This window comes from Psychroserpens luteus (genome assembly GCF_015319355.1).
GTDB lineage: Bacteria > Bacteroidota > Bacteroidia > Flavobacteriales > Flavobacteriaceae > Psychroserpens > Psychroserpens luteus.
Genome location: NZ_JADILU010000008.1, coordinates 115,343 through 228,237, shown reverse-complemented (window position 1 = coordinate 228,237; position 112,895 = coordinate 115,343). Strand labels below are relative to the sequence as shown.

Annotated in this window: 100 protein-coding genes and 1 riboswitch (1 of these 101 cut by a window edge); of the genes, 29 read left to right on the top strand and 71 right to left on the bottom strand. The window is 32.9% G+C overall.

Annotation, left to right across the window (positions count from 1 at the left end; all coding sequences use genetic code 11):
* Positions 1 to 498 precede the first annotated feature (498 nt).
* The 5 genes from IM744_RS18200 to IM744_RS18180 form a co-directional block, all read right to left on the bottom strand.
* The gene (locus IM744_RS18200) at positions 499 to 2,457 is read right to left on the bottom strand and encodes a putative porin (protein WP_194509604.1); all 1,959 of its coding nucleotides are present in this window, start codon (positions 2,455 to 2,457) and stop codon (positions 499 to 501) included.
* Positions 2,458 to 2,625: 168 nt separating this feature from the next.
* Positions 2,626 to 3,477, bottom strand: a complete 852-nt coding sequence (locus IM744_RS18195) for a hypothetical protein (protein ID WP_194509603.1) — start codon at positions 3,475 to 3,477, stop codon at positions 2,626 to 2,628.
* A 22-nt stretch (positions 3,478 to 3,499) separates the two neighbouring features.
* Complete coding sequence (locus IM744_RS18190; protein ID WP_194509602.1) at positions 3,500 to 4,279, bottom strand: hypothetical protein; 780 nt, start codon at positions 4,277 to 4,279, stop codon at positions 3,500 to 3,502.
* A 20-nt stretch (positions 4,280 to 4,299) separates the two neighbouring features.
* Positions 4,300 to 5,712, bottom strand: a complete 1,413-nt coding sequence (locus IM744_RS18185; protein ID WP_194509601.1) for a RagB/SusD family nutrient uptake outer membrane protein — start codon at positions 5,710 to 5,712, stop codon at positions 4,300 to 4,302.
* 13 nt (positions 5,713 to 5,725) lie between these two features.
* Positions 5,726 to 8,848: a SusC/RagA family TonB-linked outer membrane protein gene (locus tag IM744_RS18180; protein WP_194509600.1), complete on the bottom strand. Its 3,123-nt coding sequence runs from the start codon at positions 8,846 to 8,848 to the stop codon at positions 5,726 to 5,728.
* 202 nt (positions 8,849 to 9,050) lie between these two features.
* Here IM744_RS18180 and IM744_RS18175 point away from each other — a divergent pair, with 202 nt between their 5' ends.
* The 5 genes from IM744_RS18175 to IM744_RS18155 all read left to right on the top strand — a co-directional run bounded on the left by IM744_RS18175 (position 9,051) and on the right by IM744_RS18155 (position 15,710).
* Positions 9,051 to 9,653 (top strand): ribonuclease HII, encoded by a 603-nt coding sequence (locus IM744_RS18175; protein ID WP_194509599.1) that lies wholly within the window; start codon positions 9,051 to 9,053, stop codon positions 9,651 to 9,653.
* A 27-nt stretch (positions 9,654 to 9,680) separates the two neighbouring features.
* Positions 9,681 to 12,113 carry a ribonuclease HII gene (locus IM744_RS18170; protein ID WP_194509598.1) on the top strand — a complete coding sequence of 811 codons (2,433 nt, stop codon included), beginning with the start codon at positions 9,681 to 9,683 and terminating at the stop codon, positions 12,111 to 12,113.
* A gap of 118 nt (positions 12,114 to 12,231) precedes the next feature.
* The gene (locus IM744_RS18165) at positions 12,232 to 13,779 is read left to right on the top strand and encodes an OmpA family protein (RefSeq protein ID WP_194509597.1); all 1,548 of its coding nucleotides are present in this window, start codon (positions 12,232 to 12,234) and stop codon (positions 13,777 to 13,779) included.
* Positions 13,780 to 13,897: 118 nt separating this feature from the next.
* Complete coding sequence (locus IM744_RS18160) at positions 13,898 to 14,947, top strand: nucleoid-associated protein (RefSeq protein WP_194509596.1); 1,050 nt, start codon at positions 13,898 to 13,900, stop codon at positions 14,945 to 14,947.
* Positions 14,948 to 14,993: 46 nt separating this feature from the next.
* A complete protein-coding gene (locus tag IM744_RS18155; protein WP_194509595.1) occupies positions 14,994 to 15,710 on the top strand; it encodes a hypothetical protein in 717 nt (238 codons plus the stop codon).
* A gap of 6 nt (positions 15,711 to 15,716) precedes the next feature.
* Here the strand turns inward: IM744_RS18155 and lipB are convergent, their stop codons facing one another.
* From lipB to IM744_RS18140, 3 genes are read right to left on the bottom strand one after another with little or no spacing between them, the layout of a single operon-like run.
* The gene (gene lipB, locus IM744_RS18150; RefSeq protein ID WP_194509594.1) at positions 15,717 to 16,415 is read right to left on the bottom strand and encodes a lipoyl(octanoyl) transferase LipB; all 699 of its coding nucleotides are present in this window, start codon (positions 16,413 to 16,415) and stop codon (positions 15,717 to 15,719) included.
* Between the two features lies 1 nt (position 16,416).
* Positions 16,417 to 17,187, bottom strand: coding sequence for a hypothetical protein (locus IM744_RS18145; RefSeq protein WP_194509593.1), 771 nt, complete (start codon positions 17,185 to 17,187; stop codon positions 16,417 to 16,419).
* A 40-nt stretch (positions 17,188 to 17,227) separates the two neighbouring features.
* On the bottom strand, positions 17,228 to 17,386 hold the full coding sequence (locus IM744_RS18140; RefSeq protein WP_194509592.1) for a YqaE/Pmp3 family membrane protein: 159 nt from the start codon (positions 17,384 to 17,386) through the stop codon (positions 17,228 to 17,230).
* A gap of 372 nt (positions 17,387 to 17,758) precedes the next feature.
* On the opposite strand from IM744_RS18140, the gene IM744_RS20860 reads away from it, so the two are divergent.
* The 9 genes from IM744_RS20860 (at position 17,759) to IM744_RS18095 (ending at position 29,450) form a co-directional block, all read left to right on the top strand.
* Positions 17,759 to 18,814, top strand: a complete 1,056-nt coding sequence (locus IM744_RS20860) for a helix-turn-helix domain-containing protein (protein ID WP_317175403.1) — start codon at positions 17,759 to 17,761, stop codon at positions 18,812 to 18,814.
* Between the two features lie 107 nt (positions 18,815 to 18,921).
* Entirely contained in the window at positions 18,922 to 19,356 is a 435-nt protein-coding gene (locus IM744_RS18130) for a DUF1573 domain-containing protein (protein ID WP_194509591.1), read from the top strand.
* Positions 19,357 to 19,362: 6 nt separating this feature from the next.
* Complete coding sequence (locus IM744_RS18125; protein ID WP_194509590.1) at positions 19,363 to 20,817, top strand: MBL fold metallo-hydrolase; 1,455 nt, start codon at positions 19,363 to 19,365, stop codon at positions 20,815 to 20,817.
* Positions 20,818 to 20,908: 91 nt separating this feature from the next.
* Positions 20,909 to 22,600, top strand: a complete 1,692-nt coding sequence (lysS, locus tag IM744_RS18120; protein WP_194509589.1) for a lysine--tRNA ligase — start codon at positions 20,909 to 20,911, stop codon at positions 22,598 to 22,600.
* Between the two features lie 47 nt (positions 22,601 to 22,647).
* On the top strand, positions 22,648 to 23,550 hold the full coding sequence (locus IM744_RS18115) for an endonuclease/exonuclease/phosphatase family protein (protein WP_194509588.1): 903 nt from the start codon (positions 22,648 to 22,650) through the stop codon (positions 23,548 to 23,550).
* 138 nt (positions 23,551 to 23,688) lie between these two features.
* The gene (locus IM744_RS18110) at positions 23,689 to 25,224 is read left to right on the top strand and encodes a fibronectin type III domain-containing protein (protein WP_194509587.1); all 1,536 of its coding nucleotides are present in this window, start codon (positions 23,689 to 23,691) and stop codon (positions 25,222 to 25,224) included.
* A 207-nt stretch (positions 25,225 to 25,431) separates the two neighbouring features.
* Positions 25,432 to 27,918, top strand: coding sequence for a zinc-dependent metalloprotease (locus IM744_RS18105; protein ID WP_206694518.1), 2,487 nt, complete (start codon positions 25,432 to 25,434; stop codon positions 27,916 to 27,918).
* Positions 27,919 to 28,164: 246 nt separating this feature from the next.
* Positions 28,165 to 28,725, top strand: coding sequence for a hypothetical protein (locus IM744_RS18100; protein WP_194509586.1), 561 nt, complete (start codon positions 28,165 to 28,167; stop codon positions 28,723 to 28,725).
* A gap of 89 nt (positions 28,726 to 28,814) precedes the next feature.
* A complete protein-coding gene (locus tag IM744_RS18095; protein ID WP_194509585.1) occupies positions 28,815 to 29,450 on the top strand; it encodes an RDD family protein in 636 nt (211 codons plus the stop codon).
* Between the two features lie 12 nt (positions 29,451 to 29,462).
* Here the strand turns inward: IM744_RS18095 and IM744_RS18090 are convergent, their stop codons facing one another.
* The 6 genes from IM744_RS18090 to IM744_RS18065 all read right to left on the bottom strand — a co-directional run bounded on the left by IM744_RS18090 (position 29,463) and on the right by IM744_RS18065 (position 33,323).
* A complete protein-coding gene (locus IM744_RS18090; protein ID WP_194509584.1) occupies positions 29,463 to 30,017 on the bottom strand; it encodes a GDYXXLXY domain-containing protein in 555 nt (184 codons plus the stop codon).
* Positions 30,018 to 30,020: 3 nt separating this feature from the next.
* Positions 30,021 to 31,307 (bottom strand): DUF2157 domain-containing protein, encoded by a 1,287-nt coding sequence (locus IM744_RS18085; protein WP_194509583.1) that lies wholly within the window; start codon positions 31,305 to 31,307, stop codon positions 30,021 to 30,023.
* Positions 31,308 to 31,313: 6 nt separating this feature from the next.
* The gene (locus tag IM744_RS18080; RefSeq protein WP_194509582.1) at positions 31,314 to 32,009 is read right to left on the bottom strand and encodes a CPBP family intramembrane glutamic endopeptidase; all 696 of its coding nucleotides are present in this window, start codon (positions 32,007 to 32,009) and stop codon (positions 31,314 to 31,316) included.
* Positions 32,010 to 32,101: 92 nt separating this feature from the next.
* Positions 32,102 to 32,584, bottom strand: a complete 483-nt coding sequence (locus tag IM744_RS18075) for a hypothetical protein (RefSeq protein ID WP_194509581.1) — start codon at positions 32,582 to 32,584, stop codon at positions 32,102 to 32,104.
* Between the two features lie 111 nt (positions 32,585 to 32,695).
* The gene (locus IM744_RS18070) at positions 32,696 to 33,163 is read right to left on the bottom strand and encodes a hypothetical protein (RefSeq protein WP_194509580.1); all 468 of its coding nucleotides are present in this window, start codon (positions 33,161 to 33,163) and stop codon (positions 32,696 to 32,698) included.
* 1 nt (position 33,164) lies between these two features.
* Positions 33,165 to 33,323, bottom strand: coding sequence for a hypothetical protein (locus IM744_RS18065; RefSeq protein ID WP_194509579.1), 159 nt, complete (start codon positions 33,321 to 33,323; stop codon positions 33,165 to 33,167).
* Positions 33,324 to 33,474: 151 nt separating this feature from the next.
* Between IM744_RS18065 and IM744_RS18060 the strand changes: the two genes are divergently transcribed.
* The 3 genes from IM744_RS18060 (at position 33,475) to IM744_RS18050 (ending at position 35,985) form a co-directional block, all read left to right on the top strand.
* Positions 33,475 to 34,986 (top strand): hypothetical protein, encoded by a 1,512-nt coding sequence (locus IM744_RS18060; RefSeq protein ID WP_194509578.1) that lies wholly within the window; start codon positions 33,475 to 33,477, stop codon positions 34,984 to 34,986.
* 97 nt (positions 34,987 to 35,083) lie between these two features.
* Positions 35,084 to 35,533 carry a hypothetical protein gene (locus IM744_RS18055; protein ID WP_194509577.1) on the top strand — a complete coding sequence of 150 codons (450 nt, stop codon included), beginning with the start codon at positions 35,084 to 35,086 and terminating at the stop codon, positions 35,531 to 35,533.
* 116 nt (positions 35,534 to 35,649) lie between these two features.
* The gene (locus IM744_RS18050; RefSeq protein WP_194509576.1) at positions 35,650 to 35,985 is read left to right on the top strand and encodes a hypothetical protein; all 336 of its coding nucleotides are present in this window, start codon (positions 35,650 to 35,652) and stop codon (positions 35,983 to 35,985) included.
* A gap of 52 nt (positions 35,986 to 36,037) precedes the next feature.
* Here the strand turns inward: IM744_RS18050 and hemL are convergent, their stop codons facing one another.
* Genes hemL through IM744_RS18035 form a run of 3 tightly spaced genes read right to left on the bottom strand, consistent with a single transcriptional unit; the run spans position 36,038 to position 39,022 of the window.
* Positions 36,038 to 37,324: a glutamate-1-semialdehyde 2,1-aminomutase gene (hemL, locus tag IM744_RS18045; protein ID WP_194509575.1), complete on the bottom strand. Its 1,287-nt coding sequence runs from the start codon at positions 37,322 to 37,324 to the stop codon at positions 36,038 to 36,040.
* Position 37,325: 1 nt separating this feature from the next.
* On the bottom strand, positions 37,326 to 38,126 hold the full coding sequence (locus IM744_RS18040; protein ID WP_194509574.1) for a glucosaminidase domain-containing protein: 801 nt from the start codon (positions 38,124 to 38,126) through the stop codon (positions 37,326 to 37,328).
* 5 nt (positions 38,127 to 38,131) lie between these two features.
* On the bottom strand, positions 38,132 to 39,022 hold the full coding sequence (locus IM744_RS18035; protein ID WP_194509573.1) for a 1-aminocyclopropane-1-carboxylate deaminase/D-cysteine desulfhydrase: 891 nt from the start codon (positions 39,020 to 39,022) through the stop codon (positions 38,132 to 38,134).
* Positions 39,023 to 39,175: 153 nt separating this feature from the next.
* Here IM744_RS18035 and IM744_RS18030 point away from each other — a divergent pair, with 153 nt between their 5' ends.
* Together IM744_RS18030 and IM744_RS18025 are read left to right on the top strand one after the other, a co-directional pair.
* The gene (locus tag IM744_RS18030) at positions 39,176 to 44,257 is read left to right on the top strand and encodes a T9SS type A sorting domain-containing protein (RefSeq protein ID WP_194509572.1); all 5,082 of its coding nucleotides are present in this window, start codon (positions 39,176 to 39,178) and stop codon (positions 44,255 to 44,257) included.
* Between the two features lie 582 nt (positions 44,258 to 44,839).
* On the top strand, positions 44,840 to 50,221 hold the full coding sequence (locus tag IM744_RS18025; protein ID WP_194509571.1) for a GEVED domain-containing protein: 5,382 nt from the start codon (positions 44,840 to 44,842) through the stop codon (positions 50,219 to 50,221).
* 3 nt (positions 50,222 to 50,224) lie between these two features.
* Here the strand turns inward: IM744_RS18025 and IM744_RS18020 are convergent, their stop codons facing one another.
* The gene (locus IM744_RS18020; RefSeq protein ID WP_317175402.1) at positions 50,225 to 50,443 is read right to left on the bottom strand and encodes a hypothetical protein; all 219 of its coding nucleotides are present in this window, start codon (positions 50,441 to 50,443) and stop codon (positions 50,225 to 50,227) included.
* Positions 50,444 to 50,596: 153 nt separating this feature from the next.
* On the opposite strand from IM744_RS18020, the gene IM744_RS18015 reads away from it, so the two are divergent.
* The 4 genes from IM744_RS18015 to IM744_RS18000 all read left to right on the top strand — a co-directional run bounded on the left by IM744_RS18015 (position 50,597) and on the right by IM744_RS18000 (position 55,178).
* Complete coding sequence (locus tag IM744_RS18015; protein ID WP_194509569.1) at positions 50,597 to 50,758, top strand: DUF5522 domain-containing protein; 162 nt, start codon at positions 50,597 to 50,599, stop codon at positions 50,756 to 50,758.
* Between the two features lie 14 nt (positions 50,759 to 50,772).
* Entirely contained in the window at positions 50,773 to 52,758 is a 1,986-nt protein-coding gene (locus IM744_RS18010; RefSeq protein ID WP_194509608.1) for a urocanate hydratase, read from the top strand.
* A gap of 19 nt (positions 52,759 to 52,777) precedes the next feature.
* On the top strand, positions 52,778 to 53,377 hold the full coding sequence (locus IM744_RS18005) for a DUF4136 domain-containing protein (protein WP_194509568.1): 600 nt from the start codon (positions 52,778 to 52,780) through the stop codon (positions 53,375 to 53,377).
* A gap of 148 nt (positions 53,378 to 53,525) precedes the next feature.
* Positions 53,526 to 55,178, top strand: a complete 1,653-nt coding sequence (locus IM744_RS18000) for a SulP family inorganic anion transporter (RefSeq protein WP_241738364.1) — start codon at positions 53,526 to 53,528, stop codon at positions 55,176 to 55,178.
* Between the two features lie 60 nt (positions 55,179 to 55,238).
* Here IM744_RS18000 and IM744_RS17995 read toward each other — a convergent pair whose 3' ends face one another.
* The 18 genes from IM744_RS17995 to IM744_RS17910 form a co-directional block, all read right to left on the bottom strand.
* On the bottom strand, positions 55,239 to 55,610 hold the full coding sequence (locus IM744_RS17995) for a hypothetical protein (protein ID WP_194509566.1): 372 nt from the start codon (positions 55,608 to 55,610) through the stop codon (positions 55,239 to 55,241).
* Between the two features lie 69 nt (positions 55,611 to 55,679).
* Positions 55,680 to 57,731 carry an alpha-ketoacid dehydrogenase subunit alpha/beta gene (locus IM744_RS17990; RefSeq protein WP_194509565.1) on the bottom strand — a complete coding sequence of 684 codons (2,052 nt, stop codon included), beginning with the start codon at positions 57,729 to 57,731 and terminating at the stop codon, positions 55,680 to 55,682.
* A 116-nt stretch (positions 57,732 to 57,847) separates the two neighbouring features.
* A complete protein-coding gene (locus IM744_RS17985) occupies positions 57,848 to 59,167 on the bottom strand; it encodes a dihydrolipoamide acetyltransferase family protein (RefSeq protein WP_194509564.1) in 1,320 nt (439 codons plus the stop codon).
* A gap of 197 nt (positions 59,168 to 59,364) precedes the next feature.
* A complete protein-coding gene (locus IM744_RS17980; RefSeq protein WP_194509563.1) occupies positions 59,365 to 59,961 on the bottom strand; it encodes an acyltransferase in 597 nt (198 codons plus the stop codon).
* Positions 59,962 to 60,042: 81 nt separating this feature from the next.
* Positions 60,043 to 60,795: an enoyl-CoA hydratase/isomerase family protein gene (locus IM744_RS17975; protein WP_194509562.1), complete on the bottom strand. Its 753-nt coding sequence runs from the start codon at positions 60,793 to 60,795 to the stop codon at positions 60,043 to 60,045.
* A 219-nt stretch (positions 60,796 to 61,014) separates the two neighbouring features.
* On the bottom strand, positions 61,015 to 61,311 hold the full coding sequence (locus IM744_RS17970) for a hypothetical protein (protein WP_194509561.1): 297 nt from the start codon (positions 61,309 to 61,311) through the stop codon (positions 61,015 to 61,017).
* A complete protein-coding gene (gene paaZ / locus IM744_RS17965; RefSeq protein ID WP_194509560.1) occupies positions 61,308 to 63,809 on the bottom strand; it encodes a phenylacetic acid degradation bifunctional protein PaaZ in 2,502 nt (833 codons plus the stop codon). Before paaZ ends, IM744_RS17970 begins: the two co-directional genes overlap by 4 nt.
* 28 nt (positions 63,810 to 63,837) lie before the next feature.
* Complete coding sequence (locus tag IM744_RS17960; RefSeq protein WP_194509559.1) at positions 63,838 to 64,158, bottom strand: GIY-YIG nuclease family protein; 321 nt, start codon at positions 64,156 to 64,158, stop codon at positions 63,838 to 63,840.
* Between the two features lie 35 nt (positions 64,159 to 64,193).
* Positions 64,194 to 65,402 carry a 3-oxoadipyl-CoA thiolase gene (gene pcaF / locus IM744_RS17955; protein WP_194509558.1) on the bottom strand — a complete coding sequence of 403 codons (1,209 nt, stop codon included), beginning with the start codon at positions 65,400 to 65,402 and terminating at the stop codon, positions 64,194 to 64,196.
* Positions 65,403 to 65,455: 53 nt separating this feature from the next.
* Positions 65,456 to 65,863 carry a hotdog fold thioesterase gene (locus tag IM744_RS17950; RefSeq protein ID WP_194509557.1) on the bottom strand — a complete coding sequence of 136 codons (408 nt, stop codon included), beginning with the start codon at positions 65,861 to 65,863 and terminating at the stop codon, positions 65,456 to 65,458.
* Between the two features lie 77 nt (positions 65,864 to 65,940).
* A complete protein-coding gene (locus IM744_RS17945; protein WP_194509556.1) occupies positions 65,941 to 67,131 on the bottom strand; it encodes a 3-hydroxyacyl-CoA dehydrogenase NAD-binding domain-containing protein in 1,191 nt (396 codons plus the stop codon).
* A 100-nt stretch (positions 67,132 to 67,231) separates the two neighbouring features.
* Positions 67,232 to 68,014: an enoyl-CoA hydratase-related protein gene (locus tag IM744_RS17940; RefSeq protein WP_194509555.1), complete on the bottom strand. Its 783-nt coding sequence runs from the start codon at positions 68,012 to 68,014 to the stop codon at positions 67,232 to 67,234.
* A gap of 146 nt (positions 68,015 to 68,160) precedes the next feature.
* Positions 68,161 to 68,661, bottom strand: coding sequence for a 1,2-phenylacetyl-CoA epoxidase subunit PaaD (gene paaD, locus IM744_RS17935; RefSeq protein WP_194509554.1), 501 nt, complete (start codon positions 68,659 to 68,661; stop codon positions 68,161 to 68,163).
* Between the two features lie 204 nt (positions 68,662 to 68,865).
* A complete protein-coding gene (paaC, locus tag IM744_RS17930; RefSeq protein WP_194509553.1) occupies positions 68,866 to 69,621 on the bottom strand; it encodes a 1,2-phenylacetyl-CoA epoxidase subunit PaaC in 756 nt (251 codons plus the stop codon).
* A gap of 98 nt (positions 69,622 to 69,719) precedes the next feature.
* Positions 69,720 to 70,010, bottom strand: coding sequence for a 1,2-phenylacetyl-CoA epoxidase subunit PaaB (gene paaB, locus IM744_RS17925; protein ID WP_055435018.1), 291 nt, complete (start codon positions 70,008 to 70,010; stop codon positions 69,720 to 69,722).
* A gap of 77 nt (positions 70,011 to 70,087) precedes the next feature.
* Positions 70,088 to 71,044, bottom strand: a complete 957-nt coding sequence (gene paaA, locus IM744_RS17920; protein WP_194509552.1) for a 1,2-phenylacetyl-CoA epoxidase subunit PaaA — start codon at positions 71,042 to 71,044, stop codon at positions 70,088 to 70,090.
* 177 nt (positions 71,045 to 71,221) lie between these two features.
* On the bottom strand, positions 71,222 to 72,295 hold the full coding sequence (locus IM744_RS17915; protein WP_194509551.1) for an FAD-binding oxidoreductase: 1,074 nt from the start codon (positions 72,293 to 72,295) through the stop codon (positions 71,222 to 71,224).
* Between the two features lie 138 nt (positions 72,296 to 72,433).
* Positions 72,434 to 73,003: a TetR/AcrR family transcriptional regulator gene (locus IM744_RS17910; protein ID WP_194509550.1), complete on the bottom strand. Its 570-nt coding sequence runs from the start codon at positions 73,001 to 73,003 to the stop codon at positions 72,434 to 72,436.
* Positions 73,004 to 73,091: 88 nt separating this feature from the next.
* Between IM744_RS17910 and IM744_RS17905 the strand changes: the two genes are divergently transcribed.
* Complete coding sequence (locus tag IM744_RS17905; RefSeq protein WP_194509549.1) at positions 73,092 to 73,397, top strand: rhodanese-like domain-containing protein; 306 nt, start codon at positions 73,092 to 73,094, stop codon at positions 73,395 to 73,397.
* Positions 73,398 to 73,490: 93 nt separating this feature from the next.
* Entirely contained in the window at positions 73,491 to 73,796 is a 306-nt protein-coding gene (locus tag IM744_RS17900; protein WP_194509548.1) for a rhodanese-like domain-containing protein, read from the top strand.
* Here IM744_RS17900 and IM744_RS17895 read toward each other — a convergent pair.
* The 3 genes from IM744_RS17895 to gldB all read right to left on the bottom strand — a co-directional run bounded on the left by IM744_RS17895 (position 73,791) and on the right by gldB (position 75,939).
* Entirely contained in the window at positions 73,791 to 74,405 is a 615-nt protein-coding gene (locus IM744_RS17895) for a DUF4230 domain-containing protein (protein ID WP_194509547.1), read from the bottom strand. The two genes, IM744_RS17900 and IM744_RS17895, sit on opposite strands and share 6 nt — an antisense overlap.
* A 239-nt stretch (positions 74,406 to 74,644) precedes the next feature.
* Positions 74,645 to 74,980, bottom strand: a complete 336-nt coding sequence (gldC, locus tag IM744_RS17890; protein WP_194509546.1) for a gliding motility protein GldC — start codon at positions 74,978 to 74,980, stop codon at positions 74,645 to 74,647.
* A complete protein-coding gene (gene gldB / locus IM744_RS17885) occupies positions 74,980 to 75,939 on the bottom strand; it encodes a gliding motility lipoprotein GldB (protein WP_194509545.1) in 960 nt (319 codons plus the stop codon). The genes gldC and gldB overlap by 1 nt, the downstream gene beginning before the upstream one ends.
* Before the next feature lie 118 nt (positions 75,940 to 76,057).
* Here gldB and nadE point away from each other — a divergent pair, with 118 nt between their 5' ends.
* Both nadE and IM744_RS17875 read left to right on the top strand, forming a co-directional pair.
* Positions 76,058 to 76,846 (top strand): NAD(+) synthase, encoded by a 789-nt coding sequence (nadE, locus tag IM744_RS17880; protein WP_194509544.1) that lies wholly within the window; start codon positions 76,058 to 76,060, stop codon positions 76,844 to 76,846.
* A gap of 136 nt (positions 76,847 to 76,982) precedes the next feature.
* Positions 76,983 to 77,612 (top strand): response regulator, encoded by a 630-nt coding sequence (locus IM744_RS17875; RefSeq protein ID WP_194509543.1) that lies wholly within the window; start codon positions 76,983 to 76,985, stop codon positions 77,610 to 77,612.
* On the opposite strand, the gene dnaG is transcribed toward IM744_RS17875, so the two are convergent.
* From dnaG to IM744_RS17850, 5 genes are all read right to left on the bottom strand, one after another.
* Positions 77,609 to 79,582 carry a DNA primase gene (dnaG, locus tag IM744_RS17870; RefSeq protein WP_194509542.1) on the bottom strand — a complete coding sequence of 658 codons (1,974 nt, stop codon included), beginning with the start codon at positions 79,580 to 79,582 and terminating at the stop codon, positions 77,609 to 77,611. The genes IM744_RS17875 and dnaG overlap by 4 nt on opposite strands.
* Positions 79,583 to 79,725: 143 nt before the next feature.
* Positions 79,726 to 80,802: a hypothetical protein gene (locus IM744_RS17865; RefSeq protein ID WP_194509541.1), complete on the bottom strand. Its 1,077-nt coding sequence runs from the start codon at positions 80,800 to 80,802 to the stop codon at positions 79,726 to 79,728.
* 27 nt (positions 80,803 to 80,829) lie between these two features.
* Positions 80,830 to 81,657 carry a hypothetical protein gene (locus IM744_RS17860; protein WP_194509540.1) on the bottom strand — a complete coding sequence of 276 codons (828 nt, stop codon included), beginning with the start codon at positions 81,655 to 81,657 and terminating at the stop codon, positions 80,830 to 80,832.
* Complete coding sequence (locus tag IM744_RS17855) at positions 81,644 to 82,210, bottom strand: RNA polymerase sigma factor (RefSeq protein ID WP_194509539.1); 567 nt, start codon at positions 82,208 to 82,210, stop codon at positions 81,644 to 81,646. The genes IM744_RS17860 and IM744_RS17855 overlap by 14 nt, the downstream gene beginning before the upstream one ends.
* Positions 82,211 to 82,351: 141 nt before the next feature.
* Positions 82,352 to 83,329 carry a polyprenyl synthetase family protein gene (locus tag IM744_RS17850; protein ID WP_194509538.1) on the bottom strand — a complete coding sequence of 326 codons (978 nt, stop codon included), beginning with the start codon at positions 83,327 to 83,329 and terminating at the stop codon, positions 82,352 to 82,354.
* 156 nt (positions 83,330 to 83,485) lie between these two features.
* Between IM744_RS17850 and IM744_RS17845 the strand changes: the two genes are divergently transcribed.
* The gene (locus IM744_RS17845; RefSeq protein WP_194509537.1) at positions 83,486 to 84,427 is read left to right on the top strand and encodes a T9SS type A sorting domain-containing protein; all 942 of its coding nucleotides are present in this window, start codon (positions 83,486 to 83,488) and stop codon (positions 84,425 to 84,427) included.
* A 43-nt stretch (positions 84,428 to 84,470) separates the two neighbouring features.
* Here the strand turns inward: IM744_RS17845 and rlmN are convergent, their stop codons facing one another.
* The 13 genes from rlmN to IM744_RS17780 all read right to left on the bottom strand — a co-directional run bounded on the left by rlmN (position 84,471) and on the right by IM744_RS17780 (position 97,135).
* The gene (gene rlmN / locus IM744_RS17840) at positions 84,471 to 85,511 is read right to left on the bottom strand and encodes a 23S rRNA (adenine(2503)-C(2))-methyltransferase RlmN (protein ID WP_194509536.1); all 1,041 of its coding nucleotides are present in this window, start codon (positions 85,509 to 85,511) and stop codon (positions 84,471 to 84,473) included.
* 162 nt (positions 85,512 to 85,673) lie between these two features.
* Entirely contained in the window at positions 85,674 to 86,723 is a 1,050-nt protein-coding gene (gene queA / locus IM744_RS17835) for a tRNA preQ1(34) S-adenosylmethionine ribosyltransferase-isomerase QueA (RefSeq protein WP_194509535.1), read from the bottom strand.
* Positions 86,724 to 86,882: 159 nt separating this feature from the next.
* On the bottom strand, positions 86,883 to 88,109 hold the full coding sequence (locus tag IM744_RS17830; protein ID WP_194509534.1) for a 3-phosphoshikimate 1-carboxyvinyltransferase: 1,227 nt from the start codon (positions 88,107 to 88,109) through the stop codon (positions 86,883 to 86,885).
* Positions 88,110 to 88,158: 49 nt separating this feature from the next.
* Positions 88,159 to 88,485, bottom strand: coding sequence for a nucleotide pyrophosphohydrolase (locus IM744_RS17825; protein ID WP_194509533.1), 327 nt, complete (start codon positions 88,483 to 88,485; stop codon positions 88,159 to 88,161).
* Positions 88,482 to 89,000 (bottom strand): metal-dependent hydrolase, encoded by a 519-nt coding sequence (locus tag IM744_RS17820; RefSeq protein ID WP_194509532.1) that lies wholly within the window; start codon positions 88,998 to 89,000, stop codon positions 88,482 to 88,484. Before IM744_RS17820 ends, IM744_RS17825 begins: the two co-directional genes overlap by 4 nt.
* The gene (dtd, locus tag IM744_RS17815) at positions 89,000 to 89,452 is read right to left on the bottom strand and encodes a D-aminoacyl-tRNA deacylase (protein WP_194509531.1); all 453 of its coding nucleotides are present in this window, start codon (positions 89,450 to 89,452) and stop codon (positions 89,000 to 89,002) included. The genes IM744_RS17820 and dtd overlap by 1 nt, the downstream gene beginning before the upstream one ends.
* 45 nt (positions 89,453 to 89,497) lie before the next feature.
* Positions 89,498 to 90,448 (bottom strand): ribosome small subunit-dependent GTPase A, encoded by a 951-nt coding sequence (rsgA, locus tag IM744_RS17810; RefSeq protein ID WP_194509530.1) that lies wholly within the window; start codon positions 90,446 to 90,448, stop codon positions 89,498 to 89,500.
* A gap of 85 nt (positions 90,449 to 90,533) precedes the next feature.
* A complete protein-coding gene (locus IM744_RS17805; protein ID WP_194509529.1) occupies positions 90,534 to 92,195 on the bottom strand; it encodes a hypothetical protein in 1,662 nt (553 codons plus the stop codon).
* 92 nt (positions 92,196 to 92,287) lie between these two features.
* Positions 92,288 to 92,929 (bottom strand): T9SS type A sorting domain-containing protein, encoded by a 642-nt coding sequence (locus tag IM744_RS17800; protein WP_194509528.1) that lies wholly within the window; start codon positions 92,927 to 92,929, stop codon positions 92,288 to 92,290.
* Between the two features lie 143 nt (positions 92,930 to 93,072).
* A complete protein-coding gene (locus tag IM744_RS17795) occupies positions 93,073 to 94,155 on the bottom strand; it encodes a bifunctional 3-deoxy-7-phosphoheptulonate synthase/chorismate mutase type II (RefSeq protein WP_194509527.1) in 1,083 nt (360 codons plus the stop codon).
* A gap of 85 nt (positions 94,156 to 94,240) precedes the next feature.
* Positions 94,241 to 95,092 carry a prephenate dehydrogenase gene (locus IM744_RS17790; protein WP_194509526.1) on the bottom strand — a complete coding sequence of 284 codons (852 nt, stop codon included), beginning with the start codon at positions 95,090 to 95,092 and terminating at the stop codon, positions 94,241 to 94,243.
* Positions 95,093 to 95,165: 73 nt separating this feature from the next.
* Positions 95,166 to 96,311: a pyridoxal phosphate-dependent aminotransferase gene (locus IM744_RS17785; protein ID WP_194509525.1), complete on the bottom strand. Its 1,146-nt coding sequence runs from the start codon at positions 96,309 to 96,311 to the stop codon at positions 95,166 to 95,168.
* Positions 96,308 to 97,135, bottom strand: coding sequence for a prephenate dehydratase (locus IM744_RS17780; RefSeq protein WP_194509524.1), 828 nt, complete (start codon positions 97,133 to 97,135; stop codon positions 96,308 to 96,310). Before IM744_RS17780 ends, IM744_RS17785 begins: the two co-directional genes overlap by 4 nt.
* Positions 97,136 to 97,445: 310 nt before the next feature.
* Between IM744_RS17780 and gldA the strand changes: the two genes are divergently transcribed.
* Complete coding sequence (gene gldA, locus IM744_RS17775) at positions 97,446 to 98,339, top strand: gliding motility-associated ABC transporter ATP-binding subunit GldA (protein WP_194509523.1); 894 nt, start codon at positions 97,446 to 97,448, stop codon at positions 98,337 to 98,339.
* Positions 98,340 to 98,812: 473 nt separating this feature from the next.
* Here gldA and IM744_RS17770 read toward each other — a convergent pair whose 3' ends face one another.
* The 14 genes from IM744_RS17770 to IM744_RS17705 form a co-directional block, all read right to left on the bottom strand.
* Positions 98,813 to 99,565: a head GIN domain-containing protein gene (locus tag IM744_RS17770; RefSeq protein WP_194509522.1), complete on the bottom strand. Its 753-nt coding sequence runs from the start codon at positions 99,563 to 99,565 to the stop codon at positions 98,813 to 98,815.
* Positions 99,562 to 100,659 (bottom strand): acyloxyacyl hydrolase, encoded by a 1,098-nt coding sequence (locus IM744_RS17765; RefSeq protein WP_194509521.1) that lies wholly within the window; start codon positions 100,657 to 100,659, stop codon positions 99,562 to 99,564. Before IM744_RS17765 ends, IM744_RS17770 begins: the two co-directional genes overlap by 4 nt.
* 77 nt (positions 100,660 to 100,736) lie before the next feature.
* A complete protein-coding gene (gene metF, locus IM744_RS17760) occupies positions 100,737 to 101,693 on the bottom strand; it encodes a methylenetetrahydrofolate reductase [NAD(P)H] (protein ID WP_194509520.1) in 957 nt (318 codons plus the stop codon).
* A gap of 173 nt (positions 101,694 to 101,866) precedes the next feature.
* Positions 101,867 to 104,551: a methionine synthase gene (metH, locus tag IM744_RS17755; protein ID WP_194509519.1), complete on the bottom strand. Its 2,685-nt coding sequence runs from the start codon at positions 104,549 to 104,551 to the stop codon at positions 101,867 to 101,869.
* Complete coding sequence (locus IM744_RS17750; protein ID WP_194509518.1) at positions 104,551 to 105,552, bottom strand: homocysteine S-methyltransferase family protein; 1,002 nt, start codon at positions 105,550 to 105,552, stop codon at positions 104,551 to 104,553. Before IM744_RS17750 ends, metH begins: the two co-directional genes overlap by 1 nt.
* A 58-nt stretch (positions 105,553 to 105,610) precedes the next feature.
* Positions 105,611 to 105,730: riboswitch (SAM riboswitch) on the bottom strand.
* A 66-nt stretch (positions 105,731 to 105,796) separates the two neighbouring features.
* Positions 105,797 to 106,090 carry a rhodanese-like domain-containing protein gene (locus tag IM744_RS17745; RefSeq protein ID WP_194509517.1) on the bottom strand — a complete coding sequence of 98 codons (294 nt, stop codon included), beginning with the start codon at positions 106,088 to 106,090 and terminating at the stop codon, positions 105,797 to 105,799.
* Positions 106,091 to 106,113: 23 nt separating this feature from the next.
* Positions 106,114 to 107,163 carry an NAD(P)/FAD-dependent oxidoreductase gene (locus IM744_RS17740; RefSeq protein ID WP_194509516.1) on the bottom strand — a complete coding sequence of 350 codons (1,050 nt, stop codon included), beginning with the start codon at positions 107,161 to 107,163 and terminating at the stop codon, positions 106,114 to 106,116.
* Position 107,164: 1 nt separating this feature from the next.
* Positions 107,165 to 107,740, bottom strand: a complete 576-nt coding sequence (locus IM744_RS17735) for a precorrin-2 dehydrogenase/sirohydrochlorin ferrochelatase family protein (protein WP_194509515.1) — start codon at positions 107,738 to 107,740, stop codon at positions 107,165 to 107,167.
* Between the two features lie 12 nt (positions 107,741 to 107,752).
* Positions 107,753 to 108,517: a uroporphyrinogen-III C-methyltransferase gene (gene cobA, locus IM744_RS17730; RefSeq protein WP_194509514.1), complete on the bottom strand. Its 765-nt coding sequence runs from the start codon at positions 108,515 to 108,517 to the stop codon at positions 107,753 to 107,755.
* A 4-nt stretch (positions 108,518 to 108,521) separates the two neighbouring features.
* On the bottom strand, positions 108,522 to 110,615 hold the full coding sequence (locus IM744_RS17725; protein ID WP_194509513.1) for a HEPN domain-containing protein: 2,094 nt from the start codon (positions 110,613 to 110,615) through the stop codon (positions 108,522 to 108,524).
* Positions 110,616 to 110,625: 10 nt separating this feature from the next.
* Complete coding sequence (locus tag IM744_RS17720) at positions 110,626 to 111,246, bottom strand: phosphoadenosine phosphosulfate reductase domain-containing protein (RefSeq protein WP_194509512.1); 621 nt, start codon at positions 111,244 to 111,246, stop codon at positions 110,626 to 110,628.
* The gene (locus IM744_RS17715; protein ID WP_194509511.1) at positions 111,243 to 111,503 is read right to left on the bottom strand and encodes a DUF2061 domain-containing protein; all 261 of its coding nucleotides are present in this window, start codon (positions 111,501 to 111,503) and stop codon (positions 111,243 to 111,245) included. Before IM744_RS17715 ends, IM744_RS17720 begins: the two co-directional genes overlap by 4 nt.
* A gap of 129 nt (positions 111,504 to 111,632) precedes the next feature.
* On the bottom strand, positions 111,633 to 112,043 hold the full coding sequence (locus tag IM744_RS17710; RefSeq protein WP_194509510.1) for an RrF2 family transcriptional regulator: 411 nt from the start codon (positions 112,041 to 112,043) through the stop codon (positions 111,633 to 111,635).
* A 25-nt stretch (positions 112,044 to 112,068) separates the two neighbouring features.
* On the bottom strand, positions 112,069 to 112,895 hold the 3' portion of the coding sequence (locus IM744_RS17705) for a trans-sulfuration enzyme family protein (protein WP_194509509.1). The gene runs 334 nt beyond the window's last position; the window shows 827 of its 1,161 coding nt (coding positions 335–1,161); its start codon lies off the right edge, out of view; it ends in the stop codon at positions 112,069 to 112,071.

The following is a 112,895-nucleotide window of genomic DNA, read 5'->3' as shown; positions in this document are numbered from 1 at the left end:
GAAATTGTTTAATTTTTAGTACTCAAAATGGTTTATTCTTTTGTCTGTAAATTGTCGTTTCCAACTCTTTACTTACGCTGTCAATTCAATATGTTAATGAACTTTTTATCTCTTTTCTAAAGCATCTTATTGCCTTAGCGGGTGCAAATATAAAACCCTTTTTCTATTCCTACAATACTAATCAATTTTATTTTTAAAATTTTTTAAACTCTAAAATCAATAAATCTTTATAAGAACTTAACCAAACGTCTTGCGATTAGCGGGTGCAAATATACCACCCTTTTTGTTTCTCACAACTCTATTTTGATTTTATTTTAAAAACTTTTTAAAGCTTTAAATCAATACCTTTTTATAAGAACTTTGCTAATCGTCATACGCTTAGCGGGTGCAAATATACCACCCTTCTTCTTTTCTATCCTAATTTTTTCTAATCTTTTTTTGAATTATTTCTAAACTAAACTTCTACTCCTTATCAATGAGTATGTTAGATAACAGGAGCTAAAGAAAGAAATTCCAAACTAACCCTAAACGAATTGAAAAGTCCCTGTAAGGGTTATTAGGTGCAGAGAAATAATCGTATCCTGTAAATGAAGAATTAAAATGTTCTGCTTTTAAAAATATTCTTGTTTGCCTAATCTTAGCGTTAATAAAAAAGTCTAATCTAGGAAAGCCGCCAAGTTTTTCTTGGTTTTGATTATAGAATTCTGCCAGTAATGGATCATAACCATCCATATAGTAGTCAGAGAAGTAATTAAAAGTGATTCCTGTTTGTAGAAATAACGCTTTATTTTTAAAAAAGTGATTTGAATAGTAGATAGTATTTCTAACAACTAATTCTGGCAAATTAAGTGATTGACTGTCATCATTTACTTTTTGATATAAAATTGAATTATCTAAAGCAAACTTACCAAATTTTATTTCTTTATCTAATCTAAGTTTATATAGATTAATAGATTGTTGTAATTGCTCTGGGTTTATTGTGTTAGAATCGCTTTCCGAAGAAAAAAATGAAAAATTATCAATAGTTACATACTGTAAAGAGAACTGAAAAAGTTTATTTGAATTAAATTCAAATTTAAAATCATAATTATTTTGGTTCACAAAACTTTGAATATTATTCCAATTGTAATTAATGTAATTACTTTGATAAAGTAAGAGATTGTAATTGAGAGAATTTGAATTATAGCCTATATTTCCTCTTATATAAAAATCATCTTGAATGTCATAAATGATTTCAGCTAGAAAATACTCATTTTCGAATTGACCTGTAATATTAGTTCCTATTTTTGAATTTACACCAAGGTCTCCAAATTGATTAAAATACTGAGCTTCTAAACTAATAACATTATCTTTAATTCTATTAGGTATTTGTTCACCATTTAAGATTGTAACTTTATCATAACCATAATTAATATCATTATAACTTAAGCCTACACTAATATCTCCTACAACTGGAGCCTTGTAATTGATTGATAACTTAGTTTCAAAATTTTCTAATGTCACTTTATCTCTTAGATTATTTTGATTAAATGATTCCCCTAAGAAAGTGTTATTATCAGTTTGATCAAATTGAAAATACTTATCTTCAAAATTGATACTATTTTTTATAGATAGAGATTTAGCAGTAGAGTCTTTTTGTGGTATAATCACATATCTTTGATCTAAATAAAATCTTTTACCAACCAAAATATTTTCTGCATCGTTTAGGTTTGGGTCAAAAACTGATCTATCAATGAAATCTTCATTACCTGAAGTAAAATTTATCACATCTTCGGAAGTGAGACCTCCATTTTCTTGATTCAATAAATCTTGAGTTACAATATGTGCTTTTGCTGAATAGCGTTCATCTTTGGACTTAAAATTAGATGTAAAACGTAAATTACCTGTACTTGTTAATGCTTGCTGGTAATTTCCTAATGAGCGCATACCTTTGTATGCAATAGAAAAGTTAAATTGTTTTGATGTATTAACAGTAAAAAACGCATCAAGTAATTGTCCTTGTTGAAATGCTGTTTTATAAAATAATTCTGTTAAAGGTGTAGGAACTTCATAATATTTAATATCCTCAACTTCAAAATAATTAAAATGCCTGGCCCTTGCACCAAACAAAGGTACTAAGTTAGTATTCCCAAAGTCTTTTGTTAGACTACTATATGTTTGTCCTAGGTTTGCAAACTCGATAAGACCAAAGTTATCTTTTCTTAAATAATTGAAGCTATACTCTTTTTTTATACTTAATGTAGTATCAACTATACTAACATTATTTTCTAAATCATAAATTTTATAAAGATTAATGTTTGGCTTATTAACTTGTGAATTGGAATCACTATACGATAGTTTAGATAAACTATCATTCTCAGTAGTTAAAGTCTTCTTCTTTTCTAAAGGTTTAAGATTTTGACCTTCTAGAGTACAACAAAAAGTTATTGATATAATTATTAATATTACCTTAATCATTCATGAGTAAATTGAATTCAAAAATAGAAATAAATAAAATAATTAAATATGATTTAACATTTTAAATAAAGAGACATAGTTAAGAATTAAAAGTATTTAACAAAAAAAGATCGAGAAAATTCTCGATCTTTTTGTTAATAGTATAGTATGAAATTGTTTTTTCTATTCTTACTGTTTTGTTAAAATAAACTGATAAGGTCCAAAATTCCCTAATTCACCATCTGCTGTAATTACAGCTGGTGATTCAGTATATGAAGTGGAAGTTACAGCCATATCAGCAAAGCCTCCACCCAAACTTAAAGGACTAGTAAAGCTAACTGTACCATTACATGTATCTAAAGTAGCAACTGTTCCAGCACCAAAATACTCATTAAATCCAATTGAATTGGTAAGAATAAATTTTATTTGTGTTGGATCATTTGGATCTAATACAGCTTCTACTTGATAAGATTCTCCAAAGGCAGCTGCTAAAGACAAACCTTCATTAGTACCAGATGTAAAAACCTCATCAACACTATAAATTCCTTGAATCGCATCCACATCCAAAGGACAAGGAGTAGAAATTCTATAGCTTGTAATACTATTTTCATCTAATCCAATTTCAACACCATAAACATCTGTAGCAGTTAATACAACGTCAAAAACTATAGTTTCTGTTAAGTCTGCAACACCATTAAAAACTAAAGATATTTGTTCAATTCTAGGATTAATAAAAGGATCAATTACTTCTGGCTCAGCAACTATGGATGAACCTGTTGTAACTATACTGCTGAAGTCTCCTTCAACAGCTTGTAATTCATAACTTATTGTTATACCGTCTTGGTAAACAGGAACTCTTATGTCAACTGGGATTAAAAGTTCTTCAGTAATGATAGTAATCGTTGTACCCGCTGTAAGAGTTCCAAACTCTACCCAACCACTTGTTGGATCATTTGAAAACCTTGAAGAAGAATCATCATCGTCACAAGAGAATGTTAATACTAACAACATTATAGGCAAAAGTTTTAATATATTTTTCATAATGATTTATTTAATCTTTAGTTTATTCATTAATACAGAAATCTGTTGATGCACTTGCTCCGAAATTTCCACTACCAGAAGCATAAGAAACTACAGTTTGTGCTTGACAGAACAAATCATAATTACCTGTTACATTTCCATCGAAAAGCCCATCACCATAAGAATCATATATAGTAAATGTATAACAACCAGCTGCCAATGACACGTTTATTGATTGAGTAGATCCTGCTACACCATCAGTGTAAGGACCACCTGAAATCACTACAGCACCAGAGTCATCTGTAATATCAAAACTAGTCTCACTACCATAATCATCTAGTAATATTTTTAATTGTAAATCTGAACAAACAAAAAGGTTGATATCAAATTCTCTTAAAAATTCAAATTCTACAGAAGATGTAGCAGTTAATGGAGAAACACCGTCAGGTAAATCTAAATCAACAACTAAAGAATATTCAGTAAAATCCTCCAATCCATCAAAGTTTATGGTTACGTCCACAGACCCTTCATAAGAATTAGCAGGAATCACAACAGTTCCAAAACTATAGTCTGCAGAAGTAAGTTCTTCTGAACTAGCCTCTGTATTAGCTGAAATATTAAATGAACGACTTTCAGTAGAGAGCGTAGTTGAAACAACTCCCAATGTATAAGTAATACCTTCTTCTGGAATATCTAATTCAACTTTACTTTCATTAAAGCCAATTCCTGTTTGGCCATTTATAGGATCAAAAGTAATAGACTCTGTTTCATCACAAGAAACTAAGACCATACATACGATCATTAATTTTATTATATTTTTCATAATTTCTAAATTTCTTTAAATTAATAACCTGGTGCTTGTTGGGCAGCGATTATTTGGTTAGCATTTAACTCACTTGTTGGAATAGGAAAAATAAATTTCTCTGAGTCATCTGGCAATGTACATGGGACAGAACCTTCACAATCTGATGGTTCTCTGTTAATACCTTCTCCAGTAATATCTCTAACTCTCTTAATATCTGTATATCTATGTCCTTCAAAAGCTAGTTCCAATCTTCTCTCTGCTATTACATCTTGAACAGCCTCCAATACAGAACCATAACCTAAAGGACCTTGATCTGAACCAAATCTTGCATTTCTAACACTTAAAACATCTTGAGCAGCTTGACCAAATTGAGATTGTCTTGCATATGCCTCAGCACGTATTAAATAAATCTCAGAAATTCGCATTGCCTTAAAATCATTGATAGCGTTAGTATCTGCATTTGGTGGATACTTCCCAACAGGATATATCATAGCATCATCATCACTAGTAGCATCAAGTACGACAGTTCTACGAATATCTGATTCATCTAATAATCCAGCTAATTCATCAGATACCTCAATAAATGGACCTTGCCCTGTGAAGTTCCAAATGAAATTAATTCCATAATCAAAACCTTGTACATTATTATAACGAAAAACTACCTCTGTAACATCAGCATCTTCATTAAACATGTTGAAATACTGAGCTGTATTTGCTAATGGATAGCTATCAATCAAATCATTTGCATAGGTTATTGCTGCAGGATAGTTTCCTGTTTCTAAAGCAATTCTAGCTCTAAGAAATGTCACAAAATCAGGAGTTGCAAAGCTGATATCATTAGTGCCATCAGGAAATAATGACAAAGCTGCGTCCAAATCTAATTGTATAGCTGCAAGCACATCTCCAGTAGTGTTCCTTGCTGGAGTAGCATCAGGTGACACATAATCAATATAAGGAACCCCTAAAGAACTAGCATCCCTATTATTTAATCCATAATACAATAGAACTTCATAATGAGCTAATGCTCTAAAAGCATATAACTGAGCTAAAACATTATTATAAGTATCAACTTCCTCCAAATCTATAGGGTTAGGTGTAATGTTTTCAGAAGCAAGTAACACTCTATTTATATCATTAATCACACCATATCTACTACCCCAAAGACCACGATCTCCAGTATCTGCATTTAAAATCTGATTAAGTGTGTTTAATTCTTGACCTCCAGAATCATTACCAAGTTTACAATTATCAGTAAATATGGAATTAAATCCAATTATAGGATTAAAATTATAATTTCCTACTGCACCATTTAGACCTCTTTCTAGATCACTAGTTGTTTGATAGGCTGTACTGGCTATTAAGGAATCAATAGGATTTCTATCAAGCTGATCGGTACATGCTGTCAAAATTAAGACAACACACGACATTGTTATTATTAAATATTTCTTCATTGCTATTTTATTTTTAAAAAGTTAAATCAAACCCTAAACTAAACGTTCTTGGCACTGGATATTCAAAAAACGTAGAGGTTGTTGTACCCTCTGGGTCAAAGCCTCTAAATTTAGTCCAAGTTACTAAGTTAGTACCCTGCACAAAAACTCTTATACCAGTAAATACATTTGTTTTTGCAAGAACATCTTGACTAACATTATACGAAAGAGACACATTTCTTAATCTTAAGAAAGAAGCATCTTCTAAATAACGATCACCATCAACTGCTCTAAGACCACCATAAGACAATGCTGGGATATCAGTAATTTGACCAGGAGTTGTCCATGCGTTTAACATTGACGTTGATAAATTTAAGTTTGCACCTAAACCAGCGTCTTCAATTAATGCTAAAGAACTATTTTGTTTCCATCTATCTGCTTGAAAAGCGAATAAAGTATTTAAAGAAAATCCTTTATATCTAATATCTGCTCCAAAACCACCTGTATAAGTTGGATCGAAATTTTTATCTAAATATACAGCGTTGTTAGGATCATATTCGTTTGTAATATTTCCATCAACGTCATAATAAAGGGGCTCTCCATTTGCAGGATTTACACCAGCCCATCTAGGTAAGAACCATGTAAAAGCAGATCTACCTTCAGCAACTCTAAGTGTAGTACCAGTAAAGCCAGCATCACCAGGAATATCTGTAACTTCATTTTTATTATAATTAGCATTAGCATTCAAAGTAATACTCCATGGGTTAGAATCTGATTTTCTCAAAATATCATAAGATAGTTGTAAATCAATTCCTTTGTTTACCATATCACCTACATTAGTATTTACTGTAGCAACACCAGTACCAGCTTGTGATCTCAAATCTTGCTGAAATAAATCTACTGTTTCAAAATTATAAACATCTAGTTCACCTGTCAAACGACTTTGCCAGAAACCAAAACTAAGACCTAAGTTCAATTGATTAGTAGTCTCCCACTGAATCTGTGGATCAACCAAACCACCTAGCGTATATGAATTACCTAATTGATAACCTGATCCTGAGGATACGGTTTGAATTGCTTGATAGCGATTTGTACCTACAGCTTGATTACCTACCTTACCATAACTAGCTCTTAGCTTTAAGATACTTATCCAATCAACACCTTCCATGAAGCTCTCATTATCGATATTCCATCTACCAGAAACTGACCAAAATGTACCTTCTCTATTAGCAACAAATCTAGAAGTTGCATCTCTTCTTACAGATGCAGAAAGTCCAAATCGCGTGTCATAATCTAAATCAAGAGTTGCAAAAACAGAAGCTAGTGCTAATTCACTCTCAAACGAGAATACACTTGGTATGTAGTTATATATATCACTATCATCACCTTCAGTAGTATTACCACTAGTAAAACCATTACTTGAACCTATTAAAGCTGGATTAATACCTAATGCTGTAAAACCAGCATTTTGCGTGTTTTGATAATTATATTCTGCAAATACTGCTGCATTTAAATTTATTTTCTCAGTAATATCATTGTCATATCTAATGAATGCATTTGTAATAAAACGAGCATCTCTGTAAAAACCTTCACTTTGAGAACCTTTATCCAAAGATCCTTCATTAGGTGTAATTAAACCACGAATACTATTAGGAGTAGTAATATTTAAACTTTCAATGTTAGTATAATCAAGACCAACAGAAACACCTGCTACTAAATTTTTAGCAAAATTATAATCTGCTGCAATTCGGCCAATTATTTTTACTTCAGATTCTTGATCTGTATTTAAAGCTGCTGTATTTAAAGCAATAAAAGGCGTATTTTTAAATCCATTAGCAGTATCTGGGTTAATTGTCCCATCTGCATTGTAAGCACCAGAACCACCTCCAGCGGTAGGACCAGTTCCCCAAATATTAATTGAACCATCTGCATTGTAAGGTGATAAATATGGTAAACCAATGTAAGGAACAATAAAAGGGTTATCTAATTGCCCTCCAGTATTAGTTCCTCTAACCGCATCTACTACGAAATCACTAATAGAATAGTTAAGCGTGAAATTTGTAACAAAATTAAATTTATTATCACTTGAATTTAAATTAAAGTTATTTCTAAAAGAAAAACGTTTTAAATCACTACCTAATGTTATACCTTCTTGCTTATAATACTGAACTGAAGAAAAAGATGTTGCATTCTCTCCACCTGTTGTTACAGACATTTCATGCGAGATAGTTCTACCTTCTCTAAAGAAAATATCCGTCCAATCTGTATTAGTCTGTGCAGCTATTGTTGCAATTGCAGCATCTGACAAACCATCTCCAAATTGACCAGCATCTCCTGGAAGTAAATCCCTTTGAAAAGTTAAAAACTGACTAGCATTCATAACACTAAATCTTTGTTTAGGTTGCTTAGCAACACCGTATAGATTTCTGTATTTTACTTGAACACCAGAACCTTTCTTCCCAGTTTTTGTTGTAATAAGAATCACACCACCAGCACCTCTATTTCCATAGACTGCTGTAGCCGCTGCATCTTTAAGGACAGACATCGTTTCGATATCATTCTGATTAATACTACGAAAGTTATCCTGATCTACAGGAACCCCATCCACAATAAATAATGGCTCAACATCTCCATTAAGAGATCCTCTACCACGTATTAAGATTGTAGCACTCTGTCCTGGCTGACCAGAACCTGTACTAACATTCACACCTGCTGCTTGACCCTGTAGTAATTGATCAACAGAGTTAATTGGCACTGACTCAATTGATTCAGCAGATACCGTTGCAACAGCAGATGTTACTCTAGAACTATTAGTAGCTCCAGCATAACCTGTAATAACAACTGTTTCAAGTTCAGCTAAATCCTCAGCCATTGCGAGATTTAATGTTGAACTCTGTCCAATTTTCTTTTCTGATCCTTTCATACCTACAAAACTAAATACTAGTGTTTCACCAGTACTTGCTTTGATAGAGTAATTACCATCAAAATCTGTTTGAACTCCACGCGTAGTTCCTTTTACTATTACACTTACACCTGGCAACGGAAGTCCGTCTGTAGCTGATGTAACTGTTCCTGTGACCGTTTTCTCTTGTGCGAAAGAGAGTTGCATCACAAACGCCATAAATAGCGTCATTAACCATGTTAACTTTAATTTCATAAAACAATTATTTGAGTTAGTCTTCCGCAAACATCATAATAATATATTAAATAAACAAGTATTTATGCTAAAAAAATGTTAACAAACATTTAATTGTCACAAAGCGTTTTTACTAAGTTAAACCTTAGTGTTACTAGTAATTAGATACATAAATTGTAAATAGGTTGCGTTAAAATTTTAACTTTGTTCAAACTTTAACATTTTGGGACTCAAATCGAAGTTTTCGCAATTTAATTTAGAATGTGGCACAGATGAAGCTGGAAGAGGCTGTTTAGCTGGTCCAGTAACAGCTGCTGCAGTTATTTTTCCCATAGGTTTTAAAAACGGTATTATTAATGACTCCAAGCAACTTTCAGAAAAAAAAAGAAATATTTTAAAACCAATAATTGAAAATGAAGCGACAACATTCTCTTTCGCTCATATTTTCCCAACTAAAATTGACACCATTAATATATTGAATGCCTCTATTTTAGCCATGCACAAATCTATAGAGCAACTTAAAATAGCTCCAGAGTTTATAATTGTTGATGGCAATAGATTTAAACCTTTTAATGACATACCTTTTGAAACTATTATTAAAGGAGATAGTATATACACATCTATTGCTGCTGCATCTGTTTTAGCAAAAACTTACAGAGATGCATATATGGAAGAAATTCATAAAGAATTCCCAATGTATAATTGGAAAAAGAACAAAGGCTACCCTACAAAAGAACATAGAGATGCAATAAGAAAGTATGGAATAACAAAATACCACAGAAAATCTTTTAGATTATTACCAGAACAATATCAATTGGACTTGTAACTTTTTATATTTGTAAAAATCTTTTAAATGAAAAAAATCTGGCTTGTCCTTTTTTGCTTGTCGCTACTTTTTAATTGCGAGAATTCTAAATCCAAATCGCTAAGTCCACTTTCATTAGTTCCTGATCAAACCGAAATTTTAATTAAAATAAATTCTTCGGAAGGCTTAGAGCATGGATTAAAGAACAATCTATTAGCAAATACTTTAGAAAGCTACTCAAAAATTAAAAACTTCAAGTCTTTACTAGCTCCTTTGTATGATATAAATAAAAATCACAGCTTGATTGCGCTTTCTAAAGACAGTAATGATAGTTTAGAAATTAGTTATATCATCCCTTTTTCAAAAGAAGGCATTACTCTGGACTCTATTAGAAGTATTAAAATTGATTCGACCTATAAAAGTCAAGATGGTATTAATAAATTGCTATATAACAATCAAACTTTTTACAGCATCATTATAGATAGCATCTTATTTGCATCTAACAAACTAGAAATTGTTAAAAACCCTAAAACAGAAAACATAATTAATCCTGAAATTAAAACCATTTACGATACGTCAAATAAAGACAAAATGGTATCAATATTAATAAACCACAAATCATCCTTTTTTACTCCTAAAATATTTAAAGACTCTACTTTAAACGCACTCAAATTTTCAAGCTACACCATGATAGATGGTGATATTTCTCAAAACGGTATAGTTTTCAACGGAATAACAAAAGCAAACGACTCTACAAACAGCTTGATTAATATTTTTAAGAATACAATTCCGCAGGAAAACAAAGCAGCAACCATCCTACCTCTTGATATAAAAGGTTTTAAAAGTTTAACTTTTGATAATTATGATAGTATTAAAAACAATTTACTGAGACATCATCTCATTGACACTACAATTACTCAAGATTTTAATTTTCAGAATATTTTAGAAATTTGCCAGGCAAACACAAAAACTCAAGAAGCCATTTTAATTAGATCAATTGACCCAACAATTACACTAGAAAATCTTGATTCTAAAACTAATATTGATACCTATAGGAATGTCAATATTTTTTCTTCGGAAATGATTCCGTCTTTTTTAATTGATTTTAAATTCTTTTTAAATTCAGAAGCGTCAAAGTATTTTATATCAATTGATGATTTTATTGTGTTCTCTGGTGATATAGACTTCTTAAAATCTATTATTTCAAGTGTTCAAAATAATTCAGTCTTATCAGAAACCAATTCTTACAAGAATTTAAAATTAAATCTAAGTGATGAATCATCACTATTGATTTATGGAGATGATTCAGAATTAAACAATGTATTAAACTTAAATTTCACTGACGATAAAAAATTAGATATCTCAAAATATAAATCTTCAGCGATTCAGCACATTTATGATACAAATTTCGCACATATCACAGCTGTTTTTGAAACCTATAAAAACAAGAATAATAACAACTCTGTAACCGAAGAATTTAACATCTCTCTTGACACAGACTTGTTAACACAACCTCAATTAGTTAAGAACCATACTAACAACCAAATGGATATTATTGTTCAAGATCTAAACAATAATTTATATCTTATATCCAACCAAGGTAAAGTCTATTGGAAAAAACAACTTGAAGGAAAAATACTAGGTGAAATAAATCAAATTGACACCTATAAAAACGGAAGATTACAACTCGTTTTCAACACCTCAAAACGTCTCTACGTTTTAGATAGAAACGGTAAAGATGTAAACAAGTTTCCATTAAAATTTAGTGATGAAATTACACAACCTGTTTCTGTATTTGATTATGACAAAAAGAAAAACTACAGACTCTTGATTACCCAAGGGAAATCTGTATTAATGTACGATAAAAATGGAGGCCCTGTAAAGGGATTTAAATACAAATCGGCAAACAATCTTATCACATCTCAACCAAAACATTTTAGAATTGGGAGAAAAGATTATATTGTGTTCACTCATGGCAACAAACTAGAAATTTTGGATCGTATAGGTGTGCCAAGAATAAAAGTAAATGAAACTATTAGTTTTTCTAAAAACGAAATCTATTTGTATAATAACAACTTTACAGCCTCTAACACTAATGGAGAACTCATACAAGTAGACACTAAAGGGAAAGTTAATCACAAAAACCTTAATCTAAATAGTAATCATAAAATAGCAACTACAAGTCGAACATTTGTATCCTTAAGCGATAATAAACTGACGATAAAAACTAAAACAATAGAATTAGACTTTGGAGAATATACCGCTCCAAAAATCTTTTACATAAATGATAAAATCTATGTTACGGTTACAGATTTGCAATCTAAAAAAGGATTCCTTTTTGACAGTCAGGCAAAACCAATTGCTAACTTCCCCATATACGCAAACTCTCAATTAGAACTTAATAATATTGATAAAGACAACTCATTAGAAGTGATTACAAAAGGAGATAAAAATATGATTATTGTTTATGAAATAAGATAAAAATAAGTTCTCATTACTACCAAATACACACAAAACCCTACAAGATATACATCATTTTTTGTCAATCGAATAGGTTTACATATCTTCAAACATACTACTAATCAAAACATTAGTATTCATGTTTTATAAACTATTGTATTCTAAATTTGCCATAACAGTTTTAGCATTTTTATTTTTTATTCCATTATCTCACTCACAAACCAAAAAATTAAAACGCCCAAAAAGCAGAGTAGGAATTTCTAGTGTAGATACATTTGTACAAGAATCCTTTGACCTTTATGAAAAAGTCTACAAATACGATGGTTATGCTCAAGCAGGAACACCATTAGACGATGAAGATATCGATGTCTTAGAAGAAGCACTTACTGAAATGACAGCTTTAAGCGATAGCGCATCAAATATTATATCAGACTTGGATGGAGTAGGAATACTCAAACAAGGAAAAGCTACACTTCAAATAAATAAAGCAAAGAAAGCAATAAAGTACAGCATAAAAACTGCGAAAGAATTGCTTTTGGGAGAAAGAAACAAGAAAGAAGAGGATGATAATGAGGTTGAAAACTCAAGTGATGACGACAATAATGATGGAGATTCAAATTCAGAAAATGAAGAGAATGACACTGATAATAAAGACCCTGAGAACATATCACACGATCTTGAAGTATTAAGTAAATTTGATTTTGTACCTGGCAATAAAACCATATTTTTTGATGATTTTTCGCAAGATTTTATTGGCGATTTTCCTTCAAAATGGAACACTAATGGTTCTGGTGAACTCGTTAAGATTAATGATTCGCCAAATAATTGGCTTAGGCTTATTTCTGGTAGAAATACTAAGTATATTCCAGACATCAAAAATCTTCCTGACACCTTTACTTTAGAGTTCGATATGCTTACAAAAGGTTTAAACAATAAAACGTCTTCACAGTCTTACTTTCAAATATTAATCTCAGATAACAATACATTTAATAAAGACACTAATTTCGCAATGGTCGAAATTCCTTTGTGTCAATTTATAGATCGCGGATTAATAGTAGAAAATAGTATTAATGGCAAGAGGGAAATTCGCAATGAAATACAAGTGGACATCAGAAAACAGGTTACTAAAAGAAATCATATTTCTGTGGCCATTAACAAACAACGCTTTAGAGTTTGGATTAATGAAACAAAGTATGTGGACATTCCTAGATTACTTCCAGAAAATGTGAGCATGAAAAGTATAAAGCTACATTTAAGAGGATTAGATATCAATAAGGAAAATCTATATGTGAGTAATTTTAAAGTTGCTGAAGGTGGTGTCGATTTAAGACGAAAACTACTCGCTGATGGAAAAATTTCTACTAATGGTATTCTTTTTGACTCTGGCTCAGCAAACATAAAACCACAATCTTATGGAATCATTCGTCAAATCTCACAAGTATTACAACAGGATGATGCTATAAAACTAAAAATCGTTGGTCATACAGATGGAGACGGTAATGATGATACAAATTTAAAACTTTCAAAATCTCGTGCAGAAGCTGTGAAACATGCTCTTATTAATGTATATAAAATTGATGGAAGTAGGCTTATTTCCGAAGGAAAAGGAGAAAACGAACCTGTTGCAGATAATTCAACTTCAGAAGGAAAAGCACAAAACAGACGTGTAGAATTCATAAAACAGTAACTCATTAACTGCAATAAAATAGATGCCTAATTTTTAATGAACGCATCAAAGAGTTTTCTTTGCATTTTTGATAATATGAAGTCAAAATTTAGTAGTATTGTGACTCAAATTTTTGACTATGATTAAACGTAATAAAGCCTCAATTTCTAAATGTATTCTTCATAAAGTAGGTAACAAATTCAATAGTACTAAAAATGCTTTTTCAGAGCAAGTCATTGATTTTGAAGAGATAAGCTACGACTTAATGCTCCCATACTTATTGAGACCTTTTACAAGTCTTGCGGAATCTTACAGGTTTAATCACCACTCCAATGTTGATCTTAATGAAATTAATAGTTACGCCACTCAATTACTAGAAGGAGATTCTGATTTTGTTGACATCTCAAAACACATTGTAACACATTTATTTGAACAATCTAATTCTTCTCAAATAAAAACAGGTGATGTTATTATTTGCATGTTTCATGATATTCAATATGAAGATTATCAAACGGATGCTATTGGAATTTTTAAAATCGAAAACAAATCTCATTTCTTCCAAACTTATTTAGAAGAGGGCAGTTATGATATTGTTGCACAAAAAGGAATTTCGACTAAAAAAGTAGATAAAGGCGTTTTAATCCTTAATGCTGCAGATACTGAAGGCAAGATAGTACTAAGTGTCGACAACAATAACTATGATGCACAATATTGGATTAAAAGCTTCTTAAACATTAAATATCCTGATGATTCTAATCAGCATACTAAGAATTATATCGAAATGTGCCGAGATTTCTCAAAAGAGGTCATGCAACCTCAATTTGGCGGACAACAACAAAGTAACTTCTTAGCTAAAACTGTAGATTTTTTCAAAGAAAACGAAATCGTGAATGTAGAAACATTTAAAGAAGAAGTTTTTGATGAAGAAGATACCATACAGCTTTTTGAAGATTATAAAAAAGTATACGAGACCGACCATAACATACTCATTAGAAACCAATTTGATGTGTCTGATGTGGTTTTAAAGAAACAAAAGCAAAAAATCAAAACCGAAATCAAACTCGATACTAACATTCAAATCAAACTTGATGTTGATGCTCCTGATGCATCTGCAGAGTATCTAGAGCGTGGCTATGATGACGAGAAGAAAATGCACTTTTACAAAGTGTTTTTTAATGAGGAAGGATAAATAATAATAGTTTCTATTTAGCGTTAAGAAATAAAATCTAACTAACATGAAATATCCATTTTACTTCATTCTCGTTTTTTTAGTTTTTAGTTCATGTAATGCGGTAAAAACCTTACCAAACTCTTCTTATGAAAGCGAAAAGTATAGAAGCCAAGAAACCATTACCAAATCATTGTTCAACTCTTCAGGACAGACGATTTCCGAAGAAAACATTCCTTTAATACTCAATGGCAACATAGAGCTTGGAGACTCTCTTAAAGTTGCTGTTTTCAACTACACTAAAGATTCTAACCATAATACGTACTATGGTTATCGTGATGAAGAGTTTCTAAAAAATCAACAGTCTTATGTTGACGCTTTAAAATCTAAAATCCAAAGTTCTCAAAAAGTGAATAAAACTATTTTAATGCCATCTATTATGGCAGATAAAAACTCTTCTATTGTGAGTTTGAGAGATATCTCTATTCGTTTGCAAGCTAACCTCCTACTCGTTTACAATATTAGAAGTGATACGTACTATAAATACAAAACGTTCTCTGCAAATGAAACAAAAGCCTTTGCTACTGTTGAGATTTTTTTAATGGATACTAAAACAGGAATTATTCCTTTTACAACGATTTCTACTCAAGAAAGTTTTGGTCAAAAAACGTCTAAGGAACTCACAGATTCAGAATTGCGTGAGCAAACAAAATCTAAAGCAGTATTAAAAGCATTAGAGGTTGTTGGTAGTGAATTATTAGAGTTTTTAAATACAAGTAAATAAGTAAAATTAAACAAACTCAGCCTCAAAAAGCGCACTAAAATGCTTCAGAAGTTTTTCTTTAACTTCGGCTTCATTTATTTTTTCAACACCTAACTCAACCTGTAAAGACGTGACTGCTTTGCCACGAATTCCGCAAGGTATAATGTTATCAAAATAACCTAAATCGGCATTGACATTTAGTGCAAAACCATGCATGGTCACCCAACGACTAGCACGAACTCCCATGGCACAAATTTTTCTGGCAAATGGTGTACCAACGTCTAACCAAACACCTGTTTCACCAGGACTACGTTCGGCTCTTAATCCGTATTCATCTAACGTTAGAATGATCACCTCTTCAAGAAATCTTAGGTATTTATGAATATCAGTGAAAAAATTATCCAAATCCAATATAGGATAACCAACAATTTGACCAGGTCCATGATACGTGATATCTCCTCCTCTATTTATTTTGTAGAATGTTGCTCCTTTTTGAGTCAATTGCTCTTCAGAAAGCAATAAATTAGACACATCACCACTTTTACCTAAAGTGTATACATGAGGATGCTCAACAAACAGAAAATAATTATCTGTTTCTAATCCTGCGTCTTCACGCCTATTCTTGATTTTAGTATCTAAAATACCTTTAAAGATTTCCTCTTGGTAATCCCAAGTTTCTTTAAAATCTTTAGTTCCTAAATCTTGGAGTTTTATATGTTTATTCACACTATTTATCTTCTAAAACAACTTCAAAATCCAATAACTCAGGATCTTTAAGCATGTCCATAAATCCAACTTCAAAAGTCACCGTTTTTCTATCCTCACTATACATTGCACCTTCTTTAGAGAATGATTTAACAGCTCTAGGAAAATGATAATTAATCGTGTATTTAGAAGACCCAAACATCATAGCAGATTGCCCTAAACTATCTAGTGACTGTTGGTGTAATTCTTTATCAATAATCTTAGACGATCTCTTAAACACGGTTCCATCATAAGAATATTGCACATCTGTAGACCCATCTTCTCCAATACCAGAAAAAGGACTCGATGGCGTATTTTGTTCAGCTCCACCTTTACCTTGTAGGTTACTAAAGCTATTCATCGCCTTAAACATATCTTGAAGATTATTTGCATCTTTAAAATCTGTAGATAAATCAAACACCATTTTTTTGGTTTCAGGATTCATTTGCATGTGCATTTTAAAATCCTTTAAAGCCATTATTTTTTGTTGCTCCTCTGGTGATAAGGTTGCGATACTATCTCTATTTTCTTCAATAAAATCTTTAAAAACTATTGTAGAATCCATTGCTTTATCCATTCCTTTTGAAGACTCTCCATCTCCCATTTGAGATACCATTTCCATCATTTCTGAGGCATCCATAGAAAATTCCATTTTACCGCTTCCATCTTCGTTAATATAGATGTTTTCAGAAAACTGACAACTCGTTAAAGTCAATGTTAAAGCGCACGCAATGAGTGTGAAAAATTTATTCATTTTAAAATATTTAATGGTTTAATACAACAAAGATACGGTTTTATCTTTCAGGATTATTAAGAATTACTAGTGCTGCAATGACACCAGGAACCCATCCAAATATCCAAAGTATAAAGACAATTAGAATAGAACCACACCCTTTTCCTATAACAGCTAAAGGCGGACAAATAATAGCGAGAATAACTCTCCAAAAACTCATATGTAATAATTTTAATGATGCCGAAATGTGCTCGACATGAATTGACTGATGTAATTATAGGACGTCATTTGAGTTTCTTTGTTACATTTAAACCTGAGTTCGACTTAAGATTTAATTTTCAGAACCCCAATAAAAGTGAGATTTGAAGTGTGAAATTATTGGAATATCGAGATAATTTTAAACAATAAGATTGCATTTTATCAAGGTTTCTAAAAAGATTTGATGATTTTTTTCCAATTATTGTTCTAATTTTTCAAATTAACCAGTTAGTCTTTCAAAATCATAACTGCTAATAGAATAAAAATTCATTCAAACTGAAAACAAATGTTAGGTCGAACTCAGGTTTTCAATAAAATATAGTAGTTTAGTGCTGTGAGATATTTAGTATATGTTATTATTTTTTTCTTCGGAAATGTTGCGGTTGCACAACATCATTTCCAAGGACACATTGACAATGAACGTTGGCAAAGTGAAGTCTATCTTTCGGTTATTGAAGACTACCGAACACTCGATGGCATCAACGATGAGCAAATTATCACTAAAGTAAAAACCGATTCTAGTGGCTTCTTTAAGTTTGACCAGAACCTGCTTGATATTCAGCAAAAAATCTATAAACTACACGTTGACAATTGCACATCATCTAATCAAAGTAGCAATCATTTTGATGGTCATTGCACAGATTATAAGGATATTTTATTCATTGCGAAACGTACAGACTCCATAACGTTCCCATTATCTTTTGATGCTCAAATGTTTTGCGATATTGATTCAAACAATCCAAAAACAAGTGCTTTTATCCAAATTGACTCTCTAAAAGAGGAAATGAGATTTGCTTATTCTGAATTTAGAAGCAAAGCAAACCGAAATTTAAACAACAAAAAATGGTTTAAAACATTACAAAATTATGGTAAAGATCTTGACGAACCTTTAGCAGAACTTTACATCTACGCTTTTCTATCTGATCGTGGTAATCAGTTTCATAATTATTATTTAGAAGATTTAAAAACGAATTCTTATTATGATGAATTGTTGGAGCGATTACAAGATTCCTATCCAAATTCATCTTACGCAAAACAGTATGAGGCAGAATTAACCTCAGATAAGTTTATTGTGTTTCCTTCGGAAGAAAAATCAAGCTTTAACTGGTCTTACCTTTGGGTTGGCTTACTTATTGTTTCAGTTCTATTAAACTTGTGGTTTCTCATTTCAGCAAAAAACAAAAAATCAAAACAACATATCGAAGCTAAAGAGCAATTGACAAAACAAGAACAAAATGTTTTAGACTTATTGTTAGGTGATAATACGAATAAAGACATAGCAGAAACGCTTTTTGTAAGCGTAAGCACTGTTAAAACACATGTAAATAACGTTTATAAAAAATTAAATGTCAATTCCAGAAACGAATTAAAATCACTGTTTACCAAATAGTTACACAATTCAACCTAAGGACTAGTACTCATTTCAACCTCCTATTTTTAAGATTTCCCAAAGTAATTAATGATGTTTGTGACTTAATAATCAAAAAAACAAATATCATGAATTTCATTACACTCAAAACAAACAGTTTAAAATCAATTTTCAATTGCGCACTAGTTGCAATCGCCTTATTATTTACAAGTATGTCATTTGCACAAAATGAGACTTCTGGCGTTCTTACTTTTGAAACTACAACTATAGATTATGGTACCATCCAACAAAATGCAGATGGTGTTAGAGTGTTCACTTTCAAAAATACAGGAGATGCTCCAATTGTAATTTCTAATGTAAAAACATCTTGTGGCTGTACTGTACCAACATATCCTAAACAAGCAGTTCTTCCAGGAACTTCTGCAGAGATTAGTATTAAATATGCAACTAACAGACTAGGTAAATTCTCAAAATCTATTACAGTAATGTCTAATGCTACTGAAGGAAATAAAATATTAAGAATCAAAGGTGAAGTTTTGAAGGATTTAGATAATCAACAATAAGCCTCTATGAAACTTATAGTTAAACACCTCTTTACAGTACTTGTTTTTGCAAATGCATCATTATGTTTCTCTCAAATTAATTATTTAGAAACTGCTTCTAAAATACTTTCTAGTAAATCAGAAAACGAAGTTCTACATGTTAATTATACCGAACAAGAACACCTACTTGGTCATAATTCTAAACCTTGGGAAACAAATGTTTATAGTATTAAAGGAGAAGTATGGATTAACAAAAGACATTTCTCAAAACGAGATAGTTTAACTACGAATAGAAACCGAAATTACACTTCTAAAACTGATATTGTGAATTTCAATATCCTTAATTTAGATTATGGTGACCAAGAGATTAGATCTGTATCTTCAAAATTTGTGTTCGAAAAACTAATGAATACAGCAAGATATTCGCCACTAACTTTAATTGAATATGTGATTAAGAATAATAGCGCTATTGAAATAAAATCAACTGATGACACGATTTGTTATTCAACAAAAATAAACGAGTTTTTAACTGAAATTTATATCAATCGCGCTAATAATCTAGTAGAAAAAATCACTTACACTGGTTTTGACGAACTATATGGTGATGTTACGACGACATTTTTATATTCTGAATATAGAGAGTTAGAACAAGTATCTTTTCCAAGAAAAATTACTGTCGAAAAAATCAATGGAAAAATCATAGACCACATTGAAATTACAGATAGTAGTATTACCTCAAATTTACCTAAACTTTTATCCGAACCCATAGGCTATCAAATTGTAGAAGATGAAATCATTCCAGAATTAAAAACGACAAAATACAACGACTTCATCTACTTCATAGATCTATTACATACAGATGATAAAGTTATGGTTGTCGAATTTGATGATTATGTGTTGGTTGCTGAAGCTCCAATAAACAGCAAAAATGGGGAGCTTATTATTTCCGAAGTAAAAAAAATCATCCCAACTAAACCAATAAAATATTTTGTATTTGGACATCATCATCCGCATTATTTAGGTGGCCTGAGAGCTTTCGTTCATGAAGATGCTACAATATTATGTACTTCAATTAGTAAAGAATATGTTGAGTTTATAGCCAATAGTTCACACACGATTGAACCAGATAATTTAGAGTTAGAGCCAAAACCTTTAAAAACTCAAATCATTACAGATCATTTGATTTTAGGTTCAAAAAGAGAGATGGAAATCTATTTTATTGGAGAAAAATCTGCGCACACTGTAGATTATTTGATTTACTATTTCCCAGAAGAACAATTATTGTTTCAGGATGATTTATGTTGGATTCCCAAAAACGGAGACATTACAAAAGCTAGCGCAAGACAATTGGGATTATACAATAGTATTAAAGCGCTAAATTTGAAGGTAAAAACGATAATTCAATCGTGGCCAATAGAAAGTCATAAGGTAAAAACGGTTTTTCTATTTACAGATTTAGAAAAATCTGTTTTGATAAACTAAATCAATGTAAAAAGTAGTTCCCTAATTCTTGTAAATAATGTAATTTTGCACCTGCTTATCGTGAAGATAGGTTATCATAAATATATTTAGCATGCAGCTTTCAGAACAAGAATTAGTAAGACGCGAGAAACTCGCAAAATTAAGAGCCATAGGCATCAACCCTTATCCTGCAGATTTATTCCCTGTAGACCACACTTCAAAACAGATTAAAAACAACTTTGAAGACGGTAAAAAGGTCATTATAGCTGGTCGATTAATGTCTCGTCGTATTCAAGGAAATGCAAGTTTTGCTGAGCTACAAGATAGTGCTGGCAGAATACAAGTCTATTTTAACAGAGATGAAATTTGTACTGGAGATGACAAAAGCAAATACAACGATGTCTATAAAAAACTCTTAGATATTGGAGATTTTATAGGTATTGAAGGCGAATTATTCACCACTAAAGTTGGTGAAAAAACAGTCATGGTTAAAGGTTTTACGTTACTTAGTAAAGCTTTAAAACCTTTGCCTCTACCAAAAACAGATAGTGAAGGTAAAACCTTTGATGAATTCAACGATCCAGAAATGCGCTACAGACAGCGTTATGCAGATTTGGTTGTAAATCCACACGTTAAAGAAGTATTCGTAAAACGCACAAAGTTATTTACTGCAATGCGTGATTTTTTCAATACAGCTGGATATTTCGAGGTTGAAACACCAATTCTTCAGCCAATTCCTGGAGGTGCTGCTGCTCGTCCGTTTATCACTCATCACAACAGTTTAGATATTCCGTTGTACATGAGAATTGCTAATGAGTTGTATTTAAAACGATTAATTGTTGGTGGTTTTGATGGTGTTTATGAGTTTTCTAAAAACTTTAGAAATGAAGGTATGGATAGAACTCACAATCCTGAGTTTACTGCCATGGAAATCTATGTATCTTACAAAGATTACAATTGGATGATGGATTTCTGCGAACAACTTTTAGAACACTGCGCAATCGCTGTCAACGGAACAACCGAAGCAACATTTGGAGAGCATAAAATTAACTTCAAAGCACCTTACGCTCGTGTAACCATGGCAGATTCTATCAAACATTTTACTGGTTTTGATATCACTGGTAAGACTGAGGCAGAAATTCGCCAAGCAGCAAAAGACATGCACATTGAAGTTGACGATACCATGGGTAAAGGAAAACTTATTGATGAAATTTTTGGAGAAAAATGTGAAGGAAATTACATCCAACCAACCTTTATTACCGATTATCCAAAGGAAATGAGTCCTTTATGTAAAGAGCATCGTGAAAACCCAGAATTGACTGAGCGTTTTGAATTGATGGTCTGCGGAAAAGAGATCGCTAACGCATATTCAGAGTTAAACGACCCAATAGATCAAAGAGAACGATTTGAGCACCAACTTAAACTGGCTGCTAAAGGTGATGATGAAGCTACCGAATTTATAGATCACGATTTCTTACGTGCTTTAGAATACGGAATGCCTCCAACATCTGGAATGGGAATTGGAATGGATCGTTTAATTATGTTTTTAACGAATAATCAGTCTATTCAAGAAGTATTATTCTTTCCTCAAATGCGTGCAGAAAAGAAGAAAGTTGAAATGAGCGAGGAAGAAAAAGCAATTTTCGCTATTCTTAAAGCAAATTCACCAATAGCACTTAATGATCTTAAAGTACAATCTGGTTTAAGTAATAAAAAATGGGATAAATCTATAAAAGGACTCACTGCCAAAAGTGTAGCCAAAGTTCTCAAAAATGATGATGGCCTATTTGTAGAAATAGCTTAACACAATATTTTAAACACTTGTTAGTTTAGTATCGAAATACAATGACTTTGAAACTAAATTTAAGACAAAACTATAAAGCATACCTCCTATTTGGGTATGCTTTTTTATTACTAGTTCACTTTCTAATTAAAGATAGAATTTTCCCACTGAGCATATTGTTTTATGCATCTCCAATGCCTATTCTTATTTTAGTTGGACTTGTACTTTTGGTTATATGTTTCCGAAGAAAAAAAATTAGAATCTCTTTAATTATTGTCTGTGGTATTTTAATAGCGTTGTGGTTCAAAAATGATTACCAAACAACCAAACCTGTTTCAAACAAAGAGTCATCAAAAGTTCTATTCTGGAATTTAGCAAAACGTGACCAACTCCCAATTGATGTTCTTAAAGAAAGCGTTGCTAATTACCAACCAGATATTCTGGCTTTTGTAGAAGCTCCCAAGGAAATTTTAACCAATTTTGAAGCATTAAAATTAGAACTCCCAGACTATAATTTTGAGGTTTTAGGTGGTGCAATGCTAATTGCTGCAAAAGGAAATATTACTCTATTAGATTTTGTATATGAAGATGACATTCAAACTTCTGCTGTTTTAAAAATCACCTTGAGACATAAAAGCGTAAAGATGATGATTTCAGATGCGACCTCTAATTTGTTAGTTGACAAAAAAGTCCCTTTAGGACACATTTTAAATTTGGCAAATCAAAACCAAGTAGACTACATTGTTGGAGATTTTAACATACCTTACGAAAGTGCTTTTTTTGATCTATATAAAGAAAATTTTGAAAGCTTTCACTCCTGTAATGATGGATTTACTGCGACATGGCCTATGGGAATTCCGCTGTTAGAACTTGATCATGTTTGGTTATCAAAAAAGCATAAACCTATTGTTTTGAAAAAAGAATACTCCAATGCTTCAGACCACGCTTTAATTATTGCAGAATACCTTTAAAACAAATGACATAATAAGATCAATGAAAAAAAAGTATTTTTTCATGGTTAAAATCCTACCTAATAACGATTTAATAGATATACTAAAAAACTTTTTTATTACATTCGCAATACGCTATTAATCAGAAAAACAACCCAAATGTTAAAAAAAATAAGCTTACTCCTTCTTGTTACAGGTTTTTTATTTGCTTGTAATGATGATGACGATATGATTGCTGCTTGTAACGCAGTTACTAATGTATCATCAAATACAGTGACAGATAATACTGCAAATATAACTTGGAATGATGCTAGCAACATAGGATCTTATATTATAGAATATGGCACTACTGGGTTCCCTTTAGGTGGTGGAACTTCGATTTCTACTACAGATGCAACTATTGCTATTTCAGGATTACAAGGCAATACAACTTATGATGTATATGTACAAACTATTTGTTCTGAAAACAACATAAGTATGTATACAGATGTTTACAGCTTTACAACGTCTGTGACACCATGTATAACAGTTACAAATGTAGACTCAAGCATGATTACAGATACTTCTGCACTTATTACTTGGAATGACAATACTAACACAGGTAACAATTATAAATTAGAATATGGTACATCTGGATTTGGCATCGGTTCTGGAGCAACAATCACATCAAACAATACATCTTTAGAATTAACAGGTCTATTACCAAATACAAATTACGACCTTTATGTTAAAGCTGTTTGTTCTGAAACTAACATGAGTTCAAACTCTCAAGTGATAACATTTACAACATTAGCAATTCCTGTAATTCCAGAATTTAGACCAACACTTTCAGAATTAAACCTTTATGTTGGTGATTTAAACAATTTAGAGATTACTCCTTATGGTTTTGAATACGATTTAAATTCAACATTATATACAGATTATGCTTCAAAACAACGTTTCTTCGTTTTACCTACAGGTCAAAAATTAACCTATAACGGTGAAGGCTTACCTATCTTTCCTAATAATTCAATCATAGTAAAAACCTTTTACTACAATATTGACGATAGAGATACATCTTTAGGACAAAACATTATAGAAACACGAATATTGATTAAAATTGATGGATCATGGGAATCTGGAGATTACAAATGGAATGACGCTCAAACAGAAGCTATTTTAGACTTAGCTGGTAGTACTGTTCCTGTAAGTTGGATTGATTCTAATGGTGATTCTAATAGTATTAATTATGAAATCCCTTCAGATGCAGATTGCTTTACTTGTCATCAAAATGGAGCATCAATGGTGCCAATAGGTCCTAAAATGCGTACTATTAATTTTAACTTTAATGGATCAAATCAATTGCAACAGTTAATTGACAATGATATGCTCGATGGTCTAGCAGATCCTACAAGCGTAAGTCTATTACCAAAATGGGATGATGCTTCTGTGTCTTTAGACAGACGAGCAAGAGCTTATATGGATATCAATTGTGCTCACTGTCATACTGTAGGTGGTTTTTGTGAAGAGCAATCAAATTTAAGATTAGATTACGAAATCCCTTATGAGGAATCTTCTATCTCTGAGAGTCGTTTCAGTATTCTAACAAGAATCCAAAATACTATTCCAGAATATGGAATGCCATTAATAGGCACAACCTTTGTTCATGAAGAAGGTGTTGATTTACTTATTGAATACATTAATTCATTAGAGTAAAAAATAACATTTAGCAAAACAAAAAAGCCACGAGATCGTGGCTTTTTTGTTTTAAAATATGAACCACTGATTCTCAAATATATTCTACCTCATGTTTTCTCAATATTTTCCAAATATTAAGTTAAAATAGTAACAAAACTAGCCTATATTTTTCATCCCATTGTGGGATTTATTACTTTAGAAGACTAATTTAAAAAATCAACCACTTTGAAACACTTTTCTATCAAACTACTTCTTGTAGTTTCCGTATTTTTTGTTGCTGTGTCATGTTCCACAGCAAAAAAAGCAAGTAAAAAAGATGCAGCGACTGCTGCTGCTAAACCACCAGGAAAAAAACCTGGCAAAGATGACCCAAAACCTTACAATAAAGTCATTACTAAAGATGCAAAAAGTGATGTTGGACTATTTACAGTTCATACATTAGATGATAAATATTACTATGAAATTCCAGATTCTCTTTTTGATAGAGAAATGTTAATGGTGACTCGTATTTCTAAAACTGCAAGCGGATTAGGTTTTGGTGGCGGAAAACAAAACGAGCAAGTATTACGTTGGGAGAAAAAAGGCAAAAAAGTAATTGTACGCGTTGTATCTTATAACGTTGTTGCTGCTGATTCACTTCCGGTTAGTGAGGCGGTAGTGAATTCAAATTTTGAGCCTGTTTTATATACATTTCCAATTAAAGCATTCAGCAAAGATTCTACGAGTACTGTAATTGATGCAACACCTTTATTTGAAAAAGATGTAAAATCATTAGGGTTACCGTTTTTCCGAAGAACACCTTATAGAGTTACACGTTTAGAAAGTGACAAATCTTATATTGAAAGCATAAAAAGTTACCCAAGAAATATTGAAGCAAGACACGTAAAGACCTATGCTGCTGGACGTCCACCTTCTAACTCAAGTACAGGTAGTATTTCTATTGAAATCAATAACTCAATGATTTTATTACCAGATAACCCAATGAAACGTCGTTATTTTGACGAGCGTGTTGGTTGGTTTACAAGTAGCCAAACAGATTACGGACAAGAAGATCAAAAAAGCAAGGAATTAGAGTTTCTTGATCGTTGGAGATTAGAGGTTAGAGATGAAGACATGGCAGCCTTTAATAGAGGAGAGTTAGTTCTTCCGAAGAAACAAATCGTATATTATATTGATAGAGCAACGCCTGTAAAATGGAGAAAATACATCAAACAAGGTATTGAAGATTGGCAAGTCGCATTTGAAGCTGCAGGATTTAAAGAAGCAATTATCGCTAAAGATGCACCAACAGTTGAAGAAGATCCAGAATGGAGCCCAGAAGATGCACGTTACTCTGTTGTACGTTATTTAGCATCTCCAATCCCTAATGCAAATGGACCTCACGTAAGTGACCCAAGAACAGGAGAAATCTTAGAAAGTGATATTAACTGGTACCACAACGTCATGTCTCTATTACGTGGTTGGTTCTTTGTACAAACTGCAGCCATCAATCCAGATGCTCAGAGTCCGCAATTTAAAGATGAAGTTATGGGACGTTTAATTCGTTTTGTATCTTCTCATGAAGTTGGTCATACATTAGGTTTACCTCATAATATGGGAAGTAGTGTTGCGTATCCAGTAGAAAAATTACGTGATGCAGCATTTACACAAGAATTTGGTACTGCTCCTTCAATTATGGATTATGCACGTTTTAACTACGTAGCTCAACCAGGAGATGAAGGTGTTGCACTAATGCCAGATATTGGTACTTATGATAAGTATGCAATTTCTTGGGGTTACAGACCTATCTTCGGAAAAACTGCGGAAGAAGAAAAACCAATCCTTAACAGTTGGATTATGGAACATGCTGGAGATCCAATGTATCGTTTTGGACACCAACAAGCTGGAGATGTTGTAGACCCAAGTTCTCAAACTGAAGATTTAGGTGATGATGCCATGTTAGCAAGTAGCTATGGAATTAAAAACTTAAAGCGTATTGTACCAAACTTAATTGAATGGACTACAGAAACTGGTGAAAATTACGACGATTTACAAGAAATGTATGGTCATGTGGTATCTCAATTTAACCGTTATATGGGACACGTTTCAAATAACATTGGTGGAGTTTATGAGCATTATAAAGCTGCAGGTCAAGAAGGAGCGGTTTATACTGCTGTACCAAAAGCGAAACAAAAGGAAGCAATGCAATTTATCCAAGATAATTTATTTACAACACCAGATTGGTTGATTAATAAAGACATCTTTGATCGTATCGAGTTTACAGGTTCGGTAGAGCGTATTCGTGGTTTACAAGAGCGCACATTAAAAAACATCATGAGCTTGGGTAAAATGCAACGTTTAACAGAAGCAAATACCTACGATAGCAAAGCATATTCACTACCTGATATGATGAGTGATCTTCGTAAAGGAATTTGGAGTGAATTACGTACAGGTAAGAAAATTGATACTTACAGACGTAATTTACAACGTGCACATATTGACAGATTAGGAGAAATGATGACTGCGGAAAATCAAAGTGGTAGATCACGTAGTCCTTATGTTAAAGCGACTGCTGTTAACACTAGTCAATCTGATATTAGAGCTGTTGTTAGAGCTGAGTTAAAATCGCTACGTAGTCAATTAAGATCTGCACGTGGAGCCGATACATTAAGCAGAATGCATATTGCAGATGCTCTTGAACGTATCGACGCGATATTAAATCCTAATGGATAATATTTTAGACGTTAGATTATCATAATATTTAAAAAAAAGCTTCAGAGAAATCTGAAGCTTTTTTTATTTGTAATCATTTTATGTAAAAATGGAGACAAATAATTACCCAAGGACACTTGTAAATCAAGCAATTGTGCCAATAAATATTGCTATGTTACATATGTTCTATACTTTGTAACATAACTGATATTCCCTACAATGCTTCACATGTAATTTTGATGAAACAAAAATTTATAATTTAAAATCATGAAAAAACTAAAAGCAACAATGAGAACTACAACGTATTTTATTATCGCCTTATTAATAGCATTCACATATTCTTGTGAAGCAGAAGATGGCACTGACGGAATTGATGGTATTAATGGATCTCAAGGAGAACAAGGTGAAGCAGGACAAGATGGCAATGCTAACGTGCAAACTTTTACGTTTGACGTGTCAGCAATAAATAGCACTAATTTTTCAATAAATTTTCCAGAATTAACTCAGGATGTTATTGAGAATGATGCTATTCTCACTTACATAGCAAGAGAAAGTACTTATTTCACTATTCCTGGAATTAGTTTTAATGATATGATGGAAGTGGAATTACAACCATCTGATCTAGATATCTTTTTTTATGATAGAATTACAGGAAGTACAACAACTCCTGTGGTTGGACTTTATGACCTAGTAAAGGTCATTATTATAGAGTCTTCTAACACAAATAGAATGAATGAGCCAAATGATATTTACAGTCAATTAGAGAATGCTAATGTAGACATCAATAACTATCATGAGGTTTGCAATTACTTCGGAATTAAATATTAAAATGCCTTGAACTTAGTCTAAAAAAGCTTCGGAGAAATCTGGAGCTTTTTCTTTTTTTAGTTTATATCTTTGTCGGCTAGATTAAAGAAATGAAAATAACAAACCAAAAATACCCAAGCCACAACCTAGCCAATGAAACGGAACGTGGTGAAAATCTAGGAATTGATTTTATTCTATCCTCTATTCTGGGCATTTTAGTCGTTTTAATTATTTATTTTATTTACCCATCAATCAATCTTGGCTTTACAACATACCTCAAAGCGTTCGGGATTTATTTAGGTGTTAGATTTATATATTACTTCATTTTTGAATTGCTATATAGTAGAACTCCAGGTAAATTTCAGACTCAAACAAAAGTCGTCGATAAAAATGGCAATAAGCCAAGTGTTTTTCAATTATTCATAAGAAGTCTGAGCAGATTTCTAAGTGTACTTTCTGGAATTAGTGATGATGAAAGAGCTGTTCATGACCAGATCTCAAATACGTTTGTAGTAAAAGACGCTAGTCTTTCAAGAATAGAATCTAGAAAATACATGATTTTACTATTTAATGTATTGTTAGCTCTATTATGGATTTACTATTTCACAGAGACGACTTTTAAATCATCAGCTAAATTTGCAATGCTTACTGCGCTAATCCTCGCTACAATTTATGCATTTACTGTTATGTTTAGAAGAATTGGCAAGAAACAAATCTCAAAAAACAGAGATAAGAAACAACTATAGCACAAAGTTAATCTACTTTTCTACAAACGTAGCGATTGGTATTTCATTAATAAACACATTGTTTAAAACAGCATCACCATTTTTAATATACACTAAAGCATAGGTATTATTTGGCAATGAATCTCGTTGTGCTTTTCTATGCGCCAACTCAGCATCGTAAGCTTTAGTTTCTTCCATATAAAACTCATTAAAAGGCAATGAGAATCTTAAAATATTATCTCGCTCTGAATACCAATTCACATTTGCTTTTACAAAATCGCCTACCTTAGGGATTTCTATACTTGCAGAAATCGCTTTTACAAAACCCAAGCTATCATTTGCGATAGAAATATAGACGTCTTGTTGTCTTTGCCAATCTTTATCATCGGTTTTGACGTTATCAACATCATAACTTAGAATGATATATTTTCCTTTGAATGGATCTGAAGGGTCTACAGGTTCGGTTTTAAATTTAAAAGCAGTTCCTGATTTTAAAATGGATTCACGTCCAAAAATCATTTGTGCAGGCACTGCAATTTGCGCAATTGCAACAAGAATAAATAGTATGAATATGTGTTTACGTTTCATGATTTAGTGTTTTAAAGATTCAACTCTTGATTTCTGTTTTTTGAGCATGATATAATTGGTAAGAAAGAATCCTAAACCAACAAAAACAAATAGCAATCCTCTAATAACGAAGCTCATGTTTGTATCAAAGAATCTGCAGGTTACTAATGCAGTGATTATTATTAATCCGTAATTTAAAATTCCGAAGTGAAATTTATCCGCTCCAATTTTAATGGTTGTAATTCCTAAAGCCAAGACCATCAAATTAACTGCTATTGTGCCAATAATTGGAATATTTAATCCGAAAACATATAACATAGAAAACAGTACAAATATGTATTGAAACAAGTTAAACGTCTTTAACCATCCTTTTGAATAAGAATATATAAGCAAACCTAAATTAGCGATGAAAAGAATCGTTGATACGTACGTTTCTTGCGCATTAAAAAAGAAACGCTCCAAATACCAAAAGCCATCAAAACTCATGGTTAAGATCATAATCACAATTCCTAAAGACCCGAAAATGAGATACCCATTGCGTCTTAATTTTTGTTCATCAAAAAATGGAATCTTACCAATATTATAAAGCAAACTAAAGAGTAAGAGATACATGAGGAAGCCTAATTCTGAAAGTTGATCTACAAACGCTCCTAAAACAATGGTCAAACTTAATGGAAACAACCAATTGAATATTGACGTCATATTAGCATTTTTATGATGTTTCAATAATCTATAATAATGTGGAGCTATTAAAGCCATCATCACAAGATATAACCATGGAGATTCACCAAATGAACCAAAACTATAACCAACTTCACAGGCATAATAGGTGATCGCAATCATATTTAAAATGGCGACTGCATTTGATTTTAACAAATAGATTAAAGGCAAACTCAAAACAATCCAAGTGAGTACATACGTGCTTAAATTGCCTGGAATATTATATATCTGACTTACAAGCGCAATACTAGATCCTATTGTAAAAAACAAGAAAGTACCCGAAGACTCTTTCCAAGCATTACTTTTCTTCTTCCAAATTGAAAACGCAACAAAACATTGACCTATGACTAATGGTAAAAAAGCTAAAAAAGTTTTTGTACTTCTCGCAAAATCATCCCAATTATGCGCTAGAATAAGAATAATACCTAAACCAACCAAAAGCGACCCTAACACTCCAAATACTGTAAATAATCTATTTGGTGTTTGGTCTTGTTTGTTTAAAAAGTAGTCTTCTATTTTTGAAGCAACTTCTTGAGAAATCACATCATTTGCTAACAAATCTGGTAATTCTTTAATAAGTTTTGAATTCATAATGAATTAGTTTAAATATTTTAAAAACACATCTGCAAATGGATCTTGATTAACGACAGTGTAATAAAACAAAGCACCTAACCAGCCATGGAATAAGCCCAAGACGTACAAGTTTTTAGATTTCAGATAAATATATCCATAGAATATGGCTAGAATAAATGTGCCAATTAATAACCAAACAGATGGATAATGTACCAAAGAAAACAAAATAGCAGTAATTAAAATGACAATTCCCTTTTTAAGTTTTAGCGATTTTAATGTACTCAAATTTCCTGCTACCAAACCAATCGTTAGAAATTGCTGGACTGTTCCCCAAATAGGATATGTGATAAGTAATGGTATGATGTGCCATGTTGGATTTAATGTTCCTTGAATAAACCCAATCCCAACAAACGCTAAAATGGAAACTAATGCAAATGGCAGTACTAATCTTAAAACAGATTTAAAATTATCTTTCCTGAATCCCCAATCTTTTAAAATTCGATGGTCTTTTTTATAGCGATATCTTACATACAATGACCAAAATAAAATGGCAACAATTACAAATGGCAGTCTCCAATTGAGATAATCCATAAAGATAAACTTGCCTGCTCCAGTGATTACAACTGCTAGAATTTCTAGCAATCTAACCTTATCGCTAATTGGTCTTGTTAAATTGAAATTTGAGAAGTCTGTTAGGTATTTTGTGAGTTTTTGTTTCATGATAATAAATTTTTAAAACCTCTCAGGCTCTTACACCTGAAAGGTTTTGGGTTACTAACTAACCAATCACCTGTGTTGAACTTGTTTCAGTATCAAAACAAAAAAATCATATAGACGATAATACCTTCGGCAATTCCTGTGATGATGCTCATGCCCAGAATATCTTTGATTTTACTCCTCAAAAAGAATACTGCACTTAAAATTGCCATTATTGCTGCTAATAAAATCTCTAAAGCATCAATTCTTGAAAGTAAATAGGTGATTCCTGTAAATGCGATAGTGATACCAACTGTAATGAGACAGAATTTTATAATCTCATCTTTAGTATAATTTCCTTCTTGAAAGCCTTTTCGTAAATCTCTAAGAATAGATAAAATAAATAGTAATGGCACAACAGATAGAAATGGAGCAAAAATAACTTTGATTCCTTTTTCAATTTTTAAATCAAAGTAAAAGAAAAACGCAATAGCTGTAAAAGCTAATAAACCGGTTACTATTATGGATTGAAATGTAAATAACAATTCCCTTTTGTTTGAATTACTTCTCGGTTTTGGAGGTTGAATAATTGGATTCATAATTTTAATTTTTTGATACTGAAACAAGTTCAGTACATGTTGATTTATTAATTTTTTATTTTAAATTCTTCGCTACGCTCTTAATGACATTTTCATGAAAATTTGTAGCAGCTAAGCGGTTAGAAAAAACACATGAATAGCTAATGAGAGCAGGACACCACTTAAAATTCCGTTGACTCTCAAATTGTTGTACAAAATATAATTAAGCACATAGCTACTTATTGTTGTGGAGTTGATGAGATGCGCAAAAACGAGATGGCTTTCTAATTTTTGACCTGTCATCCACTCTATTGTCTGCATACTCACAACACCTACAACTACACTTGCCACAAGTAATATAGTTGCTGGTTTTTGGTGTTTTAGTTTATATTCGTCTGTATTTTGTGGCAAAAAATGTTCTATCAATAGAAAGCGTACAAAAAATAACATAGGTAATGGGAACAAAATTGATGCTATAATTTTCACAACATCTTTTAAGGTTTTGATTTCGTCATATCCCAAAAACACCAAGTAGACAAACACAATTACTGAGACTCCTGTAGTGACAATAAATGCAGTATTTAACTTTTTGAGTTGCATCTTAAAAACCAATTGGGTTTGAACTTGTTATTGTTTTACTTGCCAATTGGTCAACGCAATTATTATAACTGTCTACAATTTCATTTTGAATCTGTTTTGAAAAAACAATCATTGCACTAATCGCAATTATAAAGGCTGTGATTTTAATAAACTGTTGCATAATATTTTGATTTGTTGATTACAAGGCAAATATGCGACAGTTTACAAGGTTCAGAAACACAACTTTCACAATAAACTGACGATTAGATATTCATTAATACATCATTTAATATTATATTTACTGAATGTATCATATTTTAACTGACGATTAAATGACAGACTTAAACGCGATAGTTTCAACGTTTTCTTCGGAAGATGAGCAACGTTTCATTAATTATCTAGAAAAAAAGAATAAACGTAACGACACGAAAAACATAGAACTCTTTAAGCTTTTAGCTCAAAACGAACTCTCATCTAAAGCGATTTGTAAAACCGTTTATAAAGCAGATAACAAAGTCGCTTATCACGCACTCAGGAAAAGACTATATCAATCACTTATTGATTTTATAGCGAATTTGAATCTAGAGGAAGAGAATTCAGTTGACATGCAAATCATCAAATACATATTAGCATCACGTACTTTTCTCATTCATAAAAAACCAGAAATAGCTTATAAAATCCTTGATAAAGCCGAAGGTTTAGCACAAGAACATCAGCTATTTCCTATTTTAAATGAAATCTATCATACCAAGATTCAGTATGCTTATATGAATCCTTCCGTGGATATTGATCGCTTGATTTCCAATTTCCGAAGTAACCAAAAACATCATTTTATTGAAGAAGAATTAAATATCGTTTACGCCAAGATTAGGCAAACCTTAAGTGACATGACTTACAAAGGGAAAATTTTAGACTTTGAAACGATTCTCAACAACACTCTTAAGGAGCATAATATCGAAATGAGTGAGACACTTTCTTTCAAATCGCTTTATCAATTAATGACTATTGTAAGTTTATCTGCTTTTGTAACTAATGACTATTTAAAAATTGAGCCTTTTTTAATCGCCACCTACGAGAAAATTAAAAATCACAAAACTAAAGATAAGCAGTTGGTGTATCATATTCAAGTAGTTTATATGATTGCGAATACGTTATTCCGGAATAAAAAATTCATAGAATCTTTAGATTATTTAAAGATAATGAATGACCTAATGTCTCAACAACGAAAAAAATATTATGCTTCATTTAAACTGAAATACGCCTTACTCACTGCACTCAACTATAATTACAATTACGAGCAAGATCAAGCTATTTCGCTTTTAGAATCTGTAAAACAAACCAAACATGGAGATTTAGAATCGTTATTAGATATCAATTTGGGTTTAGTGATGTTCTATATGCAAAAAGCAGATTTTAAAAATGCAAAAACCATCTTTTCTAAATTCTACCACACAGATAAATACTACATTGAAAAAGCCGGAAAAGAATGGGTTATTAAAAAAAATATAGCTGAAATCATTCTCTATGTAGAACTTGGAGAATTAGATTTAACCGAGTCTAGAATTAAAAGTTTTAAACGTTCATACTTTGATTATTTAAAGCAAATTAAACAAGAACGTGTTGTTACCTTTATAAAAGTAGTAGAGTCTTTTTACAAAAAACCAGAGCAAGTCACATCTCAAAAATTTAAAGACAAAATAGAGCTATCCTTTACTTGGATTAATGAGAAACAAGAAGATATTTTTGTAATGAGTTTCTACGCATGGTTAAAAAGTAAAATGGAAAACACAACACTATATGAAACCACATTAGCTTTGATAAAAAATGCACAACATGTTAATTAGAGGTTAAAATTTTGACCTTAATTAAACCTAACTCCTATAATGGAGTCCAAAGTACAATTGATTAAAAAACAAAAACAATAATTAAATTAGAAACATTATGAAAAAATTAATTTTAATAGCAATGGCATTTGTAACCTTACAAGCAGTTGCTCAAGACAAAAGAAAAGGCGGAGAAAAGAGTGAAAGAAAAATGATGAAAGATCTTTCTCCAGAAGAGATTGCAACGCTAGGATCTAAAAAAATGACTTTAGAGCTAGATTTATCAACTACACAACAAGCTCAAGTAAAAGCAGTGCTTTTAGAACAAGCAACTACTAGAAAACAAAAAATGGCAGAGCGTGAAAAAATGAGAAATGGTGATGATAATAAAAGACTCACAAAAGAAGAACGCCTTGAAATGACTAATGCAAAGTTAGATAGTCAAATCGCCATGAAAAAAGAAATGAAATCTATTTTAACAGCAGAGCAGTACGAGAAATGGACCAAAATGGAAGCCAGTCGTAACCAAAAAGGAAAAAGTAAAATAGGTCGTAAAATGAAAAATTAAAACTAACAGATTAGATTAGATTTATTAATAAGCATCGATTTTTTACATCGATGCTTATTTTTTATCTCAAAAATCACTAATTTTATATCTTGTAGAACAATTCACATCCCAAGACAATGAAAAAAATAATTACACTTTGTGTATTTGCAATGACATTACTGCTTAGCACTCAAAACATAACTGCACAAAACACATTAGAAATTAATGCAGAAGCAAATACTAAAACTAAAGAACTAAGAAAGATCATCAAGTTTGAAGAAACAAAAATGGATGATGTTTATAGAGTTTATCAAAATTACGGGATTGCTTACAAAAAAATAAGTAACAACTTAGGAAAAAATGAAGAACGTCTAAAAAAGATCAATGCCAATTTAGACACTAAATTAAAAGAAATTCTTACCGAAGAACAATACACAACTTATTTAAATCACTTTAGAGATACAACCATTTAGAAATTTATTATAACATAAAAAAAGCAACTCAAATGAGTTGCTTTTTTTTATGTTATAAGGTCTGAGCCACTTTTTCAACAGCTCTAATGGTTTCATCCAAATCGTCATAAGACAAAGCATCTGTTATAAACCAAGTCTCAAATGCACTTGGCGCAATATAAATCCCCTCGTTTAGCATACCGTGGAAAAACGTTTTAAACGTCTCATTATTCCCTTTTGCTGCACTTTCAAAATCTACTACTTCTTCTTCGGAAAAATGAATAGAAATCATTGACCCTCTTCTATTGATAGTATGCGTCACATTATATTTATTCAATGCTGCTGCACAACCTTTATGAAGATATTCAGTTTTATCTGCTAATCTTTTAAATAAGTCTTTATCATTTTCAATCGCAGTTAACATCGCCATACCTGCAGCCATTGCTAATGGATTTCCACTAAGCGTTCCTGCTTGATACACACTTCCTAAAGGCGCCAAGTGATTCATAATCTCATTACGAGCAGCAAATGCTCCAACAGGCAATCCTCCACCTATGACTTTTCCGAAGCACATAATATCTGCATCAACTCCGTAAAGTTCTTGAGCTCCACCTTTAGCCAATCTAAAACCTGTCATGACCTCATCAAAAATAAGTAGAATACGATGTTCATCACATAATGTTCTCAATTTCTGTAAAAAATCATCTTTTGGCGGAATACATCCCATATTACCAGCCACTGGCTCAATAATAATACAAGCTATTTCATTTGTGTTTGCTTCTATTAACGCTTTGACATTATCAATGTCATTATATATTGCCAACAATGTATCTTGAGCTGTTCCTTTTGTTACACCAGGACTATTTGGACTTCCAAACGTTACTGCTCCACTTCCTGCCTGGATTAAAAAAGCATCACTGTGACCATGATAACAACCTGCAAATTTTACGATTTTTTCTTTCCCTGTATATCCTCTTGCTAGTCGCACTGCACTCATACAAGCTTCCGTACCAGAATTTACAAAACGTATTTTATCTACATTTGGCACCATTGAAACTGCTAATTCTGCGATTTTGGTTTCAATTTCTGTTGGCATTCCAAATGATGTTCCTTTTTTAGCTTTTTCAATCACTGCATTCACCACAGGTTCAAAAGCATGACCTAACAACATTGGTCCCCAGGAATTGATGTAATCAATATAGCGATTATCATCCTCATCATATACATAAGCACCTTTCGCAAATTTTGCAAAAATTGGTGTTCCGCCTACTGCTTTAAAAGCTCTTACTGGAGAATTTACACCTCCAGGTATAACGTTTTCTGCGTTTTTAAATAACGCACTACTACGTTTATATAACATGTTAATTTGATTTAATTATGAGTTGCTGACCTAATGAAATCTCATTAGAATTGAGACGATTAAGACGTTTAAGTTCGTCTACTGTAGTATTATATCTTCTTGAAAGCGAATATAATGTATCGCCTTTTATAACGACATGTTTTATTTCAACAGCAGCAATAGCGCCTCTATTTCCTAAAACCATATCATCATATTTATCAAGATTATAACGCTCAATGAGACTTATTAATTTATCTGGATATTTTCTATCGGTTGCATAACCTGCAGCTCTTAATCCTTTTGCCCAACCTTTATAATCATCTGGTCTAAGATTAAATAATTTTGCATATCGACCTCTTCCTGTTAAAAATGCTGAGTGATCTTCAAAAGAAGAATCTGCATGATTGTATTTTCTAAAACACTCTTGTGATTTATCATCATCATGATAGATTTTTTTACCAGTCCATCCATGACATTTTATTCCGAAGTGATTATTAGCCTCAACCGATAATCGACCTTTACCAGAACCAGACTCTAAAATCCCTTGAGCCAAAGTTATACTTGCAGGTATTTTATATTTACGCATTTCTTCCATAGAAATTGCGTTATATTTAAGAATGTAAATTTCTACAGCACTAAGATTTGAAACATCAGAAGCAGTAGGAGTTTTAGCAGAAACACTAGGCTCAGTCGTTGTTTTTGGAGTCACTACAACTTTCTCTGTTTTTGTGCTCCTTTTATCTTTTTTAGTCACTATTCTTTTTTTAGAACCGCAACTAAAAGCCATAAAACCCACTAATAAAAACACAATAATTTTCTTCATAATCTTCAAACGATTAAAGGCTTATTTTGTTGTCTTAATCTTTGATTCATTCCTTCAACACCTTGTAATCCACCTGTATGGATTGCTAATATTTTGGATTTCTTCGGAAAAAAGCCTTTTTCAATTAAATCGTAAATTCCAAACATCATTTTTCCAGTATAAATAGGATCTAACTGAATATTGTTGGTGCTCTTAAAATTATTGATAAACTCAATTAATGTATCGTTAACTTTTCCGTAGCCACCAAAATGATAATTGGTCATTAACTCCCAATTTGTATGGGTTGCAAATTTAGTGATTTCTTCAGTTAAAAAATCACCTTTTAAAGCAGGAAATCCTATTATTTTTTGATGCGGTAGTGCAGAATTAATCAACCCAGAAATTGTACCACCTGTCCCAACAGCGCAACAGATATAATCGAAAACTTTATCTGTCTCTGTTAAAATCTCTTCACATCCTTTTACAGCTAAAGCATTTGTTCCACCTTCTGGAAGGAGATAAAAATCACCAAATTCTTTTTGCAACGTGGAGATAAAATCTTCACTTGTTTTATTTCTATAATGTTCTCGTGAAATGAATTTTAGTGTCATTCCGCAAGATTGAGCATAACTTAACGTAGGGTTTGAATCAATTTTTGAAACCAGCTCTTCCCCTCTAATAACACCAATAGTTTTTAAACCCAATAACTGCCCTGCAGATGCTACAGCTGAGATATGGTTTGAGAATGCACCACCAAAAGTCAAAATTGTGCTTTCACCATCTATATCAGCCTCTATAAGGTTGTATTTTAACTTTCTTAATTTATTACCAGAAACAGACTCATGATTCATGAAATCAGGTTTCACAAACACCTGATTATCAATTTTAAAGTTCCTGTAATCGGTTATTTTTAACATGTTAACGAATCTTTAATAATTATTTAAAAAAATGTTAAAATTCTAATTATTTTTAATACTTTAACGTTTTCATTACCAAATCTATACCTAATAGCACCTACTATTATAATAACACTAACAGCACTATAATTAGGGTGTTTAAAGATATAGATTATGATTAAAAAATTACTCTTAAACTTCACTTATACTAAAAATAATTTACAAGTATTAATACTAATCATTGTAACGAGTTTAACATTTAACTCTGTAAGTTATTCACAAACAACTGTTATTAACCCAGCTGGAGATGGTGGGTTTGAAAATGGAGCTACATTTGCTGCTAATGGATGGACAGCTACTACTGGTACTCCAACTCAAAATCAATGGGTTTGTAATACTGGAGCAACAGCTGGTTTTAGTGGTACTCGAGCTGCTTATGTCACTAATAACACTGCTACAGCTCCTCCACCTCATACTTACACAAATAATGTCACAGCTAATACCCACATTTATAGAACCATAACTATACCTGCTGGAGAAACTGATATCCAACTAAATTTTGATTGGATAGGTGTTGGAGAAGGTGGTTGGGCAAACTTTGATTATTTAAGAGTTTGGAAAGTACCAAATAATAATGCTGCTGCTAACTTACCTAATTACGGTACAGTTCTAAATAACGCTAATGCCAATAGAATAATATTAGCAGAATTAAATGAACAACCTACATGGACTAATCTCAATATAACATTACCAACTAATTTAGCAGGTACTACATTTCGTTTAATTTTTGAATGGCGCAATGATGGTTCTGATGGAGGCAATCCACCAATTGCTATTGATAATATTTCTTTAATTTCTGACATACCACCTCCTGCTCCAGTTAATGACAATCCTTGTAGTGCAACTCCCTTAGCAGTTAATACTACCTGCAGTTTTGCAACTTACACAAATGCAAGTGCAACAGCAACAACTGGTGTTCCAGCTCCCGTTTGTGGATCTTACGTTGGTGGTGATGTTTGGTTTACTGCTGTAGTTCCTGCCAACGGAATACTAATTGTAGATATGAACACTGGAGTGATGTTAGATTCTGGGATGGCTTTTTATTCTGGCACTTGTGGAGCTTTAACACTAATAGAATGTGACGACGACGACAGTCTAAATGGCGCAATGTCATCAATTACTACAGCTGGTTTAACACCAGGTCAGACCATATTTATTAGAGTATGGGAATATGGTAATAACAACAATGGCACATTTGATATTTGTGCAACGACATTCTCTCCATGCAATACACCAACGGTAACTGCCACAACTTCTATTGCAATTTCTACCGCAACCATTAACTGGACCGCAGCAACACCTGCTCCAACAGGAGGTTACCAATATATAGTCTCTCCAGATAACGCAACTAATACTCCTGCTGGTGATATCACTGGAAATACAGGCGCAGGAATAACCACTGCTAACGTTACTGGCCTAGCACCTAATACAACATATTACGTTTTTGTTAGAAGCAACTGTGGCTCAGGTAATTTTAGTGCATGGGATGGTCCAATTACATTTACAACACTTGTAGCGACAGTTCCTACAAATGACGATCCTTGTAACGCCATACCTTTAACAGTAAGCTCTAGTTGTAGTTTTTCAACATATACCAATGAATATGCAACAGCATCAACAGGTGTTCCAGCTCCTGGTTGTGGTTCTTATTCTGGTGGTGATGTCTGGTTCACTGCAGTAGTACCTGCAACAGGAATATTAATTGTAGATACGGATACAGGTGTGATAGCTGATTCTGGAATAGCTTTTTACTCAGGTACTTGTGGTGCTCTAACTTTAATAGAATGTGATGATGACGACAGTGACAATGGTGCTATGTCCTCAATAACCAGAACTGGTTTAACACCTGGACAGACGATATTTATTAGAGTTTGGGAGTATGGAAATGATAACAATGGTACATTTGATATTTGTGCTTTTACACCAACACCACCTCCAAATGATGATTGTAGTGGTGCTATTTCCTTAACTTCTGATACCTCATGCTACACCACTCTTGGTACAACAGATTATGCATCTCAATCCCAAGCTGGATGTATAGGAACTGCAGATGATGACGTTTGGTACTCTTTTGTGGCAACAGGCCCTGAGCATACAGTAACAGTAACTTCAGGTACTATATATGATTTAGTTCTACAAGTATTTTCTGGTACTTGTGGATCTTTAACAAGTTTAGATTGTGAAGATAACAACTATCCTGGTGCGTGGGATCCAGATGAAGAAACCATTAATTTAACAGGTTTAATTGCAGGCAACGTCTATTTTATAAGAGTTTACAGCTGGGATAGTTTCTCTTCTGACACTGGCTCTTTTAATATATGTATCACAGAGCCTTGTGTTACTCCGCCTATAGACAACACACCTAATTCTTGTGAAATGATTATTGACGAGGTAGGCACAGATCCTTTTGCCATAACACCATATAATCCTAACCCAGGCTTTATAATAGATTGTAGTATAACCTCTATAGAATTAGCAACCAATGCACAAATGCATGAAACAACATCTTATGATGTTGTTAAGATACCATATACATATATAGCTAGCTTAGGAGCGACAATTAATAATGCTCCTATTGCTGACGATGATTTATGGGCAGATACTCCTACCGCCTTAGGGTTTCCATTTTGCTTCTATGATTCATCTTACAGCGATTGTTTAATTGGAGCTAATAGTATCTTGACTTTTGAATATGACGCTAATGCTACATCATTTACACCAACTCCAGGAGAATCTAGTGGTTATTCATTTGAGAATAACCTTCCATATGTTGGTACAGATTTAGGTACAGATGATGCTTTGTTTGAACAAGCAATATATGGCGTATATCATGATATAGATCCTAGAGGGCTTCCTGCAAATGCTATTACTACAAGAACCCAAGGGGTTGTAGGTTGTAGAAAATTTATTGCAGAGTGGAAAGATGTACCAATGTATAGTGATCCTACCAGGTTATATTCTGGTATGATGGTATTATACGAAACTACAAATATTATTGAAGTATATGTTGAAGAAAAAAGAATTGAAAATGGTGACAGTTTTCCATGGAACGACGGTAATGCCATAGTTGGTATACAAGGAGATATTACACCATTGGGACCAAACAATCAATATGCTGTTGCACCATGCAGAAACGGTTTAGATACCAACTGGGAAGTTACTAATGAAGCTTGGCGCTTTGTACCTAGTGGTAATTCTAGACTAACAGGTGTAGAATGGTACATAGGAACTGATACTTCTGGAACACCTGATGCAACAACCAATACATATACCGCAACTACTGCTGGAACTTATACTGCTATATCAACGTATGCTACATGTGATGGCTCAACTGTCACGCTTACAGATGAAGTTATAATAACAGGTGGTAGTAAAACATGGAATGGATCTGTGGACGACAACTGGTACATCGCTAATAACTGGACTCCAACAGGCGTACCTAATAGTAGCGATTGTGTTGTGGTACCAGCTACTGCTGTTTCCAATGGTAATGCTCCAATAGCTGATATTGTTAACTTAATCCCACTTCCCCCTTCACCAGCATTAGCTAGAAATTTAACTTTATTACCTAATTCATATCTTGAGGTTGGAACTAACACAGAATTGATTGTACAAGAATGGGTAACTGTACAAAATACAGGAATTTTAAATCTAAAAAGTAGCTCTAGCTTAATTCAAGTTGATGATAGCGCTGTTAACACAGGCAACATTCATATGCAACGCTCACCTAATTTTGATGAAAGTGCTGTATTGGGTACAGAGTATATCTATTGGTCTTCACCAGTAGCAAGTTTTCAGGTCACCAATATTTCACCCTCTTCTAGTCAGCTTTTTGGTTGGACTCCAACAGTAGGTGGAAATGGAGCAGGTAATTATGGTGAATGGTTTAACGCTTCTGGTGCTATGACAGATGGTACCGGTTATATTGTAAGAGGACTTGGAGGAACTCCACCAACGATACCTGCAACTGCTTATGCTATATCAAGCAATACTGCACTGTTTAGTGGAGTACCAAATAATGGTATTATTAATAAACCAATATTTCATGGTAATTATAATGGTGGACCATATGCAGGCGTTGGAAATACAGCTACAAATGAAGATGATAACTGGAATCTTCTTGGTAATCCTTATCCATCAGCAATATCAGCAAATGCATTTACAAACTTAAACACCAATATCAATGGTACGGTTTATGTTTGGCCTCATAATTCAACATATTCTGCAGCAACCATTGATCCTTTCTATGAAGATTATGTTTATAACTATGACGGTAATGATTACATAGAACACAATAATACAGGCTCTAATCCACCAGGCACAAGTGATTTATTCATTGGCTCAGGACAAGCGTTCTTTGTAATGATGAATCATGGCGCAACCTCTGGATCAAATATTACTTTTAATAATGGCATGAGGTATGACAATACCCTTAACGATCTCATCATTAATTATGACAATAGTAATTTCTATAGAACGAATACTACTGAAAGTAACGAAAACACCATTGAACGACACAGGATCTGGTTAGATTTACTGTCACCAAATAACATTACCAATACCATATTGGTCGGTTACGTACAAAACGCAACAAATAATTTTGATCGTTTATTTGATGGCTATGACTTTAGTAGTGGTGATAACAGTGGTTTCTATTCTGTTTTAGAGAATGAAACATTATCTATCCAAGGTAGATCATTACCTTTTCTCCAAGAGGACACTGTTCCATTAGGCATTATAGCCAATGAAACTGGTAGTCATACCATAGCCATAAATACTATAGATGGTCTTTTTAGTAACGAAGATCAAAATATTTATATAGAAGATACAGCATTAAACATCATTCATGATATTCGTCTATCTCCTTATAGTTTTACTATAGAAGCAGGCGTACATAATGATAGATTCATTTTGAGATATACAAACGAAGCTTTAGGCGTAAACCAATTAGATGATAATGATAGTATTTCAATATCTGCTCCTAAAAGTGAATACATAAAAGTTACTTCGGAAATTGGAATCATCAATTCTATAGCTATTTATGACATTGTAGGCAGAGTGATTTTTACAACTAAAGACATCAATCAATCAGAGTTCATTTTAAATGAAACAAGATTATCTGATGGAACATATATAGTAAAAGTTCAATTATCTAACGGAAAGCAAAAAATTCAAAAAGTAGTATTAAAAAAATAACTTTAAATACTCAACAAACACTTAAAAGATCTTAATTATTTAAAATTAAGGTCTTTTTCTTATACATATGTTTCACATATAAATGAAACATATTGAGATCCTGAAGACCATTTACAACTATTTATTAAACTCTACGATATAAAACAAATATCACTGTTAGACCTAATCACCAACTAAAACAAACTTTTTCATTATTCATTAAAGTAGCTTTTTATCACAGATTATAATATTTCAGAAAAACTAACGAAAAAAAATAATGACACTAATACTTTCTCTTGAAATCAAAAAACTTTGTAAATAAGCAGTGTTGCGTTTTCGTTTCATAATTAATGTTAAGAAAACAATTCCGATACAGGAAACTACTTTTATCTCACATCACAAGCTAATTGTCCCTTAACAAAACCGACTACCAAATACGTATTTCATCGATAAAGTGTATTTTAACCATGCATTTCATCGATAAAGTGTACGTTTTGTTAGTTTAAGTGTATTTTTTATTTATATTTGTTTATTAATTAAAATTATGTCACCTATAACTAGCATAATTAATTAAAATAAAAGTCAATTAATGCCCCAAATATTATGAAACAACTGTACTTTTCAAAAAGGTCTTCACATGTTTTATGTGTAAAATTTAGATTTACATTCTTATTTATTCTATTTCTTTCGGTCTCAAATAGTTTTGGACAAATTATCGTTCCTAATTCGGGTAACAATATCACGACTACCTGTTCTACTGTAGTGTATGATAACGGAGGAAGTGGAGGTAATTATGCAAATAATTCAGATGGTTATTCTGTCATTAACCCTACTCCAGGTAATTATGCTCAAGTTACTGGCTCAATAACAACAGAAGCAGGCTGGGACTTTTTAACAATATACGATGGTGTTGGTTTGGGAGGAACTTTGTTATGGGGTGGATCAGCACATGGAACAGGAATTTCTTGTGAAACTTTTGTACTCCCTACTATTACTTCTATTAGTGGATCACTTACCATACAGTTTGAATCAGATTTTTCAAATAATTGTGGAGGTTTTAATTTAAGCACGACCTGCTCAACAACTCCAGGAACACCAGCGTATTGTATACCATCAGGAAATAATACAACAAATAGATATATTGATGATTTTACAGCAACAGGAACAGGAATATTAATCAATAATAATACTGGATATTCTGGTGGTGGTTATGGCAATTTTTCTAGTACACATAGCGTTTCACAAAACCAAGGAGGAGCCATAAACTTTTCTGCAACATTAAGTGGATTCGCCTATAGATTTTTCATTTGGGTCGATTGGAATAATGATGGAGATTTTGATGATGCAGGTGAATTAGTAATTAATCCTAGTACAAGAGATTTTGTTCATACTGGAACCTTTAATGTTCCAATAACTGCTTCTTTAGGCGATCATAGAATGAGAATTAGAAACTTCTACAATGACCCTTCATCTTGCGGGACAAATGAAAGAGGCGAAGCTGAAGATTACACATTAACTGTAACTTCATCATCACCATGTTCTCAGCCAACAGCACAGCCAACAGCTTTAATATTAAATCCTTCAGATGCAACTATTACAGGCAGTTTTACAGCTGCCTCTCCTGCACCTGATAGCTACTTAGTGGTATATAACACCACTAATACAACACCCAACCCAATAGATGGCACAGCATATACCATTGGCGATACAATAGGTGCTGGAAATACTGTAGCTGACACTGACGGAAATACAAATTTCTCAGTATCTGGTTTATCAGGTGGCACTACCTATTATTTCTTTGTTTTTTCATATAACAATTCAGCTTGTTCTCCAAATTATTTATCCACTAGCCCTTTAACCAATTATACAACTACATTAGTTAGTTATTGTATACCATCAGGAAATGATACAACAAATAGATATATTGACGATTTTACAGCAATAGGAACAAATATACTGACTAATAATAATACTGGATATTCCACTGATGGTTATGGCAATTTCTCTAGCACTTATAGTGTTTCGCAAATTCAAGGAGGAGCTATAAACTTTTCTGCAACATTAAGTGGCTTCGCCTATAGATTTTTCATTTGGGTTGATTGGAATAATGATGGAGATTTTGATGATGCAGGTGAATTAGTAATTAATCCTAGTACAAGAAGTTTTATCCATATTGGCACTTTTAATGTCCCAATAACTGCTTCTTTAGGCGATCATAGAATGAGAATTAGAAACTTCTACAATGACCCTTCATCTTGCGGGACAAATGAAAGAGGAGAAGCTGAAGATTACACATTAATCGTAACTGAATCATTTCCATGTTCTCAACCATTAACACAACCAACAGCATTGACATTAGATGTCTCAGGAACTACTATTACGGGTAACTTCACAGCTGCTTCACCAGCACCTGATAGTTACTTAGTGGTTTATAATACCACAAATACTACACCTAATCCTATAGATGGCACAACATACATTATTGGTGATACAGTAGGTGCTGGAAATACTGTAGCAGACAATGATGGAAACACAAATTTCTCTGTATCAGGCTTATCAGGCAACACAACGTACTATTTCTTTGTTTTTGCTTATAATAATTCAGCTTGTTCTCCGAATTATTTATCCACTAGTCCCTTAACCAATAACGCAACAACATCGGTTAGTTATTGTACACCAAGTACAACTAATTCAGCAAATACAAGATACATAGATGGTGTTGAATTCATTGGTACATTAAATGATGTTTCGAACTTTAGTAATGGTTGGTCAACAACCACACCTGGTTATCAAGATTGGACTGCTTTGACAAAATCAACACAACAACAAGGTGAAGGAATAAATGTTTATGTTGAAGGAGATGCAAGAGGACATTTTAAAGCTTGGGTTGATTGGGATATAGATGGAACTTTTGACAATAGCGAAGAAGTATATGACTCAGGCGGAATTGGTACAACCTCAACAACATTTGGATATGTAGTACCAAGCACACAGGCTTTGGGAGATTACAGATTACGTATTCGTTTTTACAATAGTTACAGACCCGCTGAATATTCTGGATATGATTTTGATGCTTGTGAAACTTTTGACACAAATGGTGCATATACTGAATATGGTGAAGCAGAGGATTATCTATTTACCGTTTTACCCAGATGTGATGCACAAATTACAAGCATAACAAATGGTGAAGCTTGTGGTACAGATGAAACAGTAGACTTAAGCGTTACAGGTAGTGCTGGTGTCTCGTCATTTAGGTGGTACGATAGTGAAACTGGTGGCACATTACTAGACACGACTACAACAGGTGATTGGACAACACCAAATATTACTGCAACAACTGTTTTTTGGGTTGAAGCGTATAATGGTTGCTGGTCTTACGAACGCGAACGCATAATAGCCTTTTTAAATGCTCCTGCAACTCTAGAATTCACCCCAACAATACCTATAATTTGCGGAGAAGATAGCCCTCCAATTGAAATTGAAGCCAGTTCAAATACGCAAATCGATTATCTTATTGATGAAGATTTCGAAGGTGCTGGTTTAGGAAGTTTTACCGGAAATAACATAACATCCAATGGAGCCCCTTATGATGGCATTTCACAATGGCAGCAACGTACTAGTGCTTTTATACCATCTGAAAACGTTTGGTTTCCTGCGATATCTTCAGGTTTTGGTGCAGATAAATTTGTTATGTCTAATGCCGATTCTGCTGCTATACCTACAGAAAATGAGCTAGTTTCAGCAGTTTTAGATGCTTCTTCATATCTCAATTTAACATTAGAATTAGACATGTACTTTTCAAGATATAATTTAACAGTTGATGAAAATGTTAATATTGAAGTATCTACTAATGGTGGCACTTCTTGGAGTATTATTGATAATATTACTGATGACGTTGGCTATGGAACACGTTTTGACCATTTGACATATGATTTATCAGCCTACGCTGGAGAAACTAATTTAAGAGTTAGAGTTTATTATTATTCAGATTGGGGAGATGGTGTTGCAATAGACAATGTAGTACTATATGGAAATAGTACAGTAAGCCCATTAGCAACATGGTCTACAGGTTCAACCCTTAATGTATTCATAGATCCTGCAGGCACAGTACCATATACTGGTATACCTATTTCTACTATTTATGTAGTTCCAACAGTTGCTGATTTACAATCTTCAATAGTATGGTCGTTCTCTGCTACTGTTACTTTAGCAAATGGCTGTTCTGCATCAGGTAGTGTTTCGTTAGAAAACAGAACCAGATATTTTACAGGAGCAACTGATGATTGGAATGATTCTAATAACTGGAAACCAGCAGTTGTACCTACCCCTGAAAACTGTGTAATCATACCTGATACTTATACAAGTAATATTAATGGAACAACAGATGGTGATGCTCTTAATGTAACGATACAAAACGGAGGAAGTTTAAATATAGAACCTAATGGTTCACTAACTATTGTAAACTTCTCAGACATTAAACCAGGTGGTAATTTTGAGATTGAAAATGGAGCAAGCTTGATTCAAGTTGATAATGTAACTAATACAGGTACTGGTGATGTTAAAAGAAATTCTGCTAATGTAAGAGATACAGATTACATATATTGGTCTTCACCTGTTAATGCTTTTAATCTCTCAAGTATTTCTCCTAGTTCTCCCTACAAGTATCAATGGATTCCAACAGTAGCAGCTAATGCTCCAGGAGGATTTGGAGATTGGACATCTGCCTCTGGAAATATGACACTTGGTAAAGGATATATTGTGCGTGCTGGCACAAACAGTAGTGATACTTCTGCAGATACTGCTGTGAATTCTATTTTTAGAGGTATTTTTAACAATGGAAATATTAACATGCCTATTTCTAGTGGTACATATAATGGTTTTGATTATACTGGACCATCTAGTACTACAGTTACTAGAAATGATGATAACTGGAACCTTATAGGAAACCCTTATCCATCTGCAATAGATGCCCAGGATTTCCTAGCTGCCAATACAAACATTGAAGGGGCTGTTCATATTTGGACACATGGTACGCAAATAGGCACATCTAATCTTGATCCATTTTACGAAGATTTTGGTTTAAATTATAGTGTAAATGACTACTTAACTTATAATTCATCTGGTGCTTCATCTGGCGCTGGCACATTTGGTGGTTATATCGCTTCAGGTCAAGGATTCTTTGTCATGATGAATCACGGAGCAGCAGATACAGATGTGAATTTTGATAATTCTATGCGTCATAAATTATATGATAATAGCGAATTTTACAGAACTCAACAGTTAAGAACTACCAATAACGAATTAGAAAGACATAGAATTTGGTTAAGCATTATTTCACCTTCCAATGAAACAGCTACGAGTTTAGTTGGTTATATTGAAGGAGCTACACTTGCTAAAGATCGTATGTTTGATGCTTATGGATTAGAAAACAATGCCATGAATTTATTTTCTCTAATTAATGATGAACGCATGCTTATCCAAGGACGTCCATTACCTTTTAATGTAAATGACCAAGTACCTGTTGGAGCTGTTTTTCCTGATGCAGGAAATTACACCATTGCCATACACAGTGTAGATGGTTTATTTGAAGATGAGAATCAAAACATTTACTTAGAAGATTTAGAATTAAATATTATTCATAATTTACGTAACCAACCTTATAGTTTTAATACTGATAGTGGCGCAATAGAAAACCGTTTTATATTACGTTATACAGATGACACTCTAAGTACTGAAGAATTTAATAAAATTAAAGATTTAAGTATTTCTGCTCCTAAAAATGAATATATCAAAATAACATCAAACAAAAATGTTATAAAAGATATCGTCGTTTACGATTTATTAGGAAGAGTACTAATAGAACGTAAAAACAGTCTTAAATCTGAAGTTATAATTAATGACATAAATAATGCATCAGGTACTTATATTGTCAAAGTCACTTTAGTCAACGGACTTCAAAAAACTCAAAAAGTAATATTGAAATAATATTTAAAAATAATTTCTAAAACTCCAAAAAGACCTTGATTTTAAATAATTAAGGTCTTTTTCTTTTGTAAACGCTTCACGTTCAAAAGAAATATTTTGATATGCCAAATACCATTTCTTGTATTGTATTAAGCGTATTGAAAACTCAACAACATAAAAAACATAAAAAGGAATCACTAACAATTCTAATTGCTGTCTCAAATGAATCTTCTCATGATTCATTAAAACAGCATTTGATTTCAAGTTATAATATTTCAGAAAAATAAACGGAAAAATAGTGATACCTATGTATCCTCTAGGAACCAAAAATTTTGAAATTATTACCATATTAAACACTACTCAAAAATCTTTCCAATTTACGTAACTTTGTAATATATGAAGAAAATAATCCCTTTAGAAGACGGAGATTTCTATTTAACACCAGAAGGCTATCGTTGTTTTACAGAGCAATATCTTTTAAGAAGAGGCTATTGTTGTGAAAGTGGCTGTAGACATTGCCCATATGGATTTGACAAAAACACTTTAAAAAAAAAGTAATGCCAACGAATAAAATATCATTTCAATATCAAATAAAAGAAGGAATCCCAAGCGTTTTACCTGAACCTAAACCGTATGATTCATCTATAAATCATGCACCTAAGCGTAAAGCTATTCTTTCTTCGGAAGAACAAAAATTATCATTAAAAAATGCACTTCGCTATTTTGACAAAGCACATCACGAGACCTTACTTCCAGAATTTAAAAATGAATTAAACACCTACGGAAGAATTTACATGTATCGTTTACGTCCAGACTATAAAATGTATGCACGACCAATTGAAGAATATCCTGCCAAGTCAAAACAAGCAGCAGCAATAATGTTAATGATCCAGAATAATTTGGATCATGCTGTGGCACAACATCCGCATGAGCTCATCACTTATGGAGGAAATGGAGGTGTGTTTTCTAATTGGGCACAATACAGATTGACAATGAAATACCTTTGTGAAATGAATGATGAACAAACACTTGCCATGTATTCTGGTCATCCAATGGGATTATTTCCAAGTCATAAAGGAGCGCCAAGAGTTGTAGTAACCAACGGAATGATGATCCCTAACTACTCAAAACCTGATGATTGGGAAAAATTCAATGCGCTAGGTGTTACTCAATATGGTCAAATGACAGCTGGAAGCTTTATGTACATTGGTCCTCAAGGCATAGTTCACGGAACCACAATTACAGTTTTAAATGGTTTCAGAAAAATCAAAAAAGAGCCTAAAGGCAATTTATTTGTGACATCTGGACTTGGCGGAATGTCTGGAGCACAACCAAAAGCTGGAAATATTGCAGGCTGTATTACCGTTTGTGCAGAAGTAAATCCTAAAATCACTCAATTACGATTAGATCAAGGTTGGATTAATGAAAAAATCACAGATTTAAATCAGTTAGTTGAGAGAGTAAACAAAGCTAAAGCAAAAAAAGAAACTATATCAATTGCATACTTAGGAAATATCGTAGATGTCTGGGAAAAATTTGATGAATCAAATATTCATATTGATTTAGGAAGTGACCAAACTTCACTTCATAATCCTTGGGCTGGAGGTTATTATCCAGTAGATATATCTTTTGAAGATGCTAATGATATGATGGCTAACAATCCTGTTCTTTTTAAAGAAAAAGTTCAAGAAACATTGCGTCGTCATACGAAAGCTATTAATAAGCATACTGCTAAAGGAACCTATTTTTTTGACTACGGAAATGCGTTCCTTTTAGAAGCTTCTCGAGCTGGAGCAGATATTATGGCAGAAAACGGAATAGATTTCAAATACCCTTCATACGTTCAAGATATAATGGGTCCTATGTGTTTTGATTATGGTTTTGGTCCGTTTAGATGGGTTTGTGCTTCAGGTAAACCAGAAGATTTAGCAAAGACAGATGCTATTGCTTGTGCTGTTCTTGAAGAAATCAAAAAGAATTCTCCTGAAGAGATCCAACAACAAATGGCTGACAACATCCAATGGATTAAAGGCGCTCAAGAAAACAAATTAGTAGTCGGTTCTCAAGCAAGAATTCTATACGCTGATGCTGAAGGACGAATGAAAATTGCTGAAGCGTTCAATAACGCAATTAAAAATGGTGAGATAGAGACTGTCATCCTAGGAAGAGATCATCATGACGTCTCAGGAACAGATTCTCCTTATCGTGAAACCAGCAATATATATGATGGCTCTCGTTTTACAGCAGACATGGCAATTCAAAATGTTATTGGAGATAGTTTTAGAGGAGCCACTTGGGTTAGCATTCACAATGGTGGAGGTGTTGGTTGGGGCGAAGTCATAAACGGTGGTTTTGGTATGGTTCTTGATGGTAGTATAGAAGCAGAAAAACGCTTAAAATCAATGCTCTTTTGGGATGTCAATAACGGAATCTCAAGACGAAGTTGGGCAAGAAATGAAGAAGCGATTTTTGCCATCAAACGTGCCATGGAAAATGAACCAAATTTAAAGGTAACACTTCCTAACATCGTTGATGAAAAATTATTGGAATCATTATAATAACTCAAATACAAAAGATATGAAACATTTAAGAAATGTTCACGAACACTTAAAAAATATAAGTGATGTGAGTAAAAGAATATTAAAATTACTTCCTATTTTGATTGTGACTCTCGCGATAACATCATGCAGCTCTGTACAAGTTGCTGCAGATTATGATAAAGAAGCAAATTTTGCTAATTACAAAACCTTTGCCTTTTTCAAAACAGGTATTGATAAAGCAGAAATTAGTGATCTTGATAAACGTAGAATTCTACGTGCTGTTGAAGCTGAACTTTTAGCTAAAGGCTTTACAAAATCTGAAAACCCAGATTTATTAGTTAGTATTTTTACTAAATCTAGAGAACGTGTTAATATTTACAACAATGGCTATGGATCTTACGGTTATGGTTGGGGATGGAATCCTTGGTATTGGAACAATTATAACAACACCTCAGTTACAACAAGAACAGAAGGAACTCTTTACGTAGACCTTATTGATGCTAATAAAAAAGAATTGATTTGGCAAGGTATGGGAACCGGACTTTTAAGTAGTAGAAGTGTAGAGAAAAAAGAAGCCAAAATAAATGAGTTTGTCTCTAAAATTATGAAAAAATATCCTCCAGTATTTGAAGAATAACATTTTTTTCTGAAATAAAATAAACGAAGCATCATCTTAAAAAAGGTGATGCTTTTTTTGTGTTAAACGCTCTCTATTTGTGCTTCATTTCAAAAAGCCTATCTTTGCCGACTTTTAAGAGACGCTTATTATGATATTAGGTCAAAAAATGATCAAAAAATTTACTCAAAACCCAAAGAATGACATTCTTGCAGGTATCACTGTATCATTAGCAATGATTCCTGAGGTTGTCGCTTTTGCTTTTGTAGCACAAATAGATCCTTTAGTCGCATTATCTGGAGCTTTTATTGTTGGGCTAATAACAGCTGTGTTTGGAGGACGTCCTGGATTAATTTCTGGAGCTGCAGGTGCTGTAGCTGTTATTTTTGTTAATCTTATTTCAGAAGGTCACTCTAAAGGACTTTTATTTGATATTCCTGTTGACAACATGGGCTATTTTTATTTATTAGCTGCAGTAATATTAATGGGAGTCATTCAAGTAGGAGCTGGTGTATTAAAATTAGGTCGTTTTGTACGTTTAATTCCACACTCGGTTATGATGGGATTTGTAAATGGATTGGCAATTGTCATTTTTATGGCTCAAGTTCGTATGTTCTCTCATAAAGAATTGGAAATAGGAGTTGATGGCTTAAAGAAATATATTGATATCCCTATGCGTGGGTCTGAATTATATGTAATGCTTGCATTGGTTGGACTTACTATGGCTATTATTTGGTTACTACCCAAAGTAACTAAAAAAGTTCCAGCTGCATTAACCGCTATTCTGGTTACAACTGGTATTGTTGTTTTTGGAAATTTAGATGTAAGTACTGTTGGATCTTATATTATTGAAGGTGGTGGAGATGGTCTAAAAGGCGAGTTCCCTACTCCTAACGCTGAACTTTGGCAAAATTTACCTTTCAATTTAAATACGCTTAAATTCATTCTTCCATATGCATTTTTGGCAGCTTCAGTAGGACTTATTGAATCTTTAATGACTATGAATCTCGTAGATGAACTAACAGAAACACGAGGTGACGGAAACAGAGAGTGTGTTGCTCAAGGTGCTGGAAATATTGTGAGTGGTTTATTTGGAGGAACAGGTGGTTGTGGTATGATTGGTCAAACTGTTATTAATATTAATGCTGGTGGTAGAGGACGTTTATCTGGAATTATGATGGCATTAACCTTATTAACTTTTATCCTATTTACAGATGAATATATTGAACAAGTCCCTATCGCTGCTTTAGTAGGAGTTATGTTTATGATGGTTATAGAGACATTTGCATGGTCTAGTTTTAGAATTATTAGAAAAATACCGCTTTCAGATGCAGTAGTTCTTGTAATTGTATCTGCTGTTACAGTAATATTTGACCTCGCAATTGCTGTTTTTATTGGTGTCATCGTATCTGCTTTAGTATTTGCTTGGAAAAATGCAATAATGATTAGAGCACGAAAACGCATAAAAGAAGATGGTACAAAAATTTACGAAATATGGGGACCATTATTCTTTGGCTCAATTCAAAATTTCAATAGCAAATTTGATGTTAAGAATGATCCTCAAAATGTAGAAATAGACTTTGTAGAATCACGAGTGAGTGATCATTCAGCTTTAGAAGCAATCTATAATTTGGTAAACAAATATGAAGCAGAAGGCAAAACCATAAGACTAAAGCATCTGAGTGAAGATTGCAAGATATTAATGTACAAGGCAAGCCCTAAGTTTAAAGAAGTTATTGTCGAGGCTATTGATGATCCACGCTATCATTTAGCAGCAGATCCTGAAAAATTCACAAAGCCACTTTCAGAATATAAAATATAAAAAAAAAGACCATAATAAATTAATTTATTATGGTCTTTTTAAATTTAAAGCTGTCGCAAATTACTTCGCTACTGTATTTTTTAAATATATGTCATATTGCTCTTCATTTAGAACATCTTTCAATTTACTATTAATATATTCTTGCATTTTAGCTCTCTTAGCATTCTTTTCAGAAGCATCTTTAATAGCATCAACTCCTTTCATCTTTCTCTCTAAAGAATAATATATTTGATATACATCTTTCTTTTGTCCTTCATTTAACTTGTTAGTTCTCTCTAGCATATTAACAATTTGCATTGTCTTCTCCTTTGGAGAATTTTGAATTGTTGCACTAGAAGACACTACAGGAGTCTTTGTTTTTGTTTGAGCAAAAGACAATTGGCTTCCTGCAAACAGAAAACATGCAACGCTTAATATTAAAAGTTTTTTCATGGTTATAGTTTAATAAATTAAAGGTTCAATATACAAAATTCAAATAATTAAATTAAAAATTTATCGTTTTTAATAACTCAACAACATTTCAATCTTATCTTTAACCTTTTCCGAAGAAGGAATCATAGTTTCTTCTAAAATAGAATTTAACGGTATTGCAGGCATATTCTCACTACCAATGGTCATAACTGGTGCATCTAGGAATTTGAAGCATTCTTCCTGTATTTTTCCAGATAATGCTCTTGCGAAACTATTGTTTGAAGGCTCTTCTGTAACCACTAAACACTTTCCTGTTTTCTTAACCGATTTCATAATGGTGTCTTCATCTAAAGGAAATAAGGTACGTAAATCTATGACTTCAATTTGATCTTGCATTCCTAATTCTTCAGATGCATTCATTGCCCAATGCACTCCCATTCCGTAAGTAACAATAGTTAATGTTTCTACATTTTCTTGTTTCCAAATTTCTTGTAAAACCCATGCTTTTCCAAAAGGCAGTACATAATCTTCACTAGGCTCAACAGATGTTGCGCCTTGCGTTCCTTTCACCTTAGACCAATACAAACCTTTGTGTTCTAAAATTACAACAGGATTTGGATCATAATAGGCTGCTTTCATTAAACCTTTTAAATCAGCTCCATTACTTGGATACGCTATTTTAATACCACGAATATTGGTAATCACACTTTCTACTGAAGAAGAATGATAAGGCCCACCACTTCCATAAGCACCAATTGGCACACGAAGAATCATGCTTACAGGCCATTTTCCGTTAGACAAATAGCAACTTCTACTTACTTCTGTAAATAACTGATTTAAGCCAGGCCAAATATAATCGGCAAATTGCACCTCAACAATTGGTTTTAATCCAACTGCACTCATACCTACTGTAGAACCTACAATAAAGGCTTCTTGTATTGGTGTATTAAAAACGCGATCGTCTCCAAATTTTTGGGCTAAGGTTGCAGCTTCTCTAAAAACACCACCAAGTCTTCCTCCTACATCTTGTCCGTAAAGTAAACATTCTTTATGCTTTTTCATCAGTTCTTCAACTGCGAATAAAGCACAATCTACCATCACTACTTTATCTGCACCTTCTGGCGAACGAGTTCCTTTTTCTTCTGTTATTGGAGTTGGCACAAAATCGTTTGTAAATAAATCTTCAGGTTTTGGGTCTTCGGCTAATAACGCTTTTTCAAAATCGGATTGTACTTTCGTTTTCGCGGAGTTCTCTATTTCTTCAATTTCTTCGGAAGTAAATCCGTTGTCTAATAATTGTTGTTTTATTACCGGATAAGGATCTCTAGAACGTGCTTCTTCCAAATCATCACGATACCATTCCATTCTTACACCAGAAGTATGATGATTTAATAAAGGTACTTTTGCGTGTACCAAAAACGGTCTTCTTTCAGTACGAATAGTTTCTATTACTTTTTCTAATGCTTCGTAGCTTTCTGTAAAATTTGCTCCATCAATAGAAATTGCGTCTAATCCTTTAAATCCTTGAGCATATTCAAAAGCATTTTGCGCTCTAGTTTCTGCTGCATTTGCACTAATATCCCAACCGTTATCTTGTACTAAATACAAAATTGGCATTTGCTTTAAAGCTGCCATTTGGAAAGCTTCTGCTATTTCACCTTCGGTTACTGAGGCATCACCTAAAGAACATACCACAAATGGTAAATCTTTAAGTGTTTTATCGTCTAAACCTTGTAATTCTTTATACTGCATTCCCATTGCAACTCCTGTCGCTGGAATGGTTTGCATTCCTGTTGCTGAAGATTGATGTGGGATTTTTGGCTTATCATCATCCCTTAAACTAGGATGTGCATAATACGTTCTTCCTCCAGAAAACGGATCGTCTTTTTTAGCCAACAATTGCAACATTAAATCGTAAGGCTCTAAACCGAACGATAACAGCATAGCATCGTCTCTGTAATATGGAAATGCATAATCTTGAGGTAATAATTGTAAACCTAAAGCTATTTGAATAGCTTCATGACCTCTTGAGGTTGCATGTACATATTTTGAAACTTGTTTAAAATTAGCTTCGTATAATTCTGCCATTGCTTTGGCTGTGCAGAGTTTTGAAAATCCTTTTTTTAGTATATCTTTTTTCATATCAAATGCCTGCGAAAGCAGGTATCTTTTTATTTATTCTGTTTGTCATTCAGAGCAAAGCGAAGAATCTCGTATGAGATTGCCACGTCGTTTCTCTCCTCGCAATGACAATTCAATTATATTTCTCTATCTACATCAAATTGCTCAAAATAGTCTGCTACTCGTCGCACAAAGCTTCCTCCTAAAAAACCATCTACTACTCTATGATCAAAAGAAAGCGATAAATACATCATACTACGTATTGCAATTTCATCACCTTTTTCAGTAGTAATAACTTCTGGTCTTTTCTTTATGATTCCTAATGCTAAAATAGCAACCTCTGGCTGGTTGATTATTGGTGTTCCCATAACGCTTCCAAAAGTTCCTACGTTAGAAATCGTAAATGTGCTTCCTTTAATATCTTCGCCTACTAAATTGTTTTCTCTAGCTTTTCCTGCTAGACCATTTACAATACTAGCAATCTCTATTAAATTTTTAGTATCTGCATTTTTAACTACAGGAACTATTAAGTTTCCGCTTGGTAATGCGGTTGCCATACCAATATTGATGTCTTCTTTTACAATAATATTGTTACCATCTACGGATGCATTGATATTAGGAAAATCTTTCACTGCTTTAGCTACTGCTTCTACAAATAATGGTGTGAACGTTAAACGTTGTCCATGCTTTTCTTGAAATGGCACTTTATTAGCATTTCGCCAATTCACCATATTGGTCATGTCTGCTTCTACATACGCAGTCACGTGTGGTGATGTGTGTTTAGAATACACCATATGATCTGCAATCATTTGACGCATCCTGTCCATTTCTATGACTTTTCCTTTTCCTTTATCGAAATTTAACTGCGGAATTCTATAAGCTGTTGGATCTTTTTCTGCAACTGGTTGTGCAAACTTGTATGGTCGTCCTTCTTCTATATATTGAAATACATCGCTTTTACGTAATCTGCCTTCGTTTCCTGTTGCAGGAATTCGTGCTAATTCTTCAAAACTAATATGATGTTCTTTTGCTATTTTGATTACTAATGGAGAAAAGAAGGTGTTTGTATTGTTTACTGAAAACGATTTAGATGAAGATTTCTCGACCACGCTAGGAATGACAGTACGTTTCTTTTTTATTTCTTTCTTATTATTCTTCTGAGATTCTTCGCTATCGCTCTGAATGACATTCTTCTTGTTTGAAGAATTAATTTCTTCGGAAACATCCAAGATTGCCATTATTGCTCCAACAGGTACAACATCTTTAGCTTGAAACATAGTTTTTACTAAAGTTCCTGCTGCTGGTGCAGGCACTTCATTATCTACTTTATCTGTTGCGACTTCCAGAATAATATCTCCTTCGTCAAAAGAATCCCCTTCTGCTATTAACCAATTAATAATGGTTCCTTCTGTTATGCTTTCACCCATTTTGGGCATTTTTAATTCGAATTTAGACATGGTCTTTTTTCTTGTATATTATAGATTCTGCATCGACTGCAGAATGACAAAACGCATTAACTAGCGTTTGTTAGTTTATTCTATTTTATTTGACACCTCACAATCTGCGTTAGCGATTGAACGGTATGCTTGAGCTCCTTTTTGCTTTTCGCTAAAAGAGCGAGTAGTGAAAGCGCGACCCTTGTGGTAACGCCCAACTATTTCTTTAAAAAATCGCGAAGCGTATCATATGCTCCATCTTGCATTTTCATGTTTTCTGGCACTTCTCGTAATGGCTCGACAGGTTTTAAACTCTCGTGGCAATCTGCTGGTAATTGCTGATATAATTGCGTGCCTTTTGTTTTCCAAGCGATCATCTCATCACTAACTTGCTTGATGACTTTTGCAGGATTACCAACGACCAGACTTCGGTTAGGAATTTTAGTTTCAGCTTTTACAAATGCCATGGCTCCTACTATTGATTCGTCCCCAATTTCGGCATCATCCATAATTACGGTGTTCATTCCAATTAGGCAATTTCTACCCAAATTTGCTCCATGGATTATTGCTCCATGACCAACATGTGCGCTTTCTTTAAGCGTAATGGACTTACCTGGAAACATGTGTATTGTACAGTTTTCTTGGACGTTTACACCATCTTCTAAAATGATTTGTCCCCAATCTCCACGAATGGCTGCTCCTGGACCAATGTAACAGTTTTTGCCAATAATGACATTTCCTGTTACTGCAGCCAATGGATGCACGAAACTAGATTCGTGAACAACTGGTGTATAGCCTTTAAAACTGTAAATCATATTTTTTAATTATGTCATTGCGAGGGCGAAGGACGTGGCAATCTCATATGAGATTCTTCGCTTTCGCTCTGAATGAGAGTTCTATTTAAATCCTTTTAATTTTTCTTTTGTAAAATCGCTTAACACTAGTTTTCCGCTAGTTGCTGCACGTTCTGCTAATAATGCATCCCAATTATCTGTTCCTGTCCAAAATACTTTTTTCATCTCCAACATAGCTTCTGTATTGTAAGTACATAAGTGCTCTGCTGTTGTTTTTACAGCTTCGTCTAACTCCTCTGTGCTTTCGTATACTTGCGTGAATAATCCTTTTTGCTTTGCCCATTCTGCGGGATAAAATGTGTTTGCATCTATTGCAATTTGCGACATGGCACTTAATCCCATTTTACGTTCTATTGCTGGTCCAACTACAAATGGTCCAATACCAATATTTAATTCACTTAACTTAATAGCTGCAAATTTTGAAGCCATACAATAATCGGTTGCAGCTGCCAGTCCAACACCTCCTCCAACGGTTTTTCCTTGGATACGACCAATAATAAATTTAGGACATTTACGCATCGCGTTGATTACATTAGCAAAACCTGAAAAGAAAACTTTTCCTGTTGCAGCATCATTGATATTTATGAGTTCTTTAAAACTTGCTCCTGCGCAAAATGTTCGGTCGCCTCCACTTTTTAAAACAATGACTTTAATCGCATCATTTGTTCCTGCATCTGTAATGGTTTGCGCTAATTTTGCTAATACATCTCCTGGTAAGGAATTATGTGCAGGATGGAAGAATTCTATGTATGCTACTTCGTTTTCTATATCTATTTTAACGTATGGGTCACTCATGTTTTTTATTTTATCATTCCGCACTTGATGCGGAATCTATTATTTTTTCTTTACATTCATTTTGTCTTGAAACAAAACGAACCAAAAATTCAAGTTGAAATGAGGAATTTTTAAATCCTGTTTCACGGATTCAAAACCTAAAAATAAAATCTAAATTTTCTCCAAGGCTTCAAAAATTCTTCACGATTTTATTTTTTTATTCTGCATTTCAACATTCGGCTATTCATTAATGCTTTTGTTATTATCTACTTCAATACGATTTAAAACATCTCTAAACGTTAAATCATTGTAACGCATACCGTAAAATTCTAAAATCGCTTTATCCTTATCATCACTATTTTCAAACCCAACAATTATTTTATAAATTTCTTTTAGTTCGATACATTTCAAATCTTCTAAATCCTCACAAATTCTATCACGAATTTCATGGGAGTCCTCATCTACCAGCCTATAATCTAGATTATCCTTACAACCAAACGTGCAAATTATTAAAGCAAATAGTAAAACCTTTTTCATATCAATCCGAATTGTTCGAAATGATGATTCAAATGTTTTCTTTCTAATAAATACGATTCGTATTTATTCAACTCTCCGAATACTAGATTCTTTAGTTTAGCCTCTGGGTTTTCTTTGAAAAACTCTAAATACTTTTCGCGTTGTGCTTTAAACTTTTCTATAGCTATAGCTAAATCGGAATGCTTTAATGTATCTAATGTGTCTTTTTCTAATTGAGGAAATTGAGAGTTTTTTGGAAATTTATCAAAGTTCCATAAACTGTTATGCACCTTCTCTAAAATCTTTTCTGGTGTTGCTATTTCAAAATCTTGAATTTCTCCTGAAGCTATTTTATAAGTATACTCTAAATGCTCAATCATATGTTGAGGTGTCATAATTCCCCATCTAGGTTTTGCATCTTCTTTTAATGCATAAAGACATTCGTTGATTTTATCCTCAGTCATTTCAGTTAAAACTTCTTGCTTTTTCTGAACCATAGTCAAGACTGTTGCGAAAGCTACTTTCTCATCAGTATTTGCATCAAAAATTTCTGCATACCATTTTACTATTCCGCTTGGATGTTCAGCTGAAGCGACATCTCTATCTACTTTTTGCTTACATGTTAAACGTACGTAAATAGTATCGTTGTGATATAATGGACGTAAGAATCTACATTCTTCTAATCCGTAATTTGCTGAAACCGGTCCTTTATTTGGGTATACAAATAATCCTGCTGCAGCTGAAATAATGAAATAACCATGTGCAGTTCTTTGTTCGAAAATACTTCCGTCTAAAGAAGTAATATCTGTATGTGCATAAAAATGATCCCAAGTGACATTTGCAAAATTGATAATATCTGTATCTGTAAATGTACGTCTGTGCGTTTTCATAGACATTCCTGGTTGGATGTCTTCCCAATGGTATTTAAATGGATGCATTTCTGCTTCCTTATATTTTGCATTTTGCTGGTAAATACCAGTAATTTCTGTAATTGTTGTTGGCGAACCTTGAATGGCAGTACGTTGTAAATAATGCTTTATTCCACGCATTCCTCCCATTTCTTCTCCTCCTCCAGCACGTCCAGGACCTCCATGCACTAAATATGGTAATGGCGAACCATGACCTGTACTTTCTTTAGCCATATCACGATTTACAACCATGATTCTTCCATGATGAGATGCTGCGTTAATAACATACTCCTTAGCAATCTTATCATCGTTTGTTGCAATTGAAGATACTAAAGACCCTTTACCCATTTGCGCTAAAGTAATCGCTTCGTCTAGATTTTTATATGGCATAATGGTACTTACTGGACCAAAGGCTTCACGTTCATGAATGATTGTATTTTGAAATGGATGATCAGAACGTAATAAAATCGGACTAATAAAAGCACCTTTTTTAGCATCTGCTCCAATGGTGTTTATCTCATCTAAACTTCCATAAACGATTTGTGCTTCTTTAGATAAATCATTTACAGAATCTCTAACTGCTTGTACTTGTTGATGACTTACCAAAGATCCCATTCGAACTTCTTTAAGTCTTGGATCTCCAATAGTCACTTTATCTAAAGCTTTTGATAATGCAGTTTGCACATCTTCCACTAAATTTTGCGGAACTATAATTCTACGTATTGCAGTACATTTTTGTCCTGCTTTTACTGTCATTTCTTTTCTGACTTCTTTGATAAACAAGTCGAATTCTGGTGTTCCAGGAACTGCATCTTCTCCTAAGATCGATGCGTTTAAAGAATCGGCTTCCATTGTAAATGGTACAGATTCTTGTATCAATTGTGGATGCGCTTTTAATAAGCGTCCTACTTTTGCTGAACCCGTAAAAGTGACTACATCTTGAGACTCTACAGTATCTAAAATGGTTTTTACGGTTCCGTTTATGATTTGTAATGCACCTTCTGGCAAAATACTTGAAGCGATTATTTCTTTTGCTACAGCCTCTGCTAAATAAGAAGTTGAAGGTGCTGGTAAAACCACAGCTGGAACTCCAGCCATCCAGTTTACTGCACACTTTTCTAACATTCCCCAAACTGGGAAGTTGAATGCATTAATATGCACTGCTACTCCTTTTTTAGGCACCATGATATGATGCGCCATAAAACGTCCGCCACGAGATAAATCGATAGCATCACCTTCTACATGATATGGCTGATTTGGGAATAGTTTACGTAAGGAAGCATTAGCGAATAAATTCCCGAAACCCCCTTCGATGTCTATCCAACTATCTACTTTGGTTGCTCCTGTTCTGTAACTTAATTCGTAAAATGCATTTTTCCTTTTAGTAAGATATAATGCTAAACTTTTAAGCATGTTTCCACGTTCTTGGAAAGTCATTTTTCGAAGGACTTCTCCTCCTTTTGTTCTTCCGTAGTTAAGAATTTCTGGAACGTCTAAACCTTCGATAGCAATGCTTGTAAAGACTTCGCCAGTTACTGCATCTAGAATTGGTGTTCCTTCTTCTTTACCTGTTGTCCATTGTCCTTGAACGTAATGTTGTATTTTATTCATAGCAAATGCCTGCGAAGGCAGGTATCTTTTACTTGTTAATTCTAAACTCTCTATTATCTAAATTCCAATTAGCGCTTATATCCGACCAACTTGGATTCATTTCCTCTATCAATTTGATTTTCCAATCTCTTTTCCACTTCTTGAATTGTCGTTCTCTAACGGATGCTTTTTCTCCGTTTTCAAACGCTTCAAAATAAACAAGGCTTTCGCAATTATATTTTGCTGTAAAAGATTTTGGATAAATCTTATTTTTATGTTCTCTTACTCTTTCTTCAATACTATCTGTTACACCAATATAAATTACTCCATTCGGTTTACTTGCCATTATATAGACGTACCAATGTTTCATTCTTTTTTATTATGAGATTCCTGCCTGCGCAGGAATTAGACTCTTTCAATAATGGCTGCATAACCTTGACCAACACCAATACACATCGTAATCAACGCATATTTCTTGTTCTGCTCCTGCAACTCTAAAGCTGCAGAATACGCAACTCTAGCTCCTGTAACACCTAATGGGTGACCGATAGCAATCGCGCCTCCATTTGGGTTTATTCTTGGATCGTTATCTGCTAATCCCCAAGCACGAATACACGCTAATGCTTGCGCTGCGAATGCTTCGTTAAGCTCAATCACATCCATATCGTTCATGGTTAATCCTGCTTTTGCTAATGCTTTATTTGAAGCTTCGACTGGACCAATCCCCATTATTCTTGGTTCTACACCAACAACTGCCGAACTTACTATTCGGGCTAATGGTTTTAGATTGTATTTTTTTACTGCATCTGCCGATGCTATAATTGTTGCTGCTGCACCATCATTTAATCCTGAAGAGTTTCCTGCTGTTACGCTTCCGCCTTCTTTTTTGAAAGCTGCTCTTAATTTCCCTAATACTTCTAGGGAGGAAGTTGGTTTTATGAATTCGTCTTTTGAAAATTGAATAGGATCTTTTTTACGTTGTGGAATTTCTACAGTTACGATTTCCTTTGCTAAACGTCCGTTTTCTTGTGCTTTAGTCGCTTTCTCCTGACTCCAAAGTGCGAACTTATCTTGGTCTTCTCGTGAGATATTATATTTCTCAACAAGATTTTCGGCAGTATTCCCCATGCCATCAGTTCCGTATAACTTTTCCATTTTCGGATTGATAAAACGCCATCCGAAAGTTGAATCATACATTTTAGAATCGCCTCCAAATGCGGTTGATGGTTTTGCCATAACGTATGGTCCACGCGTCATATTCTCGACTCCTCCAGAAATAAACACATCTCCATCTCCTGCTTTTATAGCACGATTTGCATGAATAATTGCTGATAATCCTGAGCTACATAAACGGTTTACGGTTTCTCCAGGAACCGTAAATGGTAAACCTGCTAACAGAGATGACATTCTCGCTACATTACGATTGTCTTCTCCTGCTTGGTTAGCGCAACCCATAATGACATCATCATAGGCTTCTTTTGGAATACTTGGATTACGTTTTACGATTTCTGAAATTACTAATGCTCCTAAATCGTCTGTACGAACAGCAGACAATGTGCCTTTGTAGTTTCCTATTGGTGTTCTTATTCCGTCTATTATGTATGCTTCTTTCATAATTTATATTTATGGATTCCGCATCAAGTGCGGAATGACATATCATTTTTAATTTATTCTTCCCAATCTTTATTTGTTCGATAAACGACACCTTTAAAAAGTGCTACCATTTCATCTCCTCTTTTGACTTCAATAATATTGAAGCCTAATTTATTTTTTACAGTTTCTATAACAGATTCTGCAACGATATAATCACCTTCGTTTAATGCCTCTATATGATTTATACTTGTTTCAATAGAAACTGCATATTTACCATGCGTGTTTGCTGCAAATCCGAAAGCTGTATCTGCTAATGAATAACTGATTCCACCATGTGCTTTGTTCATACTGTTTAGCATTTCTTTTCTTATGGTCATTCCGACTTTACATCGTCCGATTTCGCATTCTAGAATTTCTATTCCTAGCCAAGTGCTATAAGCATCTTGTGATAACATTTTATGTGGAATTTGTTCGCCTTTCATGTTCTGTTTTGTCATTGCGAGGACAAAGGACGTGGCAATCTCATTATGAGATTCTTCGCTTCACTCTGAATGACACTCTAATTAAAAAATGTTTTATTTTCTTTATTCATTTTACGTAATAATGGGCTACAACGGTATCTATCTTCGTGATATTCGTTATACAATGCATCTAATTTTGATACACACCAATCGATTCCTTTTTCGTCTGCCCAAGCTAATAGTCCTTTAGGATAGTTAACCCCTTTAGTCATTGCGCTATCTATATCTTCAGCTGACGCGATATTTAAAAATAAAGCATCTGCTGCTTCATTGATTAACATTACTAATACACGGTCGAAAATTTGATTTTTAAGAACCATTTCCTCTTCATAGGTTTCAAAAGTTCTTGAATTAGTGTGGTTGGTGTTCATTATTTTCCCATTTTGATCATAGTCGTAATAACCTTTTCCTGATTTTCGACCTAAATAGCCTGCTTCTGAAAAGCGTTTTTGGGTTAATGACGGTTTGTATCTTGGATCGAAATAGAATGCTGTAAAAACAGTTTCGGTTACTGTATAATTAACATCGTTTCCTATGAAATCCATAAGTTCGAATGCTCCCATTCTAAAATGGCCTATAGATTTTAAACTATTATCAATGGTAGCAAAATCTGCTAATCCTTCTTCGTAGATTCTTAATGACTCTCCGTAAAATGGTCTTGCTACTCTGTTTACTATAAATCCTGGAGTATCTTTAGCGACTGCAACTACTTTTTTCCAATCCTTAATAGTTTGCATTGCTTTTTCAAGCACTTCTTTTGATGTTTGAATAGCTGGAATAACCTCTACCAGTTTCATTAAAGGTGCTGGATTGAAAAAATGAATTCCAACACAACGTTCTGGTTTATTTAGTGATGCTGCAATGGATGCTATAGACAAACTAGATGTGTTTGATGCTATAATACAATCGTCTGAAACATAGCTTTCTAATTCTGAAAATACTTTTTTCTTGATGTCAAGGTTTTCAATAATTGCTTCAATAGTCAGGTTTGAATCTGCTAAATCTTTTAGGTTGTTTACGTAAGAGATGTTTGCTTGAATTCTTTCTTTTTCAGAAGTATCAATTCTTCCTTTTTCTATTAAACGCAATAATATTTTTTCAAGACTTGCCTTTGCTTTATCTAAAGCAGCTTGATTAGTATCGTATAACTTTACTTTACAACCAGAAGTTGCAGCTACTTGTGCGATGCCACTTCCCATTGTTCCAGAACCGATTACTCCTATGTTCATATTTTTTATTTTATTATGGATTCCTGCTTTCGCAGGAATGACAAAACTGATTATTTATTTTAATGAGATCCTGAATCAAGTTCAGGATGACAAGTCATAATTAATTTCCTTGAAAGTTTGGCTTACGTTTTTCGATAAATGCTGCAACACCTTCTGCATAGTCATTACTTTGAGCTGCTTCTATTTGTAATTTAGATTCTAAAGCTAATTGCGATTCTAAATCATTTGTCATCGACTTATTGAACAATTCTTTAATCATACCAAGAGCTTTTGTTGGCATATTTGCCATTTTTAAAGCTAGTTTATTAATCGTTTCGTCAAATTCTTCAGTTGGAACACATTTATAAATCATTCCCATTTTTTCAGCTTCTTCAGCTCCAATTTTATCCCCTAACATCGCTAATGCTAATGCTTTTTGAAATCCGATTAATCTTGGCAAAAAGAAAGTCCCAGCACTATCAGGTACTAAACCTATTAAACTAAAGGCTTGAATGAAACTTACTTTTTCGTGTGCTACAACAATATCACAAGCCAAAGCTATGTTTGCTCCTGCTCCTGCTGCAACGCCATTAACAGCAGCAATAACTGGTTTTTTAATTGCACGTATTCTTGTTATAATTGGATTGTAATGCTCTTCTAGTATTTTTTTAAATCCTGGGTTTAAATCTGGATCTGTAACTTCTTTTAAATCTTGACCAGCACAAAAAGCTTTCCCATTTCCTGTAAGAACGATTGCTCTCACTTCTTCATTTTTTTCACAAGCATCTAATGTGTCATGTAACAAAAACGCCATTTCACGATTGAAACTATTAAAGACTTCTGGTCTGTTTAGCGTTATGTATGCTACTTTGTTTTCAATTTTTAGCTGTATGCTTTTGCTCATTTCTTTTCTTTTATGTGGTTTCCGCATGGAGTACGGAATGACAAATTCTTCTATTTATAATCTCACTTCTGTTTTGTGAGATTCTTCACTTTGCTCTGAATGACAATCTAATTATGAGATCCCTGTCTTCGCAGGAATGACAAATATTATTTGAGACATTTAAAATAGTCAAATGGTTCTTGGCAATCGTCACACTGAAACTGTGCTTTGCATGCTGTCGAGCCAAACTGACTTACTAATCTTGTATTGGTGGAACCACATTGTGGACATTTTACAATTCGTTTTCCATGTAACAACACATCTTTATCTGCTTCTGCATTTAAAGGTGCTGCAATACCATAATCTTCTAATGCTTTTCTTCCTCTTGGTGTAATCCAATCGGTTGTCCAAGCTGGAGCTAGGATTAATTCTATTTCTGAATTATATCCTTCTGCTTTTAATGCTGCTTTAATATCGTCACCAATAACATCCATTGCTGGACAACCACTATAGGTTGGTGTTATTTGAACTTTTACAATATCATTTTCTATAACAGCTGTACGAACAACTCCCATATCCATAATTGATAATACTGGAATTTCAGGATCTGAAACTTGTTCCAGAATTGGAATTAAGATTTGGTCTATATTTTGTTCTGTTGTTGTCATATTTATTTTGAGATTCTTCGCTATGCTCTGAATAACATTCTATTTTATTTGTTCTCGATGTAATTTGCTTAAGCTGCGCTTAGCTATTTTCAATCAAAATATATTTTGATTTCAATAATTTCACAAAGCACTCGAAGTGACATTTGGTTTTTAATCGAATAACTTTTCTTTTTCGATTATGAGATTCCTGCCTTCGCAGGAATTTTACCATTCCATATTAGGATAAGCGCGCTGCATGTACTGAAGCTCTGCTAATAAATAACCTAAATGTTCTGTGTGAATTCCTTTTTTTCCTCCTTTTTGGAACCATTTAGATTCGGGAGTTTGTAATGTCGATTCGTCTAAAATGGCTTTTACTTTGTTATAGTATGCATCTTTTAATTTAGTAACATCTACACCTATTCCATCTGAAACCATTGCTATATCAGCTTCTGTTTGATGAAATAACTCGTCTGTATACGTCCATAACCCATCAATAGCATCTTGCATTTTTTGATGACTAACTTCTGTTCCATCACCTAAACGTTTTATCCAATCTGAAGAAAAACGCAAATGATAACTTACTTCTTTTATCGATTTGTTTGCTATTGCAGACAATGTTAAGTCTTTACTTTTCTGTAATTCTTGTAAAAAAAGTAAATGATACACATCGAATAAAAACTGACGTGCCATTGTGTATGCAAAATTTGTATTTGGTTGTTCTACCAACAATACATTTACATATTCTCTTTCTTTACGAAGCATTGCAATATCATCTTCGGTTCTATTATCTCCTGCAATTTTAGCTGCATATTGATAATAGCTTCTCACTTGTCCAAATAAATCTAAAGACATATTTGTACATGCAATATCTGTTTCTAGACTTGGTCCATGACCTGTTAACTCTCCTAATCTTTGTCCGAGGATTAGTGAATTATCTGCGATACCTAGAATGTATTTGTATAAGTTTTCGTTTTTCATCTTTCTAACAATTGAGACTCTTCGACTGCGCTCAGAGTGACATTTAGATTCTATTTGTGATTTACTTTCAATAATGAGGTTCCTGCCTTAGCAGGAATTTACATGTGCTTTACTTCGTCTGGTAAATCGTAAAATGTTGGATGACGATATACTTTATCGTGAGCTGGCTCAAACATTTCGCCATTATTCTCAGGATTTGATGCTGTGATGTTTTTAGATTCTACAACCCAAATACTAACACCTTCACTTCTTCTTGTGTACACATCGCGTGCATTTTCTAAAGCCATATCTTCATCTGCAGCGTGTAAACTTCCGCAGTGACGATGTTCTAATCCGTTTTTACTTCTTACAAAGACTTCCCAAAGTGGCCAGTTTTTTTTATCAGACATAATTTATATGTGTTTTTTCATCTTGTTCTCGATACAAAACTGCTAAAATGCAATTTCACTAGAACTGACAATGAAATTTAAATTGCTTGTTTTTGTTTTCTTTCTTGTTTCTTCTCTGCGTAAGCCATTGCTGCATCACGAACCCATTCTCCTTCTTCCCATGCACCAACTCGTGCTTTCATACGTTGCTTATTCATTGGTCCATGACCTTTTACTACTTGCCAGAATTCGTCCCAATTGATTTCTCCGAAATCGTAACTTTGACGCTCTTCGTTCCATTTTAAATCTGAATCTGGAATTGTCAATCCTATTAATTCGGCTTGAGGTACTGTTTGATCTATAAATTGCTGACGTAAATCGTCGTTAGACTTACGTTTTAATTTCCATTTCATAGATTGTTCGGTATGTATAGACTCTGCATCTGTAGGACCCAACATCATTAAACTTGGCCACCACCAACGGTTTAAAGCATCTTGAGCTAATTCTTTTTGCTCAGGAGTTCCATTAGCTAGCTTTATCATGATTTCGTAACCTTGACGCTGGTGAAAACTTTCTTCTTTACAAACACGAACCATTGCACGTGCATATGGTCCATAAGACGTATTACATAATGGTACTTGATTTATAATTGCTGCACCATCTACTAACCAACCTACTGCTCCCATATCTGCCCAAGTTACTGTTGGGTAGTTAAATATTGAAGAGTATTTTGCTTTTCCAGAGTGTAGTTGCTCGTATAATTCTTCGCGAGAAACACCTAGCGTTTCGCAAGCAGAATACAAATACAATCCGTGTCCTGCTTCGTCTTGTACTTTTGCCAATAAGGCTACTTTACGACGTAAAGAAGGCGCTCTTGTAATCCAGTTTCCTTCTGGAAGCATTCCTACAATTTCGGAATGTGCGTGTTGCGACATTTGCCTAATATGCGTTTTGCGATATTTTTCTGGCATCCAATCTTTTGGTTCGATTTTCTCGTCTCTTGCAATACGTGCTTCGAATTGCGTTTCTAGATTTTTTATTTGCTCTTCACTCATATTATTAAGCTTTTAGCTTCTGGCTTTTAGCCTTTAGCGTGTTGAACTTCTTTTTTTTTGGCTATTGGCTGTTGGCCTTTAGCTGTTGGCGCGTTAAGGATTGTAGCGACATCCTTTTTTATTTTTCTTAAAAAAGATATAGCAAAAAGCCTGACCCTTTAGGGTAACGCCATTATTTTAAACATCAAAGTCTACTACGACTTTGTCTGTTATTGGTACTGCTTGACAGCTTAACACCAGATTTTGTGATACTTCTTTATCGCTTAATGCGTAATTTACTTTCATTTCGACTGCGCCTTCTTTGACTTCGCATTTACAGGTGCTACAAACACCTCCTTTACATGCGAATGGCAAATCTGCACCTGCTCCTAAAGCTGCGTCTAGTATGTTGTCGTAGTCTTTGGTCATGGTGAATGAGAATTCTTTTCCGCCATCTACAATGGTTACCTCGACACCTTCTACATTTTGTTTTGCCAGACGTTCTGCCCTTTTTATGTCTTCATCTGAAAGTCCTGTAACGAATAGTTCATAATGCACTAATTCTTTTGGTAATCCTGCGTTTATTAAATACTCGCTTACGTAATTCACCATTTTTTCTGGACCGCAAAGAAAGACTTCACTAGTGTCTGGAATATCGATGAACGTTTTTGTCAGCACTTGCATTTTCTCATCATCGAATCTACCATTGAACAACTCGATATCTCGACGTTCTTTGGTTAAAAAATAGTAGATTTCAAATCTGCCAAAATATGCATTTCTAAGTTGCTCTAGTTCTTCTTTAAAGATAATGGATTTTGCTGTTTTATTTACATAAAACAATTTGCAAGTTGAATTTGGCTCAGCCTTAAGATGTGTTTTTACCATTGACAAAACTGGCGTAACACCACTGCCTGCTGCAAAGAATAAATAATTTTTTGCTTTTTCTGCGTTGATTTCAACTCCAAAATTTCCGCTTGGTGACATGACTTCAAGCTGGTCACCTGTTTTTAATTCGTCATTGACATAGGTTGAAAACTTACCATTTGGAATTAGCTTTACAGCGACTTTCCATTGGTTATCTAATGGACTTGAACAAAGCGAATACGAACGACGAATATCTTCACCACCTATATCTGCTTTTAAAGTTAAATGCTGACCTTGCCTAAATTTAAATGCATCTTGCAATTCTGATGGAACCTCAAAAGTTACTACTGAAGTATCTTCTGTTTCTTTGTATATATCTGCAACTTTTAAGTTGTGAAATTCTGCCATTTTATGACACGTATTGAACGTGCAAACTTTTAATTAAACTTTCTATTTTCATTAATAAGATTCCTGCTTTCGCAGGAATGACAAACTAAACTAACACTTGTTAGTTTAGAGAACAAAGATACAAAATATAATTCTTAATTAGTTGTTAATTCCGCCAATGAGAACTTCACTTAGGCTATTAGCTAAATCGTTTGCGTTAAGATCTTCTTTTTTTGGTATCCACAAATACAATGACCGCAAAGTGGTTAGCATTGAAAACATGATGATTTCGGGATTGCTATTCTTGATTTCTGAAGCAGAAATACCTTCTTTTATGATATTAAGAAAATTATCCTCGTACTCGTTACGAAGTTGAAGATAATAGTCTAATTGATCTTCGAGATGCATCCAATCATTATTAAGGGATGCCATTCCGTTAGTATTATTTGCTGTAATATTTACATGCAACGTTACAATACTTTCTAATTTTGAAATATTAGATGTTTCTGATTGAATGATAGTATTCATTCCGTTGGTAAATTCTTCAGCTATAGAAATGATAATAGCTTTGAGGATTTCTTGTTTAGAATTTATATGATTGTAAAGGCTTGCTGCTTTGATTCCCATTGCTGTTGCCAAATCACGCATAGTCACAGCGCTGTATCCTTTTTCTTTAAACAGTTTTGATGCTGTATTTATGATTTCGTCTTTTCTAGTTTCTGTTTTCATATGGTTGAGGAAGATAAAAAAAATATGTTGTAACTAATGTTACTTATCTTTTGAAATAAATGAAGGTAATTTGTAAAAAAAATAAATTATGGGATTATTAAATACATTATTTGGTAACAAAGGTGATAAAATTAAAGATTTTCAATCAAGAGAAGCAGTAATAATAGACGTTAGAACAAAAGGAGAATATAGTCAAGGTGCAATTCCTGGATCTAAAAACATTCCTTTGCAAGTGATTAACAGCAAAATAAGTGACATAAAAAAACTGAATAAACCAGTGATTACCTGTTGTGCAAGCGGAATGCGTTCTGGCAGTGCTGCAAGTATTTTGAAAGCGCAAGGTATTGAAGCAATTAATGGTGGAGGCTGGTTAAGCTTAAGTAAAAAGCTATAGTTCCCATCTTTTAACGTTTCCGAAGTAAAAGAAACTCTTGCGATAAACTTTTAAGTTCTATTGGTAATTTGTAAATTTAAACAAAAAGACGTTATGGGATTTTTAAGTTTTATTTTTGGCGCTAAAAAGCGACAAGTTGAAGAATACATTAATAATGGAGCGGTTATTTTAGATGTGAGAACGCAACGCGAATGGGATAAAGGTCATGTTGAAAATTCGGTTCATATTCCATTAGATGAATTGAATAATCGTGTTAACGAAGTCAAAGCACTAAACAAACCCATTATTGCATGTTGTGAAAGTGGTGTTCGTTCTGCAAAAGCTGCTAAATTTCTAAACCTTCATAATATAAACGCTATTAATGGTGGTGGCTGGGCTAGCGTTAAGAATAAACTATAATTTCAAGCCTTGAAATGCTTCTGTTGATTCTATAGGATTCTCATTATACTCTAAGGTCCAACCCATGGTATTGGTGAGAATGTAAAATTTAGCTAGTTCACTAATTAACCTATTTTTTGCGTTTGATTTTAAATCTGAAGCTTCAATTTTTTTCATTAGTGATTTGTTCACTGTTTTTTTTATTTCATTATAATCTTTAGCTTCAAATTGATTTAGAAAATCTGCTTGGATGTCATAATATTCAAAATCTGGACTGATTTTTATTTCTTCCTTTGGAATACTTACAATGCGAACTGTTTTGGTTAACTCATCAACTTCATATTCAATAAGGCTTAAATCATAACTAATAGTAACATCTGCATTTACGATGACTATTGCTCTTTTTTCTGCTTCTAATAAATCGCCAAAAACTGCTTTTGAATTTTTATATGTGAAGACTTCACTAAAATGACCTTCAGTCACTACAAGTTTACCTACATTTTTTATTTGCTCTTGAATGAGCGCTGTATTTTCTAGAAGTGTGATTTTTTCCTCCTTTTTATCTTCACAATATTTAAATGTGAAGAGAACCACCAATGTAATAACGACGCCAAAAAGAGTTTTTCTCATATGCTAAAATAAAGAAAAATCTTTATTTTTAGATTCTTGCTTTCATAGGAAAGACAAATTAAAATAAAAGTTAGACACAAGAGCATCTAACAACGTTAGTTTTTTTTACATAAAAAAAACATTAGTTTTCTTCGACATATGAAGCCTAACTAACGTTTTTTATTGAATTGACAGCAAAGCAAAATTAATAAGATTATGAAATAGATACGTTATCTAAATATTAACCAATTATTAAATCACTATTTTTCTTTGAGTTCTAATTTTTCAGCAAAATAATCACAGAAATCTTTCATTGTTGCTGACATTTTTTCATCCTGAGTCGCTCTTTGAAACGTATTACTCATTTCTACAAGCGTTTGATGAAAAAACTGTTTCATTTCATCAACAGGCATATCTTTTGTCCACAAATCTATACGTAACGTTTCTTTGGCTTTTGCGTCCCAAACTGAAAGCATCATTGCTTTTGCTTCTTGGTTTGAAATCCCTCCATCTTCTGCGGTCCAATGTAATTTTTCTGGAACTTTGTTTTCGTCAAGCTCTATATTAAGTTCTATTTTTGATGTATGTTTTGCCATTATTTGGATGGTTTATAATTTGATTTGTTAAATATATCTATTGCATCGGTTTGCATCATTTCTTGTAAAGACACCTCATTATTTTTCATATATGCTTTTACTATTTGCCAACCAATGAATTGCCCAAGTCGTCCTGGAGTTTCATTATCTAATTCTAATTGAAATTTTGAAAAAGGCGCATCTGCAATAAAACGCGCAGGCAAAGAACTATCTGTATTATAGAGCATTTCATTTTCCACAAATTCTGTCCAAATCATATCCTCATTCGTATTTGCAAAATCTAATTGCTCTTGCGTGTATCCAATTTTTTCGGCATCGGTTTTAAATGGAATGACCTTATCTTTGAAATACAGCTGTTTTCCGAAGAAAATCATCTCATCCAGAAACGTCTTTTTTTGTGATTGAAAAATTTGTTTTTCGGCATACTCCTTCGCCAAATCGACAACTAATTGAGAAGGCTTAAGGTTTTGAGCTATATATTTAGGAAAATTCCCATAAAACTTGTGATCTGCTCCTAAATAATTATCAACTGCTAAAAGCACCACGGTATCTGTGACCACTTGCTTCTCTCTGTAATGAACATAATTTGTGAATACAATAACACGTGGTTCTTTAAATGTCTTATTGTAATATTTTAAATGCTGAAATAGGCCTTCAATTTCATTTGTTTCTGTTTTGAAATCACCAAATTTCTCTTTTGCAGCATTATTAAGTTCAATTTGAAAAGAATCTTTCATTTGCTCAATAAATACTGAATCTGGAATTCTAGACGAAAAGAAAAAAGGAAAGGTCTTTTTAAGCTTACCTAAATCTTCTGGTTTAGCCTCTGCAAAAGCACGATCAAAACGTTCAACCGTAACATTGGTATCAATTTTTGAAATTTCTTCTTCTACAGCATCTTCATTTTTACAACTATAAAAAGCTAATAGAGTAAGTGTAAATAGTATTATTTTTTTCATGTATAGGGTTTTCAAAAACTTCATAAAAAGTAAATATGTTTTACTAACGTGATTTTTGAACTTATCTTATTATTTTTGTTGGACAAAGGTACTATTCTTTAAATAAAAACTCATTACAATGCAAACAGAAAAAGTTGTTGATCATATCGTAAATTGGCTAAAAGACTATGCTACTAAAGCAGGTGTAAATGGTTTTGTAATTGGTATATCTGGAGGTGTAGATTCTGCAGTAACCTCAACATTATGTGCAAAAACTGGCTTAGATCTTCTTTGTATTGAAATGCCTATTCACCAAGCAGCTAGCCATGTAAGTAGAGCTCAAGAGCACATTACTCAATTAAAACAACGTTTTTCTAATGTAAAAGACACAAGAGTTGACCTTACTCCTGTTTTTGAAGAGTTTAAAACCGAAGTTTCTCTAGAAGGCAAACAAACTACTGTAGACATGGCATTGGCTAATACTAGAGCTAGATTAAGAATGACTACACTTTATTATCATGCTGGACTACTCGGACTTTTAGTTGCAGGAACTGGAAATAAAGTTGAAGATTTTGGAGTAGGTTTTTATACAAAATATGGAGATGGTGGTGTTGATTTGAGCCCTATTGCAGACCTTATGAAATCTGAAGTTTATAACATAGGTGAATATCTCCAAGTGCCAGAATCAATTATGAAAGCTGCACCAAGTGACGGTTTATTTGGTGATGCTAGAAGCGATGAAGATCAAATAGGAGCTTCTTATCCAGAACTAGAGTGGGCTATGACTATGAAAGATGAAGGGAAAACAGCAGATGATTTTGAAGGACGTCAAAAAGAAGCTTTTCAAATTTTCATGAGGTATAATCGCTCTAATACCCACAAAATGATAGCAATACCGATTTGTGAAATTCCTAAAAATTTAAAATAATAGCTGAGATAATCACAAAAAACAGTTCACTCTATTGGTTTTTTTTGTAATTTTGTATTGCAAATCTCCACACTCTTGAATTTATTTAACATAAGTTCTGGTATTCTATACTAACTAACCAATTTAAATATGTATCATGATTAAGGTATTAGTCGTTGACAACCATCCTATCGTAACTACTGGATTTCAATTATTGTTCGAAAATCATGACGAGATTCGAGTGATAGGAACTGTTGCTACTGGTGTTGAGATTTTTGATTTTGTAAGAAATAATGACGTTGATGTTATTGTTTCTGAAATTGAACTACCAGAACTCAATGGAATAACCGCACTAAGAGCTATCAAAAAAGAATATAGTAAGATTAACATTATCATGTTTAGCTACCATCCTGAAGAGATTTATGCCATTAGCACAATTAAAGCTGGAGCTTCTGGTTATGTTTCAAAATCTGAATCTACAGATGTTATCATTAAAGCAATCAAGAGCGCCTATAATGGTGAAATACATTTAAGTGAAAAGATGTCTAAGCATCTTAATTACAATGATACTAAACAATCAAAAAGTAGAATCTACAAGCGCTTATCTACTCGGGAAGTTGAAGTTTTAAAATTATTGTCATCTGGTAAAAAGAACAAAGAAATTGCTAAAGAGCTTGATATCAACGAGAAAACGGTAAGTACTTATAAAGCGAGACTTTTCAAAAAACTAAATGTCACAAACCTTATAGATTTAGTGAATCAAGGTAAGCATATGGATTTAACCTAGACTTTTCCACCTACAACTTTACCCAGCTTTCTAGAGAGTAGCATTTTTAAACCTAAATAATCTTTAACGTCCTCTAAAATACTGCGAGTATTTGCACCTTCTCTTAAGGTGTCATTTTGATATTCAGACACTTTTTTATCAATCAAGTAACAACGTAAGGTTAATATTGTTTGTGTTACTAATTGGGCAATTGACTGTGATTTTTCTTTCGGAATAATATGATTACGCTCCCAATCATGCAATGTGTAACGCTCATCATTCATTAAAATAGTCGTCACATCATTTGCCAACTCCTGATCCAATTTATTAACAAAATTACTTGTAGAGAATTCAGGTTCTTGATGCAAAGTATCTATGATTGAATAATACAACGTCTTAAAATTGGCGTTTGTAAACTGCATCTCGTCTTCTTGTAAATCCAAATATATTTTCTCAAATACTTTTGCATTATGAATTACGGGTTCTAATTTTAGTTCTCCACCGTCTGATTCTTTTAAAACCAAATCTTCAAAATCCTCAATCTCTGTTCCGTAGAGCAATAGAATTTCAATTATTTTACGCTCTAATTCGTATTGCAAATCTATTTTTTGAGCTTTAGGCTCTGATTTTACAACTTGAAATCTATTTTGTTTTTGCTCATTTTTATAGCTTTTATTGGTTTCTTGAACACCTTTTTTATTTATTTGAGCTAGAGTAGTAAATAAGACATCCTCACTTATATCCATGATACGTGAACATTCTTGAATATAGATTTCCTTTTTTATTTGGTCTGGAATTTTAGAAATACTATTTACAATATCTCTAATTGTTTCTGCTTTTTTTATGGGATCATTATTAGCCTCTTTTACCAACAATGAAGCTTTAAATTGAATAAAATCCTTAGAATTTTCGTCAAGATAAGTTGTTAACTCTTCTAATGTATTTTGTTTTGCAAAACTATCTGGATCCTCACCTTCTGGAAAACCACAGACTTTTACATTCATTCCTTGTTCAAGAATTAAATCAATACCACGAATAGATGCTCTAATTCCTGCAGCATCACCATCAAAAAGTACTGTTATGTTATTTGTTAATCGGTTTACAAGTCTTATTTGCTCTGGAGTTAAAGCTGTACCAGAAGATGCTACCACATTTGTAATTCCGGTTTGATGAAATTGAATCACATCTGTATAGCCTTCCACTAAATAACAGTTATCTTCTTTAGCGATTGATTGTTTTGCGTGATAAATTCCGTAGAGAATTTTACTTTTATGATACACTTCACTCTCAGGAGAGTTCATGTATTTAGCAGCTTTTTTATCAATTTTTAAAATGCGTCCTCCAAATCCTAAAATACGACCACTCATACTATGAATAGGAAACATGACACGTCCTTTAAAACGATCAAACTTTTTATCTGGCTTAACAATTGATAATCCTGTTTTTTCAAGAAAGTCTAATTGATAGCCTTGTTTTAAAGCCTCATCAGTAAAAGCTTGCCACTCGTCAAGCGAATACCCTAAATTGAATTTCTTTATAGTTTCATTTGTAAATCCACGTTCTTTAAAATAACTCAAACCAATAGCTTGACCTTGATCTGTTTTAAATAAGATACGTTCAAAGTATTGTTTTGCAAATTCATTAACCAAGTACAAACTCTCACGCTCATTAGCTTCTTGCTTTTGCTCGTCTGTTTGTTCGGTCTCTTCTATTTCAATATTATATTTTTTGGCGAGGTATTTTATAGCTTCCGGATAAGTAAAATGTTCATGCTCCATCAAAAAGGTAACTGCGTTCCCTCCTTTTCCACTAGAAAAATCTTTCCAAATTTGTTTTACAGGAGACACTACAAAACTCGGAGAGCGTTCATCACTAAACGGACTCAAGCCTTTAAAATTAGTACCCGCTTTTTTTAACTGGACAAAATCGCCAATAACCTCCTCAACGCGAGCGGTTTCAAATACTTGTTCTATAGAGGATTTTGATATCATTTTTTGTTATTATGAATGCAGAAATTTGACCTGAATATGACTATTTTTTGAGGTATCAAATTTCTGAAGAAAGAATATGTAAATGTAAAAAAAAAGCTCCATTACTAAAGTAAATGAAGCTTTTAATTGGATATTAAAATAGACTAATCCAAATCAAATCTTAATCCTATTGATAGATTGTGCTGATCAAACGTTTGATCCTCAAATATAGGATTCAAATCATATTTTGCATAAATACCTAAACCATCATAACCTACATAAGCACTCAAACCATAAACAAAAGGAGTTGCATTATAACTACGTCTTATTTTTTGTTTAACGCGATTTCCATCTTCTTCATATCGTAGTTTTTGTTGTGTACCAATATTAAAACCTGCATATCCTCCAACACCTACTTTAAAATGATTTTCTGTACTGTATCTAAAATAATTTTTGCGTTCTATTTTTTTAGATGGTCCAAACTCAAAATGAATTGGGAAAACTAAATTTGTTATTCTAAATTCTGATTCTTTTAATTCACTTGGAAAAGCTTCTAAAGTTGTTACATTTCCGTCTTGAACAAAATAACGATCATTTTTAGGTGTTAACTTATTCCATTGAAATGAGAAACCGTATTTTAAACGCACTGCGTTAGACTCTTTAAAAAGTCTTGTTTTCCAGGCAACACCTAATTCTATAAATCCAGATCCAGCAAAAGAGTATTCATCTCCAATATCTTGACCTTCGCCAATAGCATTATTAAATCCTGCTGCTAAAACTAAATCACTGCTAGTTCGCTTGTCATAAACTCTGGTTTTATTTTTTGAATTTATATTGATTCCTGTGAATCTACCTATACTAATCCCAAACTGATTTGTTTCATCAGAATATCCAGCATCATTTCGTTCTAACAAAGCAATCTTATTATCAATAATTGCAATGCGATTCTCAATATTTAGAGCACGTTTTTTTGCTGCTTCTTTTTTTAATTTTTGAGCTTCAGATTCGGTTATATCTCCAGCCTCTAGTCTATTATTAATGTTTTCTACTTCTGCTTTTAAAAACTCGCGTTCTTCGGTTTCAATGGTCTTTTTAAGTTCAATTAACTTCTCTATTTCAAAACCATTTTCCTTCCATGAAATACTAGTTTTTGTCGAGTCTTGTTGTGTTTCTTGTGCACTTACATTGCTTACGATTAAGCATAGGAATAGTAGCACTACTGTTTTTGTGATAGTGTTCATAATGTTTGTTTTTAAATTGATGATTATTTAATTGTTGCGCTCAGCCACTGCAGTTTTGACTGATTCGAAACCTGATTTTAAGCCTTCAAATACTTTAGTTCTAAACGATTGTTCCAGATCATCTTCAACGTCTTGAAGTAAAGCATCTGCATCTACCGTTCTTGTAGTTTCATTATATATTCGTTCTCTTAAAATATCTCTTTCTGCTTGTTTTAATAGGTTTTCAATTTCGGTATCTGTAACTATACCATTTTTAATTTCTAACTTTTTAATTTGGTTAACAACCTCTATCGCTTTTGCTTCTTCAAAGGTTAGTATACTTACTGGAGATTGAACTTTTTTATTAGTGTCTGTATTTAAATTTGCTACAGCTTGTTTTGTTTCATTTACACTAATAAGTTCATCTTTTATTGACTTATCAATCTCATTTTCTGTTTTATTATTTATAGATTGATTAGAAGTCGTAGCTAACTTAGGTTCGTTTTTGATTGATGATTTAATATGATTAATTTCTTTTTCGACTTTATTCTCTTCGGAAATTTTAGTAACAACTTCCTCTTCAACAGCTTCATTAGTATCTTTTGCATCCACGTTATAAGGAGACGTTTTGATATTAGTATCGACTATAGTTGGTTCTCCAAGTTGATTTTCCGAAGAATTAAACATTACAGTAGTTACTAATAACACACCTATGATACTAGCTGCGATACTTATATAAAATAATAAGCCTCTTTTATTTTTTTTATCATTTGCATTAAGATCTGTAGACAATTTATCCCAAGCTCCAATTGAAGGCTGTACGGTTCTCTTCTCTAACTTATCTTTTATATTTTCTTCAAACTTAATTGGTGCCATAACTTGTTGTATTTATGTCCTTAATTTTTTTCTGAAGCATTTGTCGTGCTTTAAATAATTGCGATTTTGAGGTACCTTGAGAAATATTCAAGATGTCTGCAATTTCTTGATGCTTGTAACCTTCAATTGCGTACATGACAAATACCATTTTATAACCTTCTGGAAGTTCATCAATGATTTGTTGAATTTGAGCTACTTCAATTTGTGAATCTACATTATTGTAATGCTCTTGATGAATTGTTTCATCTTCAACCGAAAATTCTACATGCTTTTCTTGTCGTAAAAAAGAAATAGATTCTCTAACCATGATGCGTCTTAACCATCCTTCAAAACTTCCTTCATTTTTGAAATTTTTAAGATTTGTAAACGCTTTGAAAAACCCTTTTAACATCACTGACTCTGCATTTTGCATGTCTTTTATATAATAGCGACATATACTAAGCATTTTTGGTGCGTGAATTTCAAACAGTGTGTGTTGAGCATCACGCTTGCCTTTCGCTGCTCTTTTAATGAGCGTCGTATTATTTTTATGATGTAATTGAATTACTTTCAAAATAACTGTCGTTTGGTCTTCTATTTATAAAGACGCAATAGTTGTGCAAATGGTTGCCTTGAGATTAAAAAAAAAGTTAAATTTTAATCTTAATATTTTTAATTATCTGAATAACAGTAAAATAAACTTTAAATAATAAAGCTATTTTTTTCTATTAATAACATAATTGACCATTAATTCTAATGATGTTTTGTATTGAGATTCGGGATATGTGTTTAATATACTTAAAGCTTCTGTTTGAAATTGTTTCATTTTTTCAATGGCATAATCAAGTCCATTGTTAGATTTCACAAACGTTATAACTTCTTTTACTCTTTTTTTATCCTTATTATGATTTTTAATAGAATTGATGATCCAAGACTTTTCTTTTTTAGAGCAGTTATTTAGAACATGAATTAAGGGAAGTGTCATTTTTTGTTCTTTGATATCAATACCTGTTGGTTTCCCAATTGCCTCATCACCATAATCAAACAAATCATCTTTGATTTGAAATGCCATACCAATGAGTTCTCCAAACTTTCGCATAGATTCTACGTGTTCTGAATTTGGCTTAACTGAAGCAGCACCTAAACTACAACAAGCAGCAATAAGTGTCGCAGTTTTTTGCCTGATGATTTCGTAATAAATATCCTCAGTAATATCTAATTGTCTTGCTTTTTCGATTTGAAGTAATTCTCCTTCGCTCATTTCGCGAACAGCAACCGATATGATCTTTAATAAATCAAAATCATTATTATCTATTGAAAGTAACAATCCTTTAGAGAGCAGAAAATCACCAATAAGAACTGCTATTTTATTTTTCCAAAGTGCATTGACTGAGAAAAAACCTCTTCTACGATTACTATCATCTACAACATCATCATGAACTAAAGTTGCTGTATGTATTAATTCAATAACCGAAGCCCCTCTGTAAGTACGTTCACTAACCTGACCATTATCGACCATTTTAGCAACTAAAAACACGAACATTGGTCGCATTTGTTTCCCTTTTCGGTTTACTATATAGTGTGTTATACGATTTAATAACGCAACCTTACTCGACATAGATAGTAGAAACTTTTGTTCAAAGAGTTCCATCTCATAGGCAATAGGTTGTTTTATTTGTTCGGTTATTTTCAAGTATATATACTTTTTTAAGTTGATTTTACAAAATTACTAATTAAGACCTTACCGTTTTGAATTACTGATAATAATTAGTTAAAACTTATGACTAAGTTAAATCTCTAATGTATTTTTTTTATATTTAATTATTAATCAATTTAAAACTCAAAATTTATGAAAAAAATTACTCTACTATTTTTAATGTTATTAGCATTTACTTTTGGTAATGCTCAAGAAACAATCTCATTTGAAGCTCCAGCCTATACGCTTGGAGATGTTTATGGTCAAAATGGCTGGACAACTACAGGAGATGGTGCAGGAGGCTTTATTACTAACCAAGTTATTAGTGATGAACAATCTTCAGATGGCTCATATTCTGTGAAAATTGTTCCAGAAGCTGCATTTGGCGGTCAAGATGCTCCTGTAGTAGGGGCTTTTTATGATTATGCTACTCCTGTTTCTTATGTTGATGCTGTTTTCTCTGCAGATTTATATCTTGATACTTTTGATTCTTCAACTACTTCTGATTTCATTTTTGGATTTGTAAATTTAACTGATGGTGCATATATTACTTATGTAAGATTTACTTATACAGGTGACATAAGTGTATTAGCAGATGATGGTACAGGTACTGATACAATTATTCTTGATGACACTTTAACAGATTGGACACCTCTAACTTGGTTCAATTTACGTACTGAGTTTACTGCAGGTGGTGGTATTGAAGTTTTTATAGATGACGTATCTATATATACAGGACTTGTTGCTACTCCAAACTCTGATGTAGAACAATTCAGATTTTCTCATGACAACTATGGAGGTTTTGCTCACATGGATAATTTTAGAACTAATGATGAAGAACTTTCTATTGCTGAATTTGACCTTAATTCATTTACTCATTTTTACAATAACAACACTAAGCAGTTAAAGTTAAACTCTCCTCAGAACAATCTAAATAACGTAGAAATTTATGATGTTCTAGGAAAACGTGTTATCAATAAAAACATGAGCGGAAATGAGGATTCTATTGAATTATCAACACTTAAAAATGGTATTTACTTAGCTAGAGTAAATACTGAAAATGGTACTAAAACCATTAAATTTATAAAAAGTTAAATACATTATATTACAAAAAAAGCGACCAAATGGTCGCTTTTTTTTATGCTTTATTAGCAAGTTGCCCACAAGCAGCATCAATATCTTTACCTCTAGAACGCCTAACGGTTACCGTAATATTATTAGCTTCTAACATAGACACATACATATCTATTGCTTTTGATTTTGCTTGCTGAAATTCGCCATCATCAATAGGGTTATATTCTATTAAATTAACTTTACTTGGTGCAAATTGACAGAATTTAATCAAGGCTTCAACATCATTTTTAGTATCATTTATACCATCCCAAACGACATACTCATAAGTAATTCTATTTTTGGTTTTCTCATACCAATAGACTAATGCTTCTCTTAAATCTGCCAAAGGAAACGTCGCATTAAATGGCATTATAGATGTTCTAATTTCATCAATCGCAGAATGCAGAGATACAGCTAATTTAAATTTCACCTCGTCATCTGCCATTTTCTTGATCATTTTAGGCACACCAGATGTGGAAACCACAATACGTTTTGGCGACATTGCTAGACCTTCTGGTGATGTAATTTTATCTATGGCTTTGAGTACATTGTTGTAATTCATGAGAGGCTCTCCCATACCCATAAATACAATATTACTTAAAGGCCTATTATGGTATAATCTACTCTCTTTATCTATAGCAACGACTTGATCATAAATTTCATCTGGATTAAGGTTTCGCATACGTTTTAAACGTGATGTTGCACAAAACCTACAATCTAAACTGCAACCTACTTGACTAGAAACACATGCAGTGGTACGGTTTTTAACAGGAATCAAAACAGATTCTACAATTAACCCATCATGCAATCTTACAGCATTTTTAATGGTACCATCACTACTCTTTTGCATTTGATCAACTTTGATATGATTAATAACAAAGTTGCTTTCTAACATGTCTCTAGTTGCTATGGAGAGATTAGTCATATCTTCAAAAGTATGAGCGCCTTTGCTCCACAACCATTCGTAAACTTGATTTCCACGGAATGCTTTATCTCCTTCTTCAACAAAAAAGTCTCTTAATTGCACTTTTGTTAATGCTCGTATGTCTTTCTTTTTAATATCCATAGATGTCTTAATTATTTAAGCTCAAAATTCACTTTAATAATAATGCAAAGGTAATCAAACCATTTTTCTGTTAATGATATGGCTTAAAAGTTTAAAATTTCCGAAGCATAAAAAAAGCCTTACTGTGACATAAGGCTTCTATTTATAATTTATAATGATGTTTTAGATAATCAACATCGCATCACCATAAGTGTAAAAACGATATTTTTCTTTAACCGCTTCTTCGTAAGCTCTTTTCATAAAATCATGACCTGCAAATGCAGATACCATCATCAATAATGTAGATTTTGGTGTATGAAAATTTGTAATCATACTGTTAGCGATACTAAACTCATAAGGAGGAAAGATAAATTTATTAGTCCATCCTGTAAACTCATTTAATGTTCCGCTAGACGATACACAACTTTCTACAGCACGCATTGCAGTTGTTCCTACAGCACATACACGTCTTTTTTCAGCAATACCTCTATTAATGATATCTGTAGCTGGTTTTGTAACATAAATCTCTTCGCTATCCATTTTGTGCTTAGATAAATCTTCAACCTCAACTGGGTTAAAAGTTCCTAAACCAACGTGAAGCGTTACTTCTGGTAAGTGAACACCTTTAATTTCTAAACGCTTTAGTAAATGCTTAGAAAAGTGCAAACCTGCTGTTGGTGCTGCTACTGCGCCTTCATTTTTAGCAAAAATAGTTTGGTAACGTTCTGCATCTTCTGGCTCAACTTCTCTTTGAATATATTTAGGAAGTGGAGTTTCTCCAAGCTCAGTTAATTTTTTTCTAAATTCATGGTAAGAACCGTCATATAAGAAACGTAATGTTCTACCTCTTGAAGTTGTATTATCAATAACCTCAGCAACTAAAGTTTCATCGTCACCAAAATACAATTTATTACCAATTCTAATTTTACGTGCTGGATCAACTAAAACATCCCAAAGACGTTGTTCTTCATTTAGTTCTCTCAATAAAAAAACCTCTATTCTTGCACCAGTTTTTTCTTTATTACCATATAAACGTGCAGGAAACACTTTGGTATTATTCAAAATCATCACATCACCTTCATCAAAATAATCGATGACATCTTTAAATAGTTTGTGCTCGATGGTTTGATTTTTTCTATCCAAAACCATTAGTCTTGACTCGTCTCTAATATCTGAAGGACGCTCAGCTAATAATTCATCTGGAAGATCAAAATGGAAGTGTGATAATTTCATAAGTTATTGTTTAATTATTTTTATGTCGAATATAAATTTAGCAATTCAAAAAAGTATCAATTTCTAATACTTGTTACTAATTGCAATTATATCGCATACGTTTTTACAAGTCGCAAATATACAATCTCAACATAGGCCTTGTCAAGTAAAACGCAGTATTTATTTAGAAAATTTAAAACCGAGTGTTTCTAAGTCATCCCAAAACGTTGGATATGATTTGGAAACCACCATATAATCTTCAATATTTAAATGAGTTTTAAGAGCTAAAGGCGCAAAAGCCATTGCCATTCTATGGTCGTTATATGTAGCAATAGCAACGTTTGTATTGATTTTTGACGTTTTGTATAATGTTAGAGAATCATTGGTAATATCAATCTTAGCTCCTAATTTTTGAAGTTCATTTTGAAGCGCGACCAATCTATCGGTTTCTTTGATTTTTAAGGTATGTAAACCAGTAAGATGACATTTAATCCCTAAACCTAAGCATGTAACTGCAATTGTTTGAGCAATATCTGGAGAATTATTAAGCTGAAATTCTACGGAATCACTTACTGACTTCTCCCCTTTTTTAAGCAAAATAGAATGGCCTTGAAAAATGGCTTCTACTCCAAATGATTTATAAATTTCTGCTAATACAGAATCTCCTTGCAAGGATTTTTCGTTATATGATGATAATTTCACTTCTGTCCCAACAGGACTTAAAGCCACAATACTATAAAAATAGGATGCAGAAGACCAATCTGACTCTACAGTAAGGCTTTTTGTTTTAAGCGCGTCTCTTTTTGGCTTTACAACAATTACTTGATCTTCAAATGTTGTTTGTATCCCAACCTGATTTAATAAATCAAGTGTCATATTTATATATGGAATAGATGTTATTTCACCATCAAGAGTTAATTCCAGTCCGTTTTCTAAACTCGACGCTATTAATAATAATGCTGAAATATACTGACTACTCACATTAGCATTTAAAGTCACCTTAGATTTAGTAAGCGTTTTCCCCTTTATACTAATTGGCGGACAACCATGTGTTTCTAAATAAGAAATCTCTGCTCCTAATTGATTCAAAGCATCAACCAAAATCTCAATTGGTCTCTCTTTCATTCGTTTAGAACCCGTAAGCACAACTTCTCTACCTTCTTTACTCGCAAAATAGGCAGTTAAGAAACGCATCGCAGTTCCTGCATGGTGAATATCAATTATTTTTTCTTCGGAAGCTAAAGCCTTTTGCATCACCTCAGAATCGTCAGAGTTTGAAACGTTACCAACCTCTAATTCTGGATATAATGCTTGAAGTAATAACAATCTATTAGACTCGCTTTTAGAGCCAGTAATTGTAATCTTAGATTGTTTCTTTATTGAAGATTTGTGAAGTTGTATTGTCATAAATAGATACTTGCAACTTTTAACTAGTCAATGACTCGAAAAACAAGTTTTATTTTAGTTTATCATTATTGTGATGCCTATCGTGATCTCGTTTGGTTTTTAAATCTAATTTTTTATCGAAAGCACTTTGTAAATCAATACCTGTTTGATTTGCCAAACACAAAACTACAAAAACCACATCTGCCAACTCTTCTCCTAAGTCTTTATTTTTATCGCTTTCTTTTTCACTTTGCTCACCATAGCGTCTTGCAATTATTCTTGCGACCTCACCTACTTCTTCTGTAAGTTGTGCCATATTAGTAAGTTCGTTAAAATACCGTACACCATGTTCTTTTATCCATGTGTCAACTTCTAATTGTGCGTTTTTAATGTTCATGATTTTCGTTTTCTAGTAAAAAACAAAGTTACCAAAATTATGAGGCACGGAATAGCTATATATTTAATTTCACTCAAAATAACCCTAATTCCCCATTCTGAAAAGAATTTTTCAACTCCTATTGGTGATACTTTTATCTCTCTAAAAGGAAAGAAATATCTTGAGTTTTCAAAAGGAATAAAAAAACCGACACCTTTTCCTCCACTTGTCATAGCATCTAATAGACCATGAGAAACCGTTGACAAAAATAAAACAACAGCAAAAATTAGTTTTCTAGACTTTCCTAAGAAAAAAGCAAGTAATGCGCTCCAAAGCAATGCAAATAAAATGGAATGCGTAAAACCTCGATGACCTAAAGGATGTAAATAATCTATACCAAAGGAAAACCCTAAAACATCTAAGTCTGGTAATATGGAAGATCCAATTGCTAGAAAAACTAACAATTTACAGGACTTAAAATCTACAACTTTTGCAACTGTATATGCGACTAAACCGTGTCCGAAAATTGATGCCACTACTGCTTATTTTTGGTATCGACAATTATGGTAACTGGACCATCGTTGAGTAATTCAACTTTCATATCTGCTCCAAATTGACCAGTTTGTACTTTCTTACCTAAATCTGTTTCTAATTGTTTCACGAATGCTTCGTAAAGTGGAATAGCAACATCTGGTTTTGCTGCCAGGAGATAACTTGGTCGATTTCCTTTTTTTGTACTTGCATGTAAAGTGAATTGACTCACAACAATTGCATCACCTTGGGTTTGCAGTAGTGATGTATTCATAATCCCATCTTCATCTGAAAAAATTCGAAGGTTAGAAATTTTATTAGAGAGCCATTTTATATCTTCTTGAGTATCATCATCAACAATACCTAGAAGCACTAACAAACCAGAATTGATGTTGGCCACTTTTTCACGTTCAATAATTACTGAAGCCTTTGAGACACGTTGTACGACTGCTTTCAAAATATTTTAAGATTTAAAATCCAGAGTTAATAAAAATTGAATTAATTATTTTTCTTCCCAATTATCTGTCCTGTAATGCTCATCTTCGCCTTCTAAAATTTGAAGATAACTTCTATATCTTGAAATAGCAATTTCATCTCTATCCAATGCGTCTTTAACAGCACATTTAGGCTCTTCTTTGTGAAGGCAGTTATTAAACTTACAATCTTGTTTGAGTTTAAAAAATTCTGGAAAATAATCGGCTACTTCTTCTTTATCCATATCAACAATCCCGAAACCTTTAATTCCTGGTGTATCAATAATTTTAGCATCAAAACTTAAGTCAAACATTTCTGCAAATGTGGTTGTATGCTGACCTTGACTATGCTGTGACGAAATGGCTTTTGTTTTTAAATCTAAACCAGGTTCAATGGCATTAACTAAAGTTGATTTACCAACTCCAGAGTGACCTGCAAACATACTTACCTTGCCTATCATTAATGCTTTGACCTTGTCTATGTTTTTTCCTGTTTCCGCAGAAATACCAATACACTCATAACCTATATTTCTATAAACATGAGCTAAATATCTCACCTCATCTAAAGTCTCTTCACTATAGGTATCTACTTTATTAAAAAGTAAAACTGTTTTAACATGATAAGCCTCTGCTGTGACCAAAAATCGATCTATAAAACTTGTGAATGTTGGCGGATTATCAATGGTAACCAATAAAAATACTTGATCTACATTAGATGCAATAATGTGCGTTTGTTTGGATAGATTGACCGATTTACGAACAATGTAATTAGTACGCTCATGAATATTATGAATCACTCCAGTTTCATCATCGTTATTGGTTTCCAATTCAAAATCAACAATATCTCCAACCGCAATAGGATTAGTACTTTTGATACCTTTTAGTCGAAACTTGCCTTTGATTCTACATTGATAAGTAGCACCAAGATTAGTTTTAACTGTATACCAGCTTCCTGTAGATTTATAAACGAGTCCTGTCATTATAACAAAGATGCTAATAATAAGTGTTTAAACCAACAAAAAAAGACCATCGATTGATGGTCTTTTATATAAGTAAAATAAAAAGTTAGTTTATGATCATACGACCTAACTTATCTTCAGATCTTCTTGAAGAATAAATAAGATACTCTTTATTAGTTATGATATGATAAACTCCTGGTCTTAGAATTAATTGATCTTTTTGTAATTCTTCTGGATCAATCCTTGTGATATCTCCATTATCTTTATTGAACATAAAAGCTGTTGGAATTGCTTTATTGTAGTTTCCTAGACTTTTAATTTCTTCAATATCTGTAACTCCCATATTTTTCTTGTTGTCATTAAAAACAACTGTAAGTTCTCCATTGGTATAAATAGGAATGGCTCCTAAATACTCAGGTCCTTTTCCTAAAACCGCTAAAGGAACTGTTACACCAACTCCTACTGAAAAATTAGAACCACTTGAGAAACCATACATCCCAACAGACATGGTTGTAAAACTTGCTTTTTGGTCTTTTGCAATAACATTAGCCCATTCTACAGAACCATCAGCATTTAGTGAAGTCACGATAATTTCATTAGTAAAAAATGTAATTGGCGTAAATGAAATACCTAAACCTCCAATACCAATTCCTGATGATCTACCTATGATAGATTGTCTGTATTCTGCAAGAAAAATTAAACCTCCATCTTCTTTTTCAATTAAACTATGCGTTGAATAATAAGGCGGAATATCTTTATCTTTTTTAGCTCTACGCTCTCCAATAAGTTTAGCCTTTGTTTCAAAATCAAAAACATTAAATTTTAAATTGGTTACTTCGTTTGAAGAAGCGTTTATAGTTGCAGAGTAAATACCTTTTAATTTCCAATTGGCTTTTCCACGTTTATTAACACTAGAATAAAAACCAACTAAATTAAGTGTATTATTTGCTGTCATCAACATTTCACAATTAATAACTTCTTTTCCTGTAAAGTCAATATTTATAACTTCTTGGTTATAATCACTTGCTTTTTTAAAGGCGTGAACTTCAAATTTCTCAATATTCTTTTTTGCTTTTCTATCTCTATAACTTTCGTTAATGACAAGAAATATGTCGTCTTCAAATGTAAGATCAAAATCTGCAATTGTAAATTCTAAATCTTTTCTGTCTTCAAATGATACTCTTTCTAAATGTGATGTCACAATATCCAGGTTTTCATTGACCAATTTAATTTCATATTGCATGATTTCCTCTTTATCAAATAAAGACGCATGCATTATTAAAAGTTTATCTTGGTTAGGTGAGTGCTTAAAATAGAATGCCCCTTTTTCTCTGTTTTTGGTCACCTCAGTTGAAAACAACTTAATTGTGTTTGTTGTTAATTTTCCGTCTTCAGAAATTTCTACAGCTAACAAATTGTTGATTTTATTTTTTCTGTCATAAACACTACCAATAATGTAAATTTTATCATTTAAAACAGCTATTTCTTCAAAAACAGGTTCTTTATCAATAAAATCGTCCATTTCAATTTCATTAACCGAAATTAAATCCATGTCTGTAGAGTTAAACACTTTGATATAAAAGTTTTTACCTTTAGTTGCTAAGGTGTAAATTTTACCATTAGCCTCTCCAGCTATTTTAACAATTTTCTCTTTGTCTGCCTCAATTTCTTTTCCGTGAGTAATTGTTATTGGTCCTAATTCTCCTTGAGCAATTACTGCAGTGGATGATGCTACTAACAGTAACAATAATGTAATTTTTTTCTGCATAAGTATGTTATCTAGTTGTTGAGTGAGAAAGAATATTCTTTCGTAACAAAAATAGACTTTTAATTGACTTTTCGATTTATATCAATAATAATCTAGATTCTAATTGCTTTTTTAGAAGCAATTTGCGTGCCATTAGAAGACACATTAATAATATAAATCCCAGTTGGTTGATTTGATAAGTCTACAACAAAATTAGAATTGAGTTTACTTTCTGCTCTATTTAAAATGATACGACCTGTTAAATCTGCAACTATAATTTTTACTTCGGAAACATCTTCTAGAAGCTTAATATTAAAGATGCCATCCTTTGATGGATTTGGGTAGAGCTTGATGGTTTCAGAATCATTAATTCTTTTACTGTGTTCATCAGTCACATAAACTATATGCCAAGAACATCTTATAACACTAGCACAACTAGCTGATGAATAGCCTACTAATACAACTTCATCCAATTCTTGAAAACCATCTAAATTAACATCAATTCTTTTTAAGTTACCAATAATCACATCCACAGGCTTATAACCAATATGAGTAAATTGCAAAGTATCTGTTGGTTTTGCATTGACGGTATAATTCCCATCTATATCTGTAAAAGTTCCTGTTTTTGAGTTTTTAACGGTCACATTTACTGAAGCTATTTGCCCTAGTAAATCTGTAACTGTTCCTAAAACTTCATGTTGCCCGAAAGCAAATGAGGTCATTAAAATGGAGACTAAAAGTAATAGTGATTTCATAATGTTGGTTTTAAAATTATAAATCAAACCTACTAGAAACTCTTACATATTAAAACCAACAATGAGCAAACAACACTTTTCAATGAGTAAAGCGCATAAAAAAGCCTCAAATTAATGAGGCTAAAATATTTACAGGTTAATTTCTAACCATTAATAACTTTCTCTTGATGATTAATTGACTCCTGGTGAATCGCTTTAAACATACGTAAGATAAATTCTTCACTTAGTCCTTTTTCATCACCATCTAAAACCATTTTACCTAAAATCTCATTCCAACGTTTGCTTTGTAAAACTGCAACGTTTTTTTGTTTTTTAAGTCCTCCAATACCATCGGCAACTTTCATTCGTTTACCTAATAACTCAATAATTTGACTATCTACAACATCAATTTGAGCTCTTAAATTATTAAGCTCTTTGTTATATTCAGCTTCAGGATCAGATTCTTTTCTAATTTTTAAATCTTCCATGATTTTAACCAAAGACTTTGGTGTTACTTGCTGCGCTGCATCACTCCATGCGTTATCTGGATCAAAGTGTGTTTCTATCATTAAACCATCAAAATTAAGATCTAATGCAGTTTGAGACACATCAAAAATCATATCTCTCTTACCTGTGATATGCGATGGATCATTGATTAATGGTAAATCTGGAAATCTATTTTGAAATTCAATAGCCAATTGCCATTCAGGAATATTTCTATATTTAGTTTTCTCATACGTTGAGAATCCTCTATGAATAGCTCCTAAATTTTTAATTCCAGCAGTATATAACCTTTCAATACCACCTAACCATAAAGCTAAATCTGGATTTACCGGATTCTTTACTAAAACTATTTTATCTGTTCCTTTAAGAGCATCTGCAATTTCTTGCATTATAAAAGGACTCACTGTAGAACGTGCTCCAATCCATAATAAATCAATATCATGCTCTAATGCTAATTCTACGTGGTTTCTATTAGCAACCTCTGTACAGGTTTTCATTCCTGTTTCTGCTTTTACTTTTTGTAACCACTTTAAACCTAAAGCACCAACGCCTTCAAAATTCCCCGGACGTGTTCTTGGTTTCCAAATACCAGCTCTGTAATAATTAACGTCTGTATCCTTTAGCTCATGTGCTATTTTTAACACTTGCTCTTCGGTTTCTGCACTGCATGGTCCTGCAATAACTAATGGGTGATTTAACCCTAAGTCATCCAACCATGTTCTCATTTCTTTTTTGTTTTCCATTGCTTTTGGTCTTTTGAGTCCGTTTTCCGAAGAAAACAAAGTCCGTTCTTTTTTACTTAATTTTTATTTTGGTATTACTGTTATCTTAAACCAATCCTTTTAAAATGTCTTTAATATGGTTTGTATTTTTCATTTCATTATAAATGGCATCAAAATCATCTGCTTCCATAAGCGTTTTAAAATGCTTGAGGTTATTGATGTATTCATCTAGAGTTTCTATAACATTTTCTCTATTCTGCTTAAATATTGGTGTCCACATTGCTGGCGAACTTTTTGCTAATCGTACTGTACTTTCAAAACCACTTCCTGCCATATCAAAAATATCGCGCTCATTTCTCTCTTTATCAATCACTGTTTTACCCAACATAAATGAGCTAATATGTGACAAATGAGACACATAGGCAATATGTTTATCATGAGCCTCAGGATTCATGTAACGAATACGCATCCCTAAGTCTCGAAAAAGTTGTAAAGCTTTCTCTTGAAGCTTAAAAGTTGTTTTTTCTACTTCGCAAATGATGTTTGTTTTCTTTTGAAATAAATTAGCTATCGCTGCTTTTGGTCCAGAAAATTCAGTTCCTGCAATAGGATGTGTTGCTAAAAAATTGCGTCGGTTTTTATGATTTTCAACAGACTTACAAACGGGTAATTTTGTAGAACCAACATCTATTACTAAGGTTTGTTCTCCAATCACGTCTAAAACTTTTGACAATTCTATTACTGCTTTATCTACAGGTATTGAAAGGATGACCAAATCTGCATGATGCAAATCATCATAAGTCGCTTTTTCATCAATTAAATTGATACTCAATGCCTCATCTAAATGATCCTCATTAGAATCAATCCCAAAGATTTTAGCATCTACATAATTAGACTTGATGTCTATTGCTAAACTTCCGCCAATTAACCCAATGCCTATGATGTATATGTTATTCATGTTTAAATTCCTTTTTCTTCGGAAATTTTATAATTCACTCAGTGCTTTTCTTCCGAAGAAAAAAAGATATTTTTTATTTTAATCTTGCTAATGCTTCTTCTAATTCAGCTACAGGAGCACACAATGAAAATCTTATATAGCCTTCACCATTGCTACCAAAAATGGTTCCTGGTGTAATAAAAACCGACTTTTCTTTTAGTATTAAATCTATATAGTCTTCTGCTTCTATATGCTCTGGCAACTTAGCCCAAACAAATAATCCTGAAGCGCCTTTATTGTAGGTGCATTTGAGTGCATCTGCAATTTGCCAAACGATTTTTCGTCGTTTTTCATACACGCTATTTAAGCTTTTAAACCACATATCTGAACTTTTCAAAGCCTCAATAGCTCCTTTTTGGATGCCTAAAAACATCCCAGAATCCATGTTACTTTTTACACGTAATACTGCGTTTATGTAATCATGTCGCCCCAATAACATTCCTACTCGCCATCCTGCCATATTAAATGTTTTACTTAACGAGTTTAATTCTAGACACACATCCTTTGCACCTTTGTATTTTAGGATACTTCTAGGGAAACGATTAAGTATAAAACTATATGGATTATCATTAACAATCAATATGTTATAACGTTTACCAAAGCGAATCAATTCTTCATACAGTTTTACAGATCCATTTTCTCCTGTTGGCATATGAGGATAATTAACCCACATAATTTTCACGTTTTCAACACCTCTTTTTTCTAAAGCCACAAAATCTGGACACCAGTTTGACTCTTGTGTTAAATCATAGAAAACAGGAACTGCTCCAACTAAATTTGTCACCGATTTATAGGTTGGATAACCAGGATTTGGAATTAAAACCTCATCGCCTGGATTTAAAAATGCCATAGAAATATGCAAAATCCCTTCTTTACTTCCCATTAATGGAAGCACTTCGGTTTGCGCACTTAAATTGACATCAAAATGTGTTTTATAAAAATTAGCGATGGCTTCTCTCAATTCGGGAATACCTTGATAACTTTGATATTTATGTGCTGCATCGTCTTCAAAGGTTTCTACAAGTGCATTGAGAACAGCTTCTGGAGGATCCATATCTGGGCTACCAATACCTAAATTAATAATTGGCTTACCTTGAGATTTAAGCAAACGGACTTCTCTTAACTTTTTAGAAAAGTAGTATTCTTCTACATTTTGTAAACGTTTTGCAACCTCTATCATAGTCTTGCGTTTTTATATTCTCCTAAAACTTTTAAGTCTTGCGCCATAATTTTCATAATTGATTTTGCTTTGTCATAGTCTTTATAAGACTCAAAAGTGACATCAACAAAAAAGGCGTATTTCCAAGGGGTTTCTATTTTAGGAAGTGATTGAATCTTTGTTAAATTTAACATACAATCACTCAATACATTTAAAATAGTTGCTAAACTTCCTCTTTTATGATCTAATTCAAATTTTATAGATGCTTTGTTGATTTCATTTTCTGGTATTTCAGAATTTTTCGTCCTTACAATAAAGAAACGTGTTTCGTTATGCTTTATGGTTTGAATGCTCTCTGAAATGATATTAAGTTCAAACAATTGAGCTGCCAAACGCGATGCAATAGCTGCTATATTTGTAGTTTGATTTTCCTGAATTCTTTGTGCTACTTGAGCGGTATCAATATCTTCTATTAATTTAATATGAGGATATTGTTTAAAAAATGCTTTACACTGCAACAAAGCCATAGGATGTGAATATACTTCCTTAATATCATCTATCGTCTGGTTTGGCAATGCCATTAAATGATGTTGAATATCAAGATAGTGTTCTCCTACGATATGTAAATTATGAGTATCAATAAGTGCATAATTTGGTATAATTGATCCTGCAATAGAATTCTCAATTGCCATAATTGCTGCATCACTTTTATCTTTTATGATACTATCAATTACAGCATCAAATGTCATACACTCGTCCACCACAATATTCTCATCAAAATATTGCTGTGACACAATGTGATGAAACGATCCTTTAACTCCTTGTATGGCTACTGATTTAATCAATCTATTTTAAATTTCTAAAATTATTCTATAAAAAAAGTCTCGATTTTCATCGAGACTCATATTATATTTATTACCTATAAATTATACATATAACGTCTCTTACTTTTCGCTAAAAAAGAAATAAAACCAGTTATAATATGTATTATTTGATGTATTCATGTCGTTATTATGATGCTAATGTACTTATATTTTTAAGAAATCAAAATTGTTAGACTATTTTTTTTATGTTTTGCATTTCAGAATTAAAGAATTCATAATTTAAAGTACGTCATTAGCAATAATTAGTATTTTTGAATAAATAAATTAAAATATGTCTATTGAGGTTGAAAACATTTCAAAAGTTTATGGCGATCAAAAAGCCCTAAATAATATTTCATTTTCTGTTAATACAGGAGAAATTGTTGGTTTCTTGGGACCTAATGGCGCAGGAAAATCGACATTAATGAAAATCTTAACGACTTACATTAACGCAACGCAAGGTGTTGCCAAAGTCAATGGGTTTGATGTTGAAACCAACAAGCAAGATGTGCAAAAAAGTGTGGGTTATTTACCAGAACACAACCCTTTATATCTAGAAATGTATGTCAAAGAATACCTCACATTTAATGCTGGTATTTATAAAACTGCTAAAACCAGGATAAATGATGTTATTGAACTCACTGGTTTAACACCTGAGGCTCACAAGAAAATAGGTCAGCTTTCTAAAGGATATAGACAGCGTGTTGGTTTGGCTAATGCTTTACTTCACGATCCAGCAGTTTTAATTTTAGATGAACCAACTACTGGATTAGATCCTAATCAATTAGTAGATATTAGACATTTGATTAAGAATATTGGTAAAGATAAAACGGTATTTTTATCAACTCATATTATGCAAGAAGTTGAAGCTATTTGTGATCGTGTCATCATTATAAATAAAGGTGAAATCGTTGCAGATAAAAAGATTAAAGATTTACGTGATGAGAAAGAACAAACCGTTATCGTAGAGTTTGATTACCGTGTTGAAGATGCTTTTCTACTGAAACTTCCTAACGCCAAAACCGTTAAAAATACACATGATTTTATTTATGAAATCACATTTTCTACTGGTAAAGATATGCGTTCTCACGTGTTTGATTTTGCTCATGATAATGAATTGAAAATTCTTCAGCTAAATCAAAAAAATGCGAGTTTAGAGAGTTTATTTAGGGAGTTGACGAGTTAAAACTAAATAGATGGAGAAACGAACAAGAATATCTGCAAACATTAAGTTTAAAAAGTATTTTATGTCTTGGTTTGTAATCTTAGTGGCATATATAATCACTAGCCTTTTTAATTTGAATCAATTTTGGGATTATGTAACTTGGACTTTAGCTATACTTGTTTTTTTATTATACGCTTCTTAAAAAAAGCTTGAATATACAGATGCAGCAGTCTTTTTTAACAATCAACATGTTGACTACAAAAGTATAACTGCATTAAAATCATTTGAAATAAATGGAATGACTTATTATCTGTTTAAAACAACATCAAATAGTTTTCTAAAAAGATTTTACTTTACGCAATTGGAGGGCATAGGTTACTTTTCTATCCTTAAGATCATCTTTTCAAAAAACAACAGTAAAGAATTACCTATTGCTGAGTTCTTGATGCTACTTGATGAAAAGTCAAACATTTCAAAAAATTAAATTTTAATTATTAATCCTCAAAAATAAGTTGTCCAGTATAAAACTGCTCAACATCAATAGTTGGAGGTGTATTAACCAAAATCACATCACCTGTGCTTCTAATTTCGCCAGTTAAGGATTGTTGTGCGTTTATAACAAAGTCATTACTACTACGATGAAAAACATGAACATCTTGAGCTATTAAATTTCGACCTTCAAAACGTGAATCACCAGAATAATATCCTAAAAACAGATTATTAACTTCGCCACTAACAAAAACAGATGACAAATTATTAACCACTACATTGAGCCTATTACAATCAACTTCTAATTGAAAATTACCATCTGCATTTACTGCGTCATCTTCAGAAAAATCTTCAGAGATCAATTTCAAAACTTCGTAACTCAAAACACCTTGACTACTCACAGTGAGACTAGAACCGTTTCTAATTTCGGAAAGATTTGGAGTGGTCACAAAAACTTTTGTGAGACTATAATCACGAGTGAGATTACACGCATTATTATTGTATAATTCTAAGCGACCACCTTCTACTTTAACTTCAATATCACTCATTAAATATTCACCAGTTTGTACTAGAACACTTTGTATTGGTCCATCTGTGACGATTAATTCAACACGAGGAAACACAGTAATCTCAGTAAACACTTCAACATCAAATTCCTTTTCAATAATATCACCTGAATTCTGAAAACAGTCTGGTGCATTCTCACCATTGCACGATAATAGAAGGATTGTAAACACTGTATAAACTAGTCTTTTCATAATCTTATACCTATTCCAAATTCAACTGCTTCTGCTTTTGCACCATGAGATTTAAGTGTAATAGCTCCAAATAATTTATCACCAAAATAACGTTTTAAACCAATTCTGTTGTACACGCGTCCTTCAAAATCGTATGGATAATATACATAATAACCCAATTGCGCAACAAAAGACATTTTATTGATAAATAACTCATGACCAACAAAAACTCCAACACGTTTCCAGTCTTCATTACCAGTAACATCTAACTCAGGAAAAGCAACAGAGTAATATGTAATCAATTCTTCTAAAAATTTAGAAAAGAATACATCTGCTCCAACTTGAATGGCACTTTTTCTATTCAATCGTTTATCTGCATAAGCTGAAACGATGTAAAACGGATACTGACCAACACCAATTACATCACTTTCATTGATACCACTTCTTAAAGCAAAATTATACTTTATGTTTTCCTTGTATTTTTTTTCTTCGGAAGTTGGGATGTAATCTGGTTCTTTTTCATAATTGAACAAATAGTTAGCTCCAACATTAAATACTAATGTATTAGTAGATGAGTTTGGTGCTCTAAAATTGGCATTAGAATAATGTATGACCGATAATCCTGCTTGCACACCAAAACCTTTAACGATATTCTCTTTTTTATAATTAAACTTTAAATAAGTAGAACTCATCAAATCTGAACCATAAGCATTATTCCTATAGTTGGTATTCTTATCATAAGGATTCGTTGTATAAGCAATCCCTTGACCTATTCTAAAGTTAAGATTTCGATTTAAAAAATAAAAATTATAATGCGCATATAAACTATAGTTCTCTCCCAAAAACTTATTTTTCATATCTTGATAGATGAATGAAAACCCATAATCTGGATAGTTGTATCTGCTTTCCCAATCTTTAAATCCGAAGGTTTTTTTATTGTAGCTTAAAATCAATCCGCTTGGATGATCTGTGATTAAATGAGAAATATCTGGATTGTGTTCTAAAATTGTTCCGTAGAACAAACTCGCATCTAAAGTAAAAAGATTAGGATCTTCTTCTTGTGCAAAAGCAAAGGTGCAGAACAAACAAAATAGGTAGGCTAAAAAACGATTCATAGATTAAAATAGAGCGCAAAAGTATGTAAATAATCCTAACGCTTTAAAAAGCATACGCAAAAATGAAAATTAGAGTTTTAAAATAGCGCTTCGGCAATCGCTTTTATATTATCACTTTTACCCATAGAATAATAATGTAACACAGGAATTCCAGCTTTTTGTAATTCTTTAGATTGATTAATACACCACTCTATACCTACTTGTCTCACTTGACTATTGTCTTTACATTTTACAATTTCAATAATTAAATCTTCTGGTAAATCGACATGAAAACGATGCGGAATTAAATTTAACTGCTTCCTAGTAGCAATAGGTTTTAATCCAGGAATTATAGGTACTGTAATACCTTCGCTCCTGCATTTATCTACAAACTTGAAATATTTATCGTTATCAAAAAACATTTGTGTGACAATGTACTCTGCTCCACTTTTAATTTTCTTTTTCAAAAAATGAATATCGCTATCCAAACTTGGAGCTTCCATATGTTTCTCTGGATATGCGCCAACACCTATACAAAAGTCAGTCTCAGAACAATTTTGTAATTGGTCATCCAAATACACACCATTGTTTAATTCTGAAATTTGATTCACCAACTCATTTGCATACGCATGACCCTCTTTTTCTGGCTTAAAATAGGTTTCCGTTTTTACTGCATCACCACGTAAAGCCATAACATTATCAATACCTAAAAAATCTAAGTCTATAAGAAAATTCTCTGTATCTTCTTTTGTAAATCCGCCACACAAAATATGAGGTATTGCATCTACTCCATATTTATTTTGAATGGCTGCACAAATCCCAACGGTTCCTGGTCGTTTTTTTACGATTTGCTTTTTTAACAACCCATTACCAGCATCTTTAAACGTATATTCTTCACGATGATACGTTACATCAATAAATGGTGGATTAAACTCCATCAAAGGATCGATGTTATCAAAAATAGATTGAATATGTTGCCCTTTTAAAGGTGGTAAAATCTCAAAGGAAAATTGTGCATTTCCGTTAGCATTTTTTATATGTTCGGTTACTTTCATTTTATCATGTTGACACGAAATAAGCTGCTAATAAAGACACTGTAGTTAACAGTATTAATTGCAATACAAATCTTATTTCTATTTTATATTTTTTCATTGTCTTGTATTTAAAATTTAAATACAAGATTACTATTTAGTTTAAATGTAAATATGTTCTCAATTCTAAGAAATTGTTAAGTTTCTGCAAGGTTTGGATTCAACCATTTCCTAGCTTCATCTTCACTTATGTGTCTTCGTTTTGCATAATCTTTTAATTGATCTTCTGTTATTTTTCCTAATCCGAAATACTTCGCTTCTGGATTTCCAAAATAATAACCACTTACACTTGCTGCTGGCCACATTGCTAAACTCTCTGTTAACTTTACGTCAATATTTTCTTCAACATTTAATAATTTCCAGATGGTTTTCTTTTCTAAATGATCTGGACATGCTGGATAACCAGGTGCAGGACGAATCCCTTTATACGTTTCTTTGATCAACTCAGCATTAGTTAGATTTTCTTCGGAAGCATAGCCCCAAAATTTTGTTCTAACTTCTTTGTGCAAGTATTCTGCGAAGGCTTCTGCTAGTCTATCTGCCAATGCTTTTATCATGATTGAATTATAATCATCATGATCTGCTTCAAACTGTTTTGCTAATTCTGCAGTTCCAAATCCTGTTGACACACAAAATGTGCCCATATAATCTTTTACTCCTGAATCTTTTGGAGCAATAAAATCAGCCAGAGCAATATTTGGGATGCCTTCTCTTTTGCTTAGTTGTTGACGTAGCGATAAAAATGTAGTTTTTATATTTCCGTTGTCATCATAAATTTCAATATCATCATCATTAACTGTGTTTGCAGGAAATAAACCGAAAATAGCTTTTGCTTTCAACAGTTTCTCATCAAAAACTTGTTTTAAAAGTTCTTTTGCATCTTTGAATAACTCTTTTGCTTGTGGTCCAACAACGTCATCTGTTAGAATATCTGGATATTTCCCGTGGAGATCCCAACTTCTAAAAAACGGACTCCAATCAATAAAAGATTCTAATGTTGTGATGTCAAAATCTTCTATAATTTGAATCCCAAGCTGTTCAGGTTTTACAATTTCCGAAGTACTCCAATCTATTTTAAATTTGTTTTTTCGAGCATCTTCAATAGTGATATAATCCTTTTTCTTACCTCGTTTTAAAAACTGATCTCTAAATTTATCGTACTCTTCACGTATTTGTTCTTTATAAACTCGATTGTCTTTTTGGAGTAAATTACCAACAACAGTCACTGCTCTAGACGCGTCATTAATATGTACAACTGTATTACTGTATTTTGGTGCAATCTTAACAGAAGTATGTGCTCGCGATGTGGTTGCTCCTCCAATAATCAACGGAATATTTAAGTTCTTCTTTTCCATTTCTTGAGAGACGTAAACCATTTCATCAAGTGATGGTGTGATTAATCCGCTTAATCCAATCACATCTACATTTTCTCTAATAGCAGTTTCAATGATTTTTTCTGGTGGTACCATAACGCCTAAATCTATAATTTCGTAGTTATTGCATCCTAAAACGACACTCACGATATTTTTACCAATATCATGCACATCACCTTTTACTGTAGCCATTAAAATACGTCCTGCAAATTCTTGTTTTCCGTCTTTTTCTGCTTCAATAAATGGTTGTAAATAGGCAACTGCTTTTTTCATGACACGAGCAGATTTCACTACTTGAGGTAAGAACATTTTCCCACTTCCAAAGAGATCTCCAACAACGTTCATCCCTATCATTAGATTACTTTCAATAACTCTTATTGGTTTGTCTGCTGCTAATCTTGCTTCCTCTGTATCTTCAATGATAAATTGATCAATACCTTTGACAAGACTATGTGTGATTCTATCTTGTAAGGATTCACTTCGCCATTCTAAAACTTTAGTAACATCTTGTTTTTTATTGCCTTTTACGGTTTCTGCAAAATCTAAAAGACGTTCTGTTGCATCTTCATGTCTATTAAATAACACATCTTCAACACATTGTAATAAGTCCTTCGGAATTTCATCATAAATCTCCAACATAGTTGGATTCACAATACCTAAAGTCATCCCATGTTGAATGGCGTGATATAAAAATGCAGAGTTGATAGCTTCCCGAACGGTATTATTTCCGCGGAAAGAAAAAGACACATTACTCACACCTCCTGACACATTTGCGTATGGGAGATTTTCACGAATCCATTTGGTGGCATTGAAAAAATCCAGAGCATTTAAACGATGCTCGTCCATGCCTGTTGCGACAGGAAAAATATTAGGATCAAAAATGATGTCTTGAGGTGGAAAGTTGACAATGTTTACCAATATTTTATAAGAACGTTCGCAAATTTCTATTCGTCGTTCATAAGTATCTGCCTGCCCTTTTTCGTCAAAAGCCATCACAATTACTGCAGCTCCATAACGTTTCACCAATTTTGCTTGACGCTTAAACTCAGCTTCACCTTCTTTTAAACTTATAGAATTGACGACGCATTTACCTTGAGCCACTTGCAATCCTGCTTCAATGATTTCCCATTTTGAGCTATCAATCATCAACGGAATACGAGCAATATCTGGCTCAGACGCAATAAGGTTTAAGAACTTCACCATGGCATATTTACCATCGAGCATGCCTTCGTCCATATTGACATCCAGAATTTGCGCACCACCTTCTACTTGATCTCTAGCTACACTGAGTGCTTCATCATATTTTTCTTCTTTTATTAATCTTAGAAATTTTCGTGAACCTGTTACATTCGTTCGTTCTCCTACGTTTATGAAGTTACTTTCTGGAGTTACTACTAAAGGTTCTAAACCGGATAAGGTTAAATATTTTCTACAGTCACTGTCTGCCATTATGCGTGCACTTTAGTTTGTCTTGGTTGATAATTTTTTGCAACGTCTGCAATGGCTTTTATGTGCTCTGGATTTGTTCCGCAGCAACCACCAATAATATTGATTAATCCGTCTTTTAAATAGTCTTCAATTAATGCTTGCATTTGTTTTGCAGATTGATCGTATTCTCCAAAAGCATTTGGTAAACCTGCATTAGGATGTGCAGAGGTGTAAAACTCAGTTTCATGAGATAATCGTTGTAAATAAGGCTTGAGTTGTTCTGCTCCTAAAGCACAATTAAAACCAATACTTAATAAAGGAATATGAGAAATTGAAGTTAAAAAGGCTTCTACAGTTTGACCAGATAATGTTCGTCCCGAAGCATCTGTAATCGTACCAGACACCATAATTGGAATCTCTATTTGGCGTTCTTCTTTCACTTCTTCAATAGCAAACAAAGCTGCTTTGGCATTGAGCGTATCAAAAATAGTTTCTACCAAAAGCACATCAACACCACCATCAATTAAAGCTTCAACTTGTAATTTGTAGGCTATTCTTAATTCATCAAATGTGATGGCTCTGTATTCTGGTTTATTGACATCTGGAGACATACTTGCTGTCTTATTTGTTGGCCCAATACTACCTGCTACAAAACGAGGTCTATTTGGATTTGTTTTAGTAAATTCATTAGCAACTTGCTTGGCAATTTTTGCAGATTCGTAGTTTAATTCGTAAACCAAATCTTCCATATCATAATCTGCCATAGCGATTGTTGTTCCAGAAAAGGTATTGGTTTCTACGATATCTGCTCCAGCTTCAAAATACAGTTTATGAATATCTGCAATAGCCCGAGGTTGCGTTAAGGATAACAAATCGTTATTTCCTTTTAATGACGTTGGATAATCCTTAAAACGTTCTCCTCTAAAATCTTCTTCGGAAAAATTATAACGTTGCAACATGGTTCCCATGGCACCATCGAGGACTAAAATTCGTTTTTGTAAAGCTTGTAAAATATCTGACATTTATAAAAATTTATATATAAAAATGTCATCAGGAAAGTAAGAGAATTTACTTTTGTGTTGTTTATCTGTCCTAAAACTCTGTAACAACAGAATTAAGGTAGAATTTAGCACCTTCTTTATAGATAAAGGGTTGCTAAGGCTTCAACGGGTCTAATCCCTCGGCCTTTCATGATAACATATCAATAATAGTATGAACTGAAATGTAAATTAACGCAATAAAAATTTAATAAAAGAATTTAATGGTTTAAATATAGGATTCCACATTCTGCCAAGGCCCTCCATTAATCACTTCGAAATCTTCATCAAGTAATATATCCTTTGCTCGTTCACTTCTTGCACCACTTCTACAACATGTGATTATTGGCTTTTGAAGTGCTTTTAATTGGTCTATTTCGTATTCTAATTCATCTAATACGATGTGTAAGGAATTCTTGACATGCCCTTCGCTGTACTCTGCCTCAGTTCTCACATCTAAAATGATAGCGCCTTTGTCTAAATATTCTTGAATACCTTTAAATTCTGAATTATCTTTACTCATAATTTATTTTTTTAATTGAATGACTACACTATTGCTTTTACAACTGCTTTAGGCGATTCTTTTCTAGAACCATCAAAACCATTGATCCCACTAACTGTTGTATATTTTAATACAAATTTCTTTCCTGGATTTAATATTTTATAAGCCGATTGGCACATTAAAGTCGCTTCATGAAATCCGCAAAGAATGAGTTTCAGCTTCCCTTCGTAAGTATTGACATCTCCAATGGCGAAAATGCCTGGAATATTAGTTTGGTAATCTAATGTATCTACTTTTATGGCATTTTTTTCTATCTCTAGTCCCCAATCTCCTATAGGTCCTAACTTTGGAGAGAGCCCAAATAACGGAATGAAATAATCTGTTTCTAAATGAATATTTTTATCTCCTTTTTTAACTGTTATCGCTTCAACATGATCATCTCCATGAATATCTACAACTTCAGCAGGTGTGATAAGATTTATTTTACCTATGAGTTTTAATTCTTGTACTCTTTCTACGGAATCTAAAGCTCCTCTAAACTCGTTTCTTCTATGAATCAAAGTCACTTCTGAAGCAATATCAGCTAAAAAGACACACCAATCTAATGCAGAATCCCCTCCTCCAGAAATCACAACACGTTTATTTCTATAGACTTCGGGATCTTTTATGAAATATGAAACGCCTTTATCTTCATAATTAGTAATATTTTCTATTAACGGTTTTCTTGGCTCAAAACTACCCAATCCTCCTGCAATAGCAATTATTGGTGCTTGATGTTTTGTGCCTTTATTAGTTGTTACAATAAAACTACCATCTTCTTGTTTTTCTATAGTTTCTGCACGTTCTCCTAAAGTAAATCCTGGCTGAAACTGTTTGCCTTGCTCTAATAAATTTTTTGTTAAATCACCTGCTAAAATTTCGGGTAATCCAGGAATATCATAAATAGGTTTTTTTGGATATAATTCAGAACATTGTCCGCCAGGTTGTGGTAACGCATCTATTAAATGACATCTTAATTTCAATAAACCTGCTTCAAAAACTGTAAACAAACCCGTTGGTCCTGCTCCTATGATTAATATATCTGTTTGTATCATTTTACTTCTGTATTAAATTTTCGGTAATTTTGTTTAAAGCAGACACTTTTTCTTCAAAATCTCCTTTTATTGTTTTCCTATATGCGTTTAAGTTTTGAACCATTTGATTGATATCTTCTGGAATTACAGACTCAAAAAACTGTCGTAATCGTTTGGCTGTTGTTGGCGATTTTCCGTTAGTAGAAATTGCAATTTTCACATTGCCTTTGGTGACAATACCTCCTAAATAGAAATCACACAAATCTGGAGTATCTGCTACGTTTACCAATAAATTTCTTCTCTTTGCGTCTTTATATACTTGATGATTAACACTTAATTTATCTGTTGCTACAATAGCTAAATCTTTATCACAAAGAAAAGATTCTTCATAAGCCATATCATACATTTTTATTTCAAATGTTTTTGCCAATGCTTTTACATCTTCTCTAAAAAAAGGCGCTATCATTGTAACATTAGCAGTTGGGCTCGACTTTAATAAAAATGTTAGTTTTTCTAAAGCAACATTACCACCTCCAACAATAAGCACTTGTAATTCGTGCATTTTCAAAAATATTGGGTATAAATTATTTCTTTCCATGTGTGTGATTTTTTATGCGAATTGTGATTCTACTTCTTGCTGAATAGAGTTTAATGTTACACGTTGACTTACAACCTCACCAATAACAATAATTGCTGGAGATGATAATTGTTTTTTGGCAACAATAGATTCTATAGTTTCAATGGTTCCTATGCCTACATTTTCTCGGTCTGTTGTTCCGTTTTGAATAATCGCTATTGCTGTATTGTTTTTATTTTCCGAAGAAAAAATCTTTACAATTTCACTCAATTTCCCCATTCCCATTAAAATAACAACGGTTGCTGAAGATTGTGCTGCAAGTGCAATGTCTTTTGAAATTTGATGTGATTTTGTTGTTCCTGTAATAACCCAAAAGCTTTCTGAAGCACCTCGTTTTGTCAATGGAATACCTTGATAAGCAGGTACTGCAATTGATGATGATATTCCTGGAACGACATAAGTTTCTATGTCAAATTGTTTGGCGTAATCTATCTCTTCTGCTCCTCTTCCGAAAATAAAAGGATCACCTCCTTTTAACCTCACAACATGACCATAACTTTTTGCTCTACTCACGATAAGCTCATTAATTTGGTCCTGTTGATAGGCGTAGCATCCTTTACGTTTACCTACAAATATGAGTTCTGCTTTTGGTGAAGCATATTTCAATAATGCTACATTGATAAGCGCATCGTATAGAATAACATCTGCAGATTTAATAGCCTTAACACCTTTTAAAGTAATTAATTCTTCATCTCCTGGTCCTGCTCCAACTACTGTTAATTTTGCTACTGTCTTCATATTCCTATCCTTTTTTTATGACCTCTTGTGCTCGTAAAACTCTTACAACTTCTAAAAACTCTTGTGCGTTTTTTATATATGCTTTGGCAAATGTTTGGGTTGGTGCATGTGCTCTAATTTGATACACTAAATCTGAAAATGACATGTCTAAATTTAATTTTTTGGTATCGACAATGAGTTCATCAAATTGTTTAATAATTCCTGCTTGTGTATTTGTTGATATATCTTCTGAAAGTAAAATTGCTTTCGCAGAATTCACCATAGAACTGTAGGCATAATAAATAGCACTAGAGTACACTTTGTTTTTAAATGCTTTGCTTGCTTCTTCAATTTTTTCTTCGCTTTCTAGAAATAACGTCGCTATTAAATCAATAACTACACCAGCACATTCTCCAACTCCTATGGCTTTTACATATGCTTCCTCACTTCCCCAATCTATAAAGTCGTCTTGAGTTAAATTTTCAATACTTGACAAATCTGTCAACAACTCGTAGAAATATTTTTCGCCTTTTTGAGCATAATAATCTTCAAATTTTTGTTTGCTGGCAAACTGCTCATAATCATTTAGGATTCTACGTAATGCTTCTGGCCCTCTTTTACTTGGTATTTTCACAACTTTATCTGCAAAAACACCTTGACCATTTCCTTTATTCCCACCTCCAAGTAATACTTGAAGTGCAGGTGCTACTAATTTATCTTTTGTACGAATAGACATCCCTTGAAACCCAATATTTGCCATATTGTGTTGTCCACAGGCATTCATACAACCACTAATTTTAATGACTAGATCTTCATTTTTTAAGTATTGCGGATACTCGATTTTTATAATACGTTCTAGTTCTTCGGCTATTCCTGTACTACTTGAAATCCCTAAATTACAAGTGTCAGTTCCAGGACAGGCTGTGATATCTACTGCTTTGTTATAGCCTAATTCTGTGAATCCTAATTTTTTTAATTCGGAATAGAAAAAAGGTAATAATTCTTCTTTGACAAACGGAATGAGAATATTTTGTCTAAGGCTTAATCTAATTTCTCCTGCAGCATAATTCTCTACTAAATCTGACAACAATCTGGCTTTATCTGTATAAAAATCACCTAATAATACTTTGATTCCTATCGCAACATATCCATCTTGTTTTTGCTTAACGATGTTAGTTAATTTCCACAATTCGAAATCTTTAGTATCATCAATATTGACATTTGGTATGTCTACGGAAATTGGAGTTGAAACTGGATAAGCTTCTGCATCTATCTCAACCGTTTTAAATTCGATCGCATTTTGTTCTTCCTCAACTAAAGTTTTGAATGCTTCTAGACCAATATTCTTGATTAAAAATTTCAGCCTTGCTTTTGCTCTACTTTTACGCTCACCATGACGATCAAATAGTCGTAAAACACCTTCCATCAATGGAATTATCTTATTTGCAGGTAAAAACTCGTATAATAAATCTGCATGTCTAGGTTGCGAACCTAAACCTCCACCTAAAAGCACTTTAAACCCAAGTTCTCCATTTTTGATTTTAGGGATAAATCCTAAATCATGCATGTAAGACAAACCTGTATCTTCATCTGAAGCAGAGAAAGAAGCTTTAAATTTTCGTCCCATTTCTTGACAAATTGGGTTTCGTAAAAAGTATCGAAATAAAGCATCTGCATAAGGTGATACATCAAAAGGTTCGTTAATATCTATACCTGCTGTTTCACTTGCTGTTACATTACGTACTGTGTTTCCACAAGCTTCACGTAACGTCACATTATCGCGTTCTAATTCTTCCCAAAGTTGAGGCGTACGATCTAAGTCTACATAATGAATTTGAATATCTTGACGTGTGGTAATGTGTAAACGACCACGAGAATATTCATCTGAAACATCTGCGATTCTTCTTAATTGATTACTCAATACCTTTCCATAAGGTAGTTTGATACGAATCATTTGAACACCTTGTTGTCGCTGACCGTAAACACCTCTTGCTAATCGAAGACTTCTAAACTTTTCTTCATCTAATTTCCCTTCATGAAAGAGTTCGATTTTATTGGCTAATTCAATAATATCATTCTCTACAATAGGGTTTTCTATTTCGGTTCTAAAACTTTGCATAACACTTTTTTTATTGCAAGTGGATACCACACTCTCTATTTTGTAAGGCTTTTATTGGATCAAAATACTTATGGTTTTTAGGCAAATTGTTTGCTTCTAAATAGGTATCTAATTCAGCATCTGTCCAATAGTAAAATGGACTTATTTTCAAAATACCATCTTTACTATAACTTAAAATGTCTTTTTTATTTCTTAATTCAGTTTGACGCACTCTAATATTAGTGAACCATAAATCTGGTTGATGCTCTTTTAATGCTCTTCTAAAAGGCTCTAGTTTTACGACTTCAGAAAACTCAGCGTGATTGTCATCTTCTAAACTTGGCAAACCAATGGTTGCATCAATCTCTTCCTTACTTTTTAGAGATTGGTATTTATTGATTTTCAAATCATAATTTTTGATAAGATTTGCTGCATGTTCATAAGTACTAGGTTGATTATATAATGTGTCGCACCAAACAACTTTAATATCTTTGTCATGCTTGGACATTGTACTCAATAATATTGCTGAATACATGCCAAAGCTTGTTGTTACTATTCTTTTTTCTGATAAAGTTAAAGCCCACTTTATGATTTCGTCTGGTGCTTTATGTTTAAGTTGCTTATTTAATTTTTCTATATCAATATCTATCATCTTCCCCATTTTATTTTATTCCAAGTACGTTCATGAAAATAATACAGTACTAATTTTGAAATCAATTCTATAAATCCAATAGAAAAGGCTAAGGCTAATGTTCCTGTTATTGCATAAGAAATAACGATTGTTGCTATTGTACCTAAAACTCTCCAACTTATAGTTTTCACAAGTGTTCTTTTTACTTTTTCCCCAGCTTGTATTAGAGATATTTCTTCTGTTTTTATGTCGTCATTTTGACTCAAAACTGTATCCATTTTTTATATTATTTAATTAATTATCTAATACCCTATCGGGTAAGTAGGATAATAATACAAACCTATACTATATTTATTAAAAATCATTGAGTTATTTGGTAAAAATATTAGGTATTGATTGCGAATATGCTAATTCGAGAGATCAGCTAATGTTGTATTTCTAAATACTTCAAGTGAATTATCTCTTACTTGGATCATTAATCTATGTACTGCGCATTTATCTTCATCTGGACAATCATCACATTTTTCATAATAATTTAAACTTACACATGGCATCATAGCTATTGGTCCTTCTAAAACTCTCATGACCATAGTCATTGGAACATCTTTAGGGTTTTTAATTAAATAGTAACCACCTCCAATTCCTTTTTTTGATCCTAAAATGCCATTTTTTCTAAGAGTTAACAAAATGCTTTCTAAAAATTTGACTGAAATATTTTCACTTTTAGATATGGTTGCAATTGAAACAGGATTCTTAGTTTCTTGTCTTGCCAAAAAAGTAAGTGCTTTGATACCGTATTTTGTTTTCTTTGATAACATGAATGCAAAGATACTTTTTTATACGTTACTCTAAAGCCTGATTTAAATCAGCAATTATATCTTGAACATGTTCTAATCCAACCGAAATTCTTACCAAACCACCACTGATACCAACCTCTAATCTATCTTTTTCTAAAAGTTTAGCATGTGTTGTTGATGCTGGATGCGTGACTATAGTTCTAGTATCTCCTAAATTAGCAGACAATGAACATAATTTAATCTTATTTAAAAATTGACGACCTGCTTCTACGCCTCCTTTAATTTCAAACGCAACAACATTGCCTCCTAATTTCATTTGCTTTTTAGCGATTTCGTATTGGGGATGAGATTTCAAAAATGGATATTTCACCAAATTAATTTTTAAATGGCTTTCTAAAAACTCAGCAACCTTTAAAGCATTCTCACAATGTTTATCTACTCGCACTGCTAAAGTTTCTAAACTTTTTGATAATACCCAAGCATTAAATGGTGATAAAGCTGGACCTGTATTTCTAGAAAACAAATAAATCTCTCTAATCAAATCTGCTTTTCCAACAGTAACTCCTCCTAAAACTCGACCTTGTCCATCAATTAATTTTGTAGCCGAATGAATGACCAAATCTGCTCCAAACTTAATTGGATTTTGTAAATATGGTGTCGCAAAACAATTATCAATGATTAATAATAAATTGTCTTTTTTCGCAATTTGTCCTAGTCGTTCTAAATCGAGAATATCAACTGCAGGATTTGTTGGACTTTCAGCATATAAAATTTTAGTGTTTGGTTGAATTAAATCTTCTACACTATCCATCGCATTAACGTTGAAATAGCTTGTTTCAATATTCCATTTTGGTAAAAACTTTGTGAATAACC

Excerpts from the sequence above, each read along its gene's own strand:
- IM744_RS18200 (WP_194509604.1), bottom strand. The coding sequence starts at position 2,457 with ATGATTAAGGTAATATTAATAATTATATCAATAACTTTTTGTTGTACT.
- IM744_RS18195 (WP_194509603.1), bottom strand. The coding sequence starts at position 3,477 with ATGAAAAATATATTAAAACTTTTGCCTATAATGTTGTTAGTATTAACA.
- IM744_RS18190 (WP_194509602.1), bottom strand. The coding sequence starts at position 4,279 with ATGAAAAATATAATAAAATTAATGATCGTATGTATGGTCTTAGTTTCT.
- IM744_RS18185 (WP_194509601.1), bottom strand. The coding sequence starts at position 5,712 with ATGAAGAAATATTTAATAATAACAATGTCGTGTGTTGTCTTAATTTTG.
- IM744_RS18180 (WP_194509600.1), bottom strand. The coding sequence starts at position 8,848 with ATGAAATTAAAGTTAACATGGTTAATGACGCTATTTATGGCGTTTGTG.
- IM744_RS18170 (WP_194509598.1), top strand. The coding sequence starts at position 9,681 with ATGAAAAAAATCTGGCTTGTCCTTTTTTGCTTGTCGCTACTTTTTAAT.
- IM744_RS18165 (WP_194509597.1), top strand. The coding sequence starts at position 12,232 with ATGTTTTATAAACTATTGTATTCTAAATTTGCCATAACAGTTTTAGCA.
- IM744_RS18160 (WP_194509596.1), top strand. The coding sequence starts at position 13,898 with ATGATTAAACGTAATAAAGCCTCAATTTCTAAATGTATTCTTCATAAA.
- IM744_RS18155 (WP_194509595.1), top strand. The coding sequence starts at position 14,994 with ATGAAATATCCATTTTACTTCATTCTCGTTTTTTTAGTTTTTAGTTCA.
- IM744_RS18145 (WP_194509593.1), bottom strand. The coding sequence starts at position 17,187 with ATGAATAAATTTTTCACACTCATTGCGTGCGCTTTAACATTGACTTTA.
- IM744_RS18140 (WP_194509592.1), bottom strand. The coding sequence starts at position 17,386 with ATGAGTTTTTGGAGAGTTATTCTCGCTATTATTTGTCCGCCTTTAGCT.
- IM744_RS18130 (WP_194509591.1), top strand. The coding sequence starts at position 18,922 with ATGAATTTCATTACACTCAAAACAAACAGTTTAAAATCAATTTTCAAT.
- IM744_RS18125 (WP_194509590.1), top strand. The coding sequence starts at position 19,363 with ATGAAACTTATAGTTAAACACCTCTTTACAGTACTTGTTTTTGCAAAT.
- lysS (WP_194509589.1), top strand. The coding sequence starts at position 20,909 with ATGCAGCTTTCAGAACAAGAATTAGTAAGACGCGAGAAACTCGCAAAA.
- IM744_RS18110 (WP_194509587.1), top strand. The coding sequence starts at position 23,689 with ATGTTAAAAAAAATAAGCTTACTCCTTCTTGTTACAGGTTTTTTATTT.
- IM744_RS18100 (WP_194509586.1), top strand. The coding sequence starts at position 28,165 with ATGAAAAAACTAAAAGCAACAATGAGAACTACAACGTATTTTATTATC.
- IM744_RS18095 (WP_194509585.1), top strand. The coding sequence starts at position 28,815 with ATGAAAATAACAAACCAAAAATACCCAAGCCACAACCTAGCCAATGAA.
- IM744_RS18090 (WP_194509584.1), bottom strand. The coding sequence starts at position 30,017 with ATGAAACGTAAACACATATTCATACTATTTATTCTTGTTGCAATTGCG.
- IM744_RS18085 (WP_194509583.1), bottom strand. The coding sequence starts at position 31,307 with ATGAATTCAAAACTTATTAAAGAATTACCAGATTTGTTAGCAAATGAT.
- IM744_RS18080 (WP_194509582.1), bottom strand. The coding sequence starts at position 32,009 with ATGAAACAAAAACTCACAAAATACCTAACAGACTTCTCAAATTTCAAT.
- IM744_RS18075 (WP_194509581.1), bottom strand. The coding sequence starts at position 32,584 with ATGAATCCAATTATTCAACCTCCAAAACCGAGAAGTAATTCAAACAAA.
- IM744_RS18070 (WP_194509580.1), bottom strand. The coding sequence starts at position 33,163 with ATGCAACTCAAAAAGTTAAATACTGCATTTATTGTCACTACAGGAGTC.
- IM744_RS18065 (WP_194509579.1), bottom strand. The coding sequence starts at position 33,323 with ATGCAACAGTTTATTAAAATCACAGCCTTTATAATTGCGATTAGTGCA.
- IM744_RS18060 (WP_194509578.1), top strand. The coding sequence starts at position 33,475 with ATGACAGACTTAAACGCGATAGTTTCAACGTTTTCTTCGGAAGATGAG.
- IM744_RS18055 (WP_194509577.1), top strand. The coding sequence starts at position 35,084 with ATGAAAAAATTAATTTTAATAGCAATGGCATTTGTAACCTTACAAGCA.
- IM744_RS18050 (WP_194509576.1), top strand. The coding sequence starts at position 35,650 with ATGAAAAAAATAATTACACTTTGTGTATTTGCAATGACATTACTGCTT.
- hemL (WP_194509575.1), bottom strand. The coding sequence starts at position 37,324 with ATGTTATATAAACGTAGTAGTGCGTTATTTAAAAACGCAGAAAACGTT.
- IM744_RS18040 (WP_194509574.1), bottom strand. The coding sequence starts at position 38,126 with ATGAAGAAAATTATTGTGTTTTTATTAGTGGGTTTTATGGCTTTTAGT.
- IM744_RS18035 (WP_194509573.1), bottom strand. The coding sequence starts at position 39,022 with ATGTTAAAAATAACCGATTACAGGAACTTTAAAATTGATAATCAGGTG.
- IM744_RS18030 (WP_194509572.1), top strand. The coding sequence starts at position 39,176 with ATGATTAAAAAATTACTCTTAAACTTCACTTATACTAAAAATAATTTA.
- IM744_RS18025 (WP_194509571.1), top strand. The coding sequence starts at position 44,840 with ATGAAACAACTGTACTTTTCAAAAAGGTCTTCACATGTTTTATGTGTA.
- IM744_RS18020 (WP_317175402.1), bottom strand. The coding sequence starts at position 50,443 with ATGAATCATGAGAAGATTCATTTGAGACAGCAATTAGAATTGTTAGTG.
- IM744_RS18015 (WP_194509569.1), top strand. The coding sequence starts at position 50,597 with ATGAAGAAAATAATCCCTTTAGAAGACGGAGATTTCTATTTAACACCA.
- IM744_RS18005 (WP_194509568.1), top strand. The coding sequence starts at position 52,778 with ATGAAACATTTAAGAAATGTTCACGAACACTTAAAAAATATAAGTGAT.
- IM744_RS18000 (WP_241738364.1), top strand. The coding sequence starts at position 53,526 with ATGATCAAAAAATTTACTCAAAACCCAAAGAATGACATTCTTGCAGGT.
- IM744_RS17995 (WP_194509566.1), bottom strand. The coding sequence starts at position 55,610 with ATGAAAAAACTTTTAATATTAAGCGTTGCATGTTTTCTGTTTGCAGGA.
- IM744_RS17990 (WP_194509565.1), bottom strand. The coding sequence starts at position 57,731 with ATGAAAAAAGATATACTAAAAAAAGGATTTTCAAAACTCTGCACAGCC.
- IM744_RS17985 (WP_194509564.1), bottom strand. The coding sequence starts at position 59,167 with ATGTCTAAATTCGAATTAAAAATGCCCAAAATGGGTGAAAGCATAACA.
- IM744_RS17980 (WP_194509563.1), bottom strand. The coding sequence starts at position 59,961 with ATGATTTACAGTTTTAAAGGCTATACACCAGTTGTTCACGAATCTAGT.
- IM744_RS17975 (WP_194509562.1), bottom strand. The coding sequence starts at position 60,795 with ATGAGTGACCCATACGTTAAAATAGATATAGAAAACGAAGTAGCATAC.
- IM744_RS17970 (WP_194509561.1), bottom strand. The coding sequence starts at position 61,311 with ATGAAAAAGGTTTTACTATTTGCTTTAATAATTTGCACGTTTGGTTGT.
- paaZ (WP_194509560.1), bottom strand. The coding sequence starts at position 63,809 with ATGAATAAAATACAACATTACGTTCAAGGACAATGGACAACAGGTAAA.
- IM744_RS17960 (WP_194509559.1), bottom strand. The coding sequence starts at position 64,158 with ATGAAACATTGGTACGTCTATATAATGGCAAGTAAACCGAATGGAGTA.
- pcaF (WP_194509558.1), bottom strand. The coding sequence starts at position 65,402 with ATGAAAGAAGCATACATAATAGACGGAATAAGAACACCAATAGGAAAC.
- IM744_RS17950 (WP_194509557.1), bottom strand. The coding sequence starts at position 65,863 with ATGAAAGGCGAACAAATTCCACATAAAATGTTATCACAAGATGCTTAT.
- IM744_RS17945 (WP_194509556.1), bottom strand. The coding sequence starts at position 67,131 with ATGAACATAGGAGTAATCGGTTCTGGAACAATGGGAAGTGGCATCGCA.
- IM744_RS17940 (WP_194509555.1), bottom strand. The coding sequence starts at position 68,014 with ATGAGCAAAAGCATACAGCTAAAAATTGAAAACAAAGTAGCATACATA.
- paaD (WP_194509554.1), bottom strand. The coding sequence starts at position 68,661 with ATGACAACAACAGAACAAAATATAGACCAAATCTTAATTCCAATTCTG.
- paaC (WP_194509553.1), bottom strand. The coding sequence starts at position 69,621 with ATGAAAAACGAAAACTTATACAAATACATTCTAGGTATCGCAGATAAT.
- paaB (WP_055435018.1), bottom strand. The coding sequence starts at position 70,010 with ATGTCTGATAAAAAAAACTGGCCACTTTGGGAAGTCTTTGTAAGAAGT.
- paaA (WP_194509552.1), bottom strand. The coding sequence starts at position 71,044 with ATGAGTGAAGAGCAAATAAAAAATCTAGAAACGCAATTCGAAGCACGT.
- IM744_RS17915 (WP_194509551.1), bottom strand. The coding sequence starts at position 72,295 with ATGGCAGAATTTCACAACTTAAAAGTTGCAGATATATACAAAGAAACA.
- IM744_RS17910 (WP_194509550.1), bottom strand. The coding sequence starts at position 73,003 with ATGAAAACAGAAACTAGAAAAGACGAAATCATAAATACAGCATCAAAA.
- IM744_RS17905 (WP_194509549.1), top strand. The coding sequence starts at position 73,092 with ATGGGATTATTAAATACATTATTTGGTAACAAAGGTGATAAAATTAAA.
- IM744_RS17900 (WP_194509548.1), top strand. The coding sequence starts at position 73,491 with ATGGGATTTTTAAGTTTTATTTTTGGCGCTAAAAAGCGACAAGTTGAA.
- IM744_RS17895 (WP_194509547.1), bottom strand. The coding sequence starts at position 74,405 with ATGAGAAAAACTCTTTTTGGCGTCGTTATTACATTGGTGGTTCTCTTC.
- gldC (WP_194509546.1), bottom strand. The coding sequence starts at position 74,980 with ATGGCAAAACATACATCAAAAATAGAACTTAATATAGAGCTTGACGAA.
- gldB (WP_194509545.1), bottom strand. The coding sequence starts at position 75,939 with ATGAAAAAAATAATACTATTTACACTTACTCTATTAGCTTTTTATAGT.
- nadE (WP_194509544.1), top strand. The coding sequence starts at position 76,058 with ATGCAAACAGAAAAAGTTGTTGATCATATCGTAAATTGGCTAAAAGAC.
- IM744_RS17875 (WP_194509543.1), top strand. The coding sequence starts at position 76,983 with ATGATTAAGGTATTAGTCGTTGACAACCATCCTATCGTAACTACTGGA.
- dnaG (WP_194509542.1), bottom strand. The coding sequence starts at position 79,582 with ATGATATCAAAATCCTCTATAGAACAAGTATTTGAAACCGCTCGCGTT.
- IM744_RS17865 (WP_194509541.1), bottom strand. The coding sequence starts at position 80,802 with ATGAACACTATCACAAAAACAGTAGTGCTACTATTCCTATGCTTAATC.
- IM744_RS17860 (WP_194509540.1), bottom strand. The coding sequence starts at position 81,657 with ATGGCACCAATTAAGTTTGAAGAAAATATAAAAGATAAGTTAGAGAAG.
- IM744_RS17845 (WP_194509537.1), top strand. The coding sequence starts at position 83,486 with ATGAAAAAAATTACTCTACTATTTTTAATGTTATTAGCATTTACTTTT.
- rlmN (WP_194509536.1), bottom strand. The coding sequence starts at position 85,511 with ATGGATATTAAAAAGAAAGACATACGAGCATTAACAAAAGTGCAATTA.
- queA (WP_194509535.1), bottom strand. The coding sequence starts at position 86,723 with ATGAAATTATCACACTTCCATTTTGATCTTCCAGATGAATTATTAGCT.
- IM744_RS17830 (WP_194509534.1), bottom strand. The coding sequence starts at position 88,109 with ATGACAATACAACTTCACAAATCTTCAATAAAGAAACAATCTAAGATT.
- IM744_RS17825 (WP_194509533.1), bottom strand. The coding sequence starts at position 88,485 with ATGAACATTAAAAACGCACAATTAGAAGTTGACACATGGATAAAAGAA.
- rsgA (WP_194509530.1), bottom strand. The coding sequence starts at position 90,448 with ATGACAGGACTCGTTTATAAATCTACAGGAAGCTGGTATACAGTTAAA.
- IM744_RS17805 (WP_194509529.1), bottom strand. The coding sequence starts at position 92,195 with ATGCAGAAAAAAATTACATTATTGTTACTGTTAGTAGCATCATCCACT.
- IM744_RS17800 (WP_194509528.1), bottom strand. The coding sequence starts at position 92,929 with ATGAAATCACTATTACTTTTAGTCTCCATTTTAATGACCTCATTTGCT.
- IM744_RS17795 (WP_194509527.1), bottom strand. The coding sequence starts at position 94,155 with ATGGAAAACAAAAAAGAAATGAGAACATGGTTGGATGACTTAGGGTTA.
- IM744_RS17790 (WP_194509526.1), bottom strand. The coding sequence starts at position 95,092 with ATGAATAACATATACATCATAGGCATTGGGTTAATTGGCGGAAGTTTA.
- IM744_RS17785 (WP_194509525.1), bottom strand. The coding sequence starts at position 96,311 with ATGATAGAGGTTGCAAAACGTTTACAAAATGTAGAAGAATACTACTTT.
- gldA (WP_194509523.1), top strand. The coding sequence starts at position 97,446 with ATGTCTATTGAGGTTGAAAACATTTCAAAAGTTTATGGCGATCAAAAA.
- IM744_RS17770 (WP_194509522.1), bottom strand. The coding sequence starts at position 99,565 with ATGAAAAGACTAGTTTATACAGTGTTTACAATCCTTCTATTATCGTGC.
- IM744_RS17765 (WP_194509521.1), bottom strand. The coding sequence starts at position 100,659 with ATGAATCGTTTTTTAGCCTACCTATTTTGTTTGTTCTGCACCTTTGCT.
- metF (WP_194509520.1), bottom strand. The coding sequence starts at position 101,693 with ATGAAAGTAACCGAACATATAAAAAATGCTAACGGAAATGCACAATTT.
- metH (WP_194509519.1), bottom strand. The coding sequence starts at position 104,551 with ATGGCAGACAGTGACTGTAGAAAATATTTAACCTTATCCGGTTTAGAA.
- IM744_RS17750 (WP_194509518.1), bottom strand. The coding sequence starts at position 105,552 with ATGTCAGATATTTTACAAGCTTTACAAAAACGAATTTTAGTCCTCGAT.
- IM744_RS17745 (WP_194509517.1), bottom strand. The coding sequence starts at position 106,090 with ATGAGTAAAGATAATTCAGAATTTAAAGGTATTCAAGAATATTTAGAC.
- IM744_RS17740 (WP_194509516.1), bottom strand. The coding sequence starts at position 107,163 with ATGATACAAACAGATATATTAATCATAGGAGCAGGACCAACGGGTTTG.
- IM744_RS17735 (WP_194509515.1), bottom strand. The coding sequence starts at position 107,740 with ATGGAAAGAAATAATTTATACCCAATATTTTTGAAAATGCACGAATTA.
- cobA (WP_194509514.1), bottom strand. The coding sequence starts at position 108,517 with ATGAAGACAGTAGCAAAATTAACAGTAGTTGGAGCAGGACCAGGAGAT.
- IM744_RS17725 (WP_194509513.1), bottom strand. The coding sequence starts at position 110,615 with ATGCAAAGTTTTAGAACCGAAATAGAAAACCCTATTGTAGAGAATGAT.
- IM744_RS17720 (WP_194509512.1), bottom strand. The coding sequence starts at position 111,246 with ATGATAGATATTGATATAGAAAAATTAAATAAGCAACTTAAACATAAA.
- IM744_RS17715 (WP_194509511.1), bottom strand. The coding sequence starts at position 111,503 with ATGGATACAGTTTTGAGTCAAAATGACGACATAAAAACAGAAGAAATA.
- IM744_RS17710 (WP_194509510.1), bottom strand. The coding sequence starts at position 112,043 with ATGTTATCAAAGAAAACAAAATACGGTATCAAAGCACTTACTTTTTTG.